The organism is Enterobacter sp. E1 (assembly GCF_016809815.1).
GTDB classification, from domain to species: Bacteria; Pseudomonadota; Gammaproteobacteria; order Enterobacterales; family Enterobacteriaceae; genus Enterobacter; species Enterobacter adelaidei.
In genome coordinates, this window is sequence record NZ_JAFBJM010000012.1 from 1 (window position 1) to 115,343 (window position 115,343).

103 protein-coding genes, 1 pseudogene and 1 other annotated feature (1 of these 105 running past the window's edge) are annotated in these 115,343 nt (G+C 55.0%); of the genes and pseudogenes, 66 read left to right on the top strand and 38 right to left on the bottom strand.

Annotation, left to right across the window (positions count from 1 at the left end):
* The first annotated feature begins 385 nt into the window (after positions 1-385).
* Complete coding sequence (locus JGF26_RS20415) at positions 386-1,093, top strand: FadR/GntR family transcriptional regulator (protein WP_028017749.1); 708 nt, start codon at positions 386-388, stop codon at positions 1,091-1,093.
* Positions 1,090-2,523: a multidrug transporter subunit MdtD gene (gene mdtD, locus JGF26_RS20420; protein ID WP_108089268.1), complete on the top strand. Its 1,434-nt coding sequence runs from the start codon at positions 1,090-1,092 to the stop codon at positions 2,521-2,523. The genes JGF26_RS20415 and mdtD overlap by 4 nt, the downstream gene beginning before the upstream one ends.
* Here the strand turns inward: mdtD and rbsR are convergent.
* The 7 genes from rbsR to kup form a co-directional block, all read right to left on the bottom strand.
* Complete coding sequence (gene rbsR, locus JGF26_RS20425; RefSeq protein WP_203250375.1) at positions 2,489-3,481, bottom strand: ribose operon transcriptional repressor RbsR; 993 nt, start codon at positions 3,479-3,481, stop codon at positions 2,489-2,491. The genes mdtD and rbsR overlap by 35 nt on opposite strands.
* A 3-nt stretch (positions 3,482-3,484) precedes the next feature.
* The gene (gene rbsK / locus JGF26_RS20430) at positions 3,485-4,414 is read right to left on the bottom strand and encodes a ribokinase (protein ID WP_028017752.1); all 930 of its coding nucleotides are present in this window, start codon (positions 4,412-4,414) and stop codon (positions 3,485-3,487) included.
* Between the two features lie 106 nt (positions 4,415-4,520).
* The gene (gene rbsB, locus JGF26_RS20435) at positions 4,521-5,411 is read right to left on the bottom strand and encodes a ribose ABC transporter substrate-binding protein RbsB (protein ID WP_028017753.1); all 891 of its coding nucleotides are present in this window, start codon (positions 5,409-5,411) and stop codon (positions 4,521-4,523) included.
* A gap of 27 nt (positions 5,412-5,438) precedes the next feature.
* Positions 5,439-6,404, bottom strand: coding sequence for a ribose ABC transporter permease (rbsC, locus tag JGF26_RS20440; RefSeq protein ID WP_028017754.1), 966 nt, complete (start codon positions 6,402-6,404; stop codon positions 5,439-5,441).
* 4 nt (positions 6,405-6,408) lie between these two features.
* Positions 6,409-7,914, bottom strand: coding sequence for a ribose ABC transporter ATP-binding protein RbsA (gene rbsA, locus JGF26_RS20445; RefSeq protein WP_028017755.1), 1,506 nt, complete (start codon positions 7,912-7,914; stop codon positions 6,409-6,411).
* A 7-nt stretch (positions 7,915-7,921) separates the two neighbouring features.
* Entirely contained in the window at positions 7,922-8,341 is a 420-nt protein-coding gene (rbsD, locus tag JGF26_RS20450; protein WP_003862392.1) for a D-ribose pyranase, read from the bottom strand.
* Positions 8,342-8,537: 196 nt separating this feature from the next.
* A complete protein-coding gene (gene kup, locus JGF26_RS20455) occupies positions 8,538-10,406 on the bottom strand; it encodes a low affinity potassium transporter Kup (RefSeq protein WP_028017756.1) in 1,869 nt (622 codons plus the stop codon).
* A gap of 223 nt (positions 10,407-10,629) precedes the next feature.
* On the opposite strand from kup, the gene ravA reads away from it, so the two are divergent.
* Positions 10,630-12,126, top strand: coding sequence for an ATPase RavA (gene ravA, locus JGF26_RS20460; RefSeq protein WP_108089270.1), 1,497 nt, complete (start codon positions 10,630-10,632; stop codon positions 12,124-12,126).
* Positions 12,120-13,571, top strand: coding sequence for an ATPase RavA stimulator ViaA (gene viaA / locus JGF26_RS20465; RefSeq protein ID WP_028017758.1), 1,452 nt, complete (start codon positions 12,120-12,122; stop codon positions 13,569-13,571). The genes ravA and viaA overlap by 7 nt, the downstream gene beginning before the upstream one ends.
* Here the strand turns inward: viaA and asnA are convergent, their stop codons facing one another.
* Entirely contained in the window at positions 13,572-14,564 is a 993-nt protein-coding gene (gene asnA, locus JGF26_RS20470) for an aspartate--ammonia ligase (protein ID WP_134708665.1), read from the bottom strand.
* Between the two features lie 151 nt (positions 14,565-14,715).
* Here asnA and asnC point away from each other — a divergent pair, with 151 nt between their 5' ends.
* The 20 genes from asnC to phoU all read left to right on the top strand — a co-directional run bounded on the left by asnC (position 14,716) and on the right by phoU (position 34,580).
* Positions 14,716-15,174: a transcriptional regulator AsnC gene (gene asnC, locus JGF26_RS20475; RefSeq protein ID WP_008500198.1), complete on the top strand. Its 459-nt coding sequence runs from the start codon at positions 14,716-14,718 to the stop codon at positions 15,172-15,174.
* 90 nt (positions 15,175-15,264) lie between these two features.
* Positions 15,265-15,714, top strand: coding sequence for an FMN-binding protein MioC (mioC, locus tag JGF26_RS20480; RefSeq protein WP_028017760.1), 450 nt, complete (start codon positions 15,265-15,267; stop codon positions 15,712-15,714).
* Positions 15,715-16,088: 374 nt separating this feature from the next.
* On the top strand, positions 16,089-17,978 hold the full coding sequence (gene mnmG / locus JGF26_RS20485; protein ID WP_014072433.1) for a tRNA uridine-5-carboxymethylaminomethyl(34) synthesis enzyme MnmG: 1,890 nt from the start codon (positions 16,089-16,091) through the stop codon (positions 17,976-17,978).
* Between the two features lie 108 nt (positions 17,979-18,086).
* Entirely contained in the window at positions 18,087-18,710 is a 624-nt protein-coding gene (rsmG, locus tag JGF26_RS20490; RefSeq protein ID WP_108089275.1) for a 16S rRNA (guanine(527)-N(7))-methyltransferase RsmG, read from the top strand.
* 616 nt (positions 18,711-19,326) lie between these two features.
* Entirely contained in the window at positions 19,327-19,707 is a 381-nt protein-coding gene (atpI, locus tag JGF26_RS20495; protein ID WP_008500194.1) for a F0F1 ATP synthase subunit I, read from the top strand.
* A gap of 8 nt (positions 19,708-19,715) precedes the next feature.
* Entirely contained in the window at positions 19,716-20,531 is an 816-nt protein-coding gene (atpB, locus tag JGF26_RS20500; RefSeq protein WP_028017762.1) for a F0F1 ATP synthase subunit A, read from the top strand.
* Between the two features lie 49 nt (positions 20,532-20,580).
* Positions 20,581-20,820: a F0F1 ATP synthase subunit C gene (atpE, locus tag JGF26_RS20505; protein WP_000429386.1), complete on the top strand. Its 240-nt coding sequence runs from the start codon at positions 20,581-20,583 to the stop codon at positions 20,818-20,820.
* A gap of 48 nt (positions 20,821-20,868) precedes the next feature.
* Entirely contained in the window at positions 20,869-21,339 is a 471-nt protein-coding gene (gene atpF, locus JGF26_RS20510) for a F0F1 ATP synthase subunit B (RefSeq protein ID WP_003862370.1), read from the top strand.
* 14 nt (positions 21,340-21,353) lie between these two features.
* Entirely contained in the window at positions 21,354-21,887 is a 534-nt protein-coding gene (atpH, locus tag JGF26_RS20515) for a F0F1 ATP synthase subunit delta (protein WP_028017763.1), read from the top strand.
* Between the two features lie 12 nt (positions 21,888-21,899).
* Complete coding sequence (gene atpA / locus JGF26_RS20520; RefSeq protein ID WP_028017764.1) at positions 21,900-23,441, top strand: F0F1 ATP synthase subunit alpha; 1,542 nt, start codon at positions 21,900-21,902, stop codon at positions 23,439-23,441.
* Positions 23,442-23,492: 51 nt separating this feature from the next.
* Entirely contained in the window at positions 23,493-24,356 is an 864-nt protein-coding gene (gene atpG, locus JGF26_RS20525) for a F0F1 ATP synthase subunit gamma (protein WP_023333921.1), read from the top strand.
* A 31-nt stretch (positions 24,357-24,387) separates the two neighbouring features.
* Entirely contained in the window at positions 24,388-25,770 is a 1,383-nt protein-coding gene (gene atpD, locus JGF26_RS20530) for a F0F1 ATP synthase subunit beta (RefSeq protein WP_003862362.1), read from the top strand.
* Between the two features lie 20 nt (positions 25,771-25,790).
* On the top strand, positions 25,791-26,210 hold the full coding sequence (locus JGF26_RS20535; protein ID WP_006177560.1) for a F0F1 ATP synthase subunit epsilon: 420 nt from the start codon (positions 25,791-25,793) through the stop codon (positions 26,208-26,210).
* A gap of 138 nt (positions 26,211-26,348) precedes the next feature.
* Positions 26,349-27,719 carry a bifunctional UDP-N-acetylglucosamine diphosphorylase/glucosamine-1-phosphate N-acetyltransferase GlmU gene (glmU, locus tag JGF26_RS20540; RefSeq protein WP_128348462.1) on the top strand — a complete coding sequence of 457 codons (1,371 nt, stop codon included), beginning with the start codon at positions 26,349-26,351 and terminating at the stop codon, positions 27,717-27,719.
* A gap of 178 nt (positions 27,720-27,897) precedes the next feature.
* Complete coding sequence (gene glmS, locus JGF26_RS20545) at positions 27,898-29,727, top strand: glutamine--fructose-6-phosphate transaminase (isomerizing) (protein ID WP_048990817.1); 1,830 nt, start codon at positions 27,898-27,900, stop codon at positions 29,725-29,727.
* Between the two features lie 321 nt (positions 29,728-30,048).
* Positions 30,049-31,089 (top strand): phosphate ABC transporter substrate-binding protein PstS, encoded by a 1,041-nt coding sequence (gene pstS / locus JGF26_RS20550; protein ID WP_028017767.1) that lies wholly within the window; start codon positions 30,049-30,051, stop codon positions 31,087-31,089.
* An 81-nt stretch (positions 31,090-31,170) separates the two neighbouring features.
* A complete protein-coding gene (gene pstC, locus JGF26_RS20555; protein WP_028017768.1) occupies positions 31,171-32,130 on the top strand; it encodes a phosphate ABC transporter permease PstC in 960 nt (319 codons plus the stop codon).
* Complete coding sequence (gene pstA / locus JGF26_RS20560; RefSeq protein WP_028017769.1) at positions 32,130-33,020, top strand: phosphate ABC transporter permease PstA; 891 nt, start codon at positions 32,130-32,132, stop codon at positions 33,018-33,020. The genes pstC and pstA overlap by 1 nt, the downstream gene beginning before the upstream one ends.
* Positions 33,021-33,067: 47 nt before the next feature.
* On the top strand, positions 33,068-33,841 hold the full coding sequence (gene pstB, locus JGF26_RS20565; RefSeq protein ID WP_028017770.1) for a phosphate ABC transporter ATP-binding protein PstB: 774 nt from the start codon (positions 33,068-33,070) through the stop codon (positions 33,839-33,841).
* Positions 33,842-33,854: 13 nt separating this feature from the next.
* Complete coding sequence (gene phoU / locus JGF26_RS20570) at positions 33,855-34,580, top strand: phosphate signaling complex protein PhoU (RefSeq protein WP_008500182.1); 726 nt, start codon at positions 33,855-33,857, stop codon at positions 34,578-34,580.
* A 44-nt stretch (positions 34,581-34,624) separates the two neighbouring features.
* On the opposite strand, the gene yieH is transcribed toward phoU, so the two are convergent.
* The gene (gene yieH / locus JGF26_RS20575) at positions 34,625-35,290 is read right to left on the bottom strand and encodes a 6-phosphogluconate phosphatase (protein WP_129994685.1); all 666 of its coding nucleotides are present in this window, start codon (positions 35,288-35,290) and stop codon (positions 34,625-34,627) included.
* Between the two features lie 166 nt (positions 35,291-35,456).
* Here yieH and adeP point away from each other — a divergent pair, with 166 nt between their 5' ends.
* Positions 35,457-36,794: an adenine permease AdeP gene (adeP, locus tag JGF26_RS20580; RefSeq protein ID WP_028017772.1), complete on the top strand. Its 1,338-nt coding sequence runs from the start codon at positions 35,457-35,459 to the stop codon at positions 36,792-36,794.
* A 62-nt stretch (positions 36,795-36,856) separates the two neighbouring features.
* Here the strand turns inward: adeP and JGF26_RS20585 are convergent, their stop codons facing one another.
* From JGF26_RS20585 to rpmH, 9 genes are all read right to left on the bottom strand, one after another.
* Positions 36,857-37,423 (bottom strand): NADPH-dependent FMN reductase, encoded by a 567-nt coding sequence (locus JGF26_RS20585; RefSeq protein ID WP_134708664.1) that lies wholly within the window; start codon positions 37,421-37,423, stop codon positions 36,857-36,859.
* 36 nt (positions 37,424-37,459) lie between these two features.
* A complete protein-coding gene (locus tag JGF26_RS20590) occupies positions 37,460-38,206 on the bottom strand; it encodes a 4'-phosphopantetheinyl transferase (protein WP_028017774.1) in 747 nt (248 codons plus the stop codon).
* A 122-nt stretch (positions 38,207-38,328) separates the two neighbouring features.
* On the bottom strand, positions 38,329-39,300 hold the full coding sequence (gene yidZ / locus JGF26_RS20595) for an HTH-type transcriptional regulator YidZ (RefSeq protein ID WP_028017775.1): 972 nt from the start codon (positions 39,298-39,300) through the stop codon (positions 38,329-38,331).
* Positions 39,269-40,444: an MFS transporter gene (locus tag JGF26_RS20600; protein WP_129324383.1), complete on the bottom strand. Its 1,176-nt coding sequence runs from the start codon at positions 40,442-40,444 to the stop codon at positions 39,269-39,271. Before JGF26_RS20600 ends, yidZ begins: the two co-directional genes overlap by 32 nt.
* A 111-nt stretch (positions 40,445-40,555) precedes the next feature.
* Positions 40,556-41,920: a tRNA uridine-5-carboxymethylaminomethyl(34) synthesis GTPase MnmE gene (gene mnmE, locus JGF26_RS20605; RefSeq protein ID WP_134708663.1), complete on the bottom strand. Its 1,365-nt coding sequence runs from the start codon at positions 41,918-41,920 to the stop codon at positions 40,556-40,558.
* Between the two features lie 74 nt (positions 41,921-41,994).
* Positions 41,995-43,638, bottom strand: coding sequence for a membrane protein insertase YidC (gene yidC / locus JGF26_RS20610; protein WP_028017778.1), 1,644 nt, complete (start codon positions 43,636-43,638; stop codon positions 41,995-41,997).
* Between the two features lie 2 nt (positions 43,639-43,640).
* Positions 43,641-43,898 (bottom strand): membrane protein insertion efficiency factor YidD, encoded by a 258-nt coding sequence (yidD, locus tag JGF26_RS20615; protein WP_001307474.1) that lies wholly within the window; start codon positions 43,896-43,898, stop codon positions 43,641-43,643.
* Positions 43,862-44,221 carry a ribonuclease P protein component gene (gene rnpA / locus JGF26_RS20620; protein WP_024907873.1) on the bottom strand — a complete coding sequence of 120 codons (360 nt, stop codon included), beginning with the start codon at positions 44,219-44,221 and terminating at the stop codon, positions 43,862-43,864. The genes yidD and rnpA overlap by 37 nt, the downstream gene beginning before the upstream one ends.
* A gap of 16 nt (positions 44,222-44,237) precedes the next feature.
* Positions 44,238-44,378, bottom strand: coding sequence for a 50S ribosomal protein L34 (rpmH, locus tag JGF26_RS20625; RefSeq protein WP_000831330.1), 141 nt, complete (start codon positions 44,376-44,378; stop codon positions 44,238-44,240).
* Between the two features lie 600 nt (positions 44,379-44,978).
* On the opposite strand from rpmH, the gene dnaA reads away from it, so the two are divergent.
* The 4 genes from dnaA to gyrB are packed head-to-tail and all read left to right on the top strand — an operon-like array spanning position 44,979 to position 50,991.
* Entirely contained in the window at positions 44,979-46,373 is a 1,395-nt protein-coding gene (gene dnaA, locus JGF26_RS20630; RefSeq protein WP_010426558.1) for a chromosomal replication initiator protein DnaA, read from the top strand.
* A gap of 4 nt (positions 46,374-46,377) precedes the next feature.
* On the top strand, positions 46,378-47,478 hold the full coding sequence (dnaN, locus tag JGF26_RS20635; RefSeq protein WP_008500170.1) for a DNA polymerase III subunit beta: 1,101 nt from the start codon (positions 46,378-46,380) through the stop codon (positions 47,476-47,478).
* Positions 47,478-48,551, top strand: a complete 1,074-nt coding sequence (recF, locus tag JGF26_RS20640; RefSeq protein WP_049007086.1) for a DNA replication/repair protein RecF — start codon at positions 47,478-47,480, stop codon at positions 48,549-48,551. Before dnaN ends, recF begins: the two co-directional genes overlap by 1 nt.
* A 28-nt stretch (positions 48,552-48,579) precedes the next feature.
* Complete coding sequence (gyrB, locus tag JGF26_RS20645; RefSeq protein ID WP_028017779.1) at positions 48,580-50,991, top strand: DNA topoisomerase (ATP-hydrolyzing) subunit B; 2,412 nt, start codon at positions 48,580-48,582, stop codon at positions 50,989-50,991.
* Positions 50,992-51,023: 32 nt separating this feature from the next.
* Here gyrB and JGF26_RS20650 read toward each other — a convergent pair whose 3' ends face one another.
* Positions 51,024-51,959 carry a LysR family transcriptional regulator gene (locus JGF26_RS20650; RefSeq protein WP_134708662.1) on the bottom strand — a complete coding sequence of 312 codons (936 nt, stop codon included), beginning with the start codon at positions 51,957-51,959 and terminating at the stop codon, positions 51,024-51,026.
* A 110-nt stretch (positions 51,960-52,069) separates the two neighbouring features.
* Between JGF26_RS20650 and JGF26_RS20655 the strand changes: the two genes are divergently transcribed.
* The 8 genes from JGF26_RS20655 to JGF26_RS20690 all read left to right on the top strand — a co-directional run bounded on the left by JGF26_RS20655 (position 52,070) and on the right by JGF26_RS20690 (position 60,251).
* Positions 52,070-53,095 carry an NAD(P)-dependent alcohol dehydrogenase gene (locus tag JGF26_RS20655; RefSeq protein WP_134708661.1) on the top strand — a complete coding sequence of 342 codons (1,026 nt, stop codon included), beginning with the start codon at positions 52,070-52,072 and terminating at the stop codon, positions 53,093-53,095.
* Between the two features lie 115 nt (positions 53,096-53,210).
* Positions 53,211-54,023 (top strand): sugar-phosphatase, encoded by an 813-nt coding sequence (gene yidA / locus JGF26_RS20660; RefSeq protein WP_108089285.1) that lies wholly within the window; start codon positions 53,211-53,213, stop codon positions 54,021-54,023.
* A gap of 225 nt (positions 54,024-54,248) precedes the next feature.
* Positions 54,249-54,938: a D-galactonate utilization transcriptional regulator DgoR gene (gene dgoR, locus JGF26_RS20665; protein WP_003861109.1), complete on the top strand. Its 690-nt coding sequence runs from the start codon at positions 54,249-54,251 to the stop codon at positions 54,936-54,938.
* The gene (locus tag JGF26_RS20670) at positions 54,935-55,813 is read left to right on the top strand and encodes a 2-dehydro-3-deoxygalactonokinase (protein ID WP_134708660.1); all 879 of its coding nucleotides are present in this window, start codon (positions 54,935-54,937) and stop codon (positions 55,811-55,813) included. Before dgoR ends, JGF26_RS20670 begins: the two co-directional genes overlap by 4 nt.
* Positions 55,797-56,414: a 2-dehydro-3-deoxy-6-phosphogalactonate aldolase gene (locus JGF26_RS20675; protein WP_028017784.1), complete on the top strand. Its 618-nt coding sequence runs from the start codon at positions 55,797-55,799 to the stop codon at positions 56,412-56,414. The genes JGF26_RS20670 and JGF26_RS20675 overlap by 17 nt, the downstream gene beginning before the upstream one ends.
* Positions 56,411-57,559: a galactonate dehydratase gene (gene dgoD, locus JGF26_RS20680; protein WP_028017785.1), complete on the top strand. Its 1,149-nt coding sequence runs from the start codon at positions 56,411-56,413 to the stop codon at positions 57,557-57,559. The genes JGF26_RS20675 and dgoD overlap by 4 nt, the downstream gene beginning before the upstream one ends.
* Positions 57,560-57,632: 73 nt before the next feature.
* Entirely contained in the window at positions 57,633-58,970 is a 1,338-nt protein-coding gene (locus tag JGF26_RS20685; RefSeq protein WP_161802308.1) for an MFS transporter, read from the top strand.
* A gap of 51 nt (positions 58,971-59,021) precedes the next feature.
* Entirely contained in the window at positions 59,022-60,251 is a 1,230-nt protein-coding gene (locus tag JGF26_RS20690; RefSeq protein WP_176691050.1) for a DUF3748 domain-containing protein, read from the top strand.
* Here the strand turns inward: JGF26_RS20690 and JGF26_RS20695 are convergent.
* Positions 60,248-60,580 carry a YceK/YidQ family lipoprotein gene (locus JGF26_RS20695; RefSeq protein WP_028017788.1) on the bottom strand — a complete coding sequence of 111 codons (333 nt, stop codon included), beginning with the start codon at positions 60,578-60,580 and terminating at the stop codon, positions 60,248-60,250. The two genes, JGF26_RS20690 and JGF26_RS20695, sit on opposite strands and share 4 nt — an antisense overlap.
* Positions 60,581-60,827: 247 nt before the next feature.
* Positions 60,828-60,900: a sequence feature (ROSE (Repression Of Heat Shock gene Expression) occurs in the 5'-region of heat shock genes and acts as an RNA thermometer to modulate expression.), on the top strand.
* Between JGF26_RS20695 and ibpA the strand changes: the two genes are divergently transcribed.
* The 3 genes from ibpA to JGF26_RS20710 all read left to right on the top strand — a co-directional run bounded on the left by ibpA (position 60,894) and on the right by JGF26_RS20710 (position 63,703).
* Positions 60,894-61,304, top strand: a complete 411-nt coding sequence (gene ibpA, locus JGF26_RS20700) for a small heat shock chaperone IbpA (RefSeq protein ID WP_008500162.1) — start codon at positions 60,894-60,896, stop codon at positions 61,302-61,304. Its footprint overlaps the feature before it by 7 nt.
* 136 nt (positions 61,305-61,440) lie before the next feature.
* Complete coding sequence (gene ibpB, locus JGF26_RS20705; protein ID WP_028017790.1) at positions 61,441-61,869, top strand: small heat shock chaperone IbpB; 429 nt, start codon at positions 61,441-61,443, stop codon at positions 61,867-61,869.
* A 172-nt stretch (positions 61,870-62,041) separates the two neighbouring features.
* A complete protein-coding gene (locus JGF26_RS20710) occupies positions 62,042-63,703 on the top strand; it encodes a putative transporter (RefSeq protein WP_028017791.1) in 1,662 nt (553 codons plus the stop codon).
* Here JGF26_RS20710 and JGF26_RS20715 read toward each other — a convergent pair.
* Positions 63,671-64,417: a GntR family transcriptional regulator gene (locus JGF26_RS20715; protein ID WP_028017792.1), complete on the bottom strand. Its 747-nt coding sequence runs from the start codon at positions 64,415-64,417 to the stop codon at positions 63,671-63,673. The genes JGF26_RS20710 and JGF26_RS20715 overlap by 33 nt on opposite strands.
* Positions 64,418-64,639: 222 nt before the next feature.
* Between JGF26_RS20715 and JGF26_RS20720 the strand changes: the two genes are divergently transcribed.
* From JGF26_RS20720 to JGF26_RS20735, 4 genes are all read left to right on the top strand, one after another.
* Entirely contained in the window at positions 64,640-66,262 is a 1,623-nt protein-coding gene (locus JGF26_RS20720; protein WP_028017793.1) for an alpha-glucoside-specific PTS transporter subunit IIBC, read from the top strand.
* Positions 66,259-67,581 carry a 6-phospho-alpha-glucosidase gene (locus tag JGF26_RS20725; protein WP_134708659.1) on the top strand — a complete coding sequence of 441 codons (1,323 nt, stop codon included), beginning with the start codon at positions 66,259-66,261 and terminating at the stop codon, positions 67,579-67,581. Before JGF26_RS20720 ends, JGF26_RS20725 begins: the two co-directional genes overlap by 4 nt.
* A 92-nt stretch (positions 67,582-67,673) precedes the next feature.
* Positions 67,674-68,021 carry a YidH family protein gene (locus JGF26_RS20730; protein ID WP_028017795.1) on the top strand — a complete coding sequence of 116 codons (348 nt, stop codon included), beginning with the start codon at positions 67,674-67,676 and terminating at the stop codon, positions 68,019-68,021.
* Complete coding sequence (locus JGF26_RS20735) at positions 68,011-68,358, top strand: DUF202 domain-containing protein (protein ID WP_028017796.1); 348 nt, start codon at positions 68,011-68,013, stop codon at positions 68,356-68,358. The genes JGF26_RS20730 and JGF26_RS20735 overlap by 11 nt, the downstream gene beginning before the upstream one ends.
* Here the strand turns inward: JGF26_RS20735 and dsdA are convergent.
* Both dsdA and dsdX read right to left on the bottom strand, forming a co-directional pair.
* Positions 68,342-69,631: a D-serine ammonia-lyase gene (gene dsdA / locus JGF26_RS20740; protein ID WP_134708658.1), complete on the bottom strand. Its 1,290-nt coding sequence runs from the start codon at positions 69,629-69,631 to the stop codon at positions 68,342-68,344. The two genes, JGF26_RS20735 and dsdA, sit on opposite strands and share 17 nt — an antisense overlap.
* A 17-nt stretch (positions 69,632-69,648) precedes the next feature.
* Positions 69,649-70,986, bottom strand: a complete 1,338-nt coding sequence (gene dsdX, locus JGF26_RS20745; protein ID WP_134708657.1) for a D-serine transporter DsdX — start codon at positions 70,984-70,986, stop codon at positions 69,649-69,651.
* Between the two features lie 204 nt (positions 70,987-71,190).
* On the opposite strand from dsdX, the gene dsdC reads away from it, so the two are divergent.
* Complete coding sequence (dsdC, locus tag JGF26_RS20750) at positions 71,191-72,117, top strand: DNA-binding transcriptional regulator DsdC (protein WP_128348482.1); 927 nt, start codon at positions 71,191-71,193, stop codon at positions 72,115-72,117.
* A gap of 84 nt (positions 72,118-72,201) precedes the next feature.
* Positions 72,202-73,290: a cellulase family glycosylhydrolase gene (locus tag JGF26_RS20755; RefSeq protein ID WP_134708656.1), complete on the top strand. Its 1,089-nt coding sequence runs from the start codon at positions 72,202-72,204 to the stop codon at positions 73,288-73,290.
* Here the strand turns inward: JGF26_RS20755 and emrD are convergent.
* From emrD to tisB, 4 genes are all read right to left on the bottom strand, one after another.
* Complete coding sequence (gene emrD / locus JGF26_RS20760) at positions 73,193-74,377, bottom strand: multidrug efflux MFS transporter EmrD (RefSeq protein WP_028017801.1); 1,185 nt, start codon at positions 74,375-74,377, stop codon at positions 73,193-73,195. The two genes, JGF26_RS20755 and emrD, sit on opposite strands and share 98 nt — an antisense overlap.
* Positions 74,378-74,552: 175 nt before the next feature.
* Positions 74,553-75,386 (bottom strand): EamA family transporter, encoded by an 834-nt coding sequence (locus JGF26_RS20765; protein ID WP_134708655.1) that lies wholly within the window; start codon positions 75,384-75,386, stop codon positions 74,553-74,555.
* A 62-nt stretch (positions 75,387-75,448) separates the two neighbouring features.
* The gene (locus JGF26_RS20770; protein WP_134708654.1) at positions 75,449-75,895 is read right to left on the bottom strand and encodes a GNAT family N-acetyltransferase; all 447 of its coding nucleotides are present in this window, start codon (positions 75,893-75,895) and stop codon (positions 75,449-75,451) included.
* Positions 75,896-75,959: 64 nt separating this feature from the next.
* Positions 75,960-76,049, bottom strand: coding sequence for a type I toxin-antitoxin system toxin TisB (tisB, locus tag JGF26_RS20775; RefSeq protein ID WP_020684667.1), 90 nt, complete (start codon positions 76,047-76,049; stop codon positions 75,960-75,962).
* Between the two features lie 520 nt (positions 76,050-76,569).
* Here tisB and ivbL point away from each other — a divergent pair.
* From ivbL to uhpT, 7 genes are all read left to right on the top strand, one after another.
* On the top strand, positions 76,570-76,668 hold the full coding sequence (ivbL, locus tag JGF26_RS20780) for an ilvB operon leader peptide IvbL (protein WP_057979964.1): 99 nt from the start codon (positions 76,570-76,572) through the stop codon (positions 76,666-76,668).
* Positions 76,669-76,774: 106 nt separating this feature from the next.
* Positions 76,775-78,463: an acetolactate synthase large subunit gene (gene ilvB, locus JGF26_RS20785; protein WP_134708653.1), complete on the top strand. Its 1,689-nt coding sequence runs from the start codon at positions 76,775-76,777 to the stop codon at positions 78,461-78,463.
* Between the two features lie 3 nt (positions 78,464-78,466).
* Positions 78,467-78,754 (top strand): acetolactate synthase small subunit, encoded by a 288-nt coding sequence (gene ilvN / locus JGF26_RS20790; RefSeq protein ID WP_010426528.1) that lies wholly within the window; start codon positions 78,467-78,469, stop codon positions 78,752-78,754.
* A 77-nt stretch (positions 78,755-78,831) separates the two neighbouring features.
* The gene (gene uhpA / locus JGF26_RS20795) at positions 78,832-79,425 is read left to right on the top strand and encodes a transcriptional regulator UhpA (RefSeq protein ID WP_049007055.1); all 594 of its coding nucleotides are present in this window, start codon (positions 78,832-78,834) and stop codon (positions 79,423-79,425) included.
* Positions 79,422-80,927 carry a signal transduction histidine-protein kinase/phosphatase UhpB gene (gene uhpB / locus JGF26_RS20800; protein ID WP_028017805.1) on the top strand — a complete coding sequence of 502 codons (1,506 nt, stop codon included), beginning with the start codon at positions 79,422-79,424 and terminating at the stop codon, positions 80,925-80,927. Before uhpA ends, uhpB begins: the two co-directional genes overlap by 4 nt.
* A complete protein-coding gene (locus JGF26_RS20805) occupies positions 80,920-82,230 on the top strand; it encodes an MFS transporter (RefSeq protein ID WP_028017806.1) in 1,311 nt (436 codons plus the stop codon). Before uhpB ends, JGF26_RS20805 begins: the two co-directional genes overlap by 8 nt.
* 142 nt (positions 82,231-82,372) lie before the next feature.
* Positions 82,373-83,770: a hexose-6-phosphate:phosphate antiporter gene (uhpT, locus tag JGF26_RS20810; protein ID WP_028017807.1), complete on the top strand. Its 1,398-nt coding sequence runs from the start codon at positions 82,373-82,375 to the stop codon at positions 83,768-83,770.
* Positions 83,771-83,831: 61 nt separating this feature from the next.
* On the opposite strand, the gene JGF26_RS20815 is transcribed toward uhpT, so the two are convergent.
* Complete coding sequence (locus tag JGF26_RS20815) at positions 83,832-84,632, bottom strand: MBL fold metallo-hydrolase (protein WP_108089298.1); 801 nt, start codon at positions 84,630-84,632, stop codon at positions 83,832-83,834.
* Between the two features lie 197 nt (positions 84,633-84,829).
* Here JGF26_RS20815 and JGF26_RS20820 point away from each other — a divergent pair, with 197 nt between their 5' ends.
* A complete protein-coding gene (locus JGF26_RS20820; protein WP_028017809.1) occupies positions 84,830-85,282 on the top strand; it encodes a DUF1198 domain-containing protein in 453 nt (150 codons plus the stop codon).
* Here JGF26_RS20820 and JGF26_RS20825 read toward each other — a convergent pair.
* Positions 85,279-86,199, bottom strand: a complete 921-nt coding sequence (locus JGF26_RS20825; protein ID WP_108089299.1) for a LysR family transcriptional regulator — start codon at positions 86,197-86,199, stop codon at positions 85,279-85,281. The two genes, JGF26_RS20820 and JGF26_RS20825, sit on opposite strands and share 4 nt — an antisense overlap.
* A 247-nt stretch (positions 86,200-86,446) precedes the next feature.
* On the opposite strand from JGF26_RS20825, the gene JGF26_RS20830 reads away from it, so the two are divergent.
* Entirely contained in the window at positions 86,447-87,667 is a 1,221-nt protein-coding gene (locus JGF26_RS20830; protein ID WP_134708652.1) for an MFS transporter, read from the top strand.
* A 96-nt stretch (positions 87,668-87,763) separates the two neighbouring features.
* On the opposite strand, the gene JGF26_RS20835 is transcribed toward JGF26_RS20830, so the two are convergent.
* The gene (locus JGF26_RS20835) at positions 87,764-88,762 is read right to left on the bottom strand and encodes an aldo/keto reductase (protein WP_134708651.1); all 999 of its coding nucleotides are present in this window, start codon (positions 88,760-88,762) and stop codon (positions 87,764-87,766) included.
* 207 nt (positions 88,763-88,969) lie between these two features.
* Here JGF26_RS20835 and nepI point away from each other — a divergent pair, with 207 nt between their 5' ends.
* Positions 88,970-90,160, top strand: coding sequence for a purine ribonucleoside efflux pump NepI (nepI, locus tag JGF26_RS20840; protein ID WP_028017813.1), 1,191 nt, complete (start codon positions 88,970-88,972; stop codon positions 90,158-90,160).
* Positions 90,161-90,196: 36 nt separating this feature from the next.
* Here nepI and JGF26_RS20845 read toward each other — a convergent pair whose 3' ends face one another.
* Positions 90,197-91,102 (bottom strand): DMT family transporter, encoded by a 906-nt coding sequence (locus JGF26_RS20845; RefSeq protein WP_028017814.1) that lies wholly within the window; start codon positions 91,100-91,102, stop codon positions 90,197-90,199.
* A gap of 109 nt (positions 91,103-91,211) precedes the next feature.
* On the bottom strand, positions 91,212-91,508 hold the full coding sequence (locus JGF26_RS20850; protein WP_028017815.1) for a YicS family protein: 297 nt from the start codon (positions 91,506-91,508) through the stop codon (positions 91,212-91,214).
* A gap of 140 nt (positions 91,509-91,648) precedes the next feature.
* Here JGF26_RS20850 and JGF26_RS20855 point away from each other — a divergent pair, with 140 nt between their 5' ends.
* From JGF26_RS20855 to JGF26_RS20885, 7 genes are all read left to right on the top strand, one after another.
* Positions 91,649-92,068 (top strand): GNAT family N-acetyltransferase, encoded by a 420-nt coding sequence (locus JGF26_RS20855; protein ID WP_108089304.1) that lies wholly within the window; start codon positions 91,649-91,651, stop codon positions 92,066-92,068.
* Positions 92,069-92,206: 138 nt separating this feature from the next.
* Positions 92,207-93,007, top strand: a complete 801-nt coding sequence (nlpA, locus tag JGF26_RS20860) for a lipoprotein NlpA (RefSeq protein ID WP_028017817.1) — start codon at positions 92,207-92,209, stop codon at positions 93,005-93,007.
* 124 nt (positions 93,008-93,131) lie between these two features.
* A complete protein-coding gene (locus tag JGF26_RS20865; protein WP_028017818.1) occupies positions 93,132-93,911 on the top strand; it encodes an MBL fold metallo-hydrolase in 780 nt (259 codons plus the stop codon).
* Between the two features lie 26 nt (positions 93,912-93,937).
* On the top strand, positions 93,938-94,891 hold the full coding sequence (locus tag JGF26_RS20870; protein WP_134708650.1) for a helix-turn-helix domain-containing protein: 954 nt from the start codon (positions 93,938-93,940) through the stop codon (positions 94,889-94,891).
* A gap of 182 nt (positions 94,892-95,073) precedes the next feature.
* A complete protein-coding gene (locus JGF26_RS20875) occupies positions 95,074-96,771 on the top strand; it encodes a ShlB/FhaC/HecB family hemolysin secretion/activation protein (protein ID WP_134708649.1) in 1,698 nt (565 codons plus the stop codon).
* A gap of 14 nt (positions 96,772-96,785) precedes the next feature.
* On the top strand, positions 96,786-109,247 hold the full coding sequence (gene cdiA, locus JGF26_RS20880; protein ID WP_238934322.1) for a contact-dependent inhibition toxin CdiA: 12,462 nt from the start codon (positions 96,786-96,788) through the stop codon (positions 109,245-109,247).
* Positions 109,244-109,678, top strand: coding sequence for a hypothetical protein (locus JGF26_RS20885; protein ID WP_275296361.1), 435 nt, complete (start codon positions 109,244-109,246; stop codon positions 109,676-109,678). The genes cdiA and JGF26_RS20885 overlap by 4 nt, the downstream gene beginning before the upstream one ends.
* 201 nt (positions 109,679-109,879) lie before the next feature.
* On the opposite strand, the pseudogene JGF26_RS20890 reads toward JGF26_RS20885, so the two are convergent.
* Positions 109,880-110,224: pseudogene (locus JGF26_RS20890) on the bottom strand (AAA family ATPase); the annotation flags it as partial.
* Complete coding sequence (locus JGF26_RS20895) at positions 110,202-110,549, bottom strand: hypothetical protein (protein ID WP_167587222.1); 348 nt, start codon at positions 110,547-110,549, stop codon at positions 110,202-110,204. The pseudogene JGF26_RS20890 and the gene JGF26_RS20895, both read right to left, overlap by 23 nt.
* Here JGF26_RS20895 and JGF26_RS20900 point away from each other — a divergent pair.
* From JGF26_RS20900 to JGF26_RS20910, 3 genes are all read left to right on the top strand, one after another.
* A complete protein-coding gene (locus JGF26_RS20900; RefSeq protein WP_167587220.1) occupies positions 110,548-111,006 on the top strand; it encodes a hypothetical protein in 459 nt (152 codons plus the stop codon). The two genes, JGF26_RS20895 and JGF26_RS20900, sit on opposite strands and share 2 nt — an antisense overlap.
* Before the next feature lie 54 nt (positions 111,007-111,060).
* A complete protein-coding gene (locus tag JGF26_RS20905; protein ID WP_134708647.1) occupies positions 111,061-111,321 on the top strand; it encodes a hypothetical protein in 261 nt (86 codons plus the stop codon).
* A 139-nt stretch (positions 111,322-111,460) separates the two neighbouring features.
* Positions 111,461-111,796, top strand: coding sequence for a hypothetical protein (locus JGF26_RS20910; RefSeq protein ID WP_238934323.1), 336 nt, complete (start codon positions 111,461-111,463; stop codon positions 111,794-111,796).
* 106 nt (positions 111,797-111,902) lie between these two features.
* Here JGF26_RS20910 and JGF26_RS20915 read toward each other — a convergent pair whose 3' ends face one another.
* From JGF26_RS20915 to JGF26_RS20930, 4 genes are all read right to left on the bottom strand, one after another.
* A complete protein-coding gene (locus JGF26_RS20915; RefSeq protein ID WP_134708646.1) occupies positions 111,903-112,991 on the bottom strand; it encodes an AAA family ATPase in 1,089 nt (362 codons plus the stop codon).
* Positions 112,992-113,136: 145 nt separating this feature from the next.
* Complete coding sequence (locus JGF26_RS20920; RefSeq protein ID WP_108089309.1) at positions 113,137-114,096, bottom strand: DUF523 and DUF1722 domain-containing protein; 960 nt, start codon at positions 114,094-114,096, stop codon at positions 113,137-113,139.
* A 101-nt stretch (positions 114,097-114,197) separates the two neighbouring features.
* Positions 114,198-114,608 (bottom strand): hydroxyisourate hydrolase, encoded by a 411-nt coding sequence (gene uraH / locus JGF26_RS20925; protein WP_028017825.1) that lies wholly within the window; start codon positions 114,606-114,608, stop codon positions 114,198-114,200.
* Between the two features lie 99 nt (positions 114,609-114,707).
* Positions 114,708-115,343: the 3' portion of a MerR family transcriptional regulator gene (locus tag JGF26_RS20930; RefSeq protein WP_028017826.1), read on the bottom strand. Its footprint extends 90 nt past the window's final position; 636 of the gene's 726 nt are visible here — the last part of the coding sequence; the start codon falls outside the window, past its right edge; the stop codon is at positions 114,708-114,710.

Below are 115,343 nucleotides of genomic sequence, written 5' to 3' on the forward strand. Positions count from 1 at the left end.
TTTAGTGTCCGAAGACATTAAGAATCCATGTCACTTTGAGTGCCCACACAGATTGTCTGATAAATTGTTAAAGAGCAGTGCCGCTTCGTTTTCGCTGCGGCGCGGGGTGTGCATATTACGCTTTCCCACTACAGAGTCAAGCGTTTATTTTGCTTTTCTCTGCTGACCCGGCGGCGTGTGTGCCGTTGTTCCGTGTCAGTGGAGGCGCATTATAGGGAGTTATTCCGACGTGACAAGAGGAAATTTAAAAAAAGTTTTCATCCGTGTCTTTTTTCACCAACAGCGATGAAATCAAGCTACAAATTGTTCTATTTGATGTATCTGCAACCACAATCACACTCGAGGTGGCATAATTATCAACATGAATCTTTAAGGAATAAAAGCGATGCCATTAAGCGCACAACAGCTGGCCGCCCAAAAAAACCTGTCGTATGTGCTGGCAGAGAAGCTGGCTCAGCGGATTTTAGCGGGTAAATATGCCCCAGGCAGCATCCTGCCGGGTGAAATGGAGCTGGGTGAGCAGTTTGGAGTGAGTCGTACAGCAGTTCGTGAAGCGGTGAAAACCCTAACGGCAAAAGGTATGGTGCTTCCACGTCCCCGCATTGGCACACGTGTCATGCCACAGAGTAACTGGAATTTTCTCGATCAGGAGCTGCTCTCCTGGTGGATGACGGAAGATAACTTTCATCAGGTTGTCGATCACTTTCTGGTGATGCGCAGCAGTCTTGAACCACAGGCGTGCCTGCTTGCCGCCACGCTTGGAACGGCAGAACAGAAAGCACAGCTCAACGCGTTAATGGAAGAGATGGTGTTCCTGAAAAAGCACTTCAACCGGGAACGCTGGGTTGAGGTCGATATGGCCTGGCATGAACATATCTATATGATGAGTGCCAATCCGTTCCTCACCTCTTTTGCTTCTTTATTTCATTCGGTGTACCACACTTACTTTACCTCTATTACACAAGACGAAGTGGTTAAACTGGATTTGCATCAGGCGATAGTGGATGCCATTCAGGAAAGCGACGGGCAGCGAGCCCTGAGTGCGTGCCAGGCATTGCTGGCCGCGCCAACCCACCAGCAGGTAAATAAATGACAAAGAAAAAAGCGCGCAGCATGGCCGGATTGCCGTGGATTGCAGCCATGGCGTTTTTTATGCAGGCACTGGATGCCACCATCCTCAACACAGCGCTTCCCGCTATTGCGCAAAGCCTTAACCGCTCCCCGCTGGCGATGCAGTCCGCCATCATTAGCTACACCCTGACGGTCGCGATGTTAATTCCGGTCAGCGGCTGGCTGGCCGACCGCTTCGGCACCCGCAGAGTTTTCATGTTGGCCGTAACGCTCTTTACGCTCGGCTCGCTGGCTTGTGCGCTCTCCTCATCCTTAACGGAGCTGGTTATCTTCCGCGTATTACAAGGTATTGGCGGAGCGATGATGATGCCCGTGGCACGCCTTGCCTTGCTGCGAGCCTATCCTCGAAGCGAACTGCTTCCCGTGCTCAACTTCGTCACCATGCCAGGCCTGGTTGGCCCGATACTTGGCCCGGTACTTGGTGGTGTGTTTGTCACCTGGGCAAGCTGGCACTGGATCTTCCTGATTAATATTCCTATTGGCGTTGCCGGGCTGCTGTATGCTCGCAAATATATGCCGAACTTCACCACGCCAAGACGCAGCTTCGACATGGGAGGCTTTTTCCTGTTTGGCCTGAGCCTGGTGCTCTTCTCAAGCGGGATGGAACTGTTTGGTGAGAAGATCGTAGCAACATGGATTGCGCTCTCCGTCATCCTCAGCGGTATTCTGCTGTTCCTTCTTTATATACGTCACGCGCGCCGTCACCCGACACCGTTAATCTCACTCGGACTCTTTAACACCCGAACGTTTTCCGTAGGGATTGCAGGCAACATTGCGTCACGTCTGGGGACGGGTTGCGTACCGTTTCTGATGCCATTGATGCTGCAGGTAGGTTTCGGCTACCCGGCACTGATTGCTGGCTGCATGATGGCGCCCACGGCAATGGGCTCGATTCTGGCAAAATCAACGGTTACACAGGTGCTGCGCTGGTTTGGCTATCGTAAGACGCTGGTTGGCGTAACGGTCTTTATCGGTCTGATGATTGCGCAGTTCTCTTTGCAATCCGCCGCCCTTCCCGTATGGATGTTGATCCTGCCGTTATTTGTGCTGGGCATGGCGATGTCAACGCAGTTTACCTCGATGAATACCATCACGCTGGCAGACCTGACGGACGAGAACGCCAGCAGCGGCAACAGCGTGCTGGCGGTGACGCAACAGCTGTCGATCAGTCTTGGGGTGGCCGTAAGTGCGGCGGTACTGCGGTTTTATGAAGGTTTTGACAGCGCGAACACCGTCGAGCAATTCCACTATACGTTTATCACGATGGGCGTTCTCACCGTCGTTTCAGCGCTGGTCTTTATGCTGTTAAAACCGAAAGACGGCCGAAACCTGATTAAAGAGCGTCACAAAGAGAAAGCTAAACCGAACCGCGTTCCATCAGAACAGGAGTAAGCTGCAGGCGTTGCTGTTGCAGCGTGGGCTGCGCCATACGGTGGATTAACACATCGATGGCCAGCTCGCCCAGTTCATCCTTCGGCTGATGAATCGTGGTCAGCGGTGGGGTCATGTAGCTAGCCAGTTCGATATCATCGTAACCAATTACCGCCATATCATCCGGAACGCGCAAACCTGCCTGATATAACGCCTGATAGGCGCCAAATGCCATGGCATCGTTGCCGATAAAAACGGCCTGCGGACGCTGCGGCTGCGCCAGCAAGGTCTGCATCGCTTCAAAGCCACCGTGAAACTCAAAATCACCGGTAATACGGTAGCCTTCGGGCACAGAAAGCCCCGCCCGGGCCATAGCAGAAAGATACCCTTCCAGACGCAAACGCGCCGGGGTTTTATCCAGCGGACCGGTAATACAGGCAATGCGGGTGTAACCTTTATCGATCAGATGCTGGGTGGCCATGTCGCCCCCCAGCAGGGAGTTATCCTGAATCAGATCGCTGGTACCGTCGAACGGTGCCCAGTCCATCATCACCGTGGGAATAGAGGGATAACGCTGGATAATCTCTTTCGAGGGCTGGTGTGTTTCGGTACAGAGCAGCAGTAGCCCGTCGACGCGTTTTTGCATCAGCGTCTCCAGGTTGCGGTTCATTCTCTGCTCGTCACCTTCGGTATTGCACAGCACCAGGCTGTAGCCACGCTCGAAGCAACTACGCTCTACACCTCGCACAAGCTCAGAATAGAAAGGGTTGGTACTGGCCGTAATCAGCATACCAATAGTGCGCGTCTGGTTGAGCTTAAGACTACACGCCAGCGCAGATGGCGCATAGTTGAGTTCTTTTACCGCAGCTTCGACTTTCTCCCGAATCGCCTCGCTGACGAAGCGATCGTTGTTTATAACGTGAGAGACCGTCGAGGTAGAAACACCCGCCATACGGGCGACATCTTTCATTGTTGCCAAGCGTTACCCCTGCTGACTTAAGAATTCATCGATCTCTTTACGCCACGGAACGGAAGGCTGAGCCCCTTTGCGCGTCACGGCAATCGCGGCAGCAGCATGTGCAAAACGGATCGCATCATCCATTCGCTTGCCTTCCAGTAGCGCGGTCACCAGCGCACCATTGAAGGTGTCTCCCGCAGCGATGGTGTCAATCGCTTTCACCTTAAAGCCCGGAACTCGACGGCCTTCGCCATTGACGCTTGCCCACACCCCACGGCTACCAAGGGTGATAATCACGGTACCGATGCCTTTATCATGCAATGCACGCGCAGCTCGCGCGGCATCGTCATCATTTTCGACACGAATGCCCGTCAGCTTTTCCGCTTCGGTTTCGTTTGGCGTAATGATGTCCACCAGCGCCAGCAGCTCGTCTGATAATACACGGGCAGGAGCGGGATTAAGTACGACAGTGGTATGATTTTCATGCGCAATTTTGGCGGCGGCCAGCACGCTTTCAACCGGTGACTCCAGTTGCATCAGCAACGCTTCGGCATTCGCAATGATCTCACGTTGCGCTTCTACGCGCTCCGTTGTCAGAGCAGCGTTGGCACCAGCATGAATACCGATGACATTCTCACCTTCTGCGTTGACGAAAATCAGCGCCACGCCGGTAGATTCCCCTGCAACCACGCTGACCGGTGCGATATCGATATTATCGCTCGCCAGCTGTTTGCGTACGCGCTCACCGGTATCGTCATCACCCGTGCAGGCGATAAACGCAATATTCGCCCCACTGCGACCGGCGGCGACGGCCTGGTTTGCACCTTTACCGCCAAATGCCACCTGATACTGGTTACCCGTGACCGTTTCGCCCGGTGTAGGGAATGATTCAAGGTTAAGAATGTGATCGGCATTGATACTGCCAAGGACGACGAGGTTGCCTGCGGTTTTCATGGTTGGGTTGTCCATCTGAGAGCGCCACCGGTGTTACTCGGTGGCGTATGCCACACTTTTCTTTATTGGTGTCCCTCAGGCAGCCGCTGGCTGCCTGATTCGCCTTTTACTGCTTGATGACCAGTTTCAGGTCAACAGGGTATTTGGCCTGAACTTTTTCGCCCTTCAGCACTTTGTCGGCAGTTTCAACGCCAGTCGCGCCAATCTGCTCCGGCAACTGAGCGATGGTCGCAGCCAGTTTGCCATCGTTTACTGCTTTTTCACCATCCGGCGTACCGTCAAATCCGACAACCATCACATCAGATTTACCTGCAGTCTGCAGGGCACGCAGCGCACCCAGTGCCATTTCGTCGTTCTGCGCGAATACTGCCTGCACGTCAGGATGTGCGGTCAGCAGGTTCTGCATCACGTTCAGACCTTTAGTACGGTCGAAATCGGCAGGCTGGCTGGCCAGGACGTTAAATTTGTGTGCAGCAACGGCCTGCTGGAAGCCTTCGCCACGTTCACGGGCAGCAGAGGTACCCGCGATACCCTGTAATTCGATAACTTTCGCGCCTTCACCGGCTTTCTTCGCGATGTAATCACCCGCGATTTTACCGCCCAGCACGTTATCAGACGCAATGTGGCTGACCACGTCACCTTTAGAGGCCTGACGGTCCAGGGTGATCACCGGGATCTTCGCCTGGTTTGCCATTTTAACGGCATTACCTACGGCATCAGAATCAGTTGGGTTGATCAGCAGAATTTTGGTACCACGAACGGTTAAGTCCTGAACGTTAGCCAGCTCTTTCGCCGGGTTGTTCTGGGAATCCAGCACCACCAGGTTGTAGCCCAGTTTGTCCGCTTCTTTCTGCGCGCCATCCTTCAGAGAGACGAAGAACGGGTTGTTCAGCGTGGAGATAACCAGCGCGATGGTGTCTTTCGCCATGGCGTTTGCACTTACGGTTGCGCTCAGCGCGACAGCAGAAACCAGGGTAGCCAGTTTTTTCATGTTCATATCTAAGATGTCCTGTAGTGTCGTCAGTTACTGTTTTTTGTTGTCTACCAGTACCGCCAGCAAAATCACCACTGCCTTAACGATCATCTGGTAATAGGAGGAAACACCTAACAAATTCAAACCATTATTCAGGAAACCGAGAATCAGTGCGCCGATCAATGTCCCAACAATGCGACCTTTACCACCCGCAAGACTCGTACCGCCCAGAACCACTGCCGCAATGGCATCCAGCTCATAACCCGTGCCCGCCGTTGGCTGCGCGGAGGAGAGGCGCGCCACTTCGATGATGCCTGCCAGAGAAGCCAGCAAGCCGCACAGGGAATAAACGATAATTTTAACTTTATTGACGCTAATCCCGGACAAACGCGTTGCCGCTTCGTTACCGCCCAGCGCATAGATATAACGACCCAGACGGGTGTGATGCAGCATGTACCACGCCGCCAGGAAGACGATAGCCATGATCCAGACCGGGGTCGGAATACCCAGCGGGCGGCCGATACCGAACCAGCCAAACAGATCGGCGTTATCGGTAAAGCCGGTGTTCACCGGGCTGCCGTTGGTGTAAACCATGGTCACACCGCGCAGCAACAGCATCATCACCAGCGTCGCGATGAACGCCTGAACACGCCCTTTCGCCACAATCACGCCGGTCACGGCACCGATTGCCGCCCCAGCAGCCAGCGCTGCAGCCACGGCCACCAGCGCGTTAACCTCAACACCGACAAGGGAAGCGGCGATCGCACCGGTGAGCGCCAGCAGGGAACCAACGGACAGATCGATCCCTGAGGTCAAAATCACCAGCGTCATCCCGACCGCCATAATGGCGTTTACAGAAGTCTGCTGAAGGATATTGAACAGGTTATTAACGGTGAAAAAGTTCGGACTCATGGTCGACACAATCGCGATCAGCACCAGCAGGGCAATCAGCGATTTTTGTTCCATCAGCCATGCCTTTGTGAAATAACGGCGACCAGAAACAGCCTGGGTAGTCATCTTCTTACTCCTGATTCACGCGATTAAGCTTGCCCACAGCGGCAGCCATCAGAACTTCCTGGGTGGCCTGCTCGCGAGTGAATTCACCGCCGAGATGCCCTTCATGCATGACGATAATACGATCGCTCATGCCTAATACTTCTGGCATCTCGGAAGAGACCAGAATGATGCTCAGACCGTCGGCCTTGAACTGGTTAATCAGCTGATAAATCTCTTTCTTCGCGCCGACGTCCACGCCGCGGGTGGGTTCATCGAGGATTAGCACTTTCGGGCGCGTCATCAGACCACGCGCAATCGCCACCTTCTGCTGATTACCACCGGACAACAGGCCAATTGCCTGCTCCATCGACGGTGTTTTGACGTTAAACAGACGGATAAAATCGCTGACCGCCTGCTGTTCGTCTTTGTGTTTCAGCGTACCGCCGCTGTGACTGAAATAGCGCAGTGCGGTAAGCGACATGTTCTCTTTCACCGACATGCCCAGCACTAAGCCATCGCGCTTACGGTCTTCAGAAATATAGACAATGCCATTCGCCAGACCATCTTGCGGAGAGCGGGTAACCACTTCATGACCGTCGAGGGTGACATAACCGCTGGTGCGCGGCAGTGCGCCGTAGAGCACTTTCATCAGCTCGGTACGCCCAGCGCCCATCAGGCCCGCCACACCGAGGATTTCCCCCTGACGCAGGGTAAAGGTCACATCGTTCACACCTGGACCGCAGAGGTTGTCCACCTTCAGGCGGATCTCGCCCGGCGCTTTATCCAGATGCGGGTATTGATCTTCGAGCTTACGTCCCACCATCATTTCGATGAGCGAATCTTCGGTCAGCGTGGCGACTTCGCGCTCGGCAATAAACTGTCCGTCGCGGAAGACGGTGACGTCATCGCAGATTTCGAAGATCTCTTTCATGCGGTGAGATATATAGACAATCCCGCGCCCCTGCGATTTCAGCTCGCGGATAACGCGGAACAGGGATTCGGTTTCGGTATCGGTCAGGGCGTCAGTCGGTTCATCCATAATGATGACCTTCGACTCAAAACTCAGCACTTTCGCGATTTCCACCATCTGCTGATCGCCAATGGAAAGTTCACCCACCAGTCGGTCGCTCTTAAAGCGCAGGTTCAGCTTCGCCAGCAGTTTATCCGCTTCGGCATACATGGTTTTCCAGTCGATTTTACCGAACCGGTTTACGAACTCGCGACCCAGGAAGATATTCTCCGCAATGGTAAGCTGCGGGATCAGGTTCAGCTCCTGGTGAATAATACCGATACCCGCTTCCTGAGAGGATTTCGGGCCATTGAAGGTGGTCTCTTTACCCAGCCAGACGAGTGAACCGGCATCACGTTGGTAGATCCCGGTCAGCACTTTCATCATGGTGGATTTGCCAGCGCCGTTTTCGCCCACCAGCGCCATCACGCGCCCGGGGTAGACGTTCAGCGCCGCACCGGAGAGGGCTTTTACGCCCGGGAACGACTTATCGATCCCTTTGAGTTGCAGTAATGCGTCCATGATGGCCTCAGAAGGTGACGCCAGCACAGAGAATGATATTCGCATACGGGGAACACTCCCCGCTGCGAATCACCGCCTGACTGTCTGCGGTTTGTTGTTTGAACTGCTCGTGCGTTGTGTAACGAATTTCTATGGTGTTTCCCTGGTGTTGTTGCAGTTGCTCAATATGGCTGAGCAACGTTTCGTGGAGTTGCGGATTATGTTGTTTGATTTCCGCCGCGAGAATGGCCGCCTCAACCTGCATCTCCGCCGTCACGACTTCCAGTACCTGCATAAACGAAGGAACACCCTGCGTTAACGCCATATCAATACGGGTTGTGCTACGCGGAACCGGTAAGCCTGCATCGCAAACCACCAGCGTATCGGTATGCCCAAGACGGGAAATAACCGACGAGATTTCTGAGTTGAGTACAGTGCCTTTCTTCATTTTCTTGCTCCACTAGCGAAACGTTTCGCTAAAATCAGTTTAGTCTCAACGGTGTTCAGAAAACCACCATGACGTAACAGATTTGTGATCGGCGTCGAAACGTTTCGCTAAGTGAAATGTAGAGACAATTATGGAGGGTAGGCAGGGGGGTTTGTAAGCCGGGTAAGCGCAGCGCCACCCGGCATTTAATGCAGGCTTAAATCTCGACCTGTGTACCCAGCTCAATCACTCGGTTAGGCGGGATCTCAAACTGGTCAGGCGCACGCAGGGCGTTACGTTGCAGGATAAGGTACAACTTGCCGCGCAGGCGCAGATACCACGGACGCTTGCCAATAATCAGTGACTCGTGTGACATGAAGAATGACGTCTCCATCATCCGGCAGCTCAGCCCTTCCAGGCCGCAGCGGTGGAAGACCTCTTCCACGTTTGGCGTTTCACGCCAGCCGTAGCTTGCCACCACGCGCCAGAAGGTAGGCGACAATTGCTCAATCTGAACACGACGCACATTGTGAACATACGGTGCATCTTCGGTGCGCAACGTCAACAGAATCACACGCTCGTGCAATACCTTGTTGTGCTTAAGATTATGCATCAACGCAAACGGGATCACGTTCAAGGCACGAGACATGTACACCGCAGTTCCCGGTACACGCACTGGCGGGGATTTCTCCAGCGACGCAATCATCGCCTCCAGAGAATTTCCGTGTTCGTGCATACGACGCAGCAGACGGAAGCGCTCGCTTTTCCATGTGGTCATGACAATAAACATCACCAGACCCAGCGTCAGCGGTAGCCAGCCACCGGAAACAATCTTGTCGAGGTTCGCGGAGAACAGCGGCACGTCGATACACAGGAAGCCCACCAAAATCATCGCCACGAGGAATTTATTCCAGTGCCAGTTTCGGTACGCGACCGTAGTGGAGAGGATCGACGTCAGCACCATGGTACCGGTGACCGCAATACCGTACGCCGCCGCCAGGTTGCTGGAATGCTCGAAGCTGACGATGACGATCACCACAGCGAAATAGAGCAGCCAGTTAACGAACGGGATGTAGATCTGGCCCGACTCCATCTCTGAGGTATGGATGATGCGCATAGGTGAGAGATACCCCAGACGCACGGCCTGGCGCGTCAGAGAAAACACGCCTGAAATCACCGCCTGAGAGGCAATGACGGTCGCCAGCGTCGCCAGAATCAGCATCGGTACCAGTGCCCAGTCAGGGGCCAGCAGGAAGAATGGGTTCTTTATCGCTTCCGGATTTTTGAGCAACAGCGCGCCCTGGCCGAAGTAGTTCAGCACCAGAGACGGCAGTACCACAATAAACCAGGCCACGCGGATAGGCAGTTTCCCGAAGTGTCCCATGTCAGCATACAGCGCTTCAACGCCGGTGATGGAGAGCACAACCGCCCCCAGCGCCACGAAGGAAACCACTTTGTATTCGAGGAAGAAATTCACGGCCCAGTAGGGGTTTAGCGCTTGCAGCACTTCCGGGTTAGCAATAATGCTGCGTAAACCAAGCGCCGCCAGGATCAGGAACCAGGCCAGCATAATCGGCGCGAACAGTTTCCCCACCAGCCCGGTACCGTGCTTCTGGATCATAAACAGCAGCGTCAGGACAATAATGGCCAGAGGAACAACCCAGGAATCAAGCTGCGGGGCAATAATCTCCAGCCCCTCTATCGCCGAAAGCACTGAGATAGCAGGCGTGATGACGACTTCCCCATAGAAGAAACTGCCGCCAATCAGGCCGATGATGACCAGCACCGACGTCATTCTGGCTGACGTGTTACGCCCGGCAAGGGACATCAGGGTCAGGATACCGCCTTCGCCTGCGTTATCAGCGCGCATAACAAAGGAGAGATATTTAACAGAAACCACCAGGATCAGCAGCCAGAAGATGAGGGACAGGAAGCCAAATACGGCATCGCGTTCAACACCAAAGCCAAACTGGCCGGACAGACATTCACGAAGCGTATAAAGCGGGCTGGTGCCGATATCACCGTAGACAACCCCGATCGCCGCAAGCGTAATTGCGGGTAATGATTGCTTATTATCAGTGCTCATAGACTAGTCTTTTCGTTTAAATAACAAATGTGTTCCTGGTCCCTTGGTCCACAAAAAGCGCACAGTATGCCTGATTCGTTGCAAAATCGTACCCCTAAATGCAACCGCATTAATGTAGCGCAAAGAAAATTGCGCCGCACTTCAGTCTATTACCAGCCCTGGCTGAAACGTCTATACTCGCTTCAATTGGCCGCCACGACGGCGAAAGGATGCAAAAACTATTATGGCTCACTCACATTTATTAGCAGAAAGAATTTCCCGCCTCAGCAGCGCGCTGGAAAAAGGCCTTTTCGAGCGTAGCCACGCCATCCGCCTCTGTTTACTGGCGGCGTTGAGCGGCGAAAGCGTATTTCTGCTGGGTCCACCGGGTATCGCCAAAAGCCTGATTGCCCGCCGACTGAAATTTGCCTTTCAGAACGCCCGCGCCTTCGAATACCTGATGACCCGCTTTTCCACCCCTGAAGAAGTTTTCGGCCCGCTGTCCATTCAGGCGCTGAAAGATGAGGGGCGTTACCAGCGTCTGACGGAGGGGTATCTACCTGAAGCGGAGATTGTTTTTCTCGATGAAATCTGGAAAGCGGGACCGGCCATTCTGAACACCCTGCTCACGGCGATAAACGAACGTCGGTTCCGCAACGGTGCCAGTGAAGAAAAAATCCCGATGCGTCTGCTGGTGGCCGCCTCCAACGAACTCCCCGAGGCCGACAGCAGTCTGGAAGCGCTGTATGACCGCATGCTGATCCGCCTGTGGCTGGACAAAGTGCAGGATAAATCCAACTTCCGCTCTATGCTGGTGAGCCAGCAGGATGAGAATGAAAACCCAGTCTCCGCTTCGCTTCAGGTTACCGATGAGGAATATCAGCAGTGGCAGCAGGAGATCGGCAAAATCAAACTGCCAGATGCCGTCTTCGAGCTGATCTTCATGCTGCGCCAGCAGCTCGATTTACTCCCTTCAGCGCCCTATGTCTCCGATCGTCGCTGGAAAAAAGCAATCCGCCTGCTGCAGGCCAGTGCCCTGTTCAGCGGCCGTGATGCCGTTGCGCCAATCGATCTGATCCTGCTGAAAGATTGCCTCTGGCACGACGCAGAAGGCATGAACCTGATGCAGCAACAGCTTGAAATATTGATGACCGGACACGCCTGGGGACAACAGGCGATGCTCAACCAGCTTGGTGCTATTGCCCAACGACGCATCCAGTTACAGCAGCAACAAAGTGATAAAACGGCGCTGAAAGTGAACCGGCTGGGTGGAATGTTCGCCCGCAAACCTCACTACGAATTACCCGCCGAGCTGACTAGCCCGACGCTTACCCTGCTACTCCAGCAACCGCTAAAGCTCCATGATATGCAGGTTGTACACGTTACGATTGAGCGCGAGCCGCTATCGCAATGGCTGGATAAAGGTGGAGAAATCCGCGGAAAACTCAACGGCATCGGTTTCGCGCAACCGCTAAATATGGAAGTGGACAGTAGCCAGCATCTGGTGATCCGCGATGTGAGCTTGCAGGGATCGCGTCTTGCACTGCCTGGCACCGCCTCTGACAGCGTTCCTGAAGAGATTAAGCAGCAGCTGGAAGCGCTGGATACCGAATGGCACCAGCAACACACCCGCTTTAGCGAGCAGCAAAAATGCCTCTTTATACATAGCGACTGGTTAGGTCGCATTGAAGCCAGCCTGCAGGATGTGAGCACACAGATTAAACAGGCGCGTCAATGCTAACGCTGGATACGCTTAACATCATGCTGGCCGTCAGCGAAGAAGGGTTGATCGAAGAAGTGGTCATTACCCTTCTGGCGTCGCCGCAGCTGGCCGCATTCTTTGAAAAATTTCCGAAGCTTAAAAAAGCGATGACGGACGATCTCCCACGCTGGCGTGAAAACTTGCGTCAGCGGTTCAAAGAGACCGAGGTCCCCCCTGAGTTAACGGAAGAGGTGGCCTGTTATCAGCAGTGCCAGCGGCTCTCAACGCCACAGTTTATCGTTCAGCTTCCGCAAACCCTGACATTGCTCGACAACGTCCACTCCCCGTTTGCCAGCCAGGCCCGGGCGCTGGTCACGGATAACGCCACCTTCACGCCCGCGTTGCACACTCTCTTTTTACAGCGCTGGCGCCTCAGCCTTGTCGTTCAGGCCACAACATTGAACCAGCAACTGCTGGATGAGGAGCGTGAACAACTGCTCAGTGAAGTTCAGGAACGCATGACCTTAAGCGGTCAGCTCGAGCAGGTACTGGTGGAAAATGAAAACGCCGCCGGGCGTCTCTGGGATATGAGCGCCGGTCAGCTTCGGCGCGGGGATTATCAGCTGATCGTCAAGTACGGCGATTTTCTGGCGCAGCAGCCCGAGCTGATGAAACTCGCAGAACAGCTGGGCCGTTCAAGGGAGGCAAAGTCAGTCCCAAAGAAAGATGCCCCGATGGAAACCTTCCGCACCCTGGTACGCGAACCGGCAACCGTTCCCGAGCAGGTCGACGGGCTTCAGCAAAGCGATGATATTTTGCGCCTGCTGCCCACCGAACTCAGCACGCTGGGGATGACCGAGCTGGAGTATGAGTTTTACCGTCGGCTGGTGGAAAAGCAGCTTCTTACTTACCGGCTACACGGTGAAGCCTGGCGCGAGAAGCTCAGCCAGAGGCCAGTCGTCCACCAGGATTTTGATGAGCAGCCGCGCGGACCTTTTATTGTTTGCGTGGATACGTCCGGATCGATGGGCGGGTTTAATGAGCAATGTGCAAAGGCGTTCTGTCTGGCCTTGATGCGCGTGGCGCTCGCCGATCGCCGTCGCTGCTTCATCATGCTCTTCTCCAGCGAGGTGGTGGGTTATGAGCTGACGAACCAGCAGGGTATCGAACAGGCGATCCGCTTTTTAAGCCAGCGTTTTCGCGGCGGCACGGATTTAGCCAGCTGTTTTCGTAGCATTGTGGAGAGAATGCAGGGTGGCGACTGGTACGACGCTGACGCGGTGGTAATTTCCGATTTTATTGCCCAGCGTCTGCCGGATGATGTGGTGAATAAAGTGAAGGAGTTACAGCGGGTGCATCAGCACCGTTTCCACGCGGTGGCGATGTCCGCCCATGGAAAACCCGGCATCATGCGCATCTTCGATCATATCTGGCGCTTCGATACCGGGTTGCGTAGCCGCCTGCTCAGACGCTGGCGACGTTAATCACAGAAGGGAGCCGACGCTTTCGCGTACTTGCTGCGGCCAGACGCCACACTGAACCTGACCGATATGCGGCAACTGAAGCAGTAACATGGTCAGACGGGACTGGCCGATACCGCCACCGATGGTCTGCGGCATTTCCCCGCGTAGCAGCGACTGGTGCCACTCTAATTTGAGACGATCTTCGTCGCCAGTAATGGCCAGCTGACGCTTCAGCGCATCAGCATCCACGCGGATCCCCATAGAAGAAAGCTCAAACGCATCTTCCAGCACCGGGTTCCAGACCAGGATATCGCCATTCAGACCCGCGTATTCGCTCTCACCGCGTGTGCTCCAGTCATCATAATCCGGCGCACGAACGTCGTGGCGTTTGCCGTCAGACAGTTTGCCGCCGATCCCCATCAGAAACACAGCACCTAATTCTTTGGCGATTGCGCGTTCACGGCCTTTAGCATCCAGATCCGGGAAACGGCTCAGCAGCTCCTGGCTGTGCACAAAGTGGATCGTATCCGGCAGGAACGGTGCCAGACCAAACTCTTTGCTTACAGCCGCTTCGGTCGCTTTGATCCCAGCGTAGATCGCCTCAACGGTGGATTTCAGCGTACCGACATGGCGCTCGCCATCACCCATTACGCGCTCCCAGTCCCACTGATCAACGTAGACGGAGTGAATTGGAGTAAGGCGGTCTTCATCGGGGCGAAGGGCTTTCATGTGCGTGTAGAGCCCTTCGCCCGCGCTGAAGTCGTGTTGTCCCAGGGTTTGACGCTTCCATTTAGCAAGGGAGTGAACCACTTCGAACTGGGCATCTGGCAGTGTTTTCACTTTCACCTGCACCGCTTTTTCGCTTCCAGATAAGTTATCCTGCGTCCCGTCACCCACGCGGCTCAGAATGGGAGCCTGGACTTCAATCAGTCCAAGTTTATCTTCCAGCTGGCGTGAAAAATGGGATTTTACGAAACTGATCTGGCGTTGTTTTGCGATATAAGCGGTTTTCATTATTTATACTCCTGCGTCCTGTTGCTATTGATTAAGCAACAGAAATGGCACCTTATTCAATAACCAATCAACAAAAAGCCTCCTTCACTTTTGATTCGATAAAATAAACCGCTAGAATAGAGTGATTCATTAATCTTCATAAGAAAAAGCTATGGAAAATTATCAGATCGACAATCTCGACCGCGGCATCCTGGAGGCCTTAATGGCTAATGCCCGTACCGCCTACGCCGAGCTGGCAAAACAGTTTGGTGTCAGCCCGGGAACAATCCATGTTCGCGTAGAGAAGATGAAACAGGCGGGGATCATTACCGGCGCACGCATTGACGTCAGCCCCAAACAGCTGGGTTATGACGTTTGCTGCTTTATCGGCATCATTCTTAAAAGCGCAAAAGACTACCCTTCTGCCCTGGCAAAGCTGAACGCACTCGATGAAGTCACAGAAGCCTATTACACCACCGGGCATTACAGCATCTTTATAAAAGTTATGTGTCGATCCATAGATGCCCTCCAGCAGGTACTTATCAACAAGATCCAAACAATCGATGAAATTCAGTCCACTGAGACCCTGATCTCCCTGCAAAACCCGATCATGCGTACCATCCGTCCGTGATCGGGCAAATTCATTCCCACATTTTCCACAGGTAGATCCCAGCTCGTTCACAGCGTACAATGGCCGCCTCTTTATCTGAGCGAGCGATCAATGGCTGACATTACTCTTATCAGTGGCAGCACCCTGGGCGGTGCGGAATACGTTGCGGAACATCTGGCTGAGAAGCTGGAAGAAGCAGGTTTTTCCACAGAGACACTGCACGGACCGCTGCTTGAAGATCTCCCGACTGATGGGATCTGGCTGCTGATCACCTCTACACATGGCGCAGGCGACCTGCCGGATAACCTGCAACCTTTATATGACGAACTGCAGGAACAACAACCAGACCTGTCCAACGTCCGTTTTGGTGCGGTAGGTATCGGAAGTCGTGAATATGACACCTTCTGTGGCGCAATAGAGAAAGTTGAGGCCGCTGTTACCGCCTGTGGTGCAAAACAGCTGGGTGAAACGCTGAAGATCAACATCCTCGATCATGATATTCCGGAAGATCCAGCCGAGATCTGGCTGGCAGGATGGAAAAATTTACTCAAAAACGATTAAAGATCGCGCGAACAGATGTGGATAACTCTGGTTAAAAGCTCGTATTAAGCCGTAGTTATCCAAATAACAACTCTGGTATGGTTTTTGACCTGTGCATAAAGTGGCGATCTGATCCCAGCTTATACGGTCCAGGATCACCGATCATTCACAGCAAACGATCCTTCCTAACCGCATGATCTTATTTGCCGGATCGGACTTATCCACAGAGGTCGGCGATCCTAATAAGAGATCACAATAGAACAGATCTCTAAATAAAAAGATCTTCTTTTTAATAGCCCAGGATCCCAATGCTTTCTCGAAAGACTAAAGTTGAGTAGAATCCACGGCCCGGGCTTCAATCCATTTTCATACCGCTTTACGCGAGGCAGACCACCATGTTTTATCAGGATCCTTTTGACGTCATTATCATTGGCGGGGGTCATGCAGGCACTGAGGCCGCAATGGCCGCAGCGCGAATGGGTCAGCAGACCCTGCTTTTGACACACAATATCGACACGCTTGGACAGATGTCCTGTAACCCGGCGATTGGCGGCATTGGGAAAGGACACCTGGTAAAAGAAGTGGATGCACTTGGCGGCCTGATGGCGAAAGCGATCGATCATGCTGGCATTCAGTTTAGGATACTAAACGCGAGTAAAGGCCCTGCGGTACGAGCAACCCGTGCCCAGGCTGACCGCGTGCTTTACCGTCAGGCGGTACGTACTGCACTGGAGAATCAGCCAAACCTGATGATCTTCCAGCAGGCAGTTGAAGATCTTATCGTTGAGAACGATCGTGTTGTGGGTGCCGTAACCCAGATGGGCCTCAAGTTCCGCGCGAAAGCCGTGGTGCTGACCGTGGGCACATTCCTCGACGGTAAAATTCATATTGGTCTGGATAACTACAGCGGTGGACGTGCTGGCGATCCGCCGTCGATTCCACTGTCTCGCCGTCTGCGTGAACTGCCGTTGCGCGTCAGCCGCCTGAAAACGGGCACACCTCCACGTATTGATGCGCGCACCATTGATTTCAGCGTGCTGGCGCAACAGCACGGTGATAACCCAATGCCCGTGTTTTCGTTCATGGGCAATGCGGCGCAACATCCGCAGCAGGTACCGTGCTACATCACGCATACCAACGAGAAAACCCATGACGTGATCCGCAATAACCTCGATCGCAGCCCAATGTACGCAGGTGTGATTGAAGGGATCGGCCCACGCTACTGCCCGTCGATCGAAGACAAAGTGATGCGTTTTGCCGATCGCAACCAGCACCAGATCTTCCTGGAGCCGGAAGGACTGACCTCAAACGAAATTTACCCGAATGGCATCTCCACCAGCCTGCCGTTCGATGTGCAGATGCAAATTGTTCGCTCAATGCAGGGGATGGAGAATGCGAAAATCGTTCGTCCTGGCTACGCTATTGAGTACGATTTCTTCGATCCTCGTGACCTGAAGCCAACCCTGGAAAGCAAATTCATCCACGGTCTGTTCTTCGCGGGGCAGATTAACGGCACCACCGGCTACGAAGAAGCGGCTGCACAGGGTCTGCTTGCCGGTCTGAACGCTGCGCGCTTCTCTGCTGAGAAAGAAGGCTGGGCACCAGGCCGTTCTCAGGCGTATCTGGGTGTGCTGGTCGACGATCTCTGCACGCTGGGCACAAAAGAACCGTACCGTATGTTTACCTCGCGCGCGGAATACCGCCTGATGTTGCGCGAAGACAACGCCGACCTGCGTCTGACCGAAATGGGTCGCGAGCTGGGTCTGGTCGATGACGAACGCTGGGCGCGTTTCAACGAGAAGCTGGAGCGTATTGAACAGGAACGTCAGCGGCTGAAAACCACCTGGGTGAATCCGCAGGCGGAAACTGCAGCCGAAGTGAACGCTCACTTGACTGCACCGCTGTCGCGCGAAGCCAGCGGCGAAGATTTGCTGCGCCGTCCTGAAGTCACCTATGAGAACCTGGTCAAACTGACCGCGTTCGCACCGGGCCTGGAAGACGCTGAAGCGGCAGAGCAGGTTGAAATCCAGGTTAAATACGAAGGTTATATTGCGCGCCAGCAGGATGAGATTGAAAAACAGCAGCGCAACGAAAACACGCTGCTGCCGGAGATGCTGGACTATCGTCAGGTCACTGGTCTTTCCAACGAAGTGATCGCCAAGCTGAACGATCATAAACCTGTGTCGATTGGCCAGGCATCCCGCATATCGGGCGTTACTCCGGCCGCGATTTCGATTCTGCTGGTGTGGTTAAAAAAACAGGGCATGCTGCGCCGCAGCGCGTAATGCTCTGAACATTGCCCGGTGGCGCTGCGCTTACCGGGCCTACAGAATTCCATAGGGCGGGTAAGCGAAGCGCCACCCGTCACTTAAGTTTCTCAACAGGTATTCACCGTGCTCAACAAACTCTCTCGTCTGCTGGATCAGGCAGGTATTTCGCTCACCGATCACCAGAAAAATCAGCTGGTGGCCTACGTCGATATGCTGAACAAATGGAATAAAGCGTACAACCTAACCTCAGTACGAGACCCCAACGAGATGCTGGTACGCCATATTCTCGATAGCATTGTGGTTGCGCCTTATCTGAAAGGTGAACGCTTTATTGATGTGGGGACAGGCCCTGGTCTACCGGGCGTTCCGCTGTCGATTGTTCGTCCTGAGAGCCAGTTCACGTTGCTGGACAGCCTTGGCAAGCGCGTACGCTTTTTACGTCAGGTACAGCATGAGCTGAAGCTTGAGAACATCACGCCCGTGCAGAGCAGGGTAGAGGAGTTCCCGGCGGAGCCACCGTTTGATGGTGTTATCAGCCGCGCGTTTGCTTCGCTCAATGATATGGTGAGCTGGTGTAAGCACTTGCCTGCAGATAATGGCCGTTTTTATGCGCTGAAAGGGCAGTTGCCTGGTGATGAGATTGAACAGCTTCCGGATGGTTTTGCTGTTGAATCCATCGAGAAATTAAATGTTCCTCAACTCGATGGGGAACGTCACCTGGTGATAATTAAGCCAAACAATTTTTAAAAAATTAATAAAAAATGTGGAATTTGTGCTGTTCTTACCATGTTAAAAAACAGCACAACTACTTGGGTTTTACCAGACAGCTTTTAACCTCGTTTTTACTAAGGTTTTTCTTATGGTTAACCTGACCGTTATTCTTCACTATGAAGATAGTCAATGGCGAAAATATAAGTCTGCTAAAAATGGAAGGCAGAAACCAGAACGCAATGTTAATTATTTATTAAGAATGTCAATGAAAGGTTTTTATTGTGTACGGGGCTGTTTTGAAAATAGTTACGACATTTTGTGTTTGATTTCATAAAGATATATTTAAGCGATTTGCGCCTTTGATTAATACAACCTTATCGCAAATGTGTGTTTTGTGATCTCGTGCACGCTTTGTTGTCAACGTTTTCGCGCTGTTTGCACTTTTGGTCGAAGGTCGATGCTTTCTGAGAAAGTTAAAAAATAGCGGTGGGGAAAAATATTTAAACATTTATTCACCTTTTCGCTACTTAATGTTTGAAATCACGGGTGCGCACCGTATAATTTGACCGCTTTTTGATGCTTGACTCTGAGCCTTAAAGGACGTTTTATACGACACGCGGCATACCTCGAAGGGAGCAGGAGTAAAAACGTGATGTCTGTGTCGCTCTTGAGTAGAAACGTTGCTCGTAAGCTTCTGTTCATTCAGTTTCTGGCTGTGATAGCAAGTGGACTGCTGTTTAGCCTCAAAGACCCCTTCTGGGGCATCTCCGCCGTGTGCGGGGGTTTGGCGGTTGTACTGCCAAACGTGTTGTTTATGATTTTTGCCTGGCGTCATCAGGCGCATACACCCGCCAAAGGCCGCGTGGCCTGGTCCTTCGCCCTCGGCGAAGTGTGTAAGGTGTTGCTGACCTTTGCTCTACTGGTGATGGCGCTGGCGGTTTTGAAAGTGGTCTTCATGCCGCTGATAGCTACGTGGGTTTTGGTGCTGGTGGTACAAGTTCTGGCTCCAGCTGTAATCAATAACAAAGGGTAAAAGGCATCATGGCTTCAGAAAATATGACGCCGCAGGATTACATAAGTCATCATCTGAGCAACCTTCAGATGGACTTGCGTACATTCTCGCTGGTGGATCCACATAACCCCCCGGCCACCTTCTGGACGATCAACATCGACTCCATGTTCTTCTCGGTGGTTTTGGGTCTTCTGTTCCTGGCCATGTTCCGCGGTGTTGCTAAAAGAGCGACCAGCGGTGTTCCAGGGAAATTCCAGACGTTCATCGAAATGATCATCGGCTTCGTCCATGGTAGCGTCAAAGACATGTACCATGGCAAGAGCAAGCTGATTGCTCCGCTGGCCCTGACCGTGTTCGTTTGGGTCTTCCTGATGAACCTGATGGACCTTCTGCCTATCGATTTCATTCCGTGGATTGGCGAACACGTCCTCGGTCTGCCTGCACTGCGCGTGGTTCCGTCTGCTGACGTGAACATCACCCTGTCGATGGCGCTGGGCGTGTTTATCCTGATTCTTTTCTACAGCATCAAAATGAAAGGCGTAAGCGGCTTTGTGAAAGAGCTTACCTTGCAGCCGTTCAACCACTGGGCGTTTATTCCGGTCAACCTGATCCTGGAAGGCGTTAGCCTGCTGTCCAAACCTGTATCACTGGGTCTGCGACTGTTCGGCAACATGTATGCGGGTGAGCTGATTTTCATTCTGATCGCGGGTCTTCTGCCGTGGTGGTCACAGTGGATTCTTAATGTGCCATGGGCCATTTTCCACATCCTGATCATTACGCTGCAAGCCTTTATCTTCATGGTTCTGACGATCGTCTATCTGTCGATGGCGTCTGAAGAGCACTGATTTTTTACCAACACTACTACGTTTTAATTGAAACAAACTGGAGACTGTCATGGAAAACCTGAATATGGATCTGCTGTACATGGCTGCCGCTGTGATGATGGGTCTGGCGGCTATCGGTGCTGCGATCGGTATCGGCATCCTCGGGGGCAAATTCCTGGAAGGCGCTGCGCGTCAACCTGATCTGATTCCTCTGCTGCGTACTCAGTTCTTTATCGTTATGGGTCTGGTGGATGCTATCCCAATGATCGCTGTAGGTCTGGGTCTGTACGTGATGTTTGCTGTCGCGTAGTAGTTGTTTTAAAACCCTAAGCCACAGAAATTAAAGAGGTATTGTGCTGTGAACATGAACGCAACAATCCTCGGCCAGGCCATCGCGTTTATTCTCTTTGTCTGGTTCTGCATGAAGTATGTATGGCCGCCTTTAATGGCTGCCATCGAAAAACGTCAGAAAGAAATTGCTGACGGTCTGGCTTCTGCAGAACGCGCTAAGAAAGATTTGGACCTTGCACAGGCCAACGCGACAGACCAGCTGAAAAAAGCGAAAGCGGAAGCTCAGGTTATCATCGAACAGGCTAACAAACGCCGTTCGCAGATCCTGGACGAAGCCAAAGCTGAAGCAGAACAGGAACGTACTAAGATCGTGACACAGGCTCAGGCTGAAATTGAAGCTGAGCGTAAACGTGCTCGTGAAGAACTGCGTAAGCAGGTTGCGATTCTGGCTGTTGCTGGCGCCGAGAAGATCATCGAACGTTCCGTGGATGAAGCTGCTAACAGCGACATCGTGGACAAACTTGTCGCTGAACTGTAAGGAGGGAGGGGCTGATGTCTGAATTTGTTACGGTAGCTCGCCCCTACGCCAAAGCAGCTTTTGACTTTGCTATCGAACACCAAAATGTCGATCGCTGGCAGAATATGCTGGCGTTTGCCGCTGAGGTGACGAAAAACGAACAAATGGCCGAGTTGCTTTCCGGTGCGTTAGCACCTGAAACTCTCGCCGCGTCGTTTATCGCCGTGTGCGGAGAGCAACTGGATGCCAACGGCCAGAACCTGATTAAGGTAATGGCAGAAAATGGTCGTCTCCGTGTGCTCCCGGATGTTCTCGAGCAGTTTGAGCACTTACGTGCCCTTAGTGAAGCTACTGCTGAAGTTGAAGTAACTTCTGCGACTGAACTGAGTAATGAACAGCTTGCGAAAATTACCGCCGCGATGGAAAAACGTCTGTCACGCAAAGTTAAGCTGAATTGCAAAATCGATAAGTCTGTAATGGCAGGCGTAATCATCCGTTCGGGTGATATGGTCATTGATGGCAGCGTACGCGGCCGTCTTGAGCGCCTTGCAGACGTCTTGCAGTCTTAAGGGGACTGGAGCATGCAACTGAATTCCACCGAAATCAGCGAACTGATCAAGCAGCGCATTGCTCAGTTCAATGTTGTGAGCGAAGCTCACAATGAAGGTACTATTGTTTCTGTAAGTGACGGTGTTATCCGCATTCACGGCCTGGCCGATTGTATGCAGGGTGAGATGATTTCCCTGCCGGGTAACCGTTACGCTATCGCACTGAACCTGGAGCGCGACTCCGTAGGTGCAGTTGTGATGGGTCCATACGCTGACCTCGCCGAAGGCATGAAGGTTAAGTGTACTGGCCGTATTCTGGAAGTGCCGGTTGGCCGTGGCCTGCTGGGTCGCGTTGTTAACACCCTGGGTGCGCCAATCGACGGTAAAGGTCCGGTTGAGCACGATGGCTTCTCCCCAATCGAAGTTATCGCACCAGGCGTTATCGATCGTCAGTCCGTAGATCAGCCTGTTCAGACAGGTTATAAGTCCGTTGATGCCATGATCCCAATCGGTCGTGGTCAGCGTGAACTGATCATCGGTGACCGTCAGACCGGTAAAACCGCGATGGCTATCGACGCCATCATCAACCAGCGTGATTCCGGCATCAAATGCGTGTACGTGGCTATCGGCCAGAAAGCGTCCACCATTTCTAACGTGGTTCGTAAACTGGAAGAGCACGGCGCACTGGCTAACACCATTGTTGTTGTTGCAACTGCTTCCGAATCTGCTGCACTGCAATACCTGGCGCCATACGCGGGTTGCGCAATGGGCGAATACTTCCGTGACCGCGGTGAAGATGCACTGATCGTATACGATGACCTGTCTAAACAGGCTGTTGCTTATCGTCAGGTTTCCCTGCTGCTCCGTCGTCCACCTGGACGTGAAGCGTTCCCTGGCGACGTATTCTACCTCCACTCTCGTCTGCTGGAGCGTGCATCCCGCGTTAACGCGGAATACGTCGAGAACTTCACCAAAGGTGAAGTGAAGGGTAAAACGGGCTCTCTGACCGCACTGCCGATCATTGAAACCCAGGCGGGTGACGTTTCTGCGTTCGTTCCGACCAACGTAATTTCCATTACCGATGGTCAGATCTTCCTGGAAACCAACCTGTTTAACTCCGGTATTCGTCCGGCGGTTAACCCGGGTATCTCCGTATCCCGTGTTGGTGGTGCTGCTCAGACCAAGATCATCAAGAAACTGTCCGGTGGTATCCGTACCGCGCTGGCACAGTATCGTGAACTGGCTGCGTTCTCTCAGTTCGCATCCGATCTGGACGAAGCAACCCGTAAACAGCTGAGCCACGGTCAGAAAGTGACCGAGCTGCTGAAGCAGAAACAGTACGCACCAATGTCTGTTGCTCAGCAGGGCCTGGTACTGTTCGCGGCTGAACGCGGTTACCTCGAAGATGTGGAACTGGCGAAAATCGGTAGTTTCGAAGCCGCTCTGCTGGCTTACGTCGACCGTGATCACGCTCCGCTGATGCAAGAGATCAACCAGACCGGTGGCTATAACGACGAAATCGAAGGCAAGCTGAAAGCTATCCTCGATTCCTTCAAAGCAACCCAATCCTGGTAATCGTCAGGCGGCTTGTCTCAGGACAAGCCGCCTGGCATTGAGGAGAAGCTCATGGCCGGCGCAAAAGAGATACGTAGTAAGATCGCAAGCGTCCAGAACACGCAAAAGATCACTAAAGCGATGGAGATGGTCGCCGCTTCCAAAATGCGTAAATCGCAGGATCGCATGGCGGCCAGCCGTCCTTATGCAGAAACCATGCGCAAAGTGATTGGTCACCTTGCAAACGGTAATCTGGAATATAAGCACCCTTACCTGGAAGAACGCGACGTTAAGCGCGTGGGCTACCTGGTGGTGTCGACCGACCGTGGTCTGTGTGGCGGCTTGAACATTAACCTGTTCAAAAAACTGCTGGCGGATATGAAAGCATGGTCTGAAAAAGGCGTTCAGTGCGATATCGCAATGATCGGCTCTAAAGGCGTCTCTTTCTTTAACTCCGTTGGTGGCAACATTGTCGCTCAGGTGACCGGTATGGGTGATAACCCGTCCCTGTCCGAACTGATCGGCCCGGTTAAAGTGATGTTGCAGGCCTACGATGAAGGCCGTCTGGACAGACTGTACGTTGTCAGCAACAAATTCATTAACACCATGTCTCAGGTTCCAACGCTCACTCAGATGCTGCCTTTACCGGCATCAGAAGATGATGAGCTGAAGCACAAAGCCTGGGATTACCTGTATGAACCCGATCCGAAACCGCTGCTGGATACCCTGCTGCGTCGTTACGTTGAATCTCAGGTTTATCAGGGCGTTGTAGAAAACCTGGCCAGCGAGCAGGCCGCACGAATGGTGGCGATGAAAGCCGCGACCGATAATGGCGGCAGCCTGATTAAAGAGCTGCAGTTGGTTTACAACAAAGCTCGTCAGGCCAGCATTACTCAGGAACTCACCGAGATCGTCTCGGGGGCCGCCGCGGTTTAACCAGGTTTACGAATTACGTAGAGGATTCAAGATGGCTACTGGAAAGATTGTCCAGGTAATCGGCGCCGTGGTGGACGTCGAGTTCCCTCAGGACGCCGTACCACGCGTGTACGACGCGCTTGAGGTACAGAATGGTAACGAGAGCCTGGTGCTGGAAGTTCAGCAGCAGCTCGGCGGCGGTATCGTGCGTACCATCGCGATGGGTTCTTCCGACGGTCTGCGTCGTGGTCTGGAAGTTAAAGACCTTGAGCATCCGATCGAAGTCCCGGTAGGTAAAGCAACGCTGGGTCGTATCATGAACGTATTGGGTCAACCAATCGACATGAAAGGCGACATCGGTGAAGAAGAGCGTTGGGCTATCCACCGCGCGGCACCTTCCTACGAAGAGCTGTCCAGCTCTCAGGAACTGCTGGAAACTGGCATCAAAGTTATCGACCTGATGTGTCCATTTGCGAAGGGCGGTAAAGTTGGTCTGTTCGGTGGTGCGGGTGTAGGTAAAACCGTAAACATGATGGAGCTGATCCGTAACATCGCGATCGAGCACTCCGGTTACTCCGTATTTGCGGGCGTAGGTGAACGTACTCGTGAGGGTAACGACTTCTACCACGAAATGACCGACTCCAACGTTCTGGACAAAGTATCCCTGGTTTACGGCCAGATGAACGAGCCACCAGGAAACCGTCTGCGCGTTGCGCTGACCGGTCTGACTATGGCTGAGAAATTCCGTGACGAAGGCCGTGACGTTCTGCTGTTCGTTGATAACATCTACCGTTACACCCTGGCCGGTACGGAAGTATCTGCACTGCTGGGTCGTATGCCTTCAGCGGTAGGTTATCAGCCGACTCTGGCGGAAGAGATGGGTGTTCTTCAGGAACGTATCACCTCTACCAAAACCGGTTCTATCACCTCCGTTCAGGCGGTATACGTACCTGCGGATGACTTGACTGACCCATCACCAGCAACCACCTTTGCGCACCTTGATGCAACCGTGGTACTGAGCCGTCAGATCGCGTCTCTGGGTATCTACCCAGCCGTTGACCCGCTGGACTCCACCAGCCGTCAGCTGGATCCACTGGTTGTTGGTCAGGAACACTACGACACCGCGCGTGGCGTACAGTCCCTGCTGCAACGTTACCAGGAACTGAAAGACATCATCGCCATCCTGGGTATGGATGAACTGTCTGAAGAAGACAAACTGGTGGTAGCACGTGCGCGTAAGATCCAGCGCTTCCTGTCCCAGCCGTTCTTCGTTGCGGAAGTATTCACCGGTTCTCCAGGTAAATACGTTTCCCTGAAAGACACCATCCGTGGCTTTAAAGGCATCATGGAAGGCGAATACGATCACCTGCCAGAGCAGGCGTTCTACATGGTTGGTTCCATCGAAGAAGCAGTGGAAAAAGCCAAAAAACTTTAACGCCTTAATCGGAGGGTGATATGGCAATGACTTACCACCTGGACGTCGTCAGCGCAGAGCAACAAATGTTCTCTGGTCTGGTCGAGAAAATCCAGGTAACGGGTAGTGAAGGTGAACTGGGTATTTTCCCGGGTCACGCACCGCTGCTCACCGCCATTAAGCCTGGTATGATCCGCATCGTTAAACAGTTCGGTCACGAAGAGTTTATCTATCTGTCCGGCGGCATTCTCGAAGTGCAGCCAGGCAGTGTGACCGTTCTGGCCGATACCGCTATTCGTGGCCAGGATCTCGACGAAGCGCGAGCCCTGGAATCGAAGCGTAAGGCTGAAGAGCACATTAGCAGCTCTCATGGTGACGTGGATTACGCTCAGGCGTCTGCGGAGCTGGCCAAAGCGATCGCGAAACTGCGCGTTATCGAGTTGACCAAAAAAGCGATGTAACACCGGCTTGAAAAGCACAAAAGCCAGTCTGGGTTCCAGGCTGGCTTTTTTTTTCGGCCTTAATTCATGATGAAAAAGATGTAGAATTTTAGGCATCAAACGTTTTTACTTCTCACTCAAACTACCGTCAGGATGCGTATGTCAAACAGTGCGATGAGCGTGGTGATCCTTGCCGCTGGCAAAGGTACCCGCATGTATTCCGATCTGCCTAAAGTGCTTCACACGCTGGCAGGAAAGCCAATGGTGCAGCATGTCATTGATGCAGCAAATGAACTGGGTGCCCGTCAGGTTCACCTGGTCTACGGCCACGGCGGCGATCTGCTTAAAAAGACGCTGAGCGATGACAAGCTCAACTGGGTGCTTCAGGCTGAACAACTGGGTACAGGTCACGCGATGCAGCAGGCAGCACCGTTCTTTGCCGATGACGAAGATATTCTGATGCTCTACGGCGATGTTCCGCTGATCTCCGTTGAAACACTAACTCGCCTGCGTGAAGCCAAACCGCAGGGCGGCATCGGTTTGTTAACCGTCGTGCTGGATGATCCAACCGGTTATGGCCGCATCACCCGTGAAAACGGCAACGTAACGGGGATTGTTGAACATAAAGACGCCAGCGACGAACAGCGCCAGATTCAGGAGATCAACACCGGTATCCTGATTGCCAATGGCGCGGATATGAAGCGCTGGTTGTCGAAGCTCAACAACAACAATGCGCAGGGTGAATACTATATCACCGACATTATTGCGATGGCATATCAGGAAGGACGTGAGATTGCGGCGGTACATCCGGCACGCATTAGCGAAACCGAAGGGGTGAATAACCGCCTTCAGCTTTCCCGTCTGGAGCGCGTTTATCAGTCCGAACAGGCCGAAAAACTGTTGCTGGCAGGCGTGATGCTGCGTGACCCGGCGCGTTTCGATCTACGTGGAACTCTATCTCACGGTCGTGACGTTGAAATTGATACTAACGTTATCTTTGAAGGCAAAGTCACTCTGGGCAATCGCGTCAAAATTGGCGCTGGCTGCGTGATCAAAAACAGCGTCATCGGTGACGATTGCGAAATCAGCCCTTACAGCGTGGTGGAAGATGCGCATCTTGAAGCGGCGTGCACCATTGGACCGTTTGCGCGTCTGCGCCCGGGCGCTGAGCTGCTGGAAGGTGCCCATGTTGGCAACTTCGTTGAGATGAAAAAAGCGCGTCTGGGTAAAGGCTCTAAAGCCGGTCATTTGACCTATCTGGGCGATGCGGAAATTGGCGATAACGTCAATATTGGTGCAGGCACAATCACCTGCAACTATGACGGTGCCAACAAGTTTAAAACCATTATCGGTGATGATGTGTTTGTCGGTTCCGATACACAGCTGGTGGCACCGGTTACCGTGGGCAACGGGGTAACGATTGCCGCCGGGACAACCGTTACGCGCGATATCGCCGATAACGAGCTGGTATTAAGCCGTGTGCCACAGGTGCACAAGCAGGGCTGGAAACGCCCGGTGAAGAAAAAGTAACGGATTTACCCTCGCCCCTTTGGGGAGAGGGTCGGGGTGAGGGGATAACATAATCCTCCCCCCACAAGCAGTACCCATAAAAATAACCCCACTCTCTACAAGGCTCGGGGTGCCCGGAAAGGGCAAATACAGGTCAGCGACAACGCAGGCGTTATGCCTAAATTCGGAATCTAAAACTATGTGTGGAATTGTTGGCGCAGTTGCGCAGCGTGATATTGCTGAAATCCTTCTCGAAGGTTTACGTCGTCTGGAATACCGTGGCTATGACTCTGCTGGTCTGGCCGTGGTCGATGCAGAAGGTCATATGACCCGTCTGCGTCGTCTCGGTAAAGTGCAGATGCTGGCCCAGGCCGCGGAAGAACATCCGCTGCATGGTGGTACCGGTATTGCGCACACCCGCTGGGCGACGCACGGCGAACCGTCTGAAGGCAACGCGCACCCGCATGTGTCTGAACACATCGTGGTCGTGCACAACGGCATTATCGAAAACCACGAACCGCTGCGCGAAGAACTGAAAGCGCGCGGCTATACCTTCGTCTCTGAAACTGACACCGAAGTGATTGCTCACCTGGTGCACTGGGAGCTGGAGCAGGGCGGTACACTGCGTGACGCAGTTCTGCGTGCTATCCCTCAGCTGCGCGGTGCATACGGCACGGTGATCATGGACTCACGCGATCCGTCCACGCTGCTGGCCGCACGTTCCGGTAGCCCGATGGTTATCGGTCTGGGCATGGGTGAAAACTTTATCGCCTCTGACCAGCTTGCGCTCCTGCCAGTTACCCGTCGCTTTATCTTCCTGGAAGAGGGTGATATTGCGGAAGTGACTCGTCGCAGCGTGACCGTATTCGATACCAAAGGCGAGCAGGTGAAACGCCAGGAGATCGAATCTAACCTGCAGTACGACGCGGGCGACAAAGGCGCTTACCGTCACTACATGCAGAAAGAGATTTACGAGCAGCCAAACGCCATCAAAAACACCCTTACCGGGCGTATTAGCCACGGCGAGGTGGATCTGAGCGAGTTGGGTGCAAACGCGAACGAACTGCTCAGCAAGGTTGAGCATATTCAGATCGTGGCCTGCGGTACCTCCTACAACTCCGGTATGGTTTCTCGTTACTGGTTTGAATCCCTGGCGGGCGTGCCGTGTGATGTGGAAATCGCGTCTGAATTCCGCTACCGCAAATCCGCTGTACGTCGTAACAGCCTGATGATCACCCTTTCCCAGTCTGGTGAAACGGCGGATACGCTGGCGGCGCTGCGTTTGTCTAAAGAGCTGGGCTACCTTGGCTCTCTGGCCATCTGTAACGTCCCTGGCTCATCGCTTGTGCGTGAATCCGATCTGGCGCTGATGACCAAAGCGGGTACCGAAATTGGCGTGGCTTCCACTAAAGCGTTTACCACTCAGCTGACCGTTCTGTTGATGCTGGTGGCGAAACTGGCACGTCTGAAAGGCGAGGATGCCTCTGTTGAGCATGACATCGTTCATGGCCTGCAGGCACTGCCGAGCCGTATTGAGCAGATGCTGTCCCAGGACAAACGCATTGAAGCACTGGCAGAAGATTTCTCCGACAAGCATCACGCCCTGTTCCTGGGTCGTGGCGATCAGTATCCGATTGCGCTGGAAGGCGCGCTGAAGCTGAAAGAGATCTCCTACATTCACGCGGAAGCCTATGCGGCAGGCGAGCTGAAACACGGCCCACTGGCGCTGATTGACGCCGATATGCCGGTCATCGTTGTGGCTCCTAACAACGAACTGCTGGAAAAACTGAAATCTAACATTGAAGAAGTGCGCGCCCGCGGTGGTGTTCTGTACGTCTTCGCCGACAAAGATGCCGGTTTTGTCAGCAATGACAACATGCACATCATCGAGATGCCGCATGTGGAAGAGGTGATTGCACCGATCTTCTACACCGTTCCGCTGCAGTTGCTGGCTTATCACGTTGCGCTGATCAAAGGCACCGACGTTGACCAGCCGCGTAACCTGGCGAAGTCTGTCACCGTAGAATAATCCCTTCAGGCTCCACCTTCGGGTGGAGCTTTTCTATCCCGCCTGGCTTGTTTTTAATCAACTCTTTTGCGTTTTTATTTATGACAATCTGTCATCTTCAGCTACTTTTTTCAGTGTCACATAAAGAAAATATTTCTGAAAACGTCTTGTCATAAAAGTGGCTAACACGATGAAAATTAAGCTTTCTTCTGCTGGTTTTTAAGTGAAATTTCCATTGTCATAAAACTGTCATAATTCGTACATTTATCTGTCACCTGTTTGTCCTATTTTGCTCATCGTAGCCACTAAACAACGATTTACGAAAATCTTGCAGGAGACATTATGAAAGTTATGCGTACCACTGTCGCAACTGTTGTCGCCGCGACCTTATCTCTGAGCGCGTTCTCTGTATTTGCAGAAGCAAGCCTGACTGGCGCTGGTGCAACCTTCCCTGCGCCGGTGTATGCCAAATGGGCGGATACCTACCAGAAAGAAACCGGTAACAAGGTTAACTATCAGGGTATCGGCTCCTCCGGTGGCGTTAAACAAATTACCGCTAATACCGTTGATTTCGGCGCATCAGACGCTCCGCTGTCTGATGACAAACTGGCTCAGGAAGGTCTGTTCCAGTTCCCGACCGTGATCGGCGGTGTGGTTCTGGCCATCAACCTGCCGGGCGTGAAGTCTGGTGAACTGGTGCTGGACGGCAAAACCCTGGGTGACATCTACCTGGGTAAAATCAAAAAATGGGATGACGAGGCGATTGCCAAACTCAACCCTGGCCTGAAACTGCCATCTCAGAACATCGCTGTGGTTCGCCGCGCTGATGGTTCTGGTACCTCTTTCGTGTTCACCAGCTATCTGGCGAAAGTGAACGAAGAGTGGAAATCTAAAGTCGGTTCTGGCTCTACCGTTAACTGGCCAACCGGTCTGGGCGGTAAAGGCAACGACGGTATCGCCGCGTTCGTACAGCGTCTGCCGGGCTCTATCGGTTACGTAGAATACGCCTACGCTAAACAGAACAATCTGTCCTACACCAAACTGGTTTCTGCTGATGGTAAACCTGTCAGCCCGACCGAAGAGAACTTTGCCAACGCGGCAAAAGGCGCTGACTGGAGCAAATCTTTCGCTCAGGATCTGACTAACCAGAAAGGCGAAGGTGCATGGCCAATCACCTCTACCACCTTCATCCTGGTTCACAAAGAGCAGAAGAAACCTGAGCAGGGCGCCGAAGTGCTGAAGTTCTTCGACTGGGCGTACAAAAACGGCGGCAAACAGGCTAATGCCCTGGATTACGCTACCCTGCCAGAAAACGTGGTTGAGCAGATTCGTGCTGCATGGAAAACCAACGTAAAAGACAGCAGCGGTAAAGCATTGTATTAATTTAGCATTCTGACGAAAATGGCGGGTGGCGCTTGCGCTTACCCGCCGATTTCGTAAACGCGTTTAACAGAAGAGTGATTTATGGCTGCAACCAAGCCTGCATTTAACCCTCCGGGTAAAAAAGGTGACATGATTTTCAGCGCGCTGGTAAAACTGGCTGCGCTGATTGTGCTATTGCTGCTGGGCGGCATTATTGTGTCTCTGATTTTCTCCTCCTGGCCGAGCATCCAGAAATTCGGTTTCTCCTTCCTGTGGACCAAAGAGTGGGACGCGCCGAACGATATCTACGGTGCGCTGGTGCCGATTTACGGTACGCTGGTGACCTCGTTCATCGCCCTGCTGATCGCGGTTCCCGTCAGTTTTGGTATTGCCCTGTTCCTGACGGAACTGGCACCGGGCTGGCTGCGACGCCCGCTGGGTATTGCCATCGAGCTGCTGGCGGCCATTCCGAGTATCGTTTACGGCATGTGGGGCCTGTTTATCTTTGCGCCGCTGTTCGCAACGTACTTCCAGGAACCCGTGGGTAATGTACTTTCTGCCATCCCGTTTGTGGGTGCCCTGTTCTCTGGCCCTGCTTTCGGTATCGGTATTCTGGCGGCTGGTGTGATCCTCGCCATCATGATTATTCCGTACATTGCGGCGGTCATGCGCGATGTCTTCGAACAAACGCCGGTGATGATGAAAGAGTCGGCCTACGGTATCGGCTGTACCACCTGGGAAGTTATCTGGCGCATTGTCCTTCCGTTCACCAAAAATGGGGTGATTGGCGGCGTGATGCTGGGTCTGGGACGTGCGCTGGGTGAGACCATGGCGGTGACCTTTATCATCGGTAACACCTACCAGCTCGACAGCGCATCACTCTTCATGCCGGGTAACAGTATTACCTCTGCACTGGCGAATGAATTTGCTGAGGCGGAATCCGGTCTGCACGTCGCAGCGTTGATGGAGCTGGGGCTGATTCTGTTCGTGATCACCTTCATTGTTCTGGCGATCTCCAAGCTGATGATTATGCGCCTCGCTAAAAATGAGGGGGCACGCTAATGGCAACTCTCGAAATGCAAGCTACCGCTGAACTGGCGGAATCCCGCCGCAAAATGCAGGCCCGACGCCGTTTTAAAAACCGTATCGCGCTGACGCTCTCAATGGGAACCATGGCATTTGGCCTGTTCTGGCTGGTCTGGATCCTCTTCTCGACGGTTGTGCGCGGGATTGACGGGATGTCGCTGGCGCTGTTTACCGAAATGACGCCACCGCCAAATACGGCGGGTGGTGGTCTGGCGAATGCCCTGGCGGGCAGCGGGTTGCTGATCCTGTGGGCAACGGTATTTGGTACGCCGCTGGGCATCATGGCAGGCATCTATCTTGCGGAGTACGGTCGTAAATCCTGGCTGGCGGAAGTCATTCGTTTCATCAATGACATCCTGCTTTCAGCCCCGTCTATCGTGGTGGGTCTGTTTGTTTACACCGTCGTGGTGGCACAGATGGAACACTTCTCCGGCTGGGCGGGTGTGATTGCGCTGGCGCTGTTGCAGGTGCCTATCGTCATTCGTACTACCGAGAACATGCTGAAACTGGTGCCGGACAGCCTGCGTGAAGCGGCTTACGCACTGGGAACGCCGAAATGGAAGATGATCTCTGCGATTACGCTGAAAGCGTCAGTCTCCGGGATCATGACCGGTATCCTGCTGGCGGTTGCGCGTATCGCGGGTGAAACGGCACCGCTGCTGTTCACCTCCCTCTCCAACCAGTTCTGGAGCACGGACATGATGCAGCCGATCGCCAACCTGCCGGTGACGATCTTTAAATTTGCGATGAGCCCATTCGCGGAATGGCAGCAACTGGCCTGGGCCGGGGTGCTGATCATTACCCTTTGCGTACTGTTGCTGAACATTCTGGCGCGCGTCATTTTCGCGAAGAAGAAACACGGTTAATTTTTTACGGCGCGGCAGCTCGCGGCGCCGAATGAGGAAATGAGTCAATGAGTATGGTTGATACTGCCCCGGGTAAGATTCAGGTTCGTGATTTGAACTTCTACTACGGCAAATTCCATGCCCTGAAGAATATCAACCTGGATATCGCGAAGAACCAGGTTACGGCATTCATCGGTCCGTCTGGCTGTGGTAAATCCACGCTGCTGCGTACCTTTAATAAAATGTATTCGCTCTATCCGGAGCAGCGCGCTGAAGGTGAAATCATCCTGGACGGCGAAAACATTCTGACCCAGGCTCAGGATATTGCTCTGCTGCGCGCAAAAGTGGGGATGGTGTTCCAGAAACCCACGCCGTTCCCGATGTCCATTTATGACAACATTGCGTTTGGTGTTCGCCTGTTTGAAAAACTCTCCCGTACCGATATGGACGAGCGTGTGCAATGGGCTTTGACCAAGGCCGCATTATGGAACGAAACCAAAGATAAGTTGCACCAGAGCGGGTACTCTCTCTCCGGTGGTCAGCAGCAGCGTCTGTGCATTGCGCGTGGTATCGCCATTCGCCCGGAAGTGTTGCTGCTGGATGAACCGTGTTCAGCGCTGGACCCGATCTCAACCGGTCGTATTGAAGAGTTGATCACCGAGCTGAAGCAGGATTACACCGTGGTTATCGTGACCCACAACATGCAGCAGGCTGCACGTTGTTCCGATTACACGGCGTTTATGTACCTGGGCGAGTTGATTGAGTTCAGCGATACGGATGCGCTGTTCACCAGACCCGCTAAAAAGCAAACTGAAGATTATATTACTGGCCGCTACGGTTGATTTGGAGTGAACCATGGACAACCTTAATCTTAATAAACACATTTCAGGCCAGTTCAACGCAGAGCTGGAAAGCATTCGCACGCAGGTCATGACCATGGGTGGCATGGTTGAGCAGCAGCTTTCCGATGCGATCACGGCAATGCACAACCAGGACAGCGAGCTGGCGAAGCGCGTCATTGAAGGCGACAAAAACGTCAACATGATGGAAGTCGCTATCGACGAGGCCTGCGTTCGTATTATCGCCAAGCGTCAGCCAACAGCGAGCGACCTGCGCCTGGTGATGGCGATTATCAAAACCATCGCCGAGCTGGAACGTATTGGTGACGTGGCGGATAAAATCTGCCGCACCGCGCTGGAGAAATTCTCTCAGCAGCACCAGCCACTGCTGGTGAGCCTGGAGTCGCTGGGTCGTCACACCGTGCAGATGCTGCATGACGTGCTGGATGCCTTTGCGCGTATGGATCTGGACGAAGCGGTACGTATTTACCGTGAAGACAAGAAAGTCGACCAGGAATACGAAGGCATCGTGCGTCAGCTGATGACCTACATGATGGAAGATTCACGTACGATCCCAAGCGTACTGACTGCCCTGTTCTGCGCGCGCTCCATTGAGCGTATCGGTGACCGTTGCCAGAACATTTGCGAATACATCTTCTACTTCGTGAAGGGTCAGGACTTCCGTCATGTGGGCGGTGATGAGCTGGACAAGCTGCTGGCGGGTAAAGATCCGAAAGAGTAATACCTGAGGCGGGTGGCGCTAGCGCTTACCCGCCCTACGTTAACTTAACGCGTAATATCCCACCCGCGCGCCTTCCACAATGCTGGCAACTGCGCCAGATCGGTAAAGGTCGTCACTTTTGGATGATCGATCGGTTTGTTGTGCGGATCGGCGCAGAAGTAAAACACTTCCATTCCCGCATCAATCCCTGACTGCGCGCCCGCAGACGAGTCATCCACCAGAATGCAGTTTTCTACGTTAACGTTCATCGCGTTGGCCGCATGGAACATCAGCGCCGGATCGGGCTTCCAGCGTTGAATATCGTAGCCGCTGAACAGTTTTTCCGGGAAATGATGCAACATCTCCAGTTTCCCCAGCGAGTGCTGCATTTTGCTGACCGGGCCATTGGATACCACACAGATTGGCACCGTCATCGCATCCAGAAGCGCATTCGCCCCGGCGATGACCTCCAGTTCGGAATCAAACAGGCGTGCGACCTCGGCGCGGTAAACCGGCTCGAGATCCCCTTTCGGCAGATCCACACCGTGCTCGTCGTTAATGATGTCGATAATCTCGTACAGTTTTACGCCTTTAAAGCGTTTGAACACCTCTTCGAGATCGAGCGTAATACCAAATTCCTGGAACATGGCGACATACGCACGGGAACAAATGACCTCACTGTCGACAAGCGTACCGTCGCAGTCGAAAAATACCGCCTCAATTCCGGACATGTCTTTCCCTTTTAACAAGTTTAACGTTTACGTGGTGTGGTTTTACGACACGCAATCGTTGCCGTATAAGCAAATTCAATGAAAAAAAGTACCCTATAACCGCCCTTATTGTCGCATTTTGGTATAGGATAGCGACGAATTTTCCCTCCTTGTTCGGAAATTGATGATGAGTCAACAACACACTACCCAGGCATCTGGTCAGGGTCTGCTTGAGCGCGTGTTTAAACTGCGCGAGCACGGCACAACGGCACGCACCGAAGTGATCGCCGGTTTCACCACCTTCCTGACGATGGTCTATATCGTTTTTGTTAACCCACAAATTCTGGGCGTTGCTGGCATGGATACCAGCGCCGTCTTCGTGACCACCTGTCTGATTGCGGCTCTCGGCAGCATCCTGATGGGTGTGTTCGCTAACCTGCCGGTTGCGCTGGCACCGGCTATGGGCCTGAACGCGTTCTTCGCGTTCGTGGTTGTTCAGGCGATGGGCCTGCCGTGGCAAGTGGGCATGGGCGCTATCTTCTGGGGCGCTATTGGTCTGCTGTTGCTGACTATTTTCCGCGTACGTTACTGGATGATTGCCAACATTCCTGTGAGCCTGCGCGTGGGCATTACCAGCGGTATTGGTCTGTTCATCGGTATGATGGGGCTGAAAAACGCCGGCGTTATCGTGGCTAACCCGGATACGCTGGTAAGCATCGGTCACCTGACCTCTCACAACGTGCTGCTGGGCGTGCTGGGCTTCTTTATCATCGCGATCCTGGCTTCCCGCAATATTCATGCGGCGGTGCTGGTATCCATCGTGGTGACCACGCTGCTGGGCTGGCTGCTGGGTGACGTTCACTACAACGGTATCGTTTCTGCGCCACCGAGTGTTTCCACCGTTATTGGTCACGTTGATCTGGCGGGTTCCCTGAACCTGGGCCTGGCGGGCGTGATTTTCTCCTTTATGCTGGTAAACCTGTTCGACTCCTCCGGTACCCTGATTGGCGTGACCGACAAAGCAGGTCTGGCCGATGAGAAAGGGAAGTTCCCACGCATGAAGCAGGCGCTGTTCGTTGACAGCATCTCGTCTGTTGCGGGCTCCTTTATCGGTACCTCTTCTGTTACCGCTTATATTGAATCCTCTTCCGGTGTTTCTGTGGGAGGCCGTACTGGTCTGACGGCGGTCGTGGTGGGTATCCTGTTCCTGCTGGTGATCTTCCTTTCGCCGCTGGCGGGAATGGTTCCACCGTATGCGGCAGCCGGCGCGCTGATCTACGTAGGTGTGCTGATGACCTCCAGCCTGTCACGCGTGAAGTGGGATGACTTAACCGAAGCGGTGCCAGCGTTTATTACCGCCGTGATGATGCCGTTCAGCTTCTCGATTACCGAAGGTATCGCGCTGGGCTTTATCTCTTACTGCGTAATGAAGATCGGTACCGGTCGCTTCCGCGACCTCAGCCCATGCGTCATCGTTGTCGCGCTGCTGTTTGTGCTGAAGATTGTGTTTATTGACGCGAAATAAACATGTTTGTTCCCTCTCCCTGCGGGAGAGGGTCAGGGTGAGGGCATCAGGCCGCAATAAGCTTAAGCCTTCACCCGCTTAATATAATCGCCAAACGCAGTCAGCTGACCAGACAGATGGTCACGCGTGCTCTGATCCACCACTTCACCCGTCTGCGGGTCGACCTTGTTCTGAATCACTCCGCCCATAAACTCCGGCTTGTTCATCACCATCGCATCCAGGAACACCAGAATCTGGCGCAGGTGATACTGGCAGCGCGCGCCGCCAATGGCACCCATAGAACTGGTCTGGATCAGCACGGGTTTACCTGAAAGAGGCTGCTCAGGGAGGCGGGATAACCAGTCAATGGCATTTTTCAGACCGCCAGGAACGGAGTAGTTATACTCTGGTGTGACAATAACCACACCATCGGCCTGACGGATTTGCGCCGCCAGCGCCTCAACGCTCTGCGGGAACCCTTCTTCCTGCTGGATATCTGCATCATAGAGCGGGATGTCACCAATAGATGGAAGGGCACTAATCTCCATACCTGCCGGTGCCAGCTGTGGCAGCGTGCGGGCAACCATCCCATTAAATGAACCTTTGCGCAGGCTTCCCAGTAACGTAACGACTTTTAACGTATCAGACATGATTACTCCTGTTTCATCATGATGACCCTGAATGGATCAGCTAAGAGTGTATGCTTTTTCTGCCGGTAAACTGGTTAAACGCATCAGGCGTGCGGCGGGCTCGTTGGCGCGTTCGGGCACATCAGGAAGGCTACGCCATCCCTGTTGACTGTCAAATTCCCAGATTTTCATGCGTTCGATAGCGGGGGTAACCGCAATGGACCAAATGAGGACATCCTCTGCGTCACTGAGCGCTTCTACCAGCGTAGCTTGGGTGGCTCGAAGACGTCCGGAACCTGGCAGCAGCTGCAGCATACTGGCGTCGTCTGAGGCGCATCCACAGAGCTTTCGAATGCTCTGGCGTAGGGTGATGAGCTGAGCTCTGGCCTCGTTGGGATCGTTCTGATTACGCACCCACAGCTTTTCATTGCTGGAGAGCGGGTAATCATCGTGTGGGTTCGCGCCGTGGATGCCCCGGGTTGCGCGCTGAAGTTCCATATCCAGCCCACAATTCCCTTCGGTGGTGAGTGCTACCCCAATGATATTTCCCGTATAGGCAATGGAAAAACGGGGGAGATCCGGGTTAGCAAAAACCGGGCGGCCTTCAGGTTGGGTGATGATATCCGGCAGTTCACTGGTGCCGTACAACATAAACAACAGCTCTGCGAGAAGCGCTCTGGACGCTAAAAAACGCGTCCTGCGGTGTTCCGGGAGTTTGCGTGCTTCACTGTGACAGGCTGAAGAAATTCGTGCCGATACGAGGCGTCCTTCTGTAAGTATCCCTCTTGCAAAGTGCGTTGCCATTTTTCGCTCCTTGATAATGGTCGTAATCGGTTAAACGGTTACATGATTATCGCTTAACTTCACTCCTGTTTTAATCAGTAAATGGGAGTAAGAGAAGCCTGAGGACCGAACTTTACATTTTCTTAGGTAAAAATTGGATCGCTGCCACCGTACAACGCCTTGATAGTCTCTCTCAACCAGAGAATTTTCGGATTATGGCTGTTCCGTTTATGCCAGATCAGGGTGAAGGGGACGGTCAACTTTTCAGCCTGCGCTTCGTCAATCGGAATAGGAAGCGCGATCAGCTTCCGCTGGTGGAGTTCATTGTAGTGGTGGCAGTAGTGGGGAGCCGTAGCGATATAATTATGGCCAGGCTGCGCCGCCATAAACATCGCCTGTTCGAAACCCGGCAGGCACATGGCGATATTGCGCTCACGTCCCATTTCCTTTAGCACCTCATCAAGCGCCCAGGTGTCGCTGCGCTCCCAGAAGATACTGATATGTGGGTAGCGCAGGAAGGTCTCCAGGTTCCACTCTTCCTGGAGTGCCGGGTGATCCTCGCGTAGATAAACACACGGACGGTCACTAAACAGGATTTCGTAGTCGATAAACCACGGCAACAGCTTCAGCAGTTCGCGGGAACGTGGATGTGTTTCGCGACCGGTGAAGCCAAGATCCACTTCCCCACGCGTAATGGCGTCCAGAGAGTCGTAATCCCAGTGACGCATCTTCACCGTAGCCTGCGGATAGCGCTGGTTCACCTGCTCCAGCAGGGCGTTAAAGCGGATCAGCATCAATGGCGTTTCGGCGGCCAGCACGAACGTCAGCCCGCCTGGCGCGTCATGGTGGAATTTATCGAGGATCTGGTTGCCGATTTGCATCCAGTCGGCCAGATCCTGCTCCAGGCTTACCGTAAGTGGCGTCGGCAGCAACCCTAAAGGCGTTTTGACAAACAGCGGGTCGTCGAACCAGTCGCGCAGCTTGGCCAGTGATTTACTCACCGCGGACGGCGTCACGTTCATCCGCTTCGCCGCTTTGGTGACGCTACGCTCCTGCAGCAACAGCTGCAGGCACAGCAACAGGTTAAGATCGAGACTGCTGATGGGCTTCTTCATAATTTGCCGCGGGCTGGATGAGCATAAGTAAGGTAATACAGACCATGCTACAGCCAATCAGAATCCCGATCAGCATATTGAGCGCATTAAGTCCGATTACCGCTGCCAGCCAAATCCACAGGGACGAGCCACAGACCTGAGCGATACCCAGCACGGAGCTTGCCACGCCTGCCCGTAGTGAGAACGGGCCGAGCGCCTGGCTCATCGCCACGCCAAAGCCAACCGAGAATCCGGCGCAAATGAGGGTAATGCCTACCAGCATCACCACATGTGAGCTGGTGGTTGCCAGAATCACGCCTGCTGCGAGAAATAACACCTGTGAGGTCAGCATCAACGTGCGCTGGCTGAAAATATTTAGCGCAAAGGGGGTGGAAAACGAGACGGCCATACTGACCATCGCGGTTAATGCCATCACTGTTGAATACTCACCCCGATCGAAGCCCATGGTCTCCATCAGTAAAACCGGGGAAACGTTTACATAGGTCAGGATCACCGCCACGCTTAACGTGGTTACGGCCAGACGACTGAGGAAAAAACGGTTAAGCAGCTTCTCGGCTGGGTGAATCGTTGCTGAGTGTGCCGTACTTTGCGAACCTGGGTGAGTTTCTCTTAGCACGGAAATGGACAACACAAAGACCAGCCCCCCCATTGCTGCCATCGTCCAGAAAAGGCTCTGCCACGGGAATTTCAACATGATCAGATAACCAACAACCGGAGCCAACACCGGAATAATACAGGTGATGCCGTTGAGCATAGAGAGCACTTTGGCGCGGCGTTGGGCGCTTAATGTGTCGCGTAAAATTGCGAAAGCCACCACGTAGCAGCCGCCCGCCCCGATGCCCTGGATAAAACGGCCTGCCAGGAACAGGGCACTATCCTGCGCCAGTGAACAGAGCACGGAAGCCAACGCAAAGATGATGGCTCCCGTTATGGCGACGGGTTGGCGACCAGCCTTATCTGCGACCTTCCCGGCAAACACCATTGATGACGCCATTCCCGCGAGGTAGGCCGAAAACGCGATGTGCAACTGAGCTTCACTGGCACCCAGATCGCGGGCGATGTGCGGTAATCCCACCAGATACATATCAATGCCAGACGGATAAAGCAGAACTAATGCGAAACTACAAAACAGAAAACGCGCCATAAAACCCCCATAGATGCAGGCATGCAGGATAGGGGGTGAGAAGGGATTAGGCGAGTTGCCATTTGGACAAAGGTGATTTCCTGGAAGGAAATCACCATGTTTTCGTGGGTATTACTTACCAATACAGAAGCTTGAGAAGATCCTTCCCAGCAGATCGTCCGACGTAAACTCCCCGGTGATCTCACTCAGATTCTGCTGTGCCAGACGCAGCTCTTCCGCCAGCAGTTCACCCGCCCACGCACCGATCAGCTGCGCTTTGCCCTGGTCAAGATGGCGTGCCGCCTCTTCCAGCGCCTGCAGGTGACGACGACGCGCCAGGAAGCCACCTTCCATGCTGGTGTCAAAGCCCATGCTCTGCTTGAGATGGTTACGCAGGTCGTCAACGCCTTCACCAGTACGCGCCGACAGACGGATTAGTGAGTGACCATTCACATCGCTGATGCCCAGCGTTTCGCCAGTCACGTCTGCTTTATTTCGCACCACGGTGATAGGCAGCTTCGCCGGCAGACGGGCAATAAAGTCTGGCCAGATCTCTGCCGGGTCCACAGCGTCGGTCGTGGTGCCATCCACCATAAACAGCACGCGGTCGGCCTGCTCGATCTCCTGCCAGGCGCGTTCGATACCGATGCGCTCGACTTCGTCGCTGGCATCGCGCAGACCGGCGGTATCAATGATGTGCAGCGGCATCCCGTCGATATGGATATGCTCGCGCAGTACGTCGCGGGTGGTGCCGGCAATGTCGGTCACGATCGCCGCTTCACGGCCCGCCAGGGCGTTCAAAAGGCTCGATTTCCCGGCATTAGGACGTCCGGCAATCACCACCTTCATCCCTTCACGCAGCAAGCTCCCCTGACGCGCTTCGGCGCGCACTGCGTCGAGGTCGGCCATCACCTGGTTAAGCTGGGCTTCGATTTTACCGTCAGAGAGGAAGTCGATCTCCTCATCCGGGAAGTCGATAGCCGCTTCCACGTAGATCCTGAGGTGAGTAAGTGCTTCCACAAGGTGATTCACGCGCGCGGAGAATGCCCCTTGCAGCGAGTTCAGGGCGGAGCGAGCAGCCTGTTCAGAACTGGCGTCGATCAGGTCCGCTATCGCCTCGGCTTGAGCCAGATCGAGCTTGTCGTTCAGGAACGCGCGCTCGGAAAACTCACCCGGTTTTGCGATACGCAGGCCTGGCAGGGTCAGGATACGTTTTAACAGCAAATCGAGGATAACCGGGCCACCGTGACCCTGTAGTTCCAGCACGTCTTCACCGGTAAAGGAGTTCGGGCCGGGGAACCACAGCGCAATGCCCTGGTCCAGCGCAGTACCGTCGGCATCTTTAAACGGCAGATAGTCGGCGTAGCGTGGTTTTGGCAGTTTACCCAGTACCGCTTCGGCGACCTCGCGCGCTTTCAGGCCGGAGATACGCAGAATGCCAACACCACCGCGTCCCGGTGGGGTTGCCTGGGCGACGATAGTGTCGTTATGGCTCATGGTTTGTCTCTACTGTGTTGCAATAAAAAAAGGCGGTCAATCGACCGCCCTTATTTTAGCGTTAACTTACCGAATCAGGACTTTTTCTTTTCGCGGCTATGCAGGCCACGTTTTTCCAGACCACGGTAAATCAGCTGCTGCTGGATGATGGTCACCAGGTTGCTGACGATATAGTACAGCACCAGACCTGACGGGAACCACAGGAAGAACACGGTGAAGATGACCGGCATAAAGGTCATGATCTTCTGCTGCATCGGGTCGGTCACGGTGGTCGGAGACATCTTCTGGATGAAGAACATCGTCACGCCCATCAGGATCGGCAGGATGTAGTACGGGTCCTGTGCAGACAGGTCATGGATCCACAGCGCGAACGGCGCATGGCGCAGCTCAACGGAACCCATCAGCATGTAGTACAGCGCAAGGAAGATTGGCATCTGAATCAGCAGTGGGAAGCAACCACCCAGTGGGTTTACTTTCTCTGCTTTATACAGGGCCATCATCTCCTGGCTCTGACGCTGTTTGTCATCGCCCAGACGCTCACGCATGGCCTGAATCTTCGGCTGCAGCATGCGCATCTTCGCCATGGAGGTGTACTGCGCTTTAGTCAGCGGGTACATGATGCCACGAACGATGAAGGTGATAACGATGATGGAGAAGCCCCAGTTACCCAGGAAGCTGTGGATGAACTTCAGCAGCTTAAACAGCGGCTGGGAGATGAACCACAACCAACCGTAATCTACGGTCAGGTCCAGGTGTGGCGCAACGGCGGCCATTTTGTCCTGGATTTCCGGGCCGACCCACAGGGTGCTTGCCATTTTACCGGTTTGACCCGGCTGAACCAGAACTGGCTGAGATTTGTAGCCGATAGCTGCAAGACCGTTACCCAGGTTCGCGGTGTAGAAGTTGTTGGTACCGTCGTTATTGGGCACCCATGCAGTGGCGAAATACTGCTGCAGCATTGCCACCCAACCGCCTTTAGCGCTGACGTTCAGGTTTTCGTTATCGGCAATGGTGTCGAATTTGTATTTCTCATACTTCGCGTCAGGCGTGGAGTACGCCGCGCCACGGAAGGTATGCAGCGCAAAGTTGCTGCTTCCGGTGTCACGGTGAGACGGCAGATTGATGGACTGCTTCAGCTGGCCAAAGGTCGACAGTTCCAGTGGTTTCGCACTGGCGTTCTGTACGGTGTAGCCCACGTTCACCGCATACTCACCGCGTTTCAGGGTGAAGGTTTTCGTGAAGGTGTTGCCTGCGGCGTCGGTATACGTCATCGGGATAACGAGTTCGTTCTGACCATCAGCCAGTACAAAGGTGTCGTTCTCGACGTTATACAGTGGACGCGCACCGTTAGCCGGGTTATCCGGGCCATCACGACCGGTCAGGCCGCTCTGCGCCTGGTAGATAAACTCAGGCGTGGTTTCCAGTAACTGGAACGGTTCGTTAGACTTCAGCTCTTTCGGGTAGGTCAACAGCAGCGCCTGCTCAACATCACCACCACGGGTGTTAATAGTCAGCTCAAGCACATCGGTCTTAACCGTAATCTGTTTCCCCTGGCCACTGGCCGGTACGCCCTGGTCGGCGGCGCTACCCGCTGCGGTGGTCGTGGTCTGCGTGGTCTGCTGCTGGGGTTGAGGATTTTTATCCTGCTCCCATGCCTGCCAGATCATGAAAGACACGAACAACAAAGCGATGATAAGAAGATTGCGTTGCGAATCCATCGTTAGTGTTCTCTGGTATCAAAGGGTCCTGGAGGGACGGGGTCGTCTCCACCGGGGTGTAAAGGGTGGCATTTTAATACGCGTTTCACCGTCAACCAACTGCCTTTTATCACTCCAAACCTGCGCAATGCCTCAATTCCGTAGCTTGAGCACGTCGGTGTGAAACGGCAATGTGGCCCGAGTAGCGGACTAATCAGGCGTTGATAGACCCGAATGAGGGCTATCAGGACCCGTGAGCCAGGCGACAGTGGCGGCGCCATAATTTTTCCAACGCTTCCGAGAGAGCACGGTTATCGAGGTCGGCAACCCCCTTTTTAGCCACCACCACGAAATCCATCGAAGGCAGTTCGTGCTGACGTAAACGGAAGCTTTCACGCGTCAGACGTTTAATCCGATTGCGTTCATGCGCTCGCTTAACATTTTTCTTGGCGACTGTGAGACCGATGCGGGGATGCCCCAGCGAATTTTGGCGGCCGAGGATGGTGATTTGCGGCGTGCCAGCCCGTTGTGGCTGCTGGAAGACGAAAGTGAAATGAGCGGGAGTTAACAAACGTAACTCCCTGGGAAATGCTAGCTTAACCACTCAGGGGTTAGCTTTATTACTTGGAAACGGTCAGACGAGCGCGGCCTTTAGCACGACGACGTGCCAGAACCTGACGACCATTTTTAGTAGCCATACGAGCACGGAAGCCGTGAGAACGGTTGCGCTTCAGTACAGACGGTTGAAAAGTGCGTTTCATGGCGATTTCTACCTAAACTTGAATAAATTCACTGACTTTTGCGTATACCCGAACGAATTTCGAACGACTAACGCCTCAGCGTGGGTGATTAAAGAGGCCGGATTGTAATAATTGTACACTCCGGAGTCAATTCTCTTTCCTTATTTCCCGCGTATTTCCGCACGTTTTCGCGTGGAAAATGAGCAACGGACGACGCAGGAAGATGAGCATCACGCGCCGGGTCGAGGATTATACGGGCTCGTCGACAAAGCGCAAGGATCGTCCCGGATCTTCGTTAGATCATTTAAGCAATAAATTGTCTGTGCTCATTAATTTTTCCAATATGCGGGCTAAATCGTGGGGCACTTGTGCCAGGATCGTTTACACTTACCCGGTTTCGGATCGTCCTGTGGATAAATCGGGAAGAATCTGTGAGAAACAGAAGATCTCTGGCTCAGTTTAGGCTATGATCCGCGGTCCCGATCGGGATCCCAGGATCCTGGTCAGGATTAAATTGCAGATAGCAATTCGCACATCCCCCTATGCACAGGGTCATGTCGATGTGCGCCAACAATCATGAATATTCAATAGTTTTCTTTTATTGTTCGAGTGGAGTCCGCCGTGTCACTTTCGCTTTGGCAGCAGTGTCTTGCCCGATTGCAGGATGAGTTACCAGCCACAGAATTCAGTATGTGGATCCGCCCGTTGCAGGCGGAACTGAGCGATAACACGCTGGCTTTGTATGCGCCAAACCGTTTTGTGCTCGATTGGGTAAGGGACAAGTACCTCAATAACATCAATGGACTGCTGAACGATTTCTGCGGGTCAGATGCCCCACAGCTGCGCTTTGAAGTGGGTACAAAGCCGGTCACCCAAACCGTTCGTGAAACCGTGAACGTAGCAGCGCCTGCTCAGGCTGCTCCTGCTCCGGCCCCTCGCGTCGCACCCGCTCGTCAGGGCTGGGATAATGTTCCTGCACCTGCTGAGCCAACCTACCGTTCTAACGTTAACGTTAAACACACGTTCGATAACTTCGTTGAAGGTAAGTCGAACCAGTTAGCGCGCGCGGCGGCTCGTCAGGTTGCGGATAACCCCGGAGGTGCCTACAACCCACTGTTCCTTTATGGCGGCACGGGTTTAGGTAAAACGCACCTTCTGCATGCAGTGGGTAACGGCATTATGGCGCGCAAGCCGAATGCGAAAGTGGTGTATATGCACTCCGAGCGCTTCGTTCAGGACATGGTAAAAGCCCTGCAAAACAACGCGATCGAAGAGTTTAAACGCTATTATCGTTCCGTTGACGCCCTGCTGATCGATGACATTCAATTCTTTGCTAATAAAGAACGATCGCAGGAAGAGTTTTTCCACACCTTCAATGCGCTGCTGGAAGGCAATCAACAGATCATTTTGACCTCGGATCGTTATCCAAAAGAGATCAACGGTGTCGAAGATCGTCTGAAATCCCGCTTTGGCTGGGGCCTGACTGTGGCGATCGAGCCACCGGAACTGGAAACCCGCGTTGCGATCCTGATGAAGAAAGCCGATGAAAACGACATTCGCCTGCCGGGTGAAGTGGCGTTCTTCATTGCCAAGCGTCTGCGCTCCAACGTGCGTGAGCTGGAAGGGGCACTGAACCGTGTTATTGCTAATGCCAACTTTACCGGCCGTGCGATCACGATCGATTTTGTGCGTGAAGCGCTGCGCGATTTGCTGGCATTGCAGGAAAAATTAGTCACCATCGACAATATTCAAAAGACGGTGGCTGAGTACTACAAGATCAAAGTGGCAGATTTACTGTCTAAACGTCGTTCCCGCTCGGTGGCGCGTCCGCGTCAGATGGCGATGGCGCTGGCAAAGGAGTTAACCAACCACAGTCTGCCGGAAATCGGGGATGCGTTTGGTGGCCGTGACCATACGACCGTGCTGCACGCTTGTCGCAAGATTGAGCAGTTACGTGAAGAAAGCCACGACATAAAAGAAGATTTTTCCAATTTAATCAGAACATTATCATCGTGACGCTATGAAATTTACTGTTGAACGTGAACATTTATTAAAACCGCTGCAACAGGTGAGTGGCCCATTAGGTGGCCGCCCAACGCTGCCTATTCTCGGAAACCTGCTGCTTCAGGTCGCGGACGGTACGCTGTCGCTGACCGGCACAGACCTGGAAATGGAAATGATCGCGCGCGTTACGCTGACTCAGCCACACGACGCGGGTGCGACCACGGTTCCGGCACGTAAATTCTTTGATATTTGCCGTGGGTTGCCGGAAGGCGCTGAAATCGCCGTGCAGCTGGAGGGCGACCGCATGCTGGTGCGCTCTGGCCGCAGCCGTTTCTCGCTTTCCACGCTGCCTGCTGCGGACTTCCCGAACCTGGACGACTGGCAAAGTGAAGTTGAATTCACCCTGCCACAGGCGACGATGAAGCGTCTGATTGAGGCCACGCAGTTTTCTATGGCGCATCAGGACGTTCGATACTACTTAAACGGCATGCTGTTCGAAACCGAAGGTGAAGAGCTGCGTACCGTAGCCACCGACGGCCACCGTCTGGCGGTCTGTTCCATGCCAATTGGCGACTCGCTGCCAAACCATTCGGTGATCGTGCCGCGTAAAGGCGTGATTGAGCTGATGCGTATGCTCGACGGTGGTGATACCCCGCTGCGCGTGCAGATCGGCAGCAACAACATTCGCGCTCATGTAGGTGATTTTGTCTTCACCTCGAAGCTGGTTGACGGTCGTTTCCCGGATTATCGCCGCGTATTGCCGAAGAACCCGGACAAAACGCTGGAAGCGGGTTGCGATAGCCTCAAGCAGGCGTTTGCCCGTGCCGCAATCCTCTCTAACGAGAAATTCCGCGGTGTGCGCCTGTATGTGAGCGAAAACCAGATCAAAATCACCGCTAACAACCCGGAGCAGGAAGAAGCAGAAGAAATTCTGGACGTCACCTACGCCGGAGCTGAGATGGAAATCGGCTTTAACGTCAGCTACGTGCTGGATGTGCTGAATGCACTGAAATGCGAGAACGTGCGCATCCTGCTGACCGATTCCGTTTCAAGCGTACAGATTGAAGATGCCGCATCGCAGTCGGCTGCCTATGTTGTCATGCCAATGAGACTGTAATGTCGCTCACCCGTCTGTTGATCCGCGACTTTCGCAATATCGAAAGCGCGGATCTTGCTTTATCCCCGGGCTTTAACTTCCTGGTTGGCGCGAACGGCAGCGGCAAAACCAGCGTGCTGGAAGCCATCTATACGCTCGGCCACGGCCGGGCGTTTCGCAGTTTGCAAATCGGTCGCGTTATCCGCCACGAACAAGAGTCCTTCGTTCTGCACGGGCGTTTACAGGGTGAGGAGCGGGAAACCGCCATCGGCCTGACCAAAGACAAGCAGGGCGACAGCAAGGTTCGTATCGACGGGACCGACGGCCATAAAGTTGCCGAGCTTGCGCTGTTAATGCCCATGCAGCTGATTACGCCGGAGGGGTTTACTTTACTCAACGGCGGCCCCAAATACAGAAGAGCGTTCCTTGACTGGGGATGCTTTCACAACGAAGCCGGTTTCTTTAATGCCTGGAGCAACCTGAAGCGTCTGCTTAAGCAGCGTAACGCTGCACTGCGCCAGGTCACCCGTTACGCCCAGCTGCGTCCGTGGGACATGGAGTTAATCCCTCTCGCGGAACAAATCAGCCGCTGGCGTGCCGAATACAGCGCAGGTATTGCCGAAGATATGGCGGATACCTGCAAACAGTTTTTACCTGAGTTCTCTCTCTCCTTCTCCTTCCAGCGCGGCTGGGAGAAAGAGACGGATTATGCCGAGGTGTTAGAGAGAAACTTCGAGCGTGATCGCATGTTGACCTACACCGCGCATGGCCCGCACAAGGCGGATTTCCGCATTCGTGCCGACGGTGCGCCGGTGGAAGACACGCTGTCGCGCGGGCAGCTTAAGCTCCTGATGTGCGCGCTACGCCTGGCACAGGGGGAGTTTCTCACCCGCGAGAGTGGAAGACGCTGCCTGTACCTGATAGATGATTTTGCCTCGGAACTTGACGACGCGCGGCGTGGGCTGCTTGCCAGCCGCTTAAAAGCCACGCAGTCGCAGGTTTTCGTCAGCGCCATTAGCGCTGAACACGTTATGGACATGTCGGACGAAAATTCGAAGATGTTTACCGTGGAAAAGGGTAAAATAACGGATTAACCCAAGTTGAAATGAGCGAGAAACGTTGATGTCGAATTCTTATGACTCCTCCAGTATCAAAGTCCTGAAAGGGCTGGATGCGGTGCGTAAGCGCCCGGGTATGTATATCGGCGACACGGATGACGGCACCGGTCTGCACCACATGGTATTCGAGGTGGTAGATAACGCTATCGACGAAGCGCTCGCGGGTCACTGTAAAGACATCGTGGTCACGATCCATGCGGATAACTCCGTCTCCGTCACCGATGATGGTCGTGGCATCCCAACCGGTATCCACCCGGAGGAAGGCGTGTCCGCTGCGGAAGTTATCATGACTGTGCTGCACGCAGGCGGTAAGTTCGATGATAACTCCTATAAAGTTTCCGGCGGTCTGCACGGCGTAGGTGTCTCCGTGGTTAACGCCCTTTCGCAGAAGCTGGAGCTGGTTATTCAGCGCGAAGGCAAAATTCACCGCCAGCTGTATACCCACGGCGTGCCGCAGGCACCGCTGGCCGTCACTGGCGATACCGACAAAACCGGTACCATGGTGCGCTTCTGGCCAAGCCTGGAAACCTTCACTAACGTCACCGAATTCGAGTACGACATCCTGGCGAAACGCCTGCGTGAACTGTCGTTCCTGAACTCTGGCGTCTCTATTCGTCTGCGTGATAAACGCGACAACAAAGAAGACCACTTCCATTACGAAGGTGGTATCAAGGCGTTCGTTGAGTACCTGAACAAGAACAAAACGCCAATTCATCCAAATATCTTCTACTTCTCCACCGAAAAAGACGGTATCGGCGTAGAAGTGGCGTTGCAGTGGAACGATGGTTTCCAGGAAAACATCTACTGCTTCACCAACAACATTCCACAGCGTGACGGCGGTACTCACCTTGCAGGCTTCCGTGCGGCGATGACCCGTACTTTGAACGCCTACATGGACAAAGAAGGCTACAGCAAAAAAGCGAAAGTCAGCGCCACCGGTGACGATGCCCGTGAAGGCCTGATTGCTGTGGTTTCCGTGAAGGTGCCGGATCCGAAGTTCTCCTCACAGACCAAAGACAAACTGGTCTCTTCTGAGGTGAAATCGGCGGTTGAACAGCAGATGAACGAACTGCTGAGCGACTACCTGCAGGAAAACCCGTCTGACGCGAAAATCGTTGTCGGCAAAATTATTGATGCGGCGCGTGCCCGTGAAGCGGCGCGTAAAGCCCGTGAAATGACCCGTCGTAAAGGCGCACTGGACTTAGCAGGCCTGCCAGGCAAACTGGCTGACTGCCAGGAACGTGACCCGGCGCTGTCTGAACTGTACCTTGTGGAAGGGGACTCCGCGGGCGGTTCTGCGAAGCAGGGCCGTAACCGTAAGAACCAGGCTATCCTGCCGTTGAAGGGGAAAATCCTCAACGTTGAGAAAGCACGCTTCGACAAAATGCTCTCTTCTCAGGAAGTGGCGACGCTTATCACCGCGCTGGGCTGCGGCATTGGCCGTGATGAGTACAACCCGGACAAACTGCGCTATCACAGCATCATCATCATGACCGATGCGGACGTCGACGGCTCGCACATCCGTACGCTGCTGTTGACCTTCTTCTATCGTCAGATGCCGGAAATCGTTGAACGTGGCCACGTCTACATTGCACAGCCACCGCTGTACAAAGTGAAGAAAGGCAAACAGGAACAGTACATCAAAGATGATGACGCGATGGATCAGTACCAAATCGCCATCGCCCTTGATGGTGCGACTCTGCACGCGAACTCCAGCGCACCAGCACTGGCAGGTGAGCCGCTGGAACGCCTGGTGTCTGAGTTCAACGCCACGCAGAAAATGATTGGTCGTATGGAGCGCCGTTATCCGAAAGCGCTGCTGAAGGAGCTGGTTTATCAGCCAACGCTGACCGAAGCTGATCTGAGCGATGAACAAACCGTGACCCGCTGGGTGAATACCCTGGTAAGCGAGCTGAACGAGAAAGAACAGCACGGTAGCCAGTGGAAATTCGATGTTCAGCAGAACGCCGCTCAACAGTTCGAGCCGATTGTTCGCGTGCGTACCCATGGTGTCGACACTGACTATCCGCTGGAGCACGAATTTGTGACCGGCCCGGAATACCGCCGCATCTGCACGCTCGGTGAGAAGCTGCGCGGTCTGATCGAGGACGATGCGTTTATCGAACGTGGCGACCGTCGTCAGCCGGTAGCCAGCTTCGAACAGGCGCTGGACTGGCTGGTGAAAGAGTCCCGTCGCGGTCTGTCTATCCAACGTTATAAAGGTCTTGGTGAAATGAACCCGGATCAGCTGTGGGAAACCACTATGGATCCGGAAAGCCGCCGCATGCTGCGCGTGACCGTTAAAGACGCGATTGCTGCTGACCAGCTGTTCACTACCCTGATGGGCGATGCGGTTGAACCACGTCGTGCCTTCATCGAAGAGAACGCCCTGAAAGCGGCTAATATCGATATTTAATGCCGTAATACTGCAAAACACAGGCCGCGCTTTTAGCGCGGCTTTTTTGTGGGCACAGGCATATCCAGCGACATCACTGACGGTAAACGGCTCGCCAGCGTATCTATAGCAATTCTTACCCTTAGCGGCAGATGCGGCGTCTGCTGCCAGACCGCGTGCACGTCGAAACGCACATCCGGTGCCTGCTTTAAGAGCGGGATGAGTTTTCCCTGATGAATTTCTTTGCTGACCATCCAGCAGGGTAGCCATGCAATGCCGTGTCCGGCCAATGCAGCGTCGCAGATCGCCTGCAAATCATCCATATTGAGTGATGACCGGGGAATAAATGTGCGCGGCGTTCCGTCGTTGTCCATGAGTTGCCAGGGGAGCACTCTGCCTGCGCGCAGATAGTTAATGGCGGTATGCTGGGGTAAATCATCAACGCTTTGTGGCTGGCCTTTCTTCAGCAGATAATCCGGCGCGGCGCACAGCACCATGCGGTGCTCCCCCAGCCTTCTGGCAACCAGCACGCTGCTGTCCTGAAGCACGCCGTTACGCACTGCCATATCAAACCCTTCCTCGACAAGATCCACCACGCGGTCACTGAATGACATTTCCAGTTCAAGTCCGGGGTGTTCCTGCGCCAGTTCAATCAACAGCGGGGCGACGCACTGGCGACCAAACAGCACCGGCATGGCAACACGCAGGCGGCCACTGACCTGCTGTTTCCCTGTTTCAAGCAGTGATTCTGCACCGCGAATTTCCTCCAGCGCGCGTAGACAGCGCTCATAAAAAAGCGCGCCGTTATCGGTCAGGCTCTGGCTGCGGGTGGTGCGCTGGAAGAGACGAACGCCCAGTCGCTCTTCGAGGCGAGCGATACTTTTCCCTACCGCCGAGCGCGATAAATGCAGGCGAGTTGCGGCCTGAGCAAAACTCCCCGCCTCAACGGCGGCCACAAAAACAGGAATATCCTTCAGTGTATCAGTCATGGATTGTATCCATTATTGCGACAATAAAGAGAAAACTTATCGCCACTGGTGATGGTGAGTCAACGGTAGACTGTGAGTCCTGAAACTCATTTGATGGCTGGAGAAAAACAATGGCAGAGACAATGCAACGCTGGTCGATGTACGCCCTCGGGCGCGAGAACCTCAGACTCATTCAGGAACCTGTTCCACAGCCTGGTCCAGGTGAAGTGCGCGTGCGGGTGAATGCCGTTGCGCTCAACTACCGCGATAAAATGGTGATTGAAGGTAACATGCCGATTTCACGTTCCTTCCCGTTTACGCCGGCGTCTGACATGGCGGGCGTGGTGGACAGCGTTGGCGAAGGTGTGACACGTTTCAAACCCGGCGCTCGCGTCATCTCAACCTTCTTCCCTGAGTGGATCGACGGCAAGCCGCAGGCGGACGCGCGCAATTTGCCCTATAGAACGTCCGGTGGATACTTCCAGGGGATGCTGGCTGAATATGTGATTGTGAATGCAGACTGGCTGGTGGCCGCCCCGGAAACACTGGATGACGCAGAGGCCAGCACCTTACCCTGCGCAGGGCTTACCGCATGGTTTGCGCTGGTGGAACGCGGCCAGTTACGCGCCGGGCAATCGGTGCTGGTACAGGGGACGGGCGGCGTAGCGATATTCGCCCTGCAAATTGCAAAAGCACACGGAGCTGAGGTTTTTGTCACGTCCGGAAGTGATGAAAAACTGGCACAGGCCAAAAAACTCGGGGCTGACAAAGGGATCAACAGGCTGAAAGGTGACTGGGCTGAAGCCATTCTGGCGCTGACTCAGGATCGCGGTATCGACCATATTATCGAAACCGTAGGGGGTGAAAACCTGAAGTATTCCCTGCGCGCCGTTGCCGTTCATGGACGTATCTCGGTTATCGGCGTTCTGGCCGGGACCGAAATTTCACTCCCAGCTGGCGAGCTGTTGCTGAAATCTCCGGTTATTCAGGGGATTGGAGTTGGGCATCGTCGGGCGCTGGAGGATTTCGTTCATGCTGTCGATGTAACCGGATTAAAACCTGTGATTGAGCATCGCTACCGTTTTGACGAGCTTGAACAGGCGCTTGAGCACCTCGATCGCGGTGCGTTTGGCAAAATAGTCCTCACCCGAGAGTGAATTGTCGTTCCCCGGGATAAGACTGAAAAGGGGTGATCTGGTTGCGCAATCTAGCTCTATTTTTGTGTGCTTAATCGCGTTAGCATGGGTTGCATTCATTTATTCCGGGGACCTCATGGCTATCAAACTCATTGCAATCGATATGGACGGCACACTGCTGCTGCCAGACCACACCATCTCTCCAGCCGTTAAAAACGCAATTGCCGCGGCACGCGCAAAGGGCGTGAATGTGGTACTGACCACTGGCCGTCCGTATGCCGGTGTGCACAGCTACCTGAAAGAGCTGCACATGAATCAGCCGGGCGATTACTGCATTACCTATAATGGCGCGCTGGTGCAGAAAGCTGCGGATGGCAGTACGGTTGCGCAAACCGCGCTGAGCTATGATGACTACCTGTTCCTCGAAAAACTGTCCCGCGAAGTAGGTTCTCACTTTCACGCGCTCGATCGCAACACGCTCTATACCGCCAACCGTGATATCAGCTACTACACCGTACATGAGTCCTTCGTTGCGACCATTCCGCTGGTGTTCTGTGAAGCCGAGAAAATGGACCCGGCGACGCAGTTCCTGAAAGTGATGATGATCGACGAGCCTGAGATCCTGGATAAAGCGATTGCGCGCATCCCTGCCGAGGTGAAAGAGAAATACACCGTGCTGAAAAGCGCGCCGTACTTCCTCGAAATTCTCGATAAACGCGTGAATAAAGGTACCGGTGTTAAATCACTGGCCGATGCGCTGGGCATCAAACCTGAGGAGATTATGGCCCTGGGCGATCAGGAAAACGACATCGCGATGATTGAATACGCGGGTATGGGCGTGGCAATGGACAACGCGATCCCGTCGGTGAAAGAAGTGGCCAATTTTGTCACCAAATCCAACCTGGAAGACGGTGTGGCGTACGCCATTGAGAAATTTGTCCTGCGGTAACAGCAACCAAAATCATCAGCCTCGGTTATCAACCGGGGCTTTTTTTTGCGCTGAATTTATTGGATTGTTCTTTTTGTGATCTTTATTGTAGTACAACATGGATTGATTGTACTACATTGTCATCACGACAAAGATGAGAGGCCTCACGTTTGTACTGCAAAAGTGAGGCGAAATTCGGCGGGCACGGTAAAGTAGTGATGGACATACAGAGTACAAGGACTCTCCATGACGCTTAACAAAACCGATCGCATTGTCATCACGCTGGGCACTCAAATTGTGGGGGGCAAATACGTCCCGGGTTCGCCGCTCCCTGCTGAGGCCGAACTGTGTGAGGAGTTTGAAACCTCGCGCAACATCATCCGGGAAGTGTTCCGCTCGCTGATGGCGAAGCGGCTGATTGAAATGAAACGCTATCGCGGCGCGTTTGTTGCTCCTCGCAACCAGTGGAACTACCTCGATACCGACGTATTGCAGTGGGTTCTGGAAAACGACTACGACCCACGGCTGATTGGCGCGATGAGTGAAGTCCGGAACCTGGTGGAACCGGCCATCGCCCGCTGGGCGGCGGAGCGCGCAACCTCCGGTGATTTGGCCCAGATTGAGTCGGCTTTAAACGACATGATCGCCAATAACCAGAACCGGGAGGCGTTCAACGAGGCGGACATTCGCTATCACGAGGCGGTGCTGCAGTCGGTGCACAACCCGGTGTTACAGCAGCTTAGCGTGGCGATCAGCTCGCTACAGCGAGCGGTATTTGAACGAACCTGGATGGGCGATGAGGCCAACATGCCAAAAACGCTCCAGGAACATAAAGCGCTGTTCGATGCGATAAGGCATCAGGACGGCGATGCGGCAGAGCAGGCGGCCCTCACGATGATCGCCAGCTCGACACGAAGGCTGAAGGAAATCACATGACATCTCGCTACATCGCAATTGATTGGGGATCGACCAACCTGCGCGCCTGGCTTTACCATGGCGAGCAGTGCCTGGAGAGCAGGCAATCAGAGGCAGGCATCACACGCCTGAACGGTAAATCCCCCGAGGCGGTGTTAGCAGAGGTGACGCAAAACTGGCGCGATGGCGCCACGCCGGTGGTAATGGCGGGCATGGTCGGCAGCAACGTGGGCTGGAAAATCGCCCCTTATCTGCCGGTTCCTGCGCATTTCTCTGCCATTGGCGAGCAGTTAACGTCCGTTGATGACAATGTCTGGATTATTCCCGGTTTGTGCGTCTCTCGCGACGATAACCACAACGTGATGCGTGGCGAAGAGACACAGTTGCTTGGCGCGCGCACGCTTTCTCCTTCTTCTGTTTACGTTATGCCCGGTACGCACTGCAAGTGGGTGCAGGCCGATGCTGAGCAAATCCATGATTTTCGCACCGTAATGACCGGCGAACTGCACCATTTGCTGCTGACGCTTTCGCTGGTGGGGGCGGGGTTGCCAGCGCAAGAGACGTCGCCCGCAGCGTTTACCGCCGGGCTTGAGCGTGGTCTCGCATCACCTGATGTTCTGCCGAAACTCTTCGAAGTTCGCGCTTCGCACGTGCTGGGAAATCTCCCGCGCGAGCAGGTTAGCGAATTTCTCTCAGGCCTGCTGATTGGCGCAGAAGTCGCGACCATGCGCGATTTTGTCCCGACCGGGCAGGCAATCACGATTGTTGCCGGAAGCGCGTTAACGTCGCGCTATCAGCAGGCATTTCACGCCATTGGGTGTGATGTGGCAGCGATCTCCGGCGATACGGCATTTCAGGCAGGAATAAGGAGCATCGCTCATGCAGTGGCAAACTGATCTTCCCCTTATCGCGATTTTGCGCGGCATTACGCCCGATGAGGCGATCGCGCACGTAGGCGCAGTGATTGACGCCGGGTTCGATGCGGTGGAAATCCCGCTCAACTCTCCGGAGTGGAAAAAAAGTATTCCGGCCGTGGTGGATGCCTTTGGTGATAAGGCACTGATTGGCGCGGGAACCGTGTTACACCCGGAGCAGGTGGATGAGCTGGCGAAAATGGGCTGCAAGCTTATCGTCACGCCCAACATTAATCCTGAAGTGATCCGCCGCGCGGTGAGCTACGGCATGACCGTCTGTCCGGGATGTGCGACAGCTACGGAAGCCTTTACTGCCCTCGATGCGGGCGCGCAGGCGCTCAAAATTTTCCCGTCATCGGCCTTTGGCCCGGACTACATCAAAGCGCTTAAAGCGGTATTACCCGCCAGCGTGCCGGTCTTTGCCGTGGGCGGTGTCACGCCAGAAAACCTGGCGCAGTGGATGAAAGCCGGTTGTGTGGGGGCGGGTCTGGGCAGCGATCTCTATCGCGCCGGGCAGTCAGTTGAACAAACCGCGCAGCAGGCGACAGCATTTGTGAAAGCGTATCGAGAGGCAGTGAAATGAAAATTACCAAACTCACCACGTACCGTTTACCCCCGCGCTGGATGTTCCTGAAAATCGAAACCGACGAAGGCGTTGTCGGCTGGGGCGAGCCGGTGATTGAAGGGCGTGCGCGCACCGTTGAAGCGGCAGTGCATGAGCTGGGCGAATACCTGATTGGCCAGGATCCGGCGCGCATTAACGACCTGTGGCAGGTGATGTATCGCGCGGGCTTCTACCGTGGCGGCCCGATCCTGATGAGCGCTATCGCCGGTATCGACCAGGCGCTGTGGGATATCAAAGGTAAAGTCCTGAATGCGCCGGTCTGGCAATTGATGGGCGGCCTGGTGCGCGACAAAATCAAAGCCTACAGCTGGGTGGGCGGCGACCGCCCTGCGGAAGTGATCGACGGCATTAAGCAGTTGCGCAATATCGGTTTTGACACCTTCAAGCTCAACGGCTGTGAAGAGATGGGCGTTATTGATAACTCGCGTGCGGTAGACCGTGCGGTAAATACCGTCGCGCAAATCCGTGAAGCCTTCGGCAACGAGATTGAGTTTGGTCTGGATTTCCACGGCCGCGTCAGTGCGCCGATGGCTAAAGTGCTGATTAAAGAGCTTGAGCCGTATCGTCCGCTGTTTATCGAAGAGCCGGTGCTGGCCGAGCAGGCGGAGTACTATCCGAAACTGGCTGAGCAGACCCATATTCCTATCGCGGCGGGTGAACGTATGTTCTCGCGTTTCGAGTTCAAACGCGTGCTGGAAGCGGGCGGCATTGCCATACTGCAACCGGATCTCTCCCACGCAGGCGGCATCACCGAATGCTACAAAATTGCCGGAATGGCGGAAGCCTACGATGTGGCGCTGGCGCCGCACTGTCCGCTTGGGCCGATCGCGCTGGCTGCCTGTCTGCACGTGGACTTTGTCTCCCGCAATGCTGTGTTCCAGGAACAGAGCATGGGCATTCACTATAACAAGGGCGCGGAACTGCTCGACTTTGTGAAAAACAAAGAAGACTTCAGCATGGAAGGTGGTTTCTTTAAACCGTTAACGAAGCCGGGCCTTGGCGTGGATATTGACGAAGCCAAAGTCATTGAGCTCAGCAAAAATGCGCCGGACTGGCGTAATCCACTCTGGCGTCATGAAGACGGTTCCGTAGCCGAGTGGTAGTTCGCCGGATGGCGCTTCGCCACCGGACAAAAACCTTACCTACAAAAATATAACCCTCTGTAAATTACAGGGCATGGTGAGCGGCTTCGCTATGCCCAAAATCTGGAGACAGATTGCGATGGATATTCCAGTTACTGCTACAAAAACCGGGCGTCGCCGCTACCTGACGCTGATTATGATCTTTATCACCGTGGTCATTTGTTATGTCGACCGCGCCAACCTTGCCGTGGCATCGGCCCATATTCAGGAAGAGTTTGGCATCACCAAAGCGGAAATGGGCTACGTGTTTTCGGCGTTCGCCTGGCTTTATACGCTGTGTCAGATCCCCGGTGGCTGGTTCCTTGACCGCGTAGGTTCTCGTTTAACCTACTTCATCGCCATTTTCGGCTGGTCCGTGGCGACCCTGTTCCAGGGGTTCGCCACCGGGCTGATGTCGCTAATTGGTCTGCGCGCCATCACCGGGATTTTCGAAGCCCCGGCGTTTCCGACCAACAACCGCATGGTGACCAGCTGGTTCCCGGAACATGAGCGTGCTTCTGCCGTTGGTTTTTACACTTCCGGGCAGTTTGTCGGCCTGGCGTTCCTGACGCCGCTGCTGATCTGGATCCAGGAGCTGCTGAGCTGGCACTGGGTATTTATCGTCACCGGTGGGATCGGCATTATCTGGTCGTTTATCTGGTTCAAGGTTTACCAGCCACCGCGTCTGACTAAAAGCATCACCAAAGCCGAGCTGGACTACATCCGCGACGGCGGTGGTCTGGTAGACGGCGATGCGCCAGTGAAAAAAGAGGCGCGCCAGCCGCTGACCAAAGCGGACTGGAAGCTGGTTTTCCATCGTAAGCTGGTAGGCGTTTATCTGGGTCAGTTCGCGGTTACCTCGACGCTGTGGTTCTTCCTGACCTGGTTCCCTAACTATCTGACGCAGGAAAAGGGGATCACTGCACTGAAAGCTGGCTTTATGACTACAGTACCGTTCCTTGCGGCATTCTTCGGTGTACTGCTCTCGGGCTGGCTGGCGGATAGACTGGTGAAGAAAGGTGTCTCACTGGGGGTCGCGCGTAAGACGCCGATTATCTGCGGCCTGCTGATTTCCACCTGCATCATGGGCGCCAACTACACCAACGATCCGGTATGGATTATGACCCTGATGGCGGTGGCGTTCTTCGGCAACGGTTTTGCCTCCATCACCTGGTCACTGGTCTCATCCCTGGCGCCAATGCGTCTGATTGGCCTGACCGGTGGCGTGTTCAACTTTGTCGGTGGGCTCGGCGGCATCACTGTACCGCTGGTCATCGGCTACCTGGCACAGGATTACGGCTTTGGCCCGGCGCTGGTCTATATCTCAGCGGTAGCACTGATCGGTGCGCTCTCCTACATTCTGCTGGTGGGCGATGTGAAACGAGTAGGCTAAATCCCGCTGATGTTTTACCCTGATGCGACAACTGCGCATCAGGGTATCTCCATGAAACAAATCACCTTCGCTTCCCGCCATCACCAGCTGACCAATATCAATACCTGGACGCCGGACAGCCAGTGGCTCGTCTTTGATGTGCGCCCGTCGGGCGCATCGTTCACCGGTGAAACCATTGAGCGAGTCAATGTCAGTACGGGTGAGGTTGAGGTGATTTATCGTGCCACTGACGGCGCGCATGTCGGCGTGGTGACCGTTCATCCCGCTGAAGATAAGTATGTGTTTATCCACGGCCCGAAACACCCGGATGCAGACTGGCACTATGATTTTCACCATCGTCAGGGGGTGATTGCGCATCATGGCCAGGTGAGCAACCTGGATGCGATGGATATCACCGCGCCTTATACCGCAGGCGCGTTGCGCGGCGGCAGTCACGTACACGTCTTCAGCCCGAACGGGCAGCTCGTTAGCTTTACCTATAACGACCATGTCCTGCACGAGCGCGATCCGAAACTTGATTTACGTAACGTGGGTGTTGCCGCACCGTTTGGCCCTGTGAACCCACAGGGGAACCATCCGCGAGAATATGTCGGTGCATACTGGAGCGTGCTGGTGAGCCGCACGACGCCAACACCTCAGCCCGGCAGCGATGACATCAACCGCGCCTATGAAGAGGGCTGGGTGAGTAATGACCGGCTGGCGTTTATTGGCGATACCCTGTCAGTGCAGGGCGAGAAAGTGCCAGAACTGTTTATTGTTGAGTTGCCTGAGAACGAACAGGGCTGGAAGCAGGCTGGCGATGAGCCTTTGCAGGGTACGACAGAGACCCTGCCTGCCCCGCCAGCAGGGGTTAAGCAGCGTCGTCTGACCTTTACGCATCAAAGGGCGTATCCGGGGCTTGTGAACGTGCCGCGTCACTGGGTGCGCTGTAATCCGCAAGGGACGCAGATCGCGTTTCTGATGCGAGATGATAACGGTATTGTGCAGCTGTGGCTGATCTCTCCTGAGGGTGGCGAGACGCGCCAGTTAACCCATACGGAGAGCGGTATTCAGTCAGCGTTTAACTGGCACCCTTCCGGGAACATGCTGGGATTCGTGCTTGAAAATCGGATCGCCTGTTGCGATGCGCAGACTGGTGCGGTGACGTTTTTGACGTCCGATCACGGCAACCCACCTTCAGCAGATGCGGTAGTGTTTTCCCCAGACGGACGTTTTATTGCGTGGATGGAAGAGACAGGCGGTTTCCGTCAGCTTTGGTTAACAGAAACCGCGCAACACTAGCGTGGAGGCAATTCAGCGGGCGGAATAACGGCGTTTGTCGCCAGATTCTCCTGCTCGCTTTTTTCTACCCGTGAGCGCACAGAATTGTCCTTACGAAACATATCCCACGGCAGCAGAAGCGTATCCGCCACAGCCGTAAACGGCATATCCAGGATAACCAGGGATTTGGTGCCCCAGTTTGTATCGTCATCGGAGATCATCGCCGCGCTGGCACGTGTCCCCGGATATGTTCCTTCTTTACCGCCGGTGTGAGACATCACGCTCGAACACCCGCAAAGTAAAACTACCCCGCTGAACGTCGTCAGCTTTATCAGAACATTTTTCATCATCACTCAGTCATCATTAATGGCACTGCAAAGACCTGCAACTCAGGTTTATAGCGAGCCTTAACCAAAATGGATAGCCCGATAACCCCGCACTGTGGCAGCCATCGCAATTTAACCCTTTGTGCTGTTGTCCCAGTCTAAGCGAGATGCAAGAAAGTGCAAAAAAAAGTGCAGCTGTCGTGCTTGAAAAGCCCGGTTCCAGACCCATTTTAAGAATGTAACCACGAAAACGAACACGCCTGATGGGTGTTCGGGGTACTAAGGCCTGTCCATGGTGGAAGGCTACATTTTCTCGCTGATTTCAGGAGTTTTATTTATGCGTAACTTCGATCTTTCTCCGCTATACCGTTCTGCAATTGGTTTTGACCGCCTGTTTAACCATTTAGAAAATAACCAAAGCCAGAGCAACGGCTACCCTCCATACAATGTTGAGCTGGTTGACGAAAACCACTACCGCATCGCGATTGCTGTCGCCGGTTTTGCAGAAAACGAACTGGAGATCACCGCCCAGGACAACCTGCTAGTGGTGAAAGGTTCCCATACGGCCGAGCAGAAAGAACGTACCTACCTTTACCAGGGCATTGCAGAGCGCAACTTTGAACGTAAGTTCCAGTTAGCTGAGAACATTCACGTTAAAGGCGCGAACCTGGTTAACGGCCTGCTGTTTATCGAACTGGAACGTGTGATCCCGGAAGAGAAAAAGCCGCGTCGTATCGAAATTAACTAATTATGCGGGTCGCCTAAGCGGCCCATCCAGAATTGCTTGCCGTAATGGGAGCATATGCGAATCCATCGGGATTTGCAGGAATAACTGCGCACAAAATTAAACTGTGCCGAACTCGCTTCTCAGAAGGAGATTTAGTATGCGTAACTACGATTTATCCCCCCTGCTGCGTCAGTGGATTGGTTTTGACAAACTGGCTAACGCCCTGCAAAGCACCACTGAGCAACAGACATTTCCGCCGTACAACATCGAAAAGAGCGATGATAACCACTATCGCATTACCCTGGCGCTGGCCGGTTTCCGTCAGGACGATTTGGATATCCAGCTTGAAGGTACGCGTCTGACCGTGAAGGGTACGCCGGAAAAACCAGAAACCGAGACCAAATGGTTACATCAGGGATTGGTCACTCAGCCGTTTAGCCTGAGCTTTACCCTGGCCGATCATATGGAAGTCTCCGGTGCGACTTTCACCAACGGGCTGTTGCATATCGACCTGACCCGTAATGTGCCGGAAGCTATCGCGCCACAGCGTATCGCCATTAGCGAGCGGCCTGCGTTAAACAGTTAACAAGCCCGCCGATCCTGTAGGTCGGGTAAGGCGTAGCCGCCACCCGACAATACTCACCGACTGCACAAAGCCCTGCTCCGGCAGGGCTTTTTTGTGCGCCATCGCCCATACAACTACGTCTGGCTCTGAGAGAATCCTCGTCATAACTAAGGTTATGCACAGGAAGTGGATCATGAGTGATATCGCGTTAACGGTTAGCGTGTTGGCCCTGGTCGCTGTAGTTGGACTGTGGATAGGTAATATCAAAATCCGTGGCGTCGGGTTTGGGATTGGCGGGGTCCTGTTTGGCGGAATTTTTGTCGGGCACTTTGCCGACAAACTCGGGCTGGTCCTCAGCGCCGAAATGCTCCACTTTATTCAGGAATTCGGTCTGATCCTCTTCGTTTATACCATCGGTATTCAGGTGGGGCCGGGCTTTTTTGCCTCACTTCGGGTTTCCGGATTACGGCTTAACCTGTTTGCTCTCGGCATTGTGGTGATGGGCGGGCTGGTTACCGCTATTCTGCATAAAGTCTTTGATATCCCGCTGCCTGTGGTGTTGGGTATCTTCTCCGGGGCGGTGACCAACACGCCGGCACTCGGTGCGGGGCAGCAAATTCTGCGCGATTTGGGTATCGAACCCGGTATTGTCGACCAGATGGGGATGAGCTACGCCATGGCCTATCCGTTTGGGATTTGCGGCATTCTGCTCTCCATGTGGCTGGTACGCGTCCTGTTCCGGATTAACGTCGACAAAGAGGCGAAGGACCACGAAACCACCCTCACTAACGGCCATATGCCGATCAAAACCATCAATATTCGGGTTGATAACCCCAATCTGAACAACATGGCGATTCAGGATGTGCCGATCCTGAACAGCGCCAATATCATCTGCTCCCGCCTTAAGCGTGACGATATGCTGATGGTGCCCGCGCCCGGCACCGTCATTCAGCAAGGCGATTTGCTGCATCTGGTCGGCCAGCCAGGGGATTTAAACAACGCGCGGCTGGTGATTGGTCAGGAAGTGGATACGTCGCTCTCAACCCGTGGCACCGATATGCGCGTGGAACGTGTGGTGGTGACTAACGAGCACGTTCTGGGCAAGAAAATACGCGATCTGCAGGTAAAAGAGCGCTACGACGTGGTGATCTCCCGTCTTAACCGTGCGGGTGTCGAGTTGGTCGCCAGCCCGGAGGCCAGCCTGCAGTTTGGGGATATCCTCAACCTGGTCGGGCGGCCGTCTTCGATTGATGCTGTGGCGGATATGGTGGGTAACGCCCAGCAAAAACTGCAGCAGGTACAGATGCTGCCCGTGTTTATCGGTATCGGGCTTGGCGTGCTGCTGGGCTCCATTCCGCTGTACGTGCCGGGTTTCCCGGTTGCGCTGAAGCTGGGCCTGGCGGGCGGGCCGCTGATTATGGCGCTCATCCTTGGGCGTATCGGCTGCATCGGTAAGCTCTACTGGTTTATGCCACCGAGCGCCAACCTGGCGCTGCGCGAGCTCGGCATCGTGCTGTTCCTGGCCGTTGTCGGCCTGAAATCCGGCGGAGATTTTGTCGATACCCTGGTCAAGGGCGAAGGGATGAGTTGGGTCGGCTACGGGATATTTATCACGGCGATCCCGCTGCTGACGGTGGGCATTCTGGCGCGGATGTTCGCCAAAATGAACTATCTGACGCTGTGCGGTATGCTGGCGGGCTCCATGACGGACCCTCCCGCGCTGGCCTTTGCCAATAACCTGCACGCCACCAGCGGTGCGGCGGCATTGTCCTATGCCACGGTATACCCGCTGGTCATGTTCCTGCGCATCATCACCCCGCAGCTACTGGCGGTGCTGTTCTGGGGGATGAGCTAGTAATTCGTCCGGGTGGATGCGCCGCAGATGGTAGTCCACCTGGTAATCGCTGGTATTTCGGAACATCACGGAATAATTGAGGAACTCGCCGCTGTCGCTGTATGAGAGAGACGTAATTCGCAGCAGCGGCGTTTGTTCCGGCAGGTTCAAATAACCAGCCAGCTGTTTATCTGCCAGCACTGGCGTCAGGCTCTCGTAATTACCGCTGATAGTGATCCCGCACTCCTTCTCGATGTAATCAAACTTCGACCCTTCAAGATGCGCCAGCGACAGATTGCGAAACAGCTTCACGGGCATAAAGCTGTCCTCCAGCATCAGGGGTTTCCCCTCCACGTAACGCACGCGACGCGAAAAGTAGATCCGTTCATCCACCTGTATCCGCAGCTGGCTGGCGATGGCGGGCGGTGCGGGCATGACTTCGAACTGCAACACCTTGCTCTGCACCTCTTTCCCCTGCTGACGCAGCACCTCCACCAGCCCGGTCAGGTTAGTGGTTTCATGGTGGACATCTTTACGCGATACAAACGTCCCGCTGCCGTGGCGCCGCTCCACCAGCCCCCAACTGACCAGAAGGTCCAGTGCCTTTCGAATGGTCATCCGCGCCACGCCGAATTCCTGTGCCAACGTCTTTTCACCAGGAAGCGGGCTGCCGATGTTGTAGTCCGACGAATTCAGCCGCAGCCGTAATCTGTCGGCAATAGATTTGTAGATCACCAGTAGACCTCTCTGCCCTTTTCTGGAGGTGGATTGCGTCCTGACATGTCCATATTTACAACGAAAAGTAGACCTGACTGGTCAAAATAAAACCATGAATGCGATCACGAATCGCAGCGGCACGCCATGTTCGCGCATCAGTAAGTTCTTATGCTCACCTCAGGCCAGCAAAAAACCATAAAGGCCTCTACCCCCTACAGGTTGTTACGTGAGGATTTAAAAATGCTCAGTCAAATACAACGTTTTGGCGGTGCCATGTTTACCCCGGTGTTGCTGTTTCCGTTCGCCGGGATCGTGGTGGGAATTGCCATCATGCTTCGCAACCCGCTGTTTGTGGGCGAGGCTTTAACCGCTCCGGATAATCTTTTCGCGCAGATCGTTCACATCATTGAAGAGGGCGGCTGGGCGGTGTTTCGCAATATGCCGCTGATTTTTGCCGTCGGCCTGCCGATTGGTCTGGCGAAGCAGGCGCAGGGCCGCGCCTGTCTGGCGGTGCTGATTAGCTTCCTGACCTGGAACTACTTCATCAATGCGATGGGGATGACCTGGGGTCATTTCTTTGGCGTCGATTTTTCCGCAGAGCCCACGGCGGGAAGCGGGCTGGCGATGATTGCGGGTATCAAAACGCTGGATACCAGCATTATTGGGGCGATTGTGATTTCGGGCATCGTCACCGCGATCCATAACCGCTATTTCGACAAGCCGCTGCCGGTTTTTCTGGGGATTTTCCAGGGTACGTCGTTCGTCGTTATCCTCGCATTCTTCGTTATGATCCCCTGTGCCTGGCTGACGCTGCTGGGCTGGCCGAAAGTGCAAATGGGCATTGAGTCTCTGCAGGCCTTCTTACGTTCTGCTGGTGCATTGGGTGTCTGGGTTTATACCTTCCTGGAACGCATTCTGATCCCAACCGGATTGCATCACTTTGTCTACGGTCCGTTTATTTTCGGCCCTGCGGCAGTGGAAGGGGGGATTCAGGTCTACTGGGCGCAGCATCTGCAGGAGTTCAGCCAGAGCACGCTGCCGCTGAAAACCCTGTTCCCGGAAGGCGGATTCGCGCTGCACGGTAACTCCAAAGTGTTTGGCTCTGTCGGGATTGCGCTGGCGCTGTGGTACACCGCGTCGCCGGAAAACCGCGTCAAGGTAGCGGGGTTGCTGATCCCGGCCACGCTCACCGCCGTACTGGTGGGGATTACCGAGCCACTCGAATTCACCTTCCTGTTTATTTCGCCGCTGCTGTTTGCCGTCCACGCCGTACTGGCCGCGACGATGGCAACGGTGATGTACATCTTTGGCGTGGTAGGCAATATGGGCGGCGGCATGCTGGACCAGTTCCTGCCGCAAAACTGGATCCCAATGTTCCATAACCACGCCTCAATGATGTTCACCCAAATCGGTATCGGCGTCTGCTTTACCGGGATCTACTTCGTGGTCTTCAAAACGCTGATTGAGCGTCTGAACCTCAAAACACCTGGCCGGGAAGAGAGTGAAATCAAACTCTACAGCAAGGCTGACTATAAGGCCGCGCGCGAGCAAACCACCGCCCCGGCGGCGGCCAGCCAGCAGGTTGGACAAGCTGCCGGATTCTTACAGGCACTCGGCGGTGCGGCCAATATCGAAAGCATCAACAACTGCGCCACCCGCTTACGTATCGCGCTGGTGGATATGGCGAAAACCCAAAGCGATGACGTCTTCAAAGCCCTGGGCGCACACGGTGTCGTCCGGCGCGGCAACGGCATTCAGGTGATTGTCGGCCTGCACGTTCCTCAGGTGCGCGACCAGCTGGAATCGCTGATGAAAACCCCTTTAACGAATGAACAAACCACCCTGACAGAGGCTATATCATGAAAAAATTCTCAGTTGTCATTGCAGGCGGCGGCAGCACCTTTACGCCTGGTATCGTCCTGATGCTGTTAGCCAACCGCGACCGTTTCCCGCTGCGCGCGCTGAAGTTCTATGACAATGACGGCGCACGTCAGGAGACTATCGCCGAAGCGTGCAAAATCATCCTTAAAGAACAGGCTCCGGAAATTGAATTCAGCTACACCACCGATCCAAAAGCCGCCTTTACCGATGTCGATTTCGTGATGGCGCATATCCGCGTGGGCAAATACCCGATGCGTGAAAAAGACGAGAAAATCCCATTGCGTCACGGCGTGCTGGGTCAGGAAACCTGCGGTCCGGGTGGGATCTCTTACGGCATGCGCTCTATCGGCGGCGTGCTGGAACTGGTGGATTATATGGAGCAGTACTCCCCGAACGCCTGGATGCTGAACTACTCCAACCCGGCGGCGATTGTGGCGGAAGCTACCCGCCGTCTGCGTCCGAACGCCAAAATCCTCAATATCTGCGATATGCCTATCGGCATTGAAGGGCGCATGGCGCAGATTGTTGGCCTCAAGGACCGCAAAGAGATGCGGGTTCGCTACTACGGGCTGAACCACTTCGGCTGGTGGACGTCGATTGAAGATCTGAACGGCAACGATTTGATGCCGAAACTGCGCGAATACGTTGCGAAAAACGGCTATGTCCCGCCTTCGGAAGATGCGCATACCGAAGCGAGCTGGAACGATACCTTTGCCAAAGCAAAAGACGTGCAGGCGCTGGATCCGGACACCATGCCGAACACCTATCTAAAATATTATCTGTTCCCGGACTACGTGGTCGCGCACTCGAACCCGGAACGCACCCGCGCCAATGAAGTCATGGATCACCGCGAGAAGCACGTGTTCAGCTCTTGCCGGGCGATTATCGAAGCCGGTAACTCCGCCGCCGGTGAGCTGGAAATCGACGAACATGCGTCGTACATCGTCGATCTGGCGACGGCAATTGCCTTCAACACCCAGGAGCGCATGCTGCTGATTGTGCCGAATAATGGGGCCATCCATAACTTTGATGCCGACGCGATGGTGGAAATTCCGTGCCTGGTGGGCCACAACGGGCCGGAACCACTGACCGTGGGCGATATTCCGCACTTCCAGAAAGGATTGATGAGCCAGCAGGTGGCGGTGGAAAAACTGGTGGTGGATGCCTGGGAACAACGCTCATACCAGAAGCTCTGGCAGGCGATTACCCTGTCGAAAACCGTGCCGGGCGCCTCCGTTGCGAAAGCCATTCTGGATGACCTGATCGAGGCCAATAAGGGTTACTGGCCAGAGCTGCATTAACCTTTCCGACCGGCATCGCCCGATGCCGGTCTCCTTGTCCTTGTCGATTTACGCTATGCTGAAGCCTGTCTCTGGCACGACAAGGAACCTTCATGAAAATTTCCCGCCTCGGTGAAGCGCCGGACTATCGCTTCTCTCTGGCTAATGAACGCACATTTCTGGCGTGGATCCGCACAGCGCTGGGCTTTCTTGCCGCAGGGGTGGGTCTCGATCAGCTCGCGCCTGATTTTGCCACACCGTTGATTCGCGAAGTGCTGGCGTTGCTGCTGTGTCTGTTCGCGGGTGTACTGGCGATTTACGGCTACCTGCGCTGGTTGCGCAATGAGAAGGCGATGCGTCTGAAGCAGGATCTGCCCTATACGCGCGGGTTACTCATCATCAGTACAATCCTGCTGACGGTGGCGGGGGTGATTATGGTGCTGGTGTTCTATGGCGGATAGCCGCAAAGCGCGACGCGAAGCGGACCCCGGCCTGCAGCCGGAGCGGACGTCACTCGCCTGGCTGCGCACGCTGCTGGGGTATGGCGCGCTGATTGCCCTGGCGATTAAGCACAACTGGCACCGTACAGGGGTGCCATTTTGGATCTCACTGGTTGTGCTGGCGTTGGTGGCACTCATTTTATGGCGCTATACCCGCAGCCGTAACCTGATGGATGTGTCGCAGGACGATTTTGTACAGCCGAAGGCGGTGCGGGATAAATTCCTGATCGCCCTGGCTGTACTGTCCCTGTCACTGCTGTTTGCGGTAACCCACCTACAGGCTATTTTTTCCCTTTAGCCAGATATTTCGCCATCTCGTCTTCCGGTACCATTCCGCCGCCGGTCGCCCAGACCAGGTGGGTGACGTTCGCACCGGCATCCACGCGCACCGGCCCGGCCATGCCTGCCAGCGCCGACGGTTCCAGGCGGATCCCTTCCTCCTGCGCCAGCCAGCCGAGCATGTCGTACATGCTCTGATCGGAAAGCGTATAGAACCCGTCAAGCAGGCGTTCCATCGCGCGGCCCACGAAGCCGGACGCCCGTCCTACGGCCAGACCGTCCGCCGCCGTCACGTTATCAATGCCCAGATCCTGCACCGCGATTTCATCGTGCAGGCCGGTGTAGACGCCCAGCAGCATGCACGGCGAATGCGTTGGCTCCGCGAAGAAGCAATGAACGTTATCGCCAAAAGCCAGCTTCAGGCCAAACGCCACACCGCCAGGACCGCCGCCGACGCCGCATGGCAGGTAAACATACAGCGGATGTTCTGCATCCACTACGCGTCCCTGGGCAGCAAACTGTGCCTTAAGGCGCTCGCCTGCTACCGCATAGCCCAGGAACAGGGTGCGGGAGTTTTCATCGTCAATGAAGAAGCAGTTCGGATCGCTTTCTGCCGCTTTGCGCCCCTGTTCCACCGCCACGCCATAATCCTGCTCATACTCCACGACGATCACGCCGTGGCTGCGCAGTTTGGCTTTCTTCCACTCGCGGGCGTCGGCGGACATATGCACCGTCACCTTAAAGCCGATGCGGGCGCTCATAATGCCGATGGACATCCCCAGGTTGCCGGTTGAGCCTACCGCAATGCTGTACTGGCTGAAGAAGTCCTTAAAGCGCGGCTCCAGCAGGATGCTGTAGTCGTCTTCAATGCTCAGCAATCCGGCTTCCAGCGCCAGTTTTTCGGCGTGGGTCAGTACTTCATAGATGCCGCCGCGCGCTTTAATCGAGCCAGAGATCGGCAGATGGCTGTCTTTTTTCAGCAGCAGGGTGCCAGGAATGTTTGTAGCAAATTCCTTCTCCAGCCGTTTTTGCATTGCCGGAATGGCAACCAGTTCAGATTCGATGATGCCTTTGGTCGCCGCTGTTTCCGGGAATGCTTTCGCCAGATACGGCGCGAAGCGGTTGAGGCGAGCATGCGCGTCGTCCACGTCGGCTTTGGTCAGCCCGACGTAAGGCAATCCTTCTGCCAGCGTGGTGGTACGCGGGTTAAGCCAGGTGGTTTCTTTCAGGGCAATCAGATCCTCAACCAGAGGAAACTGTGCGGTTAAAGTAGTGATAGTTGCGTTTTCCATAATACGTCTCTTCGCGCTCAGATAATGAAAGAAAGCAGGAATGTGCCGGCAAGTGCAAGCACCGAGGCGATAAACGTCGCCGTCGTATAGTATTTGAAGGTCTCATTCAGGGTCGCGCCGCAGTACTGCTTCACCAGCCAGAAGAGAGAATCGGTGACGATCGTGCAGCCAATGGCGCCGGAACCGATGGCAATAGTAATGATCTCCGGGCTCACGTTCGGATAGAGCGGCAGCATCGGTGCAACAATCGCGGTGGCGCCCATCATCGCCACCGTAGCCGAACCCACGGCGGCATGCAGAACCAGCGCCACCAGCCAGGCGAGCAGGATAGGGTGCATGTGCAGGTTCGAGAGAATATGCGCCAGCGTATCCGCCAGCCCGCTGGTTTTCAGGATGGCGTTAAACGCCCCGCCCGCGCCGATAATCAGCAAAATGTTGGCGATAGAGCCAAAACCGTGCTCGGTATGGGTCAGCATTGCGCCCATGCTCATATGCTGGCGGATCCCCAGCAGGTAGTAGGCGACAAACACGGCGATAAACATCGCAGTGATCGGGTTGCCGATAAACTCCAGTAGCGTATACAGCGTGCCGTCTTTCGCCATATTTAACTCAGCGATGGTTTTCACCAGCATCAGGGCAATCGGCAGCAGCACCGTGAACAGCGTCGCACCCAGCGATGGCAGCGTATGCTCTTCCCGCACTTTCAGGTCTGAAAATTCCGCCGGAACCGGTTTAAACGGCAGACGGTTGCCGAGCAGTTTCAGGAACAGCGGGCCGCCGACCAGTGAGGCCATCAGGCCCACCAGCAGACCGTAGACGATAACCGTTCCGACATCTGCGCCTAATTTATTGGTGACAAACAGCGCCGCAGGATGGGGAGGCACCACGCAGTGCACCGCCATCAATGCGGTACAGAGCGGAATGGCCAGCTTAAGCAGCGACGTGTGGGTCTTTTTGGCGATGGAAAACGCCAGCGGTATCAGCAGCACCACGCCCACTTCCACGAACAGTGTGATCCCGCAAATCATCCCCACGAGCACCATAATCACGTCAGCTGACAGCCAGCGGCAGCGCTGCAGTGCGATCCCGATGCGCTCTGCCGCCCCGGAGACTTCCATCATCTTGCCAAGAATAGTGCCAAGACCGATTACCGCCGCCAGGAAGCCCAGCGTACCGCCAATCCCGCTCTCAATGGCGTTCACCATATCCAGCGGGCTCATCCCCATCATGGCGCCGACGAAAAAGCTTGCCAGCAGCAGCGCGAGGAACGGGTGAAACTTCAGTTTTACGATGGTTAAAACAATCAACACGATGCTGACAAGCAGCGTTGCCACAACCCAGACCTGAGATCCCATATCTCACCTCACCCTTAAGTAATCTACGGGTATTGGACGAAAAAACGGCATGGGCTGACAAACGATATAAATTGGCTTTCAGATGAGCCAGATTGGATCAACTGAGTGACTAAACTCTAAAAAGTGCACTAAATTCGTATTAGGTTCACATAAATTCATCTTTGAACGGTATGCTGAACATGAAAATAAGACGTGGGAATTGTGATGAACGATGTGAATGAAGCCCGAAACCGGCTGTTAAACGGCTGGCAGCTGTCGAAAATGTACACCTTTGAGGTAGCTGCCCGGCACGAGTCCTTCGCGCTGGCTGCGGAAGAGTTGTCGCTCAGCCCCAGCGCGGTGAGTCACCGCATCAACCTGCTGGAAGAGGAGCTGGGCATTCAGCTGTTTGTCCGCTCGCACCGTAAAGTCGAGCTGACGCAGGAGGGAAAACGCGTTTACTGGACGCTAAAATCTTCACTCGACACCCTGAACCAGGAGATCCTGGATATCAAAAACCAGGCGCTGTCCGGTACGCTGACGGTCTACTCCCGACCGTCGATTGCCCAGTGCTGGCTGGTCCCTATGCTGGGGGATTTTACCCGTCGCTACCCGTCTATTTCTCTCACCATCCTGACCGGCAACGATTACGTCAATATGCAGCGAACGGGCGTCGATCTGGCGCTGTATTTTGACGATACGCCGCCAAATCACCTTTCTCATCACTTTTTGATGGATGAGGAGATTTTGCCTGTCTGCTCACCGCAGTATGCCCGCGAGCATGAACTGCTGAAAAACCCCGATAACCTCAGTCACTGCACGCTACTACACGACCGTCAGGCCTGGAGCAACGATTCCGGTACGGATGAATGGTTGAGCTGGGCGCAGCACTTTGCGGTGAATATGCCGCCATCGTCGGGCATTGGTTTCGATCGTTCCGATTTAGCGATTATCGCGGCCATTAACCATGTCGGCGTCGCGATGGGCAGAAAGCGGCTGGTGCAGAAACGGCTGGAACGAGGCGAGCTGATTGCCCCGTTTGGCGAAAAGACCCTGAAATGTCATCAGCACTACTATATTTCGACGCTTTCTGGCCGTCAGTGGCCGAAAATTGACGCCTTTATCGGCTGGCTGAGAGAACTGGCAGGTTGAAGAATTATTACGCTTTCGCTCTACACCAAATGTGAAAAAGCGTGCTAAATACAGGTAATGCTTTCGATTTATCCAGGGTAAACCGTGTTAAAGCTTTTTATTGCCTCTGCATTACTGATCTCTTCCGGCTGGGCGATTGCCGCTGAGCCGCCGCTGACGGCCGCCCTTTATGCGCAGCAGCTGGGTGTCGGGATGGATGTGGACTGGGCGCGCACCGAGCGCGGCATACGTGAATTCGACCCGCTGGTGGTACGCGATTTTCGAGCAAAAGGCATTACCCACGTGCGCATCCGCGTCGCCGATGAGCCGACGGAAGCGCGGCTGATCCACCTGCGCAAGCTGGTGGAAGCCTGCGAGCAGTATGGCGTGATCCCGATAGTCGCGTATCAGGCAGATGAATATAAAAACGACCCGAAAGCCGATAACGAGAAAGAGACGGTCAACTGGTGGATTGCCGTGGCGCACTATTTCGGTCAGAGCTACCCTCTGCTGGGTTTTGACCTCATCTATGAGCCGGCCGACAAGCTCAACCACAACCTGGCGTCGTTAAACCGCGTCTATGAAAAGACCATTAAAGCGATCCACGACATTGACCCGCAGCGCATGATCTTCATTGCGCCGCGCCTGCGTGCCGCGCCGGAGGATTTATCCAACCTGAAGCTGCCCGCGCACAGCCAGAACTACCTGCTGGCGGAGTGGCATATTTTCCCGTGGGGGCCGCTGAAGAATGGCGGCAAATACCCGTGGACGTCCGGCACGGCGGCAGAGAAAGCGGCTATCCGTAACCGCATCAATGCCGCGCTGCACTGGCAGCAAAAAACCGGGCACGTTAGCTGGGTCGGGGGTTGGGGCGTTGGGGAATCAAGCCGTTTCACCCCAACCGCTTCGCAAATGGCCTTTGCCACCTTTATGGCCTGCGAGCTGCAAAAGGCGAAAATCCCGTATGCGCTTAACGCGGATTTCCAGTTTTACGACGGGGAGGAGGGCGCCTGGCGGCCTGCGCCAGAGCCGTTATTGCAGGCGATGATCGCCCCTGTCTGTGAAAAGCCCAGCGAAAAGCCGGGCCATCATGCGGTTAAACAGGCTGCTCGTGATGCGGGACACGCGACGCCAGCGGCAGCCAGCACAGTAAAATCAGCAGTCCCATCAGCGTCATCAGCAGGCCCAGACTAGCCTGCCCGGTCTGCGGCATCATGGCGGATAGCCAGGCCAGCGCGCCGGAACCGATGTTCTGCAAACCGCCCACCAGCGCCCCCGCAGTGCCTGCCAGGAACGGGAACGGCTCCATAGCGCCGCTGGTGGCGAGAGGGAACAACATCCCCGCACCGAAGAAGAACAGTGCCGCCGGGATCAGCAACGTCCAGACGGTCATCACGCCGAACAGCCCCGGAACCCACATCATTACGCCTGCCAGCAGGCAGCTAATGACCGATTGCCACATTAACGTCGAGAAACGTTTGTTGGGACGTCCGGCAAACCAGGCACCGAAGAACGCCGCAGGAATAGGCAGAATAAACAGAATACTGACCACCATGCTGCTCAGGCCAAGCCCTGCGCCCAGGAGTACACCGGAGCAGGCTTCGAACACCGCAATACCCGCCAGGCCACCGATCAGCATCAGCAGGTAACAGGTAAATGCCCCGTTGCCGAACAGCGTTTTATAGCTGGCGATAAGCTTCGTACGTGGTGCGTCTTGCGGGCGCGTTTCCGGCATCCAGCGCGCCATGCTAAAAGTGACGATCATGCACAGCACCAGCAGGAAAGCGTAACAGGCCCGCCAGGACCACATCGTGTCCAGCAGGCCGCCAATCAGCGGGGCCAGCAGCGGGCTGACCAGAATTCCCATGTTCAACAAACTGTTAGCATGGCGAAGCTGAGTGCCCTGATACATATCCCTCGGTAAGGTACGCGCCATCACCCCGCCGACGCCGGTGCCGACACCCTGCAGGGCGCTGGCGGCAATCAACACGGTCAGGTTGTGGGTGGTCATCGCGATCGTCGTGGCGACCATGAAAATAGACATACCGACTAAAATCACCGGGCGGCGGCCGATACGGTCAGAGAGCGGCCCATAGAACAACTGCGAAACGCCATAGGTCAGCAGGTAGGCTGCCATCACGCTTTGTACTGCGCCCTCACGGACGTTAAGTTCCTTTGCCATGTCGGCAATCGCCGGAATGTAGATGGTTTGTGCCATCTGACCGACGGCCACCAGTAACACCAGCATCAACAATAAGTTAACGTTCCTTTGTTTTTTCATGTCGCTGAATACTTTTGCCAAAAGAGAAAAATGAAGAATAAGTGACTGCGCATTCCCATAAATGCGCGAGGAATCTACCACAGTGAGATGACAATTTAAGCATTGTCGTGGTGAATGAAAAAACCGGTAAAGGCAGGATTTGTAAACAAGATCGGCAACTAATGTTGCCAGTGGATTACGCCAGGCGTAGTAAGATAGCCCCGCCGGCAATACCCAGCGCAGCAGCGATGCGCAGACCAGCAACCTTCTCTTTCAAAAGCACAAAAGCAATTAACGCACCGAAGAGAATTGAGGTTTCACGTAGCGCGGCGACAACCGCAAGCGGAGCCTGAGTCATCGCCCATAATGCCAGGCCATACGATCCCATCGTCCCGACACCGCCGAGCAGCCCTTTTTTCCAGTGCAGACCCAGGTAACGAGAGGCTTCGCGTCGTCGCGCTACCATCGCCCAGCACAGCAGACAGAAGCCATTCATAAAGAAGGTCCAGAGCGTATAACCCAGTGCGGTGTCGGATAAACGTACGCCCGTGCCGTCCACCAGCGTATACCCGGCGATAAAACAGGCGTTGAGTAGCGCCAGCCATATCCCTTTGCGCGACCGCATCCGGCCATTCATCGCCATGGCCAGAATCGACAGGCAGATCACGCCGATACCGGACCATGCGAGCCATGAGAGGCTATCCCCGAGCACCAGCATGCTGATCAGCGCCACCAGCAACGGGGCTGTCCCGCGCATCAATGGATAGGTCTGGCTCATGTCTGAGACCTGATATGTCTTCGCCACCAGTACGGTATACACCACCTGTAAGGCACAGGAGACAATCAAAAACGGCCAGCTTTCTGCAGAAGGCTGTGGGGAAAACGGCAGTAAGACCAGAGCGATAACCGTGGCGGAGCCGCTGACGCTAATCGCGGAATAGAGCTTGTCCGTTCCGGCTTTGACGATGGCATTCCAGCTGGCATGCAGCAGTGCGGCGAAGAGCAAAATGCAGAAAACGGTGATGGTCATGGGGTATCGGCTGATGAATTGTCACTCAACTGTAACATTCACACCCTGATGCTGCCAGCCGGTTACACCGCACAAAAAAGGCGGTGCGTCACCCGTGGTTCGTCCGAGACCAGCGTAAAACCCGCCCGGCGATAGAACCCGTAAGCGGTGTCAGGCGCGTGGGTATTGAGAAAATCAAACCAGATGCTGGCATCGGCCATCACCACGGTCAAAAGCTGTTTGCCAATGCCCAGCTCACGGCATTTCTCGCTGACATAGAGGTGGCGAATGCGCCCGGCACGCGGCTGCTGGCTGAAGGGATCGCGGTTGAGGCCGCACACGCCTACCAGTTTGCCGTTGAGAAACGCCCCCAGTAGCTTTTCACCCGGCGCGTTAAAGCGGTTCTCACCACGCTGCCAGTTCTCTTCCAGCCTGCGCAGCATGTTGAAATTCAGTGCGATACTCTCAGCCTTCAGGGCGATGTAGCCCGGCTCATCCGGGGTGACGGGCTCAATTAACAGACGCGACATAGCATTCCCTCGTTATTAAAGAGGGGCGGTTGCCCGCCCCTCTCAGGTGCGACTTGAACCTGAATCACCGAAGGTATTTCAGGACAGCATCAAGCAGTTGCAGTACAGCAACAATGAGTTTGAGGATAAGTATCACCATATCCACTACGCTCATACGCGTCTCCTTTTGGTAAAAAGGAGCACGATGCTGGCGTACCTTTCCGCCGCCTGTTGCCAGCACCTGGATTGACGTAACACAGTGTGCTCACTTCGGGGGTTAAGGCACTGACGGCACCACCCGTTTCAGCCAGGACTTTGTTGCGCCGGTAGAACAGCGGCCCCCTCGCGCACTGCGAACACCCTCAGTATAGATAAACACTGTATGCATGAACAGTATTTTATGGACAAAATTAGGAAGACGATCCATACTCAAAAACGTCAAAATCCGTGCCCGAATTGCGCGTTCTTCTGCGATCGCGTATACTTTTTGCGTTGACGTAACACAGTGTGTTCTGCGGCGACCAACCGCAAACCCTGATAAAAACCTCGCTTAGGCGGGGTTTTTTGTTTTCATCACCCAACAAACGAAACGTGATCCCTGACGCATTTTTGCGCAGATGAAAATATTTCCATTGTCACGCCAGAAAACCTGTGTTTGTATAAATTCCATCAATGATTCCAAACACAGGTCCCCAATGACTTCATCCATCTTCACTTCGACCCTACTAAAAACTGCGCAACCAGCCGCAGTGGTCGTCGTGCGTGTGGTGGTGGTCGTCGGCAATGCGCCGTAGGGACTGGATCAACACACGAATCCAAAACCCCGCCGGCGCAAACCGGGCGGGGTTTTTCGTTTAAGAGCCTCCCCGGAAAGTCGGCCCAGAAGAAAAGGACTGGAGCATGGCAAGTTCGGGCACAACATCCACCAAGAAGCGTTTTACTGGCGCGCAGTTAATCGTTCATTTACTGGAACGACAGGGCATCACCACGGTTGCGGGTATCCCTGGCGGGACGGTGCTGCCGCTGTACGATGCGTTAAGCCAAAGCACGCAGATCCGCCACGTCCTGGCGCGCCACGAGCAGGGGGCTGGTTTTATCGCCCAGGGCATGGCACGTACGCAGGGTAAACCGGCGGTTTGTATGGCCTGTAGCGGCCCGGGGGCGACCAACCTGGTGACCGCCATTGCCGATGCACGTCTCGACTCCATTCCGCTGATCTGCATTACCGGCCAGGTACCATCCTCAATGATTGGTACTGATGCGTTCCAGGAAGTGGATACCTACGGCATCTCTATCCCCATCACCAAACATAACTATTTAGTTCGCGATATCGCCGAGCTTCCTCAGGTTATCAGCGATGCGTTCCGCATTGCGCAGTCAGGCCGTCCAGGCCCGGTGTGGATAGACATTCCTAAGGATGTCCAGACCGCAGAGATCGAGATCGACGTACTGCCTGAGCCGGGCGGCCGTGCCCCTGCCCCGGAATTCAGCGCTGAAAGCGTACGTGACGCCGCAGCCATGATTAACGCCGCCAAACGCCCGGTGCTCTATCTGGGCGGCGGGGCGATTAATGCCTCTGACGCGGTGCGTGAGCTGGCAGAGAAAGCCAACCTGCCCACCACCATGACGCTGATGGCGCTTGGTATGCTCCCGAAAGCGCACCCGCTGTCACTTGGGATGCTGGGGATGCACGGTGCGCGCAGCACCAACTACATTCTGCAAGAGGCTGATTTGCTGATTGTTCTCGGCGCACGTTTTGATGACCGGGCGATCGGCAAAACCGAACAGTTCTGTCCGAATGCCAAAATCATTCACGTGGATATCGATCGCGCCGAGCTGGGTAAAATTAAACAGCCGCACGTCGCGATTCAGGGTGACGTTGCCGAGGTACTGGCACAGCTGATCCCGCAGACAGAAGCGACCGGGCGTGAAGAGTGGCGTCAGCTGGTAGCCGACCTGCAACAGGAATTCCCTGGTGCAATCCCAACGGAAGGCGACCCGCTCAGCCACTACGGACTGATTAACGCCGTGGCTGCCTGCGTGGACGACAGCGCGATCATTACCACCGACGTGGGCCAGCACCAGATGTGGACCGCGCAGGCCTACCCGCTGAACCGTCCGCGCCAGTGGCTGACCTCCGGCGGCCTCGGGACCATGGGCTTTGGCCTGCCTGCGGCAGTAGGCGCGGCGCTGGCGAATCCGGACCGGAAGGTTATCTGTTTCTCCGGTGATGGCAGCCTGATGATGAACATTCAGGAAATGGCGACCGCGGCCGAAAACCAGTTAGACGTCAAAATCATCCTGATGAACAACGAAGCGCTGGGGCTGGTGCATCAGCAGCAGAGCCTGTTCTATAAGCAGGGCGTGTTTGCCGCGACCTATCCCGGTATGATCAACTTTATGCAGATTGCCGCCGGCTTTGGCCTGCATACCTGCGATTTGAACGCTGAAGAGGATGCCCACGCGGCATTGCAGGAAGCGATTTCACGCCCGGGCCCGGCGCTGATCCACGTGCGTATCGACCCTGAACAAAAAGTGTATCCGATGGTGCCGCCGGGTGCGGCAAATACTGAGATGGTGGGGGAATAAGCCATGCAGAAACAACATGATAACGTCATTCTGGAACTCACCGTCCGCAACCACCCTGGCGTCATGACGCACGTCTGTGGGCTATTCGCCCGTCGCGCGTTTAACGTTGAAGGCATTCTCTGTCTGCCGATTCAGGGCAGCGAGCACAGCCGCATCTGGCTGCTGGTCAACGACGATCAGCGCCTGGAACAGATGATGGCGCAGATCGATAAGCTGGAAGATGTCACCAAAGTGGCGCGCAACCAGTCCGATCCCACCATGTTTAATAAAATTGCGGTGTTCTTCGAATAAATCGCTCATTGCTTGAACACCCACGCGCTTATCGTTAAGGTAAGCGCGTTTTTTTATCTGCTCGCCAGGAACGCGCCATGACGACCATCGCTCTTATCGACGACCACCTTATCGTCCGCTCCGGATTTGCTCAGCTTTTGAACCTTGAACCTGATTTTGAGGTCGTCGCAGAGTTCGGCTCCGGGCGCGAGGCGCTGGCCGGTTTGCCCGGACGTGGGGTGCAGGTCTGTATTTGTGACATCTCAATGCCGGATCTCTCCGGGCTGGAACTGCTGAGTCAGTTACCGAAGGGAATGGCGATCATTATGCTTTCGGTCCATGACAGCCCGGCGCTGGTGGAGCAGGCGCTCAATGCGGGGGCGCGCGGGTTCCTTTCAAAACGCTGTAGCCCGGACGAACTGATCGCCGCCGTGCGCACCGTCTCCACCGGCGGCTGCTACCTGACGCCGGATATCGCCATCAAGCTGGCCTCCGGGCGACAAGATCCGCTGACCAAACGCGAGCGGCAGGTGGCGGAGAAGCTCGCTCAGGGGATGTCGGTGAAAGAGATTGCCGCTGAGCTGGATCTGTCGCCGAAAACGGTTCACGTTCACCGCGCCAACCTGATGGAAAAACTCAACGTCAGCAACGACGTCGAGCTGGCGCGCCGCATGTTTGATAGCTGGCAATGAGCCCCGTGCTTTCGCGGCTGATCGCCGTCGTCGCCAGCTTTTTTATCTTCTCTGCAGCCTGGTTTTGCCTGTGGAGCATCAGCCTGCATCTGGTGGAGCGCCCGGAACTGGCAGTACTGCTGTTCCCGTTCGGCCTGCGTCTGGGGTTAATGCTGCAGTGCCCGCGTGGCTACTGGCCCGTTTTGTTGGGCGCAGAATGGCTGATGCTGGTCTGGCTGGCACAAGAAGTGGCGCTGGCGCATCTGCCCTTATTGATGACCGGAAGCCTGCTCACGCTTCTCCCTGTTGCCCTTATTTCCCGCTATCGCCACCAGCGCGACTGGCGCACGCTGTTGCGTCAGGGGGCGGCGCTGATTGCCGCCGCGCTGCTGCAATCTCTCCCGTGGGTCGGCGAGAAAGAGATGCTCAACGCTCTTCTACTGACCCTTACCGGCGGCCTGACGCTCGCGCCAACCTGTCTGGTGATCTGGCATTACCTCACCAGTACCGTCTGGCAGCCGCTGGGCCCCGCGCTGGTTTCTCAGCCGGTGAACTGGCGCGCACGGCACCTCATCTGGTATCTGCTGCTGTTTGTGGTAAGCCTGTGGCTGCAGCTTGGTCTGCCCGCTGAGCTCTCGCGTTTTACTCCGTTTTGTCTTGCCCTGCCGATTATTGCGCTTGCGTGGCACTACGGCTGGCAAGGGGCGCTTATCGCCACCCTGATGAACGCCATTGCGCTGATAGCCAGCCAGACCTGGCACGATCATCCGGTAGATTTACTCCTCTCCCTGCTGGCGCAAAGCCTGACCGGGCTGCTGCTCGGGGCGGGCATTCAACGGTTGCGTGAACTGAACCAGTCTTTGCAAACCGAGCTGGCGCGCAACCGTCGTCTGGCCGAACGCCTGCTGGAAACCGAAGAGAGCGTACGGCAGGAGGTCGCGCGCGAACTGCACGATGACATCGGCCAGACCATTACCGCCATCCGCACGCAGGCGGGCATCGTTCAGCGTCTGGCGGCGGAAAACGCCGGCGTGAAGCAGGGTGGGGCGCATATCGAACAGCTCTCGCTGGGTGTGTATGACTCGGTAAGGCGTTTGCTCGGAAGGTTACGTCCACGCCAGCTGGATGATTTGTCTCTGGAGCAGGCGGTGCGATCGCTCATGCGCGAGATGGAGCTGGAAAGTCGCGGGATTGTCAGCCATCTCGACTGGCGGATTGAAGAATCGCTGCTGAGTGAAGGCCAGCGTGTGACGCTGTTTCGGGTGTGTCAGGAAGGGCTGAATAATATTGTGAAGCACGCCAATGCCAGCGCGGTAACGTTGCAGGCCTGGCAGCAGGACGAGCGTCTGATGCTGGTAATTGAAGATGACGGCTGCGGCCTGCCGCCGGGCTCCGGCCAGCAGGGATTTGGTCTGGCGGGGATGCGCGAGCGCGTGAAGGCGCTGGGCGGCACGCTGAATATCTCCTGCACCCACGGAACGCGCGTCAGCGTCAGTTTGCCGCTGAGGAGTTACCATGTTTAAAGCCCCGGCTAATGCCACCCCGATCGGCGATAAAAATGAAATTGACGCCCGCTATCGTTACTGGCGTCGCCATATTCTGATCACCATCTGGCTCGGCTATGCGCTGTTCTACTTCACCCGCAAAAGCTTCAACGCCGCCGCACCGGAGATCCTCGCCAGCGGCGTGATGGCCCGCACCGATATCGGCCTGCTGGCGACGCTGTTTTACATTACTTATGGCCTGTCGAAGTTCTTCTCCGGCATCGTCAGCGACCGCTCCAACGCCCGCTATTTTATGGGCTTCGGGCTGATTGCCACGGGAGTGGTGAATATCCTGTTTGGTTTTTCCACCTCGCTGTGGGCTTTTGCGCTGCTGTGGGCGCTGAACGCCTTTTTCCAGGGCTGGGGCGCGCCGGTTTGTGCCCGATTACTTACCACCTGGTACTCGCGCAACGAGCGTGGCGGCTGGTGGGCAGTCTGGAACACCGCGCATAACGTGGGTGGTGCGCTGATCCCCATCGTCGTCGGCGCAGCGGCGCTGCATTACGGCTGGCGTGCAGGCATGATGATTGCGGGCGGGTTAGCGATTATCGCCGGGTTGTTCCTCTGCTGGCGTTTGCGCGACAGGCCGCAGACCGTAGGACTTCCCGCGGTGGGTGACTGGCGTCATGATGAGATGGAAATTGCCCAGCAGCAGGAAGGGGCGGGGTTAACCCGTAAAGAAATCCTCACCAAATACGTGCTGAAGAACCCCTATATCTGGCTGCTGTCGCTCTGTTACGTGCTGGTCTACGTGGTGCGCGCGGCGATCAACGACTGGGGTAATTTGTACATGTCTGAGACGCTTGGCGTGGATCTGGTGACGGCCAACTCGGCGGTGACCATGTTTGAACTGGGTGGGTTTATCGGCGCGCTGGTGGCGGGCTGGGGATCGGACAAGCTGTTCAACGGCAACCGTGGCCCGATGAATCTCATTTTTGCTGCCGGGATTTTGCTCTCGGTAGGCTCGCTGTGGCTGATGCCGTTTGCCAGCTACGTGATGCAGGCGGCGTGCTTCTTCACCACCGGTTTCTTTGTGTTTGGCCCGCAGATGCTGATCGGCATGGCGGCGGCGGAGTGCTCGCACAAAGAGGCGGCCGGTGCGGCGACGGGCTTTGTCGGGCTGTTTGCCTACCTTGGCGCATCGCTCTCCGGCTGGCCGCTGGCGCGGGTCATCGACATCTGGCACTGGAGCGGTTTCTTCGCGGTGATCGCCATCGCGGCGGGGGTTTCTGCTCTGCTGCTGTTGCCGTTTTTGCACGCCCAGGTGCCGCGCGAAGCGTGATACGTCTCACCTTTTCGCCCCGAATGGGGCAAAACTAGGAAATATTCCCGGTTTCACCTGGACGCTGTCTCAGGCGTCTCTCCCGGCTGATTTTTACAATGCCTGCCATTCGCAGGTATAAAAATCAGCTCAGGAGCAAACCATGCTGGCCTTCTTAAACCAGGTGCGCAAGCCGACCCTGGATCTGCCGCTCGACGTGCGGCGTAAAATGTGGTTCAAACCGTTCATGCAGTCCTACCTGGTGGTCTTTATTGGCTACCTGACCATGTACCTGATCCGCAAAAACTTTAACATCGCGCAGAATGACATGATCTCGACCTACGGGCTGAGCATGACGCAGCTGGGGATGATTGGCCTGGGCTTCTCCATCACCTACGGCGTGGGTAAAACGCTGGTTTCCTATTACGCCGACGGCAAAAACACCAAGCAGTTCCTGCCGTTTATGCTGATCCTCTCCGCCATCTGTATGCTCGGCTTCAGCGCCAGCATGGGCGCGGGCTCGGTTAGCCTGTTCCTGATGATTGCCTTCTATGCCCTGAGCGGTTTCTTCCAGAGTACCGGCGGGTCGTGCAGCTATTCCACCATCACCAAATGGACGCCGCGCCGCAAGCGTGGTTCGTATCTTGGCATGTGGAACATCTCCCACAACCTCGGTGGTGCGGGGGCGGCAGGCGTGGCGCTGTTCGGTGCCAACTATCTGTTCGACGGCCATGTGATCGGCATGTTTATCTTCCCGTCGATTATCGCCCTGATTGTCGGCTTTATCGGCCTGCGCTTCGGTAGTGACTCCCCGGAATCTTACGGCCTCGGCAAAGCTGAAGAGCTGTTTGGCGAGGAGATCAGCGAAGAGGACAAAGAAACCGAAGAAAACGAGATGACCAAATGGCAGATCTTTGTTGAGTACGTGCTGAAAAACAAAGTGATCTGGCTGTTATGTTTCTCGAACATCTTCCTGTACGTGGTGCGTATCGGTATCGACCAGTGGTCAACCGTGTATGCCTTCCAGGAGCTGAAGCTCTCTAAAGAGGTCGCGATTCAGGGCTTTACCCTGTTCGAAGTGGGCGCGCTGGTCGGCACGCTGCTGTGGGGCTGGCTCTCGGATCTCGCTAATGGCCGTCGCGCGCTGGTGGCCTGCATCGCGCTGGCGCTGATTATCGCCACCTTGGGCGTTTACCAGCATGCCAGCAACCAGTATGTATACCTGGCGTCCCTGTTCGCGCTCGGCTTCCTGGTGTTTGGTCCACAGCTGCTGATCGGCGTGGCCGCCGTTGGTTTCGTACCTAAAAAAGCGATCGGCGCTGCCGATGGGATTAAGGGCACCTTCGCGTACCTGATTGGCGACAGCTTCGCCAAGCTCGGTCTGGGGATGATCGCCGACGGCACGCCAATTTTCGGCCTCACCGGCTGGGCTGGCACCTTCGCCGCGCTGGATGCGGCAGCGATCGGCTGTATCGTCCTGATGGCGATGGTCGCGGTGCTGGAAGAGCGTAAGATCCGCCGCGAAAACCGCGCGCAGAAGCAGAAATTGAAAGCAGCCTGAGTGTGCAGGTGACTTCTTTGCCCGGCTGACCGCCGGGCTTTTTTATTAACTGAGTTAATACCTACCCCAAAACAAAAATATCCCCTGTTGACGGGGTGACTGTGCCGGGCAACCACAAATTGCCCCATTTACCCGTACAGTGGCAGCCCATTATTTTGTCCGGTTTTAGGCCGTGTAGAAACTGCCTGACTGCCCAGAGCTTACGAGGTGATGCACTGCGAAGATGGAAACCACCGAAAATTGCATGGATGTGATTGATGCCAGTTATGCTCTGGCAGTGACGCACAATATCCATCAGACCCCGGTGACCGCAGCCGATAAAAATGATCAGTCCAAGGTCAGATTTATAAATCAGAGCCCCTTCATCTTTTACATAGTCCGCATTCGCTTTTTTTCTGCCGATAACACCGTATGCGTGCGGTTTGGCGACAGGAATCTCCCCTGACCACATAAAACGCTTTCCAATCTGAAGCGGGGTACTGCTGTATTCCATGCGATAGCGTGAATAATCATTATTCAGCGACAATTTTTTTAGTCTGGCGGTATACCCTAAAAAAGGTATTGCCGAGTAGCGCTCGCAGGCCACGTGGGGATGGCATACGATCCGGCAATTATCCGGTAACCACGGAACGCCGCCGCAATGGTCATAGTGCCCGTGAGAAAGTACCGCTGCGGTCAGGCGGGTCAAATCGATGCCCATTAGACCAGCGTTATACAGGAAGCTATCATCAGGACCGGTATCAAACAGAATGGAATCATTTTCATCCTGTATAAACAGGCTAAGTCCTGCTTTGGCCCGCAGTAAGTTTTTACCGCCGGGGTTAGCCCGATTCTCCAGCAGGACACTGATTGTTATGGACATGTTCGCTCTTTCCCTGAAGTGATTATTTGTTACCGCCAGGCATTGACCATACACTGTGGATATACAATCGTCCCAATAAAAACCAAAGTGGCTTTCCTGCCCTTTTTCCAGCGCTTTTCAGTTCACTATTATGGTTCTGCCCGCTTTTGACGCCGTGTGTTTCCCGCTATGATGAGCGGCTATTCTAAGGAGAACGCATGGTCTGGATAATGCTGGCAACGCTTGCTGTGGTGTTTGTGGTCGGATTTCGGATCCTGACCTCGGATTCCCGACGCGCCATCAAACGCTTAAGCGAACGTCTGGGGATCACCCCGATGCCCGTTGAGTCGATGATCGACCAGTTTGGCAAAACGCCGGGGAATGAGTTTATTCGTTATCTTGAGCGCCCGGACGAGGCGCACCTGCAAAACGCGGCACAAGTGTTGCTGATCTGGCAGGTCTGCATCGTCGATGGTAGCGAAGAGAACCTGCACACCTGGCACCGCATGCTGCGTAAAGCCCGCCTGGCTGCGCCAATCACCGATGCGCAAGTCCGACTCGCGCTCGGCTTTATGCGCGAGATCGAGCCCGATCTGCAGGAACTTAATGCCTTCCAGCTACGCTACAACCAACTTTTCTTGCCGGAAGAGGGCGTGTTTTACCTGCATTAAGCCATTTTGCCGCACAAGATATTCTGCGCGTTCAGAATTTCTTCTCTGTTTTCATTGAGGCGGGTTGCCGCGTAGATATCAATATTTAATCTCTTTGCTTCATCGTCCGTTAGCTCCCGGTAGCATAGCCCCTCCTGATTGAAGGTGCATTTTGACTGCGGTAGCAGCGCAAATCCTTTCCCTCTCGCTATTCGACTCAGCATCACGAGTGAATCGTCCGGCTCTTTTATTCGTTTCAGCGGTGTTTTCAGCGTGTCGAAGTAGTTTTCACATTTGTCGTAAAATGAAGGGTTTGCACTTCTGGAAAACCAGAAAATGGGTAAGTCACTGATATCTTCGAGGGAGACTTTTTCTTTCAGGCTGGCAGGGTGTAAAGAGGGCATGGCGATGAGTAACGGCTCCTGACAGACCCAACGGTACTGAACAATATCTTCATGGCCTGTCCCTTTTTCCCCGGTTAACACCAGATCCAGCATATTTTTTGACAAGCTTTGCAGCAGCTGGGCTGACGTCAGGTCCGGTGTTTCGACATCATCCCCGGCGTTCAGTTTTTGCAGCTGGCTATTCACCGGTTCAATATATTCAAAATTAAGCGTTCGCGTGAGTCCGATACGCAGGTTGGTTTCAGAAGAGAGTGAATCCGATTTTAGTTCACTGATTTCGCGTAGGATTTTCTCAGCTTGTACCACCAGTGCACGTCCCGCTTCAGTGAGGCTGACGTCGTGCGTACTCCGACTGAAAAGCTGACGCTGCAAAACGGCTTCAAGACATTTTATCTGGCGAGTCAGGGGGGGTTGCGTCATCCGCAGACGTTCAGCAGCCTTGCGGAAGTTCAACTCATGTGCAACAGCGAGAAAGCATTGCAATTGTTTGATACTGGGAAGGTTATTGCTGATTAAATGTTCTGCTGTAGCCATAACGGTGATCCTGAAAAGCGAAAAGGTATTTTCGTCTATTTTCTTGTCTCAGATCTTACACGGTAATGCTTAAAATAAAAACCTAATTCAATAGTAATACAAAAACTATATTACAGATTTAATAATTCCATTTGGACGCTGAGTTGATAAATTCTTCCTGTAATTATTACTCTTTATTACAAGAGAAATGTGCCCTTTAAAATTTTTTAGCATTCGCATTATTTAAATAATTATTGAGGTAAGTAATATGGGCTCAGAAAAACCTACGCAAAAGATGGCCATAAAGTCGTGGCTTGCTTTATTTATTCTGGCAATTTCAACGTTCACCATTGTCACCACTGAATTGGCACCTGTAGGGTTATTAACGCCTATCGCCGAAGGTCTTCATTCTTCAGAATCCGAGATTGGCATGACCGTTTCTCTTTATGCATGGGTCGGGGCATTAAGTGCACTGTTTGCCTCTGTGTTTTTGGGGAATGTGGCAAAGAAGCGTCTTTTACTGGTGCTCACCGTCGTTCTTATGATGTCCAATGTCCTGGCCGCTACGGTAGACACTTACAATGTACTGCTCAGTGCACGCGTATTGGGTGCACTTGCGCATGGGGCATTCTGGGCGATGATCGGCGTGACAGCGGTAGCCATCGTTCCTGCAAGATATATCGGGACGGCCACATCAATCGTGTTTGGCGGCGTATCTGCCGCAAGCGTGTTTGGTGTACCGATATCTAACTATATTGGCATTCATTTTGGCTGGAGACAGGCATTCTGGCTGATGGCGACGCTCAGCGTCGTGGCTTTTGTGGGGATTACTGTTCTTGTTCCACAGATCACCAGTAAGAGTGCAATTGGTCTTGATGCGCTGAAAAGCGTGCTGAAATCATCCACGCTATGGAAAATTTACTCTGCCACATTGCTTGCCGTTACCGCCCACTTTGCCGCATTTACCTACATTGAGCCCTGGTTACATACGCAGAGTTTACTCACCGCTGCTTTTATTCCGGCTGTGCTTTTTGTTTACGGCATCGCGGGTCTGGCCGGGAATTTCCTGACCGGGGTATTGATTGATAAATATCTTAAGATGACGGTGGCTTTATCCGTTCTCCTTATCTGTGCAGTGTTGATCACCCTGGGATTGTCAGGTTCTTCGCTCTCTGCCGCATACATTTTGACTGCCATGGTTATCTGGGGTGTAGCGGTGTCAGGCATCTTTGTCGGCTTCCAGACATGGGTATTACGGATGGCGGAAGATAAAACGTTTCCTGCCTCGGCACTCTATGTTTCGATTTTTAATATCGCCATTGGTATCGGCGCGTCAGTGGGTGCCTGGATGGTGTCATCATTCTCGGTCCCTCTTCTGTATATCGTAGCAGGTACAGCCATCGGCCTTTCCGTTCTGCTTGTTGCGATCGTTCCTGCAAGTCTTACTGCTAAACACTCTCACGTTGAGAAATCGTATGAGCCAAATTAATGGCAGCATGCGGTACAGCGGAGAAATAAAAATATCATGAGTTCTTCAGATATAAAAAAACCGGGTTACCCGGTTTTTTATTTTTATGATAACGTATCAGGCATTCACCCCTTTCATACCCTCTGCAGAATAGCGATCGCCTTTTATGTCTATTTGTCGATGAAGAGTGTTCAACGAATCAATATCTGTATTCTCAAGCACAATGTCGGCAGCGCGCGCATTCTCGGTCAGATAATTGAGGTGCTTTGTGCCCGGAATGGGGACCAGCTTATCGTATTGCGCTAACAGCCATGCAAGCGCAATCTGACCTGCGGTACAGCCATATTTTGTCGCCAGCGGAGTAATGATATCGAGCAACTGGCGATTATGATCGAGACTGGACTGAATAAAACGCTCGTTATTCTTGCGGAAATCACCTTCTGCAAAATCACTGTTGTTCAGGTATTTCCCGGTAAGGAAGCCTCTACCGAGAGGCGAGTAAGGAACCAGGCCGATATCCAACTCTTTCACGACCGGCAGAACGGTATCTTCAATATCACGCGTCCACAGGGAATATTCTGTTTGCAGCGCGGTGACAGGATGTACTTCATGGGCTCGTCGCAGCGTGGAAGCTGAAACCTCACAAAGACCAATATGGTTAATTTTACCTTCTTTAACGAGCGCACTCAGGCAATCCATGCTTTCTTCGATCGGTGTTTCGTTGCTCACTCTGTGAAGGTAAAAGAGATCGATGCGCTCAACGCCAAGGCGCTTAAGGGATTCGTTACAGCAACGGATGATATAGTCGGGTTTGTTATTAATGGAGCGGGCATAGGACTCGTCGGGAGAGCGATCGATACCGCACTTCGTGGCAATTTTAAACTGCTCGCGTGTGCTTTTATCCAGCCCGGCAAGAAAGTGACCGATCAGCCTTTCATTGTGACCGCGGCCATACAGATTTGCGGTATCAATGAACGTCACGTTCAGTTCAATGAGCTTATGCAACACCTCAAGTGATGCATAGTCATTCGTCTGCCCGTAAAATTCACTCAGCCCCATCCCACCAAAGCCAATAGAACTAACAGTAAGATTTTGAGATAAGTTACGAGTTTTCATAGTTTCTCCTTTTCAGACGCTATGATTGTTTCACCTCAAATGTGGATACTGAATTTTCATTTTCGTTATGCTGAAAAGGTATCAGTTCCCGCCGATCTGCCTCCCGGAAAATTAAAAACGACAAAAGTTGTCAAATCGTTAAATTCGTCACACTTTTGATGATAAACTGCGCGACTTTTCCGCACGTTTTTATCTTCAGGTGACGCCATGACAGAACATATCCAGCCCACGACCAGACCGCAGACCAAAGAGGTTTCACGCCCGAACTGGTCGGCGGTTTTCTCCGTGGCATTCTGCGTCGCCTGCCTGATTACCGTTGAGTTTTTACCGGTCAGCCTGCTGACGCCCATGGCGCAGGATCTGGGCATTTCCGAAGGTGTGGCGGGACAGTCTGTTACCGTAACTGCCTTTGTGGCGATGTTCGCCAGCCTGTTTATCACCCAGGTGATTGGTACCATTGACCGCCGCAAAGTGGTTATTCTGTTTAGCGTGCTGCTAACGCTCTCCTGCCTGCTGGTTTCTTTTGCCAATAACTTTACCCTGCTGTTGCTTGGACGCGCCTGTCTGGGTTTAGGCTTGGGCGGCTTCTGGGCAATGTCCGCCTCACTGACCATGCGGCTTGTACCTGCCCGCACGGTGCCAAAAGCGTTGTCCGTTATCTTCGGTGCGGTCTCTATCGCGCTGGTGATCGCCGCGCCGCTGGGCAGTTTCCTTGGTGGGATTATCGGCTGGCGAAACGTGTTTAATGCGGCGGCGGTAATGGGTTTTCTGTGCATTATCTGGGTGTGGAAAGCACTGCCGTCTCTGCCCGGTGAAGCCGCGCATCACAAACAGAACATGTTCAGCCTGCTGAAGCGCCCGGGTGTGCTGGCGGGGATGACTGCTATCTTTATGTCTTTCGCCGGGCAGTTTGCCTTCTTCACCTACATCCGCCCGGTGTTTATGACCATGGCGGGATTTGACGTGGATGGCCTGACGCTGGTGCTGTTGAGTTTCGGTATCGCCAGTTTTGTGGGCACCTCACTCTCGTCCCAGTTCCTGAAACGCTCCCTGAAAGTGGCGCTGGCGGGCGCACCGCTGGTGCTGGCTATCAGTGCCACGGTACTGGTGCTGTGGGGTAGCGATAAATGGGTGGCGTCGGCGATTGCCATTATCTGGGGCTTTGCCTTTGCGCTGGTGCCGGTGGGCTGGTCAACGTGGATCACCCGCTCGCTGGCCGATCAGGCGGAAAAAGCCGGTTCCATTCAGGTGGCGGTGATCCAGCTGGCGAACACCTGCGGTGCTGCCATCGGCGGTGTTGCGCTCGACCATCTGGGGTTGACGTCACCGCTGGTGATTTCCGGTACGCTGATGCTGCTGACGGCGCTGCTGGTGGCGGGTAAGGTTAAAGCGAAGTAGTGGTTTTCTCCCTCTCCCGTGGGAGAGGGAATCTGGCTACGCCGATGTCTGAACCCGTCTTCTCGAATCCATCGAAATCAGCACTACCGACGACACAATCAGCAGCGTGCCCAGCCAGTCCGGCAGGGTGAACGCCACGCCCAGCAGGATAACCGACAATAGCGCGCTGCTCAGCGGCTCGGCGCAGCTCAGAATGCTCGCCTTTGGCCCGCCAATCATCTGCGCACCTTTCAGGTACAGGCTGAACGTCAGCGCCGTACCGATCACCACCAGGTAGAAGAACGCCAGCAGCAGGCTGCCATCAATGACAAACGTTGTCCCGCGCCCGGCGTAGAACGGGGTCAGCATTACCCCGGCAATCAACATACTCCAGCCAACAATCGGCAGCGTGCCGTAGCGGGCGATCAGCGTTGACGGGTAAGTGGTATAAAACGCGGCGGCAAAGGCGGAAGCGATCCCGAAGAACAGCGCCGCAGGCGAAATAGAGAGTGAGGTTGGATCGCCATGCGTCACCAGCAGGAACGTGCCGACAAGCGACGTCATTATTGCGGATAAGACAAACACACCAGGGCGCTTTTTCCGCGCCAGCGCAAACCACGCCACGATGATGGTCGGCGACAGGAATTGCAGCACGGTGGCGGTTGCTGCGTTGGATTTTTCAATCGTCAGCAGGAAAGTAAGCTGCACGGTGAGCGCGCCAACCAGCGAGAAAATCAGCAGGCTGAGGGCATCTTTTCGATTTTTGATGACCGAGAAAATCTTGTCGCCGTGAACAAAGGAAAGCGTAAGCAGGATCACGCCGGTAAACAGCAGGCGAACCATGGTCAGATAAGGCGAAGAAATATGGCTTTTCTCCATGATGTACTGCGCGCAAACTCCTGAACTTCCCCATAAAACGGCGGCGATCAGGACGTTTAGCATCCCTTTACGTGTGGAACCCATGTTCTCCCCTGTTATGTTGGTTTTTTCCCAGCATAACATGGGACGATTGCCTGTGGCGTGCAGCCAGGAGCCCTAAACCAGACTCGTCATGGGAAACGTAGCGGCGTACTTAATAATCTTCCATACAATCCACCTGACCAATCGCAGCCCAGTAGGCGTCCAGATTGTCGCGCTTCACGGCGGTAATGGCGTTTTTGATCAGGAGTTGATTGGCCTCGGATGACAAAATCATCTCCTGCCAGGCTTTATCGCTCTGCTTTTTCTGTGGCGTACAGGTTTTCTTAATATCTTTAAGGACCTGCTGCTTTATTTGTGCCTCTTTCGCCGGGTCGTCCTTTTCCTGTGCATGGACAAACGCGGCGAAGAGCAGACAAACCAGCAGGCAGACCAGGTGCGCAGCTTTCATCAAAACCCCCTTTAGAAGTCACATGCTTCCTATGAAATATATCGTTACATTCAGTGTAGCGACTCCAGTCGAAAGTATGAATTTTCTCCAGGATGAGTGTGTGAGATAGTGAAACGGCACAGAAAAATAAGGAGAAAAATATGCACCTGAGCATTACTGATACAGTCACCACGCAAGAGAAAGAGGAGTTACTGACGGGGCTGAGAGCCTATAACGGGCAGTTTCTCGATCTATCGAATTTTAGCGGTGAAATTGGTGTTTACATGCGAGATGAAAATGGCGTGATGCTGGGCGGATTAATTGGCGTACGTAAAGGCGACTGGCTGAATATCGACTTTCTCTGGGTCAGCGATACCGTGCGGGGTTCCGGTGTGGGTAGCCAGATCATTAAATCGGCCGAAGAGGAAGCCAGACGCAACGGCTGTAAACATGCGCTCGTCGACACCGCCAGCTTCCAGGCGCGTCCGTTTTATGAAAAACAGGGGTACCAGCTGCAGATGTCTTTGCAGGATTATCCTTATCCGGGCATGCAGCGGCATTATCTGGCGAAAGCGCTTTAAATCCTGAATCTGTAGGCAGGGTAAGCCCGGCAATCGACCGCATATAACTTATCCTTCTTATTGATTCTTTTTCGTTTTTTAGCTCATCGCCGCGTTGTCGATATAGTCATCAAAACGTTTATCAAAAGGAACTGTATCGTGAAACTCCGATTGGGTGTGCTTCTTCTGACCGGCCTGCTGCTGGCGGGCTGTGACCAAAGTGGCAATGATGTTAAGCACATTAAAGTGGGCGTCATCAATGGCGCCGAACAAGACGTGGCGGAAGTTGCCAAAAAGGTGGCGAAAGAGAAATATGGCCTGGATGTGGAGCTGGTGGGCTTCAGCGGATCGCTGCTGCCCAACGATGCCACCAACCACGGTGAACTGGATGCCAACGTCTTCCAGCATCGCCCATTCCTTGAAGAAGATAACAAGGCGCACGGCTACAAACTGGTCGCCGTGGCGAACACCTTTGTTTTCCCGATGGCCGGGTATTCCCGCAAGATCAAATCCGTGTCCGATCTGAAAGATGGCGCGACCATTGCTATTCCGAACGACCCGACTAACCTCGGCCGCGCGCTGTTGCTGCTGCAAAAAGAGAAGCTGATTACCCTCAAGCCAGACGTTGGCCTGCTGCCGACGGCGCTGGATATCACGGCAAATCCCAAAAACCTGAAAATTATGGAGCTGGAAGGGGCGCAGCTGCCGCGCGTGCTGGATGACCCGAAAGTTGATGTTGCCATCATCAGCACCACCTATCTCCAGCAAACCGGGCTGTCGCCGGTGCATGACGGCGTATTTATCGAAGACAAAGATTCACCGTACGTGAACATTGTGGTGACGCGTGAAGACAACAAAGACGCAGAAAACGTGAAGGAGTTTATTCAGTCGTATCAGTCACCTGAGGTGGCGAAAGCGGCGGAGACGATCTTTAACGGTGGGGCGGTACCAGGCTGGTAAGCACGCTGGCGGGGAAACCCGCCTTTTCCTATTGGCCCGATTCCATCGATCATCGCCCTTTAGCCCACATCGCAAAACTGCCCCTCTGGCTATTCTCCTTATCACACCAACCGGAGGATACCCTATGAACATCACCCAAATTCGCAATGCCACTCAGCTGATTACCTACGCCGGAAAACGTTTATTAATTGACCCAATGCTGGCACCAAAAGGCGCGTATCCCGGTTTTCCGGGCACGGCGCGTGCAGACATTCGCAACCCGATGGTCGACCTGCCCGTTGACGTAAAAACGCTGCTGGATGCCGATGCCGTGATTGTCACCCACACCCATGACGATCACTGGGATCAAACGGCCATTGAGCTGATCGCCAAAGACAAACCGGTCTATGTGCAAAACGACAGCGACGCCGCGTTGCTGCGCACCCAGGGGTTTACCCACCTGACGGTGATGACCGAAGAGACTCGCTTTGGCGATATCCGCATCACGAAGACCCACGGTGGCCAGCACGGTACCGATCGCGCTTATGCGGTGCCAGAGCTGGCAGAACGTCTGGGCGAAGCCTGCGGTGTGGTGTTGCGCCATCCTGATGAGAAGACGCTGTACATCGCAGGCGATACCATCTGGCGCGAAGAGGTGGCGACCGATCTGCAAAAACACCAGCCGGATGTGGTAGTACTGAATGCCGGTTACGCGCATGTGCTGGGTTTCGGGCCGATTATCATGGGCGAGCAGGACGTGCTGAACGTCCATTTCCTGCTGCCGCAGGCACAGATTGTGGCGGTCCATATGGAGGCGATCAACCACTGCCTGTTAACCCGCCACGCACTGCGTGAGTACGCCGAAGCCAACCAGTTCAGTGATGCGCTGAGCATTCCACAGGATGGCGAAAGCGTTATATTCTGAGTGTTTAAAGGGGAAGGGAGAGACAGATGCCGCCAGTAAACGTCGCGATTGTTGCGGTGGACGGGTTTAGCCCGTTCCACTACTCCGTTCCCTGCATTCTGTTTGGTGATACGGTATCCGGTGAAAAGCGCTTTAACGTGACGATCTGCGCCGAAACGCCGGGTTTTCTCACCTCAAAAGACGGATTTGCCCTCAACGCCACGCAGGACTACACCGCTATTGGTCAGGCCGATATTGTTGTCGTTCCCTACTGGCAGCATGTCCTTGAACGCCCGCCTCAGGTGCTGCTCGACAGCCTGGTGCAGGCAAGAGACAACGGCGCGGAAATGGTCGGGCTGTGTCTGGGATCATTTGTGCTGGCCTATGCGGGCATTCTCGACGGCAAACGCGCGGCAACGCACTGGGAATTTGAGCACCAGTTTCAGTTGCTTTTCCCGAACGTTCAGTTGGATATCAACGCCCTCTACGTGGATGACGACAACATCATCACTTCAGCGGGCACCGCCGCTGCGCTGGATTGTTGTTTGTACATTATCCGCCAGCGCTTTGGCAGCGTGGTCGCGAACCAGATTGCCCGGCGGATGATTGTGCCGCCGCACCGTGAAGGCGGACAGGCGCAGTTTATTGCCCAGCCGGTGCCAAAAGACACCCGCGATGCGCGGATTAACTGCCTGATCGATTATCTCCAGCAGCACATTACCGAGCCGCATAATCTGGACTCGCTGGCGGAGGTGGTTTCCATGAGCCGCCGCACCCTGACTCGCCATTTTATTAACGCTACGGGGATGAGCGTCGCCGACTGGCTAACTGCGGAACGGTTGCGACGCAGTCAGATATTACTGGAAGCCGGAAATATACCGATTGAACGCGTGGCAGAACAGGTGGGATTTGTGTCGGCGGTGACGTATCGCCAGCAGTTTAAAGCGCGTTTTGGGGTCAGCCCGGCGGAATGGCGAAAAACCTTCCGTCTTCACTGCTAGTGTATTAGGGCTAACTCAAGATTTAAGGGTTAGTTAAATCATTTCGTATTTATTCTTAATACCCTTCTCACTTTTCTGAAAGAAAGATTTATTTTAGGTTCCCTAACGTAAATTACATATACTCACTTTAGGAATACTCCTATATTACTAAAATAATAATTTCGAACATTTTTGTGGCATGGATGAATAGCTCCGGAATAAAAAATAGAATAATTTCATTAGTAAATTATGCTGCTGCTATCTTATTAGCTGTGTTTTTTTTAGCGAGCGCAAATGCTGCGCCGCTGTCGCCAGCCGATCGCGACTCCATTCAACAGCAACAGCAGCAGCTTTTATTACAAAACCAGCAACAGCGTGAAGAGCTGGAGCGCAGTATTCCTCGCCCCGCGCCTGCCAGACCGCTGCCTGTTACCGGATCCGGGCCCTGTTTCACCATTCATACCATTACCCTTTCCGGTGCGACCTTAATCTCCCCGAAAACCCGTCAGACCCTTGTCGCACCGTGGCAGGGGCGGTGTCTGGATATGGCGAAAATAACGGAACTTCTCGCCCATATTTCTGACTGGTATATCAGCCGGGGATATATCACCAGCCGGGCTTTTCTTACCGAGCAGGATCTCTCCGGCGGCCAGCTGGATATTGTTGTGCTGGAAGGCCGGCTGGAAGCGATCCGTCTGGAAGGCGAAACACCACGCATGCTGAAAATGGCGTTTCCGGGACGGGTGGGGGGCATTCTTAATTTACGCGACATCGAACAGGGCATGGAGAAAATTAACCGTTTGCGCACCGAACCGGTTCAGATCGAAATTCTTCCGGGGACGCAGGCCGGATATTCCATCGTTAATCTCACGGCAAAACCGGAATTTCCCTTAAGTGCATCCGTAAGCCTGGATAATAGCGGGCAGAAGAGTACCGGGGAAGATCAGCTGAGTGGCGTGCTCACCGCCAATAATATGCTGGGGCTGGCGGATAAATGGTTTGTCAGCGGCGGGCGCAGCAGTGATTTTGCCAGCGCGTACGATGCGCAGAATTTCCAGGCGGGCGTCAGCGTGCCGTTTGGTTACGGATTACTGGACTACAGCTACGCCTGGAGTAACTACCGGACCACCATCAGTAACCAGGGGTTCAACTGGCTCTCCACGGGCGATACCAAAACCCACCGCGTTAACGCGTCATGGGTGGTCTTCCGCAACGGGGATGTCAAAACCGGCATTGCGGCAGGCGTGGTTCAGCGCTCCAGCCGCAACTGGCTTAACGACGCGCCGCTTCAGAGCAGCACGCGTAACCTCTCCAGCCTGGTCCTGGGAATTACCCACACGCAAAAAATGCTGGGCGGTGTGGCGACCTTCAACCCGACCTGGAGCCACGGTATGCCGTGGTTCAATGCCGAAACCGACGAAGATAAGTCCGGGGATATGCCGCGCGCTGAATTCCGCAAATGGAGCCTGAACGCCAGCTTCCAGCGGCCGATTACCCGTAACGCCTGGTGGCTGACCAGCGCCTACGGCCAGTGGTCGCCCGACCGCCTTTACGGCTCCGAGCGCCTGACGCTCGGCGGTGAAAGCTCCGTGCGCGGTTTTAAAGAGCAGTACCTGTCCGGGGACAACGGCGGCTACTGGCGTAACGAGCTGGGGTATTCCCTCTTCACCCTCCCGGTGCTTGGTGCGGTGAGCGCAACGCTCGCCGTTGACGGCGGCTGGCTGGAAAAAGACCGTCAGGACCGCTTTGCCTCCGGCACGTTATGGGGTGGTTCGGTGGGGCTGAGCAGCGCAGGGCGCTGGTACAGCAGCCAGATTTCGGTCGGTACGCCGTTGCACTACCCTGACTGGCTCGGCCCGGATCATGTGAGCGTTAACTGGCGCATTGCCTTCATGCTTTAAGAGACTCTACGACTATGGATACCCGTCACCCACCCGTTCGTTTCTCGCAGCGTCTGATCAGCTGGATTGTCTGCGGCCTGATGGTCTGGCAGCCGATGGCACCTGCCGTCGCGGCGGCGCTTACGCCGACCGGGCAAACCACGGTCGATCGGGCGGGGAACGGGGTGCCGGTCGTCAACATTGCTACGCCGAACGGGGCGGGTATTTCGCATAACCAGTTCGGTGAGTATAACGTCGGCAAAGAGGGGCTTATCCTCAACAACGGCACGGACCGTTTAACCCAGACCCAACTCGGCGGGCTTATCCAGAACAACCCCAACCTGCAGGCCGGGCGGGAAGCGAAAGGCATCATCAACGAAGTCACGGGGGCAAACCGCTCCCAACTGCAGGGCTATACGGAAGTCGCCGGCAAGGCGGCAAACGTCATGGTGGCCAACCCGTACGGCATCACCTGTAACGGGTGCGGATTTATCAACACCCCGAACGTCACCCTGACCACGGGGAAACCGCAGTTCGACGCCAGCGGTAACCTGCAGGCGCTGGAGGTGACGAAAGGCGCCATCACGGTTGAAGGCCAGGGGCTGGATGCCAGTAAAAGTGACGCGCTGACGCTGATTGCGCGCGCGACGGAAGTGAACGCCGCGATACATGCGAACGACCTGACGGTAACGGCAGGGGCGAACCGCGTGGGCGCAGACGGCAGCGTCAAACCGATTGCCGGTGAGGGCGCCGCGCCCGTGGTGGCCGTGGATACCGGCGCGCTCGGCGGGATGTATGCCAACCGTATCCGCCTGGTCTCCAGCGAGACGGGCGTGGGGGTGAACCTCGGCAACCTCACCGCGCGCCAGGGCGATATTCAGCTGGACGCGGGCGGGAAACTGACGGTCACCAACAGCCTGGCCAGCGGCTCGATTACCGCGAATGGCGCGGGAGTGGTCCTCAACGGCAGCCATCAGGCCGGGGGCGCGCTGAATGTAACCAGCTCGCAGGATGTGGAACTCAATAACAGCACGCTCGCCAGCCAGGGCGATATGCGCCTTTCCGCTGCGGGGAAAGTGCAGACGACGGGCGGCGGGACAAACAGCGCGGGCGCGCTGTCGGTGAGCAGCGGGCAGGGGATGACGCTCAGCAATACCTCCCTGGTCTCCCGCAGCGCGGCGACGCTGGACAGTAAAGATACCCTGATCGTCAACGGCGGCGGCGTGTCGGCACAGGGCGGGGCGCTAACCGTCACGAGCAATCAGGGAATGGCGCTTTCGGATGCGACGCTGACGGGTCAGGCCGACACCACGCTGTCCACCGACGGCAGCCTGACGCAGCGCGGCGGCAGCGTCACCAGCAAAGGCGCGCTCAGCGTGGCGGCCGGGAAGGATATCGCGCTGACGAATACCCGCAGCGGTAGCGATACCCGCGCGACGCTCAGCAGCGGCGGTACGCTGACATCCACGGCCAGTGCGGTCTCGGCAGGAGATAATCTGGCCCTGAGCGGCGGACAGCTGGTGATGGACGGCCAGAGCCGGGCCGATGCCACGGGCGATGTCCGCCTGACGGGCAGCACCGTCAGTAGCCAGGGGCAGGTGAATGCAGGGCGCGACATTGCGCTCTCCGGCAACAGTGTGTCCAACAGCGGCCAGCTGGCGGCGAAAGGCCACCTTGACGTGAACGCAGGAGAGCTGACAAACGGCGGCACGGTGCAGGGTAATGACGTCACCCTGAAGGGGCAGACGGTTACCAATAGCGGCACCTTGCAGAGTGTCGGCAACCTGGCGTTAAGCGCCGGAACCCTGGAGCAGCGGGGCACGCTGAGCGCGAAAGGCAATGCAAACGTCACGGTGCAGCAGACCCTGCGTAACGGCGGCAGCCTGCTGGCTGACGGCGCGATGAGCGTGACGGCAGACGCGCTTGAACAGAATGGCACCCTTTCCGGCGCGACGGCGCTGACGGCGCAGGCCGGTACTCTGACCAGCGGTCAGGCGTCCCATACCACCAGCCAGGGTAACGTACAGATTACCGCGACCCGCAGCGCCAGCCTGAACGGGCAGACGGACGCGGCGGGGGCAGTCACCGTCAGTACCGGCGACCTGACCACTGGCCAGGATGCGCATCTGCAGAGCGGGCAGGGGCTCACTCTGCAGGCGCAGAATGCCGCGCTGAACGGCACGCAGGCGGCGAAGGGCGCCCTGTCGGTGACGGCGGGCGCGATTGCGCATACCGGGAAATCCACCGGTAACGCGCTGAGTTTTAACGCGACCGGCGACCTGAACAGCGGCGGAGAGCTTACCGCCAGCGCCATCGCGCTCAGCGGACAGAACATCCTCCAGTCCGGCGTCGCAAAAGCGGACCGCATGACCCTGACGGCTCCTGAACGCATCACCAACAGCGGTACGCTGGTTGCCGGTACGCTGGCGCTGGACGGTGCGGCGGTGGAGAACAGCGGGCTGCTGCAGGGGACCACCCTGCTCGGCCTGAAGACCGGGTTACTCACAAACCTCGCGGGCGGATCGGTCTACAGCACGCAGGATTTAACGCTGAACGTCCCAACGCTGGCTAACAGCGGGCTTATCACCACCGACGGCGCGCTGCGCCTCCGGGGCGACACGCTGACAAACCAGGGCGAAATCAACGGCGTCAGCCTGAGCAGCGACTACCTCAGCCTGACCAACACCGATACCGGACGCCTGCTGGCGGACGACCGGCTCACCCTGAACGGCACTGCGTTTACTAATGCGGGCAATATTGCGGCCAGCGACCTGCACATCACGGCGGACAGCCTGCAGAACCAGGGCACCGTCGAGGGGGACTTGGCGCTGACGCTCGGCGTAACAGACCTCACTAACCGTGGCGCGCTGCGCAGCAGCGGAACGCTGACGCTCGGCGGTGAAACGCTTGGCAACAGCGGCGAGCTCAGCGCCACCGCGCTGCTGCTGAACCTGACCCGCCAGGCCAGCAACGATGCCGACGGGCGGGTGATTGCCCGGGACGGCCTGACGCTGACCGCCGCCAGCCTGACGAACAGCGGGCTGATGGCCGGTACCAACGCGCAGTTTAACAGCGCGTCGGTGACCAACGGCGGCACGCTGCAGGGGACACATTCCCTGACGGCGACCGGGGCACAGCTCAGCAACCAGCAGGGGGGCATGCTACTCTCCGGCGGCGCGCTCGACCTGCACCACACCACCCTGAACAACGCCGGGCTGCTGCAGGGCAACACCCTGAACCTCGCTACCGGCGAGTGGATTAATACAGGTAACGCGCTGGGGGAAACGGGCGTGACGGCGGCGGTGACCGGCACGCTGACCAACAGCGGTAAGGTGCTCAGCCAGCAGGCGCTGGACGTCCAGGCCGACAGAACCGATAACCGGGGCCAGCTGCTGGCGAAAGTACTGACCCTGCGGGGTGACCTGCAGAACAGCGGCCTGCTTCAGGGCAGCAGCACGCTGGCCTGGTCCGGGAACACCTTCGCGAACCAGGCTCAGGGGCAGGTGACGGGTGGCGAAACCCTGACCCTGAGCGGACAAACCCTCAGCAACGCGGGCAGCCTTCAGGCGCGTAGCGCGACGCTTGAGGCAGGGAGCCTGAATAACCAGGGCAGCGTTCAGACGCTGGACGGCCTGACCCTTTCCACGACCGGCAGGCTGGATAACACAGGCGCACTGCTCAGCCAGAACCTGTTTACGCTGACGGCGGCGCAGCTGTTCAACGACGGCCAGCTGGCCGGGAAAGCCCTCACGGTGAAGGCTGCGCAGCTGAACAACACCGGGATTCTTCAGGGCAACGACACGCTGGCGCTGACCACCCGCGCGCTGAGCAACGGCGCCACCGGGCAACTGGTGAGCGGCAGCCCTCTGGATTTATCCCTCGACACGCTCGATAACGCTGGTCTGCTGCTGGTGAACGGCGGGTTCACCCTGCGGGGCAGCGACCTGACGAACCGGGGCGATATTCAGGCGCAGAGCCTGGATTTGGGCCTGAGCAAGGCCCTGACCAATACGGGGAACATCGTTGCCACCGAAGATGCTGCACTTAACGCAACGACGCTGACCAGCAGCGGCACGGTGGCGGGCAAAACGCTGACAGCAGGCGGTACTGAGCTGCGCAACAGCGGCCTGATGCAGGGCAGCAACGCGGTTAACGTCACCGCCGACCGCTTTATCAACGAGCTGAACGGTAAATGGCTCTCCGGCGGCGGCTTCACGCTGACCGGCGGACAGCTGACGAACGCCGGTACGCTGCAGGGCGCCACGTTGGGCATGACCGGCACCGCCCTCACCAACAGCGGCACGGTAAACGGGCAGACGGGACTCAGCGGCACGCTCAGTGGGGCGTTAACCAATACCGGGCTGCTGCAGAGCGGCGGCACGACCACCTTCACCGCGGACACCCTGGCGAACCCGGGGCGCATCACGGGCGGTACGCTGTCCCTCACTGCCCGCGATATGAACAACGGCGGGCTGATGCAGGGAACGAACGGTCTGGCGCTCACCGGCACCACGCTGACCACGGGCGCGACCTCGCGCACCCTCTCCGGCGGCATGCTGACGCTGGATGCAGGCCAGCTGACCACGCAGGGCACGCTGCAGGGGAACGGCGCGGACATCAGCGCCAGCGACTGGACGCACGGCGGGTCTCTGCTCAGCCAGGGAACGCTGACGGCCACGACCGGCGGCACGCTGACCTCAACCGGCTCGCTGATGAGCCAGGGCAGGGCGGATATCACCGCACAGACGCTGGATAACCGCGGGCAGCTCCTCAGCGAGGGCGATGTGACGCTCGGCGGCAGCACGCTTAAAAACAGCGGCACCGTGCAGGGGAACACCCTCGCGCTGCGTCAGAGCAGCATTAACAACCAGGGCACCTTAACCGGTCTGCAGAGCCTGACCGTTCAGGGGCAGCAGCGGCTGATGGCGCGCATGGCGATGGCCGCGCCGCAGCAGGAGCTGATCAACGACGCAGGCGGTAAGCTTCTCACCCAGGGTACTCTGACGATTGCGTCCGGGGCAGTGACCAACGCCGGCAGCTGGCAGGCACAGAACATCCTGCTTAACGCCCGGTCGCTCACCAACAGCGGCGCGGTGCAGAGCGCCGACGCGCTGCAGATGACGCTGGCAGACACGCTCACCGGGACCGCAGGCAGCAGGATCACCGCGCTGGGTGCGGCAACGCTGCAGGCCGCAACGCTGGCGAACCAGGGGCAGTGGGCGGCGAAAAACCTGACGCTGACAGGCGGCACGCTCAGCAACAGCGGCGCCATCAGCGGCGTGAATGGCCTGACCCTCAGCCAGACCGGCGCAGTCAGCCAGCAGTCTGGCGGCACCCTGCTGTCCGGCGGGGCGCTGAACGTCACGGCGGCCTCCGTCACCAGCGACGGCAAAATGCAGGGGGGCACGCTCGGCATCACCACCGGGGCGCTCACCAACAGCGGACGTCTGCAGGGCGATAACGGCGCGACGCTGGCCCTAAGCGGGACGCTGACCAACAATAGCGGGGGCGAAATCGTCAGCCGCGATGCGCTGACGCTGACCACGCCCACGCTGTTTAACTACGGCCTGATCCAGGGCGGCGGCGAGACGCGCGTGACCGCCTCCTCCCAGGCGCGTAACGACGGCAGGCTCCTCTCCGGTGCGCGCCTGACGCTCGGCACGCCGCAGTTCACCGGCACCGGCTGGCTGCAGGCCACCGACCTGATCCTGAATGCGGCAAACGCCACCAACGGCGGCACGTGGGTGGCCGATCGCGCCACCCTGACCGGCACCAACTTCGCCAGCCAGGGCACCACCCAGGCGGGACAGCTGACGGTTAACTACAGCCAGCTGAACAACAGCGGCACGCTGCTCGGCAACACGCAGCTGAATATTGGCGCGGACCAGGTAACCCAGAGTGCGGGCGGCAAACTGCTGAGCGGCGGCAACCTGTGGCTGCAGAGCCGGGGGCTGGACCTTACCGGCCAGCTGGTGTCCCTGGGGGACTTAACGCTGCAGCTGACGAACGCGTTTACCAGCCGAACCGCCGTGGCGGCAGGCAGAACCCTGACCATCAACAGCGGCGGCGACATCGATAACCGCAGCGTGCTGCAGGGGCAGGCGGTGAACCTGAACGCGGGCGGGCAGCTCAGCAACAACGGACAAATCACCACCGGCGGCAGCTCGAGTACGCTCTCCGGCAGCAGCGTGGCGCTGAACGCCGCGGGTTCGGTGCAGGGCGGAGGTGACATCACCGTTGCCAGCCGGAGCAATATTACCGTGGACGGCTTCACCGGCACGCGCGGCTCGCTGACCCTGAGCGCGCCGGGTTCCATCGTCAACACCGCGCTGCTGTACGCGGCGAATAACCTGGCGCTGTTTGCCGACAGCATCACCAACCAGCGCGGCGACATCATGGCGGGGAACAACCTGTGGATGCAGCGGGATGCGGCGGGGAATGCCAACAGCCAGGTGGTGAATACGTCGGGGAATATTGAGACGCAGAATGGTGATATTGGGATCAGAACGGGGCATTTGCTGAATGAACGTGATGGACTGAATATCAGTAGCTATGAAAATAAATACTCGAATGCTTTACCCGACACGTCTAAGTATCTGAGCCGTGTTTATTATGTGAAAGATAAGCCGGATTTTGAAATTAGCCTGGAGGAATGGAAGAACAATGGAGAGCAGGTTGTTTATCATTCATGGCAAAATTGCACGGGAGCAATGAATGAACACTGTCGTGATGTAATCGAATATCGTCTGTCTGGCGAAGATACCAGACGATTTATTCTTAGTGATTCCGTCGTTCAGGTTTCAGCTAACGGGGGTGCGGCTCGCATTGCCGCTGGGCGCGATATTAATATTAATGCTGGCTCAATGGAAAACAAAGCTAGCAATATCCTTGCAGGACGGGATATAGCACTCTCCGGTTCAACTTTAAATAACCTTTCCGCAGAAGGTGGGCGTAAAGTTGAATATGTTGAGGCAAATTATCGTTGTGAATGGTTCTACCAGGATTGTGGTAGTGATTATTGGCAACCATTGGAGAAGCTTAGTAATAATAAATGGTATTGGTGGGATGAAGATGAATTAAAATACCGCAGTTATGTTCCTTATCGGTTAGGTGAACATAAGACGGAATTTACTACTGATGGAGCTGCATACCGCGCCGTCATCCAGGCGGGCGGTAACGTCACAGCAAACTTCACCAGTAACATCAGCAACACCAATACCACTGCGAACGCGGGCGGCGTTAGCAACGTCATCTCCACCCCGTCGCTGAACACCCTCAGCAACCAGAGTGTCGGCAGCGGCGTACAAAAACAGGGGCTGAGCAATACCGGCACCGTGGCGGTGAACTCGCCGCAGTGGAACGATCAGCTCCAGGGTGCGCTGCAGCAGCTTAACGGCGGCGGCGTGCTGGAAAACGGCGGCGCGTCCGGCACGCCTCTCAGCAACATTGGCACCAAGCAGAAAGGCAACGCGAACCTCGGCCAGCTGGGCGCACTGGCGAATGCCGGGGTCACCACCGCCGATCTACGAACTGCTCAGGGCGGTGCCGTCGGGCATTATCAGGGTCAGCGCGTCGATACCAGCGCTTACCCGCTGCCGTCGGGCAACAACGGCTATTTCGTCTTCTCCGATAACCCGAAAAGCCCGTACCTGATCGGCATCAACCCGAAACTGAACGGTCTCGGACAGCTTGATCCCGCCCTGTTTGCCGACCTGAATGCGATGCTCGGGGTCAAACCGTCGTCCACGGCGCCGCAGGAGACGCGGCTGGCGTTTACCGATGAGAAGCAGTTCCTCGGCTCGTCTTACATGCTCGGCCGCCTCAACCTGAACCCGGATTACGATTACCGTTTCCTCGGTGATGCGGCGTTCGATACCCGCTATGTCTCCAACGTGGTGCTCAACCAGACCGGTAACCGCTACCTGAACGGCATCGGCTCCGATCTGGATCAGATGCGCTATCTGATGGACAACGCCGCCGCGGCGCAGCAGTCGCTGGGCCTGCAGTTTGGCGTCTCGCTGACCGCCGATCAGATTGCCGCACTCGATCACAGCCTGCTGTGGTGGGAGAAAGCCACCGTCAACGGCGAAACCGTGATGGTGCCGAAACTCTACCTGTCGCCGAAGGACGTCACCGTCAATAACGGCAGCGTGATCGCGGGTAACAACGTTACCCTGAAGGGCGGCGACATCACCAACAGCGGCAGCTCGCTGCTGGCGAAAAACAGCCTGACGCTCGACAGCCAGAACAGCATCAGCAACCTCAACAACGGCCTGATGAAAGCGGGCGGCGACCTGAACCTGAGCGCCATTGGCGATATCAATAACATCAGTTCCACCATCAGCGGCAAAACGGTCGCGCTGGAGAGCCTGGACGGCAGCATCAACAACCTGACCCAGGTTGAGCAGATTGATATCAACGCCGGAGGGAAGTACGGCAAGATCGGCCTGAAAGACACCCTGCTGGGCAACACTGCGTCCATTACCGCGCAGGATGGCCTGTCGCTTGAGGCGGGGAAAAACATCACCGTTACCGGGGCGAACCTGTCCTCCGGCGGCGATATGCTGCTGAACGCGTGGGGCGATATTGCCGTCAACGCGAATCAGATCAACGACGCATTCAGCTCCAGCCGGGCGAAAACCAGCCGTTCGTCCGTCACGTATCAGGGAAGTAACGTCACCGCGGGCGGCAACCTGCTGGTGAATGCCGGGCACAATCTTGACGTGACCGCCAGCGACCTGAAGGCGGGCGGCAGCGTGGGGCTGAGCGCGGGCAACGATCTCAATCTGAACGCGGCACAGACCAGCGAAAGCAGCCGAAAAGGGAAAAGCGAGTCCCACAGCACCGGGCTCGACCGCACCACGATTTCCGCAGGCGATAACCTGGTGCTGAAGGCCGGGCAGGATATCAACGCTCAGGCCGCCGCGCTGGCGGCGGAGAAAAGTGTAGGGCTGCAGGCGGGTCGCGACGTGAATCTGGCGGCGGAAGAGACCACGCAAGGCGACAGCTATAAGTCAGGCAAGAAAACCGTCATCAACGAATCGGTACGCCAGCAGGGAACCGAGATCGCCAGCGGGGCGAATACTCAAATCCTCGCCGGACGCGATGTCACCACCGAAGCCGCGCAGGTGACGGCGAAGGGCGATATCGGCGTGGCGGCAGGCCGCGACGTCAGTCTCAATACCGCAACCGAAAGCGATTATCACTACAAAGAGCAGACCAAAACCAAAAAAGGGTTCCTGAGCAAGAAAACCACCCACACTATCGAGGAGAACAGCGCGACGCGTGAATCCGGCTCATTGCTGAGCGGCGACAACGTGCAGGTGGTGGCGGGCAATAACCTGCAGGTGTTCGGTTCCGCCGTGGCGGGCGATGGCGACGTGAAGCTTAAGGCGGGCAACAACGTCGATATCGTGGCAGCCACGAACAGCGACACCTCCTGGCGCTTTAAGGAAGAGAAAAAATCCGGCCTGATGGGCTCGGGCGGGATTGGTTTTACCATCGGCAGCAGTAAAAGCACCCAGGATCTCCGTGAGAAGGGCACCACCCAGAGCCAGAGCTTTAGTACAGTGGGCTCGACGGGGGGGAGCGTAGATATCGCCGCCGGTAATCAGCTGCATGTCGGCGGCGCGGATCTGGTGGCTGGCAAAAATATGGCGCTCACCGGCGACAGCGTGACGATCGAGCCGGGCCACGACAGGCTCACCAGCGATCAAACCTTCAGGCAGAAAAGCAGTGGCCTGACGATTGCCCTCTCCGGCGCGGTGGGTGACGCGGTGAATACTGCGGCCAGCACGGCAATGGCGGTGAAAGACCAGAGCGATGGTCGTCTCGCCGCACTGCAGGCGACCAAAGCGGCGCTATCGGGTGTCCAGGCCGTGCAGGCCAACCGTCTCGCTGAAGCGGCTAACGGCAGCGATCCCACCAACAATGGCGCGTTTGGCGTGATGGCCTCCATTGGCGGACAGTCCTCTAAATCCACCTCACACTCGGAGCAGGACAAAACGACCGGCAGCACGCTGAATGCCGGGGGTAACCTCGCCATCACGGCGACAGGTCAGGGCAATGCTGCCAACAGCGGTGATATAACCGTGGCGGGCAGTCAGCTGAAGGCTGGCAAGGATCTGACGCTCAATGCGGCTCAGGACATCAACCTGAAGAGTGCAGCCGACACGAACAAACTGACGGGCAGTAACTCCAGCAAGGGTGGCTCAATCGGGATCGGTATTACCGCCGGTCCGAATGGCGCGGGTATCACCGTCTCTGCCAGCGTAAACGCCGCCAGAGGCAGCGAAAAAGGCAATGGAACCTCCTGGAACGAAACGACGCTGGATGCCGGACAGAACGTCAGCCTGACCAGCGGCCGCGATACGGTGCTTAAAGGCGCGCAGGTCAACGGCGATAAGGTCACGGCGGATGTCGGGCGCGACCTGACCCTCAGCAGCCTGCAGGATAGCGACAAATACAACAGCAAACAGCAGAGCATGAATGCGGGTGCAAGCTACACCTGGGGAGCGGGCGGCGGTAGCGGCAGCTTTAGCGTCAGCCGCGATAAGATGAAGAGCAACTACGACTCGGTGCAGGAGCAGACCGGGATCTTCGCAGGCAAAGGCGGCTTTGATATTAACGTTGGCAACCATACGCAGCTGGACGGTGCGGTGATTGCCAGCCGTGCTGATGCAGACAAAAACCGCCTTGAGACCGGCACGCTGGGCTTTACGGACCTCAACAATAAGGCGGAGTATAAGGTTGAGCATCAGGGTGTGGGCTTCAGTACTGGCGGCGGGGTTGCGGGTAATCTGGTTAGCAACATGGCCAGCACAATGCTGGCAGGAATGGGCGGCAGCGGCCATGCTGAAGGGACCACGCAGTCAGCGGTAGCCGATGGTGCTATCATTGTTCGCGACCAGGCTAACCAGAAGCAGGACGTCAGCACGCTCAGCCGTGACACTGACCATGCCAACGGCAGCATCGGCCCGATCTTTAACAAAGAGAAAGAGCAGAAACGCCTGCAAACCGCGCAGATGATTGGCGATATCGGCAATCAGGTTGCGGATATTGCGCGCACCAACGGCAAGATTGCGGCCACGGAAGCGGCCAACGAGAAGATGAAAACCGCTGGCGGCGATGCGCGTAACGCCGCCATCAGCCAGCTGAAAAAAGACGGTAAAGAGGTTACCGATCAGGCGATTCATGACCAGATGTACCAGACCTTTTATAACGAAGCGTTTAACCAGTCTGGTATGGGTACGGGGCAGAGCACCCAGCGGGCCATCACGGCAGCAACGGCAGCGGTTCAGGCGCTGGCAGGCGGAGACATTAAAGCCGCGATTGCGGGCGCTTCCGCGCCGTATATTGCCAATGCCATCGCAAATGCCATTCCGGATACGGACCTTAAGGGACGTGTGCTGGCCCATGCGGTTGTCAACGCCGCGCTTGCAGCGGCTTCCGGCAGAGATGCGGCGTCCGCCGCAGCGGGTGCGGCGGTGGGCGAGCTTGTCGGTAAAATTGCGGTAGACAAGCTGGCCGGTAAGATTGCGGTTGACGGTTTTGGCAAACCGGTCAGCGAACTGAGCGAGGAAGATAAACAGACGGTATCTGCGCTGGCGACACTGGCTTCTGGCCTGGCTGGCGGGCTTGTCGGAGACAGCAGCGCGAATGCGGTAGCGGCGGCTCAGGCGGGCAAGACGACGGTTGAGAATAACACGCTGAGTGATGTACTGGACGCGGTATCTCAGAATAAGACACCTCAGCAGGTTGCAAAAGAGCGCGTCGAAGCTGAAAACGAACGCTATAAGAAAGAAAACTGCGTAGGGATGAGCGCAGAAGCGTGCTCGGTGAAAATGTACACTCAGCGTCAGGCAGAACTGAAAGATATTTTGTCGACGGGTTCAGATTTTGTGCCGGTAGTCGGGGATATCAAAAGTTTTGCGGAAGCACACAGTGCGCTTGATTATCTTGCCGCTACCATCGGGATTATACCGGGTGCAGGCGATGTTGCTGGTAAAGCCATCAAGGGTGCCGAAAAGGCGCTAAAAGCGGGTGATCTTGAAACCGCATCTAAGCTTCTCAACAAAGCCAGCACTGAAATTCAGATCGTTAAGGCACTTGATGTTGACTCACTCAAAGTCCTCAAGAAAGGGGCCGTGGTTGGGGATGGATTAGAACATGATCATATTCCATCTTTTGCAGCATTAAGAAAAGCAAAGGAAAATGAGTTAGGCAGAAAACTGACGCCAAAAGAAGAAAATACTTTATATCAAAATGCCACTGCTGTAGAAGTGCCTAAAGATGTTCATCGAGCGGGGCCTACTTATGGTGGAAAGAATACACCAGAACAAGTTCAACAAGATGCACTTGATCTTTGTGGTGCGATATGTAGGGATACAGATGCGCTGAGAGGTAACATGATAGAGCGTGGATATGATCCCAAGCAGGTTGATGACGCAATAAAACAGATTATTGATAGAAATCGTCAGACTGGAGTGATTAAGTGATGTTGATGTGGAATGATTTTGTCGAAATGTTAGGCTGCCAGAAGATGGATGAAAGATTCATCCATCTTTCTCAAGAATTTAATGAATTACCTAAACGTGATGAAAGTATTTTAGGTGATAGAGAATATTATTCATTCATCGGTTCAGGTATATTATTTTTATTGGATAATGGGATGGTGGACCAAATTAGTTTTTACATTGAGGCTGATGAAGGATTTTCAGAATATAAAGGTGATTTACCATTGTCTTATGGTTGTTCTGAGTCTGAGGTTATTCATCATTTTGGAGTGCCTTCATCTTTAGGGGGGGGGGCGGAAGATGCGCTTCTTGGTTATATGAATCGCTGGATAAAATATGAGGAAAAGAGTTATGCAATGCATCTGCAGTTCAATAAATATGATAAATTATGCAGAGTGACGCTTATGAGATAATTTCTTCTCATGAGTATAGAACTTTTTTCTGAGGAATAAGTTATTTTGTGACAATTTTAGTTGATTGGTAAAATTAACCATATTATCCCTCTCGGTTGAAGAGGGTACGCTGAGGTAAAAATTGTCGACCAGAAGACTCGGCAGACCGAAAATTGATAACAGATTGAAAATTCTGGCGGCCATTTTAGTTTTGGGGTTAAGCTACCCCAGCCTCTCCACCCGCGTCTCCCCCTCCTCCATCGACAGCTGATACAGCGAAAACGATCGCTGCTTCTCAGTCAACTTTGCCAGCTCCGGCGAGTGGCTGGTGAGCCAGATCTGCGAGTAGCGGCTGGCCTCGGCAATTAAGCTTGCCAGGGTAGGCAGCATCTGCGGGTGCAGGCTGTTTTCCGGTTCGTTCAACGCGATAAACGCCGGTGGACGTGGGCTTAACAGCGCCACGTCAGGTACAGAAAGCGCAGGGTGCCGTCGAAGAACTCCGCCGGTGTTGTCGCCGTAAAACGCGTAGCCGGGGAAGGTGTGGTCAAGGATACGTAGCAGCTTTAGCGGCAGCGGCCATGCCAACGGCAGCATCGGCCCGATCTTTAACAAAGAGAAAGAGCAGAAACGCCTGCAAACCGCGCAGATGATTGGCGATATCGGCAATCAGGTTGCGGATATTGCGCGCACCAACGGCAAGATTGCGGCCACGGAAGCGGCCAACGAGAAGATGAAAACCGCTGGCGGCAGAGATGCGGCGTCCGCCGCAGCGGGTGCAGCGGTGGGTGAGCTGGCTGGTAAGATTGCGGTTGACGGTTTTGGCAAACAGGTCAGCGAACTGAGCGAGGAAGAAAAACAGACGGTATCCGGCTTCAACGTTGTACGACACCATGACGGCGGTTCACACGACTGCGGCGATTGGTGGTGCTGTTTATGGGATGACGGAAACAGGCTCTGCTATTGCTCAGGCTGATCGTATTAAAGGTAATATTGCAGCCAGTCAGCAAGCACGCGAGTCATCGAACTTTGCAATTCACTCAGCAAAATCTGACCAATTGCAATGGGGCTACACAGCCGATGGTTGGAATATGGGAGGCTTAAAAGCGGGTGATAAAGTATTTGGCGGCCTCCCTGGTCAATCAGCATACTATACAAATGAGTCTACCTTAGTGAACTCAGGACTTAGTCGTGACTCATTATTTAAGAGCTTGCAGGTTTCTCCGCATCCTGAGTTTGGCTATAGACCTAAAATGGGTGTTTACGAAGTAATGAATGATATAGAAATCCCGATGGGTACGGTAAGCCAAAATCTATTATTGGGTCCCGGGGGAGGAACGCAATTTTCATAAAGGATTATAACGCCAACCTTAAACTTATTGATACGATTGACTTAGGTAAATAATATGTCTAAATCTCCATATATAGATCATGCAATAGATTTAGCTAAAAGTAAGGGCAATAGCATCAACGATATTGTCGATGGGTGGTCTAAAGTTGAACAGGTTATCTATATGTCAAGCCCTTTAACAAATGATGTTCGTCAGATTATAGAGAACTCGGAGCCTTCTTTGCGTTATTGGAATGCAGAAAGAACGCCGCATAATCGAGCAGAAGAGGGATTTATCTGCGACGAGTATAAAGTTGCCATTACTTTCCCTAAATAATTACCAGGAAATCCCGTCCATAGCTGGCGGGTTTTTTGCCCTCCATTCTTTACTTCCATACAAAATTTGATTTTGAAGTACTGCCAACTTAATAAAAAATGACCAAAATCGGCTAGTTGTAGCGGGAAAAGTGCGTTAAATGAATGCGATTAGGATAAAGCGAGCAAATATGTCAATAAGTATAAGGTGTTACACTAAATTTTCAGTTTCAGAGTTACAACCTAAGTTGGACCGTCTTTTATCGAGTAATCCAAAGGTATTCCCCCAATATTATATTTTGTATAAAGCAAGAACTCTGGGACCTTTTGACAAAGAAATATCTAATGAATTTGGTTTAGACCCTGAATCATATTTTTACATTGATGTAAACAATAAAGCATTAGAAATATCGACTGACGAAATAGCCGATATGATTAGATATGAGCTTGGTAAGGACAATGTCATTGTACTGTTAAATGGTGAAGATCTAATCTGAGCCTGGTAGTTCCCATCTAACTCGAGGGGCTCATTATATCTAAGCCCTAAGTGCTTTTTACTGATCTGTACCCCAAAAGTTGGTCATCGAACAGAGTAAGGTGCAGTCACCCCAGCCTCTCCACCCTCGTCTCCCCCTCCACCATCGACAGCTGATACAGCGAAAATGATCGCTGCTTCTCAATCAAATTCGCCAGCTCCGGAGAGTGACTGGTAAGCCAGATTTGTGAATAGCGGCTGGCCTCGGCGATTAAGCTCGCCAGGGCAGGCAGCATCTGCGGGTGCAGGCTGTTTTCCGGTTCGTTCAACGCGATAAACGCTGGCGGTCGCGGGCTTAATAGCGCCACCGCCAGGCACAGGAAACGCAGGGTGCCGTCGGAAAACTCCGCCGGTTCCAGCGGCCTGCTCAGACCTTCCCGCTGCATCATCATGCGGAAACGTCCGCCGGTGTTGTCGCTGTAAAATACGCAGCCAGGAAATGCCTGGTCGAGAATGCGCATCAGCAGCAATTCGTCGCCAATCTCGACAATGGTCTGAAACGCTGCGGCCAGATTTGAGCCATCGCTGGCGAGCACCGGGGAGCGGAAACCGACCTGCGGAGCCCGCATCGCCGAGCCGGATGAGACGGAAAACTCATGATAAAAGCGCCAGTTACGCAGGGACTCGCGCATCTGCGAAACTTCCGGGTAAAGATGCGGTTCGCCGAGCTGTCCGAATACCGATTCGTTCTCGTACAGCGTGCCGCTGTGGGTCACTTTCTCGTGATGCACGTTGTTCAGAAACACTGCCTGGTTCTTACGCTTCATCAGCTGTGACGAAGGACGACGGTGCTGGCCGCTCAGCCAGATGGACTCTTCTTTGATCACCGGATCGAGCTGAAACTGCGAGGGATAGGGCAGCTTCTCCACAAACCCGACCTGCAGCTCGTATTCGTAGGTCTCTGTTTCCACCGCCAGATTCATCCGCCGCAGCTGGTCGCTGCGGGTTTTGCCTGCCCAGAATACTTTCAAAATTCCACCTTCATTCGCCAGCGCCTGGGAAAACTGCCCCTGCGCGGCGCTGTGCATCAGGTGTATCGCCTTGTAGATATTCGATTTTCCGGTGCCGTTCGGCCCGAAGACGATATTGAGCTGCTCCAGCTCCAGCGACATGTCGCGGATGGATCGGTAGTTTTGAATGTGCAGGGTGTTGATCACAGGCAGGCCCCTTTCGCAGAATAAGCCTGTATATAATCACAGCCTTTGAGATGAAATGCAAAAAAGAGACGACAGTGAGGATGTCGTCTAAACGGGGTACTGCTTTGGGCCTCTAAGGGTCAATGGGGCCTTCGCATTTTTATGATCACTTGACTGCCAGACGCAGACCCAAATCATCAGGATAGGGATCAAAGTAGTTTTGCGTCATCAGATACCGGTCGGGGTATTCGGCCAGGTAATGCTTCAGCAGCGTTATCGGGGCGAGAATAGGCAACTGTCCGTTGCGATAGTGCAGGATTACGTCGCGCAGCTCGCCTCGCTGGCGGGTGTTCAGCTGGTTACGAAAATACCCCTGAATATGCATCAGCACGTTGGTGTGATTCTTACGCGAAGCGGGTTTTTTCAGGATGGTCATCAGCTTTTCCCGGTACGCCACGAAGAAGGCGTCCAGGTCTTCCCACTCGTGCAGCGAGGCAACGAACGGGCCGATTTCACGGTAACCCGCCTGATGGTGCGCCAGCAGCTGGAGTTTGTAACGGCTGTGGAAGTCCAGCAGCGCGCGGCGCGTGAGGCCATTTCTACGCAGCGTGTTCAGTTCGTGCAGGGCAAAAACACGTTCGACAAAGTTTTCCCGCAGAACCGGGTCGTGCAGCCGTCCATCCTCTTCCACGGGCAGCCACGGCCAGGTTTCAAGGAGCGCGGCGGTGAACAGCCCGACACCCTCCTTGCGGCCCCGGTTGCCGTTTTCGTCATACAGCCGCACGCGTTCCATGCCGCAGCTTGGGGATTTTGCACAGACAATGAACCCCGCCAGATCGCCGATTTTCGACAGATAATCTGTCGTAAAGTCAGCCATTTTCTGCGTGAGATTGTCATGAGGTGGCTTGCTGAAGCGCAGCTGCGTTTCACAGCTTTCTGTCAGCGTTAAACGAATGGCAGGGCGTGGCGTAGGCAGCCCAATCGCCATTTCAGGGCAGACCGGCTTGAAGCTTACCCATTGGGCCAGTTCGTCCATGACAAAACCCATACGTTTATGCCCGCCGTCAAAGCGAACGGCGGAACCGGTCAAACATCCGCTAATACCCAGCACAGGTTTTTTTGTCATGGTGTGGTCCTCCCATTCTCCCTTTAAAACTTACACAACATGCGTAATTTGTCCAAGTATTAGCGTAAGTATTTTTTATATTCCTTTAAAATCAATGAATATTAACTTCCCTTGTAGGTCGAGTAACCGTACTGGCTCAGCAGGAGTGGGATGTGCAGTTTTTCGTTGGTGCGGGTCACGGTAAACAGCACCGGGATCTCCGGGAAGAAGGAGTCCAGCTTTTTGCCGTGGAAGTAATCTGCGGTTTTGAAGGTCACTTTATACACGCCAGGCTGCATATCCTGATCCTGCGGATAAAGCGATTTGATACGTCCGTCGTGGTCGGTTTTACCGCTGGCAACCTGGGTCCATTTGTCCTGCTGCTGTTTTTCCAGCGTGACGGTAACGTCGGATGGCGGCATCCCGGTTTGCTGGTCAAGAACGTGTACACTCAGCGTGCCGACAGGGGCACTAAATACAGCCGGAGCAAAGGCCAGGGTGGTCAGCATCAGCAAAGGGGCGGTTTTTTTCATGGTGTTTTCCTGTTGGGTTATTCGTCACAGGAAAACGTTAGCATCTGCGGTGCGAAAAAATATTCAACTTTTCGTGAAGATTCCCACAGGAGAAAATCGTCAGAGGATAATCACTTCAAGCGATACCTGCTGCTGCCACTGCTCCACCTGCTTTTTCCGTGCAGCGGTGAGTTTACCGCTGGTGACCAGAAGCCATTTACGATCCGGGAATATTTCCGGTGCCAGCGCGGCAGGAGGCGAGGGCAGAATGTCGATCCGGTGACCTTGCCCGGTGCGCGTTAAGGCTTCGAGCCAGATCTCGCACGGGTCATTCAGATGCCAGCCACTGAGCAGAATATTATCGCCAGGCGCTTTTTTATCTCCCTCGAGACAAAACGAGGTGTAGGCGATGATGATGCCATCGAGGATTTCACGCAGGGTCATGGCAGCAGCGACGTTAGCGGAGACCTGACTACGCAAGGGGCGCAGTACGTTCGCGACCAGCTCTGGCCGAGGGTATTCGCGTCCGGCGTCGTAAATCATCTGGCGCAGGGACTCGACTTTACCGTCCTGCAGGCGTTGCAGCATGTTCTGTTGCAGGGTTTGCCAGTTGTTGGTCCGACCCGGTGTCGGGCGTTCCAGCAGGGGTTTGACCTGGCCAATCGGGACCCCTTTTTTTACCCAGTCGAGGATTTTTAGCGCCTGCTGGACGTCTTCATCGCTGTACTGGCGGTGACCGCCATCCGTGCGCTGCGG

Coding starts and splice junctions, on each gene's coding strand:
- JGF26_RS20415 (WP_028017749.1), top strand. CDS start 386: ATGCCATTAAGCGCACAACAGCTGGCCGCCCAAAAAAACCTGTCGTAT.
- mdtD (WP_108089268.1), top strand. CDS start 1,090: ATGACAAAGAAAAAAGCGCGCAGCATGGCCGGATTGCCGTGGATTGCA.
- rbsK (WP_028017752.1), bottom strand. CDS start 4,414: ATGAAAACCGCAGGCAACCTCGTCGTCCTTGGCAGTATCAATGCCGAT.
- rbsB (WP_028017753.1), bottom strand. CDS start 5,411: ATGAACATGAAAAAACTGGCTACCCTGGTTTCTGCTGTCGCGCTGAGC.
- rbsC (WP_028017754.1), bottom strand. CDS start 6,404: ATGACTACCCAGGCTGTTTCTGGTCGCCGTTATTTCACAAAGGCATGG.
- rbsA (WP_028017755.1), bottom strand. CDS start 7,914: ATGGACGCATTACTGCAACTCAAAGGGATCGATAAGTCGTTCCCGGGC.
- rbsD (WP_003862392.1), bottom strand. CDS start 8,341: ATGAAGAAAGGCACTGTACTCAACTCAGAAATCTCGTCGGTTATTTCC.
- kup (WP_028017756.1), bottom strand. CDS start 10,406: ATGAGCACTGATAATAAGCAATCATTACCCGCAATTACGCTTGCGGCG.
- ravA (WP_108089270.1), top strand. CDS start 10,630: ATGGCTCACTCACATTTATTAGCAGAAAGAATTTCCCGCCTCAGCAGC.
- viaA (WP_028017758.1), top strand. CDS start 12,120: ATGCTAACGCTGGATACGCTTAACATCATGCTGGCCGTCAGCGAAGAA.
- asnA (WP_134708665.1), bottom strand. CDS start 14,564: ATGAAAACCGCTTATATCGCAAAACAACGCCAGATCAGTTTCGTAAAA.
- asnC (WP_008500198.1), top strand. CDS start 14,716: ATGGAAAATTATCAGATCGACAATCTCGACCGCGGCATCCTGGAGGCC.
- mioC (WP_028017760.1), top strand. CDS start 15,265: ATGGCTGACATTACTCTTATCAGTGGCAGCACCCTGGGCGGTGCGGAA.
- mnmG (WP_014072433.1), top strand. CDS start 16,089: ATGTTTTATCAGGATCCTTTTGACGTCATTATCATTGGCGGGGGTCAT.
- atpI (WP_008500194.1), top strand. CDS start 19,327: ATGTCTGTGTCGCTCTTGAGTAGAAACGTTGCTCGTAAGCTTCTGTTC.
- atpB (WP_028017762.1), top strand. CDS start 19,716: ATGGCTTCAGAAAATATGACGCCGCAGGATTACATAAGTCATCATCTG.
- atpE (WP_000429386.1), top strand. CDS start 20,581: ATGGAAAACCTGAATATGGATCTGCTGTACATGGCTGCCGCTGTGATG.
- atpH (WP_028017763.1), top strand. CDS start 21,354: ATGTCTGAATTTGTTACGGTAGCTCGCCCCTACGCCAAAGCAGCTTTT.
- atpA (WP_028017764.1), top strand. CDS start 21,900: ATGCAACTGAATTCCACCGAAATCAGCGAACTGATCAAGCAGCGCATT.
- atpG (WP_023333921.1), top strand. CDS start 23,493: ATGGCCGGCGCAAAAGAGATACGTAGTAAGATCGCAAGCGTCCAGAAC.
- atpD (WP_003862362.1), top strand. CDS start 24,388: ATGGCTACTGGAAAGATTGTCCAGGTAATCGGCGCCGTGGTGGACGTC.
- JGF26_RS20535 (WP_006177560.1), top strand. CDS start 25,791: ATGGCAATGACTTACCACCTGGACGTCGTCAGCGCAGAGCAACAAATG.
- glmU (WP_128348462.1), top strand. CDS start 26,349: ATGTCAAACAGTGCGATGAGCGTGGTGATCCTTGCCGCTGGCAAAGGT.
- glmS (WP_048990817.1), top strand. CDS start 27,898: ATGTGTGGAATTGTTGGCGCAGTTGCGCAGCGTGATATTGCTGAAATC.
- pstS (WP_028017767.1), top strand. CDS start 30,049: ATGAAAGTTATGCGTACCACTGTCGCAACTGTTGTCGCCGCGACCTTA.
- pstC (WP_028017768.1), top strand. CDS start 31,171: ATGGCTGCAACCAAGCCTGCATTTAACCCTCCGGGTAAAAAAGGTGAC.
- pstA (WP_028017769.1), top strand. CDS start 32,130: ATGGCAACTCTCGAAATGCAAGCTACCGCTGAACTGGCGGAATCCCGC.
- pstB (WP_028017770.1), top strand. CDS start 33,068: ATGAGTATGGTTGATACTGCCCCGGGTAAGATTCAGGTTCGTGATTTG.
- phoU (WP_008500182.1), top strand. CDS start 33,855: ATGGACAACCTTAATCTTAATAAACACATTTCAGGCCAGTTCAACGCA.
- yieH (WP_129994685.1), bottom strand. CDS start 35,290: ATGTCCGGAATTGAGGCGGTATTTTTCGACTGCGACGGTACGCTTGTC.
- adeP (WP_028017772.1), top strand. CDS start 35,457: ATGAGTCAACAACACACTACCCAGGCATCTGGTCAGGGTCTGCTTGAG.
- JGF26_RS20585 (WP_134708664.1), bottom strand. CDS start 37,423: ATGTCTGATACGTTAAAAGTCGTTACGTTACTGGGAAGCCTGCGCAAA.
- JGF26_RS20590 (WP_028017774.1), bottom strand. CDS start 38,206: ATGGCAACGCACTTTGCAAGAGGGATACTTACAGAAGGACGCCTCGTA.
- yidZ (WP_028017775.1), bottom strand. CDS start 39,300: ATGAAGAAGCCCATCAGCAGTCTCGATCTTAACCTGTTGCTGTGCCTG.
- JGF26_RS20600 (WP_129324383.1), bottom strand. CDS start 40,444: ATGGCGCGTTTTCTGTTTTGTAGTTTCGCATTAGTTCTGCTTTATCCG.
- mnmE (WP_134708663.1), bottom strand. CDS start 41,920: ATGAGCCATAACGACACTATCGTCGCCCAGGCAACCCCACCGGGACGC.
- yidC (WP_028017778.1), bottom strand. CDS start 43,638: ATGGATTCGCAACGCAATCTTCTTATCATCGCTTTGTTGTTCGTGTCT.
- yidD (WP_001307474.1), bottom strand. CDS start 43,898: ATGGCGCCGCCACTGTCGCCTGGCTCACGGGTCCTGATAGCCCTCATT.
- rpmH (WP_000831330.1), bottom strand. CDS start 44,378: ATGAAACGCACTTTTCAACCGTCTGTACTGAAGCGCAACCGTTCTCAC.
- dnaN (WP_008500170.1), top strand. CDS start 46,378: ATGAAATTTACTGTTGAACGTGAACATTTATTAAAACCGCTGCAACAG.
- recF (WP_049007086.1), top strand. CDS start 47,478: ATGTCGCTCACCCGTCTGTTGATCCGCGACTTTCGCAATATCGAAAGC.
- gyrB (WP_028017779.1), top strand. CDS start 48,580: ATGTCGAATTCTTATGACTCCTCCAGTATCAAAGTCCTGAAAGGGCTG.
- JGF26_RS20650 (WP_134708662.1), bottom strand. CDS start 51,959: ATGACTGATACACTGAAGGATATTCCTGTTTTTGTGGCCGCCGTTGAG.
- JGF26_RS20655 (WP_134708661.1), top strand. CDS start 52,070: ATGGCAGAGACAATGCAACGCTGGTCGATGTACGCCCTCGGGCGCGAG.
- yidA (WP_108089285.1), top strand. CDS start 53,211: ATGGCTATCAAACTCATTGCAATCGATATGGACGGCACACTGCTGCTG.
- dgoR (WP_003861109.1), top strand. CDS start 54,249: ATGACGCTTAACAAAACCGATCGCATTGTCATCACGCTGGGCACTCAA.
- JGF26_RS20670 (WP_134708660.1), top strand. CDS start 54,935: ATGACATCTCGCTACATCGCAATTGATTGGGGATCGACCAACCTGCGC.
- JGF26_RS20675 (WP_028017784.1), top strand. CDS start 55,797: ATGCAGTGGCAAACTGATCTTCCCCTTATCGCGATTTTGCGCGGCATT.
- dgoD (WP_028017785.1), top strand. CDS start 56,411: ATGAAAATTACCAAACTCACCACGTACCGTTTACCCCCGCGCTGGATG.
- JGF26_RS20685 (WP_161802308.1), top strand. CDS start 57,633: ATGGTGAGCGGCTTCGCTATGCCCAAAATCTGGAGACAGATTGCGATG.
- JGF26_RS20690 (WP_176691050.1), top strand. CDS start 59,022: ATGAAACAAATCACCTTCGCTTCCCGCCATCACCAGCTGACCAATATC.
- JGF26_RS20695 (WP_028017788.1), bottom strand. CDS start 60,580: ATGATGAAAAATGTTCTGATAAAGCTGACGACGTTCAGCGGGGTAGTT.
- ibpA (WP_008500162.1), top strand. CDS start 60,894: ATGCGTAACTTCGATCTTTCTCCGCTATACCGTTCTGCAATTGGTTTT.
- ibpB (WP_028017790.1), top strand. CDS start 61,441: ATGCGTAACTACGATTTATCCCCCCTGCTGCGTCAGTGGATTGGTTTT.
- JGF26_RS20710 (WP_028017791.1), top strand. CDS start 62,042: ATGAGTGATATCGCGTTAACGGTTAGCGTGTTGGCCCTGGTCGCTGTA.
- JGF26_RS20720 (WP_028017793.1), top strand. CDS start 64,640: ATGCTCAGTCAAATACAACGTTTTGGCGGTGCCATGTTTACCCCGGTG.
- JGF26_RS20725 (WP_134708659.1), top strand. CDS start 66,259: ATGAAAAAATTCTCAGTTGTCATTGCAGGCGGCGGCAGCACCTTTACG.
- JGF26_RS20730 (WP_028017795.1), top strand. CDS start 67,674: ATGAAAATTTCCCGCCTCGGTGAAGCGCCGGACTATCGCTTCTCTCTG.
- JGF26_RS20735 (WP_028017796.1), top strand. CDS start 68,011: ATGGCGGATAGCCGCAAAGCGCGACGCGAAGCGGACCCCGGCCTGCAG.
- dsdA (WP_134708658.1), bottom strand. CDS start 69,631: ATGGAAAACGCAACTATCACTACTTTAACCGCACAGTTTCCTCTGGTT.
- dsdX (WP_134708657.1), bottom strand. CDS start 70,986: ATGGGATCTCAGGTCTGGGTTGTGGCAACGCTGCTTGTCAGCATCGTG.
- dsdC (WP_128348482.1), top strand. CDS start 71,191: ATGAACGATGTGAATGAAGCCCGAAACCGGCTGTTAAACGGCTGGCAG.
- emrD (WP_028017801.1), bottom strand. CDS start 74,377: ATGAAAAAACAAAGGAACGTTAACTTATTGTTGATGCTGGTGTTACTG.
- JGF26_RS20765 (WP_134708655.1), bottom strand. CDS start 75,386: ATGACCATCACCGTTTTCTGCATTTTGCTCTTCGCCGCACTGCTGCAT.
- JGF26_RS20770 (WP_134708654.1), bottom strand. CDS start 75,895: ATGTCGCGTCTGTTAATTGAGCCCGTCACCCCGGATGAGCCGGGCTAC.
- tisB (WP_020684667.1), bottom strand. CDS start 76,049: ATGAGCGTAGTGGATATGGTGATACTTATCCTCAAACTCATTGTTGCT.
- ivbL (WP_057979964.1), top strand. CDS start 76,570: ATGACTTCATCCATCTTCACTTCGACCCTACTAAAAACTGCGCAACCA.
- ilvB (WP_134708653.1), top strand. CDS start 76,775: ATGGCAAGTTCGGGCACAACATCCACCAAGAAGCGTTTTACTGGCGCG.
- ilvN (WP_010426528.1), top strand. CDS start 78,467: ATGCAGAAACAACATGATAACGTCATTCTGGAACTCACCGTCCGCAAC.
- uhpA (WP_049007055.1), top strand. CDS start 78,832: ATGACGACCATCGCTCTTATCGACGACCACCTTATCGTCCGCTCCGGA.
- uhpB (WP_028017805.1), top strand. CDS start 79,422: ATGAGCCCCGTGCTTTCGCGGCTGATCGCCGTCGTCGCCAGCTTTTTT.
- JGF26_RS20805 (WP_028017806.1), top strand. CDS start 80,920: ATGTTTAAAGCCCCGGCTAATGCCACCCCGATCGGCGATAAAAATGAA.
- uhpT (WP_028017807.1), top strand. CDS start 82,373: ATGCTGGCCTTCTTAAACCAGGTGCGCAAGCCGACCCTGGATCTGCCG.
- JGF26_RS20815 (WP_108089298.1), bottom strand. CDS start 84,632: ATGTCCATAACAATCAGTGTCCTGCTGGAGAATCGGGCTAACCCCGGC.
- JGF26_RS20820 (WP_028017809.1), top strand. CDS start 84,830: ATGGTCTGGATAATGCTGGCAACGCTTGCTGTGGTGTTTGTGGTCGGA.
- JGF26_RS20825 (WP_108089299.1), bottom strand. CDS start 86,199: ATGGCTACAGCAGAACATTTAATCAGCAATAACCTTCCCAGTATCAAA.
- JGF26_RS20830 (WP_134708652.1), top strand. CDS start 86,447: ATGGGCTCAGAAAAACCTACGCAAAAGATGGCCATAAAGTCGTGGCTT.
- JGF26_RS20835 (WP_134708651.1), bottom strand. CDS start 88,762: ATGAAAACTCGTAACTTATCTCAAAATCTTACTGTTAGTTCTATTGGC.
- nepI (WP_028017813.1), top strand. CDS start 88,970: ATGACAGAACATATCCAGCCCACGACCAGACCGCAGACCAAAGAGGTT.
- JGF26_RS20845 (WP_028017814.1), bottom strand. CDS start 91,102: ATGGGTTCCACACGTAAAGGGATGCTAAACGTCCTGATCGCCGCCGTT.
- JGF26_RS20850 (WP_028017815.1), bottom strand. CDS start 91,508: ATGAAAGCTGCGCACCTGGTCTGCCTGCTGGTTTGTCTGCTCTTCGCC.
- JGF26_RS20855 (WP_108089304.1), top strand. CDS start 91,649: ATGCACCTGAGCATTACTGATACAGTCACCACGCAAGAGAAAGAGGAG.
- JGF26_RS20865 (WP_028017818.1), top strand. CDS start 93,132: ATGAACATCACCCAAATTCGCAATGCCACTCAGCTGATTACCTACGCC.
- JGF26_RS20870 (WP_134708650.1), top strand. CDS start 93,938: ATGCCGCCAGTAAACGTCGCGATTGTTGCGGTGGACGGGTTTAGCCCG.
- JGF26_RS20875 (WP_134708649.1), top strand. CDS start 95,074: ATGAATAGCTCCGGAATAAAAAATAGAATAATTTCATTAGTAAATTAT.
- cdiA (WP_238934322.1), top strand. CDS start 96,786: ATGGATACCCGTCACCCACCCGTTCGTTTCTCGCAGCGTCTGATCAGC.
- JGF26_RS20900 (WP_167587220.1), top strand. CDS start 110,548: ATGACGGCGGTTCACACGACTGCGGCGATTGGTGGTGCTGTTTATGGG.
- JGF26_RS20895 (WP_167587222.1), bottom strand. CDS start 110,549: ATGGTGTCGTACAACGTTGAAGCCGGATACCGTCTGTTTTTCTTCCTC.
- JGF26_RS20905 (WP_134708647.1), top strand. CDS start 111,061: ATGTCTAAATCTCCATATATAGATCATGCAATAGATTTAGCTAAAAGT.
- JGF26_RS20910 (WP_238934323.1), top strand. CDS start 111,461: ATGAATGCGATTAGGATAAAGCGAGCAAATATGTCAATAAGTATAAGG.
- JGF26_RS20920 (WP_108089309.1), bottom strand. CDS start 114,096: ATGACAAAAAAACCTGTGCTGGGTATTAGCGGATGTTTGACCGGTTCC.
- uraH (WP_028017825.1), bottom strand. CDS start 114,608: ATGAAAAAAACCGCCCCTTTGCTGATGCTGACCACCCTGGCCTTTGCT.